This window comes from Devosia subaequoris (assembly GCF_014197055.1).
Lineage (GTDB): Bacteria > Pseudomonadota > Alphaproteobacteria > Rhizobiales > Devosiaceae > Devosia > Devosia subaequoris.
This window is the reverse complement of record NZ_JACIEW010000001.1, coordinates 512,072-627,414: the sequence shown is the minus strand read 5'-3', so window position 1 is coordinate 627,414 and position 115,343 is coordinate 512,072. Positions and strand designations below refer to the sequence as shown.

The window sequence follows — 115,343 nt, the reverse complement described above, 5'->3', positions numbered from 1 at the left end:
GGGCAGCAGGCCCTCGGCCGCCGCCAGTTGCGTTACACCGTCGCGATGCCGCGCAACCAGCTCGGCCAGCCCTCTGGTAACCGATGCATTGCGCAGGAACCACAGGACCTCCTGGCGCAGCAGAGCCTCCACCTGCGCGTAGAGCGCCAATTGCACTGACCCGGGCAGGGCGCCGTCCAGCGCATCGATCTGAGCATTGAGACTGCGCAGACCATATGCGTCGCGCACCGCAGCATAAGCTAGGGCTACTTCGCCTGCGCTGGCACTGGTCGCCGCCGTGAGTTCAGAGACGAATGCAGGCCCGCCGCGATTGATCATGGCGTTGGCCAGCACCGTGGCGATCACCTCGCGCTTCAGCCGGTGGGCCTGGACCTGCTCTGGGTAGCTTTTGTGCAGAGTCTCCGGGAAGTAGCGGAACAGTTCTCCAGCCAGATAAGGCTCATCGATGGCGGTGCCCGCCAGCAGGTCGTCGAACAGGGTCAACTTGGCATAGGCCAGGATTACCGCCAGTTCGGGCCGGACAAGGCCGCGCCCTTCGGCGGCCCGCGCATCGAGCGTGGCATCATTGGGCAGGAACTCGACGGCCCGGTTGAGCAGGCCACGCTCCTCGAGCCCCTCGATCAGCACGCGATGGTCGGGCAACTCGGCCAGACCCGCGCGCTCGGCCAGCGATATGGCCAGCGTTTGCAAGTAGTTGTTGCGCAGGCAAAGCGCTGCCACTTCCTCGGTCATCGACGCCAGGAAAGCGTTGCGCTCGGCCATCGGTAGAGTGCCCGATGCCACCACAGAGGCCAGCGCGATCTTGATATTGACTTCAAGGTCCGAGGAATTCACCCCGGCCGAATTGTCGATCGCGTCCGTGTTGATCCGTCCGCCGCTCAGCGCATAGGCAATGCGTCCGCGCTGGGTCAAACCCAGATTGGCGCCTTCGCCAACCACCTTGGCGCGTACCTGATCCGCCGTGACGCGGATCGCATCATTGGCACGGTCGCCCACCTTGGCGTCGTCTTCGTCACTCGCCCTGATATAGGTGCCGATACCCCCGAACCAGAGCAGATCCACCTGTGCCATCAGGATGACCCGAATAATCTCTGAGGGCGGTGCAGCGTCCTTTTCCAGCCCGAGAACAGCCTGCATTTGCGGGCTGAGCGGGATGGACTTCAGCGACCGCGAGAATACACCGCCGCCCTCGGATATCAGCCCCTTCTCATAATCCTGCCAGCTCGATCGCGGCAATTGGAAGAGCCGCTCGCGCTCGGCGAAGCTGGTCGCAGCATCCGGATCCGGATCGATGAAAATGTCCCGATGGTCGAACGCGGCCACTAGCCGGATCTCGCGGCTGAGCAACATCCCATTGCCGAACACATCGCCGCTCATGTCGCCCACGCCAACGACGGTGAACGGTTCTTTCTGGATATCGCGATCCATCTCGCGGAAATGGCGCTTCACGGCCTCCCAACCGCCGCGCGCCGTAATGCCCATCTTCTTGTGATCGTAACCCGCAGAGCCACCCGAGGCGAACGCGTCGCCCAGCCAGAAGTCGCGCGCCGTGGCAATGCCGTTGGCGATATCGGAAAAGCTCGCCGTGCCTTTATCGGCCGCGACCACCAGATAGGGGTCGTCACCGTCGCGGCGCATCACATCAGCCGGCGGCACCACAACGCCATCGACAAGATTGTCGGTCACATCGAGCAGGGCGCCGATAAAGACCTTGTAGCTGTCCCGGCCTTCCTCCAGCCAGGCCTCGCGTGCCATCCCCGCCGTCAGGCGCTTGGGCACAAATCCGCCCTTGGCCCCCACCGGAACGATCACCGCGTTCTTGACCTGTTGCGCCTTGACCAGGCCCAGCACTTCGGTGCGGAAATCCTCGGGGCGGTCCGACCAGCGCAACCCACCGCGTGCGATGGCGCCAAAACGCAGGTGCACCCCTTCCACACGTGGCGAATAGACCGAGATTTCGCGATAGGGCCGGGGCGCGATCATGCCCTCGACCTTGTGGCTGTCGAATTTGATGGCGAGCGCAGCCCGTCTGTTTCCGTTTTCGTCGCGCTGCCAGGCATTGGTGCGCAGCGACGCTTCAATCAGGTTCCAGAAGCGCCGCACAATGGTGTCTTCATCGAGCGAGGATATCTGGTCGAGCGCCGCGGCAATGGCCGCGCGTGCGTCCTCGGCAGCATGGTCACGATCGATCAGGTCAGGTTCGTGCAGCGCAGCGAACAGTGCCACCAGCGCTTGCGCAGCCGCCCGCTGCGTCACCAGCGCCCTGGCGATATAGCGCTGCGAATGGGAGGTGCCGACCTGCCGCAAATAGCGCGACAAGGCCCGTAGCAGGGCAGCGTCGCTCCACTCCAGACCAGCCAGGGTCACCAGCGCGTTGAGCTGGTCGCTCTCCGCCTGGCCCATCCACACAGCCAGCAGACCCGCCTCAATGGCTGCTGCGCGCGCCAGAACGTCGATGTTGCCGTCCTCGTGCAATTCGAGCACCATATCGTGCAGATAACGTTCGACCCCATCGCGCGGCACGATGGTGTAGGTGCGCTCGTCGATCACCCGGAACCCGAAATGCTCCAGCATGGGCACGCGATCGGACAGCGGAATCGCCGTGCCTTCGTGATAGAATTTTAGCCCCAGCGCTCCATCCGTGCCGGTTCGCCTCACCAGGCGAATGGCCACGCCGTCATCGTCCAGCCCCTCGAACACCGCGATATCGCGCAATGCGTCCTGTGCATCATTGCGGCTCTGATAGGCGCCCGAAAAGGCCTGTTTCCAGTCACTGACTGCCGCCTGTTCGGTGGCCGCCGCCATCAGCATGTCGGAAAAATCATGCGTCAGCGCCTCGACGCCTGTCTCCAGTGCCCGCCGGTCGGGCTGCGGCGTTGCCCCGCCATTGCGCCCGATGATCACGTGCAGCCGCACCAGATCCCCCTCGGGAAAATGCGGATAGTAAGCCGAAACGCGCCCATCATAGAGATCAGCGAGATAATGCGTGATCCGGGCGCGAACCGCGCCGTCATAGCGGTCGCGGGGCACATAGACGAGAATGGAGACGAAATTGTCGAACCGGTCGATCCGCGGCAGCACCCGCACGCGGGGCCGATCATAAAGCCCGGCGATGGCGCTGGCGAACTCGGCGAGCTGCGGTGTATCTATCTGGAACAGCTCGTCCCTGGGATAGCTCTCCAGCGCCCCCAACAGAGTGCGGCCGGCATGTCCCAGCGGATCGACGCCGGACTGGCGCATCACATCGGCGATCTTGCGCCGAATGATCGGTACATCGGTGTGCGGGGTCGCCAAGGCCTGGGCGGTATAGTGTCCCACCACGCGCAGTTCGCCACTCGCTTTCCCTGTCGCGTCGAACAGTTTGATCCCCACATAATCCAGATGGGTGCGCCGATGCACGCGGGCACGCACATTGGCCTTGGTAACGAGCAGGGGCTCTGGGCCCTCGACGAAATCCACCAATTGCGGCGTGCTTTCCACGTAATGCGGGCCGCTGCGGAGGACCTTGAGGTCTTCGTCGCGCAGGATGCCCAGCCCGGTGCCCGCCACAGGTAGCAGCACATCGCCTTCCAGGCGGTATTCCCGGCAACCGAGAAAGGTGAAATTGTGCTCGATCAACCATTCGATGAACCGCTCTGGCTCATCGCGCTGCCCGGCCCTGAGGTGCCCAAGGCCATCGGATGCGCGCCGCACCCGCTCCAGCATGGGCTGCCAGTCGGCAACGGCGCGCGCCACCTCCAGCAGCGTCGTCTGCATTTCCTCGATCAGCGCATTCGCGTCGGCGACCGGGTCGCTTTGAATATGCAGCATGCTGACGCTCTCGCCCCCCTGGGGCACTACGGCGCCATTGGCAACATGCAGTACAGGATGGGCGAACATCCGGATTGTGCCACCCATGGCCCGCAATGCGGCCAGGGCACTGTCCACGATGAACGGCATGTCGGGGCAGACGACATCGAGCAGAAGCGGCTCTCCCGGACCAGCAGGCGCGGTGGTTGCAACACGCGTCGCGCCCTGTGGGGTGGTCGTCAGCCGCTCATGACTGGTGGTCAGAGCAGCAATCAGCGCATCGCCATCCTGCCGCTCCAGATCGTCCGCGTCGGCAGCAGAAATCGCCGCAACGAGAAGACGTTGCAGGCTGTCATCGCCCGCCGACTTCGATTTGGCCAGCTCCAGCAATCGTGCCTTGACCCTAGTCGTCATCCCAAGCTTCCCCGTGACTCGCAGCCCTACCTTATGCACCTCGGATGACAGTGTCTGCACCACCAAGGTTGGAATTCGATCCGCCCCGCTCAACCGTATGGGCCAGCACAACGTTTCTCTCGAACGCCACAATCGGGCAAACCGTTTCCCGCCGCCACAACTCCGCAACACGTTTACGACTTGTTAAAACACTACTAGTCCTGTAGACTTAATACAGTTTTGAAAGCAGGTTCCTCCATGCCCAAACTGTCCCACTATGTGTCCTATATCGGTCTGGCTGCGGCCTTGCTGTTCGGCTTTATGGTGACCGTTCACGCCGGAGCAATGTTCGGGTAGACGCGATCAGGCGCTCCGAAAAAGCACAAATGGCGGCCGGGTTGGCCGCCATCGTTGCGCTAAAAGCGATGAAGCGAGTTGATTGAGTGACTAGTGGACCGTTGCCGGTTCAATCGGGGTGGCGGGACCATCGCCGACCTTTGGGCCAGCCCAGAACACGACATAGAGCAGGTCGTGCCCGGCGGCATCGGTAATTTCGATAGAGCGGGGGGCGTCCATCTCGCCCCCTTCACCCGCCACTTTTTCAATAATGGCCCGGCCCATCTCTGCGGCACTCTGCTCTGCAGCATCCAGATCGGGGTGGTCGCTGCCGGATTCATCGCGGATCAGCGCTTCGTCAGTACGGTAGTGAAAGTAATATTTTGGCACGATTAGTTCCCGTTTTACGGGGTCAACGTCGTGCGGCCGCAGAAGTTGCCAGACCGCCTGCCCGAAGTGTGGCATTGCCGAGCCTGTCAGTCGACCCCGCGCAATGCGCGATAGCCATGCCGATGCCAAAGCAGCGGGCTTGCACCGGTACTGCTTTCCGCCTCGATGATTGCGCCGGCGAACAGGACATGTGTGCCTGTTTCCATCGCACCGATCACCTCACAGTCCAGTGCCGTGACCGCCCCCTGAAGATAGGGCTGTCCCGAAGGCCAGCTTCCCCACTGCCCGATGCCGAACCTGTCGGCCGGTTCCACGCGGCCGGCGAAGGCATCAGCAATCTCCTCCTGCCCAGCCGACAACATGGCCAGGGAGAAGCAACCGGTCTTGGCAATCAGGTCGGCCAATCGGCTCACGATGTCGATAGAAACCAGAATGGCGGGCGGCTGGGCCGATAGCGACAGCACGGATGTCACCGTCCGCCCCACCCGTTCGTCCCCGCGCCGTGCGGTAACGACGTGGACACTTGAAGCCAGGCCAGACATGGCGGCACGGAACTCGGCGTCGTTGATGGCTGGTCGGCGCAGTGGCCTCAAAGCCATGGTGTCGGGCAATTCAAACTCGGGCATGGGGATAGTCATGGTGGAAACAGGCTACCAGTGCAATGTGGCCGGTGCAAAACACCGGCCTGCACCTCCCAATCTGAGGGAGGATAGATGGGGTGGGCCGCGCATTTCCATGTCGCGGCTCAATGCGAACCTTCAGCCCAGATTGGCCTCGGCGAACTCGTAATTCGCGAGCTTGTCGAGGAAGTTGCTGACATAGTCGGGCCTGCGGTTGCGGAAGTCGACATAGTAAGAGTGCTCCCAGACATCCAGGCCCAGCAACACTTTACCTTCGCCAGTGGCCAGCGGATTCGAGCCATTGGGGGTTTTGGTGGTCTTGAGCTTGCCGTCAGTGCCCAGCACCAGCCAGGCCCAACCCGATCCGAACTGCGTGGTTGCAGCGGTCTTGAAGCTATCTTTGAACGCATCGACAGACCCAAAATCCTCGATGACCTTGGCTTCCAGCTTGCCGGGCAGCTTACCGCCCTCTGGGGCCAGCGCCTGCCAGAAGTGAATATGGTTCCAGTGTTGACCGGCATTGTTGAACACCGGCGCCAGATCGGGCTTGTCCTTGGCGAAGATCACGATCTCCTCAAGCGACTTGCCGGCCAGTTCCGGCATCTTTTCGACGAAGCCATTAAGCGCAGTGACATAGGCCTGATGGTGCTTGCCGTGGTGCAGCTCCAGTGTTTCCTGGCTCATGCCGTTGGCGGCAAGCGCATTGGCCGAATAGGTCAGGGTGGGCAGCGTGAAGGTCATGTTCGGGTCCTTTCGCATTCGGCTTGCAAGTTTGTGCGCGCCGGGTTAATTTCCAAGCAATGGCTTTGAAAACCCTTTGCGATGATATGTCAAGTTCGGCCTTGGAAAATGCTGTGTGGTCACCTCGCACCCCGGCCGAACGCATCCTTATGGCCCTCAAGATGCACGGTGCGCGCTCAGCGGCGGCCTTGGGCAAGGCCCTTGGGACCACCAGCGAGGCGGTCCGTCAGCAATTGCAGCGTCTGGCCGATGAAGGCCTGGTGGAAGCGCACACCGCAGCCGGCGGCGTTGGAAGACCAACCCAATTGTGGAGCCTTGCGCCCGCGGCACAGGCCCGCTTTCCCGATACACATGCAGCGTTGACGGTGCAATTGCTCGACATCGTGCGCGACCATCTCGGCGAGGATGTGCTCGACACCATCATCACCGCCCGCGAGACCGACACACGCAGCGCATATGAAGCGGCGGTAGGGGCGGCGACGGACCTCAAGTCCAGGGTTGCTGCGCTTGCTGACCTGCGCAGTCAGGAAGGCTACATGGCCGCCTGGACCGAGCAGCCGGACGGGTCGATGCTGCTGGTCGAAAATCATTGTCCGATCTGCGCTGCCGCAACGGCTTGTCAGGGTTTCTGCCGTGCCGAACTCGAAGTGTTCCGGTCCGTGCTGGGTCCGGAGGTAGAGGTCGAGCGTCAGGAACATATTGTTTCAGGCGGGCGCCGCTGCACCTATGCGATCAGGAGCATCGACAATGCCGCCCAATGATCGGCCGCCTGTGGGCAGGCAATTGCACCGCATTGGTTGGGAGACGCCCGAAGGGCTCGATGAGGCGATGATCCGCACTGTCGTTGATGAGTTCTACGCCCGTGCGCGCCGCGACGATGTCATCGGTCCAATTTTCAATCGCGTCATTCCGGACGCGGAATGGCCAGCACATCTGGACAAGATTGCCGATTTTTGGAGTTCCATGCTGCTGGGAACTGGACGCTACAATGGCCGCCCGATGCCCAAGCATCTCGCCATCCCCGAATTGACCGACATCCATTTCATGCGCTGGCTCCGCCTCTTCCGCGAAACGACCGAAGAGATATGCCCGCCTCCGATTGCCAAGTTGTTCGTCGAACGCTCCGAGCGGATCGGCAATTCGTTCCGGATGAACATCTCCATGCGCCGGGGCGATGACATCACCACCATGGGGCCGCTCCGGCGCGAGGCGGCCCCGGTTTGGACGCCCGGAGACTGACAATCTGCAATGCCCATTGCCGATGCCGTGGAACCTTCTGCCTCTCTGCTGCCTTGGCTGAAAGGGAAGGAGATTGGCCATGGCAACTGTGGTGCGTCTCTCGCAAGAGCAGATCGACCAGCTTCTCGACGAAGCCGATAACATGGAAAAAGCGCTCAAGAACCTGCATGAAGAACTGGTGGAGGTCGGAACCCCCAGGGACACGATCTCCCGTTTTTCCCGCGTCCATGATCGCTTCACGTCCATCGTGGCGTTTCTGCGCCGCCAGCGCGAACTGGGCGCCTAGGCAAGCAGGGCCGCTCCGGCTGCGACGTTTCTCTCACAGGTCAGAACCCCGTCAACCACGGTCAACCGGGCCTGGTGGATTGCCGTGCGCCGAGCTGCGACATCAGGTGGCCCCTCTGTCTGGACGCGCTCATCCCACTCAGGATGGGTGAAATAATACATTGCCGCATGGTCGCCATTGACCACCACATCCGCGTGACGAGCATAGCGCTGATCCATCGGATCCGTCCCCGGGGCGTCCGCGATGAGCCCCTGCCGCGTCCAGTGCAGCGTATCGTCTGACCGGTAGACGGCCTGTCCGCGCCATTCATCGACGATCAGCCAGTAGTAGCCGCCCATGGCAAAGACATTAGGGCCTTCATGGGGCGGCGCATCGGGCGATCCGGGCAGCACCAGGCCTTCCAGCGTCCAGTTCATCATGTCGGGGCTGGTCGCGCTCCAGGTGCTCGACCCCTGTCCTTCATCCTTGTACCACATGCGCCATTGGCCATCGGGACTGGGGAACACGCAGGCGTCGATACAGTTGCTGCTCGACAGTTTCAGCGGCCCGACCCGCGACCAGTTTTCCAGGTCGGGGCTGGTGAAATGGACAATGGTGCGCGGCACCTTCCAATGCGTCGGCGTGCCGGTGATATAGCTGAGGAACATGTGATACTGCCCCTCGGCAAACACCACTTCTGGCGCCCAATGCGTATTGAGGCCATCATCTCCCGGGGCATCCAGACCTTTGACGGTGCCCCGGTAGGCCCAGCTGGCGCCGCCATCCTGTGAAACAGCAATCCCGATAGGTGAACCATGAATCCAGCCGAAGCCCGGTTCATCTACGCTAGCCCGACGATTGGTGTAAAACATCCACCATTCATCGGTCCCCTCGCGCCTGACCACCACGGGATCGGCCGCGCCATCCTCGATCGGATCACGAAAGATCGGTGCGCTCATGCGTACACCCGCACATGCCGTCCGTCCGGGCGTTGGATCAACTGACCGGATTGTCCAACGCTGTCATTGGCTTGATCCAGCATGGTCAGATCGGTGCCAAGCTTGCCGGCCCCGGCGTCGTCAGTCGAGAGCACTGACGCCTTGAGCAGCCTTGAATAGGGGTGCTCGGGATTCTCCAGGACCGTGCGCGCATCGCCCATCTCCACGATCCGTCCCCGCTGCATGATGATAATGCGGTTCGAGATGTAGTAAGCCGTCGCCAGATCGTGCGTGATGTAGATAACGGATACCTTGAGATCGTCCCGCAGGCTCTTGAGCAGGTTGACGATGCTCATGCGCAAGGAGGCATCCACCATCGATACCGGTTCGTCCGCGATCAGCAGCGGTGGGTTGGGGATCAGCGCCCGAGCAATCGCGCAGCGCTGCAACTGCCCACCACTCATTTCATGCGGAAACCGCCCGCGCACTTCCTTCAGACTCAAACCCACTTTCTGCAGCGCTTCGTCCATCGCCTTGTCGATGACTACCTTGTCGCTTGTGTCCAGAAACCGCCGCGCCGTGCTTTCGAGATAGCGTTCGATCTGCTTGAGCGGATTGAACGCTTCGAACGGGTTCTGAAAGACGGGCTGCACGTGGCTCATGAACTTCAGGCGTTCGGCGCGTCCGGCGTGCCGATCCACCTTTTCACCACGGAACAGGATGTCGCCGCTGCTGGGGTCTTCCAGCCCCAGGATCATGCGGGCCAGTGTGGTCTTGCCTGACCCGCTCTCCCCGATAATGGTGAAAATTTCCGGATTTTCGGCACTGAGTGAGAAGCTGGCATCCATCACCGCATCAACGGTCTTGCGGCCGAAAATACCGCCCATGGTGAAACGCTTGGAGACATTGCGAACATCGAGCAGCGTGGTCATGCCATTACTCCTGCAGGTGCCGATACATTGACCAGCGGCTCCACATCTTTCCAGCGCCAGCAGGCGGTGCGGTGATCAGGGCCGACGACTTCCATGGGCGGCACCTCTTTGCGGCATTTGTCCACGGCCAGCGGGCAGCGCGGATGGAAGCGGCACCCTTGCGGGGGATCGGCCAGGTTCGGCGGGCGCCCATCAAGGGCAGGGCGCTGCTGGGTGTCCCCGATCCGCGGCAGGCTGGCCACCAGATGTGCGGTATAGGGATGCTTGGGCGCAAAGAACATGTCGCGCGTCGGGCCCTCCTCAACCAATCGGCCGGCATAGATGATGCCTACCCGGTCGGCGACATTGGCATGCACGCTCATGTCGTGGGTCACGAACACCACAGAGGCGCCCATTTCCTTCTGGATGTCGCGGATCAGGCTCAGCACTTCCTTCTGCACCACCACGTCGAGCGCCGTGGTCGGCTCGTCGGCAATAATGAACTCGGGGTGGCAGACCGTCGCCAGACCGATGGTCACGCGCTGGCGCATGCCGCCGGAAAGTTCATGCGGGTAAGCCTTGAGCACGTCGGGCGGCAGTTTCAGCCGCGCCAGATGATTGATCACCCGTTCCTCGAACGCTTCGCCCTTGAGGCCCGATGGGCGCTGCGCAAAGTCCTGGAAGGTCTTGCCGATGCGCCGTACCGGATTGAGCACGCTCATCGAGCCTTGCATGATGTAGCTCAGATGCTTCCAGCGCACCGCCTCGATCTCGGCAGGCGAAGCATGGGCAACGTCGATCGGCCCATTCTTGAACTCGTATTTTACCGTGCCCTCGATAACTCGGAGCGGCGGCCGGATCGCGGCAGCCAACACCTTGATGAAGCTGGTCTTGCCCGAGGAGCTTTCGCCGGCAATGCCGTAGACCTCATTGCGCCGCATGGTCACGGTGATGTCGTCGACGGCGCGCACTTCGCGTTTCACGCCGAAATAGTTCATCTGGTAGTAGGCCTTTACGCCTTCGACCTTGAGAATTTCAGTCTTTTCCTGGGTCATGGCTCAGGCTCCCATGCGGCGCAGCCGGCTGCGCGGGTCGATATATTCGTTCATGCTCATTGCCAGCAGGAACAGGCCCAGGAAGGTCATGACGATCAGGATGACCGGGATCACGAGCCACCACCAGACACCCACCACCATGGCAGAGTGGCTATTGGCCCAGTAGAGAACGGTACCGATCGTTGGATTGTTGATGTTGGTGAAACCCAACACGGCCAGCGTCACTTCCATGCCGATGGACCACAGCATGTTGTTCATGAAAGTGGCGAACACGATCGGCATCACATAGGGCAGGTGCTCCTCGACCAGCACCTTGCGCGTACTCATGCCCGCAAAGACCGCGTGGCGGGTGAATTCGCGGTGCTTGAGTCCCAGCGCAACCGAGCGGATCAATCGAGCATCGAAGGGCCAGCCGAAACAGGCGAGGATCAGCGCCATGGTGAAGCTGTCCATGTTGTTGCGCAGCACGAAATAGAACAGCACCAGGATCGGGAAGATAGGTACAGCCACGAAGATGTCGTTGACGAACATCAGCACCCGGTCGACCCAGCCACCGAGATACCCCGCAGCCAGCCCGACCGTGATCGAGATAATACGGCTTAGAACGGCAACGGTGATGCCGAATTGCAGGCTGTTCTTGAATGCTGCCGAGAGCTGCCAGAACAGTTCCTGTCCGCGCGAATTGGTGCCGAACCAGTACTGTGTAGACGGCGGCTGATCGGGGGGCGCCATATAGATGAGGGACGGGTCCATCGGGGCGAAGAAAGACAGCCCGGCAAAGACCACCATGATGCCGACCAGGATCAGGCCAATAGTGAATTCGATGTTGTAGCGGACGAGGTCGCGAAAAACAGAGAACATGGCGACTACTCCGCCCGAACGCGTGGATCGAGCAGCGGATGCAGCATGTCCACAATGAAGATGGCGGTGGCGACAGCAGTGATCGAAACTGTGCAAACGGCCAGAACGGTTGAATAGTCACCGGCATTCACGGCATCGACCAATAGCGAGCCCATGCCTGGGTAGTTGAAGACCTGCTCGGTAATGATCGTGCCCGAAAACACGCCGCCAATGACCATGGCCAGCGCCGTGATCTGAGGCACCAGCGCGTTGCGCATCACATAGCTGCCAACAACGGTGTTCCGTTTCACGCCGGCCAACTCGGCATAGGTGACATAATCTTCCGTGACGATGTTACTGACCAGCGCGCGCATGCCGATGAACCACCCGCCAAGTCCAACCAGGACCAGCGAGAACGCCGGCAGCAGCGAGTGCTGCAGGACCGAAAGAATGAAGGGCAGGGTCCAGCTGGGGCGGACATCCATGGCAAACCCGCCCGAGATGGGCAGAACTGGCCAGAGAAAGCCGAAAATGATCAGGATGATAAAGGCCACGATATAATAGGGGATCGGCTGAAGGCCCATGGCCAGGATGCCGAACGCCTTGAAGAACCGGTTGTTCTGGAAATAGCCCGCCAGTCCGCCCATCACATTGCCGATGACGAAGGTAATGAAGGTCGAGGTCAGCAACAGGCCAAGCGTCCAGGGCATGCTGCGCATCACCAGTTCCATGGCTGGCGTCGGGAAGGCCATCAGCGACGCGCCGAGGTCACCACGCAGGACCCGCATCCAGAAATTGAAATACTGCGCCATCATCGGCTGGTCGGTGCCGAACATGGCGGTAAGCGCCTCGCGCGTCGAGGCGATGGCGTCCGGAGAGAGATTTGAGCGTGATGCCAGGCGTCCCAGAACCTGCTCAACAGGATCGATTGGGGAGAGATAGGTCACGAAGAACATCGCGGAAACGCCGAAGAAAATCACTGCAATCAATTGCAGTAGTCTCTTTCCCGCAAACCAGAGATATGAATGCATTCGGGGCCAATCGTCCTTTGAATTTCAGCTGCCACGAGGCTTGGTGCCGTGCAGCGGGAGCGAACACGTCTCCCTTCGCAGGGAGTGGGGGAGGGTGAGCCAAAAACGACAATAGCCACCCGACGCGGTTCACCGCATGTCAATCGGGCCAGCGAGACCCGAAATGAGAATGGGGCGCACCGGTGGGCGCGCCCCTGCTTGCGGCCCGATCTGCATCGGGCCGCCGGGAGGCTGTTAGCTAGCCCCTTCGACCGGGGATATCTGGGTGAAGATATAGCGGCCGTTGGACCAGTTGGTCACAGGGTTGGCGTAGTTGTTGTTCGCGTCGGGCCAGCCGGTCCAGTACCGGTTCGACTGGATGGAGAACACGTTGTACGCCATGATCGGAATATTGGGCATTTCTTCGAGGTGCAGTTTCACGAAGTCATGGCCATATTCGATGCCCTTGGGATCGTTGAAGTCGATGCCGCGGATCTTCTCGATGATTTCGTCGAGACGCGGATCTTTCCAGCGCATCCAGTTGCGATCCGGCTGGGACTCGCCGGGCTCGGCGACATAGGCCGAGTGGTAGCTGTCCATGAAGAAGCTGAGGTCAGGGTGACCGCCCCAGGTTTCCACTGCCCAGGCTATGTTGACCTCGTAATTGCCAACGCGCTGGCGACCCCAGGTATCGGCATCCACCTCTGCGGTGGCACCAATGCCGTTCTGGGCCCAGGTCTGAGCGATGATCACACCGAGACGGTTGACCACGCCTTCCTGCGGCACCATGACCGAGAACTCGAACGGCTGGCCGTCGGGCATCATCCACTGATTGCCGCTCTTGGTGAAGCCGGCAGCCGTCAGCAGCTCTTCCGCAGCTGGAATGTTCTGCTTCCACCAGCCATAGCCGAAGGCGTTGCGAACGGCCTCTTCTTCAGTCGGCACGGCGTCGCCGAACTGAGGACGCACCATGTCGGCGATCTGCAGGCCAATATCGGGATCATATGGCTTGATCTTGGAGGTGCCGGTGTCGATCTCGTAGTCGATCAGGAAGTCCTGCAGAGGACCATGGTAGTCGCGCGGATGGGTGCCGGTCGGCGGCACCGAGATAGCCGAGAGCGTGGCCGCACCGCGGTAGGATGCCATCGACATGGCGCGCGCGTCGAGCATGAGCGCCAGAGCCCAGCGTACGCGCTTGTCCTGGAACTTGGGATCTTGATGATTGAAGATCGCCATCACCAGCGTCGGATCGGGGTGAGCATAAGGGAAGCCCGGGAACCAGCCCTGGATCTGATCGTCCTGCTGCACAACCGAGAACGTGCCTTCCGGCGTCAGGTCGTGAACCATGTCGAGATTGCCGTTGCGGATCTCGATCAGGCGATTGTCGGTGGAAATGTTGTTGCGATAGATGATGTAGCGCGGCTTGGGCTCGGCAATCATGCCCATCGCCGTGCGTTCCCAGTCCTCGCGCTTTTCCCAGATATACCAGGTGCCGTTCGGGTCGTACGAGTGCAGCGTATAGGGGCCGAGCGAGACCGGCGGATTTGCCTCATAGCTGAGGATGTCTTCGACATTCTCGTAGATATGCTTGGGCATGATCCAGGCGGCTGTCCAGCGCACCGAGAACAGCGTGTGGAAACGGGAATTGGGCGCGTTGAGCTTGAAATGTACCGTGTACTTGTCCGGTGCGGTGACTTCGGCAACCTGCACCGAGAAGGCGCCATTGTAAGGCGTGCCGGGGGTGGAGGCCTGCTTCTGGACGGTGAACACCACGTCGTCCGCGGTGAACTCGACGCCGTCGCTCCAATAGATGCCCTGCTTGAGCGGCACCGTCATTTCTGTGAAGTCTTCGTTGTACTGCCAGGTATCGGCTGCCAGCGAGTTATAGATGGCGTTCTCGCTTGCACCCTCGATGCCAGCATCCGGGTCAATGAACCAGAGCGTGTCGGTGGTCAGGTTGTGCAGGCCGTTGCTGGTGCCATTGCCGGCGCCGACGGCCCAAAGGTTGAACCAGCCTGGATTGCGGATGATGCCTTCTGGATTGTGAACGATGACCGTCTCGTTGCGCGGGAACTGGGTCAGGTCAGGTACCGAACCTTCCGCTTCCTGCGCCAGTGCCAGGCCATTGCCTGCAACCATCAGCGCACCGACAGCCGTCGTGCCGATCAAAAAACTGCGTCTATCCATCGATTTCCTCCCATTGCGAGGCGCCGTGTTGCGCCTCTTTCAGCGAGGGTCCTCGGCCTCGCTATAAGTCATACTTAACTAGGGGCGAGGGGCTGTCAATGCGTTATCTGATGTAAATCCAAAACTATGATACAAAATGCAGTGAGGCCCGCCTTTCAAGGGCGGGCCTCATGAATATGCCTGTCGAAGACCCGCTCATCTGACGGGTCCCGGAGGGTGTTGATAGCTCAGATTTTGACCCGCACCATCTGGTAGGAATAGGGCGGCAGAGCGACGGACAGCGTGTCGCCGTCAACCTTGGCGCCGGTGCCCTTCTTCGGGGCAACCTCTTCCTGGTTCTTGGCCGTGTTGACGGCCTTGAGATCGGGATGGGTCATGACCTGGTGATCGATGATCGAAGCATTGGTGAAGCCCTGCAGGCTCACTTCGGTCTCGATGCTTTCGCTGGTGTGGCGGTTCACCAGGAAGAAGGTCAGGGTGCCATCTTCCTCGTTGTGCACGCCGGAGACGTCGACAAACGCAGTGTTTTTGTCGTGTGTTGTCTCATAGCCCGGCGAGTTGGTGACCAGCTGCAGTGCCGTGCCGCGACCGTAAACCGAGGCAAAGTAGTAGGGGTAGTAGATCGTCTGCGCCCATGCGGGGCCGCCCTTTTCGGTCATGATCGGTGCGATCACGTTCACCAGCTGGGCGATGCAGGCAATTTTCACCACGTCGGAGCGGCGGATGAAGGTGTTGAGGATAAGACCCACCATCAAGACATCTTCGAAATTATAGATGTCCTCGAGCAGCCCCGGCGCATGCGGCCAGCCGCTATTGCCTTCCAGGATCTCGCGATCCTTCTTGTTCGAATGGTACCAGACGTTCCACTCGTCGAAGGAAATATAGACGTCCTTCTTCGACTTCTTCTTGGCCTTGACCTGCTTGATGGTCGAAGCCACGGTCTCGATATATGTATCGAGCTTCTCGGCCTGCCCCAGATAGTTGGGGGTGTTGTCGTCGCGATTGGCGAAGTACATGTGCAGCGAGATATGATCGACGTGATCATAGGTGTGCTCAAGTACGATGCGCTCCCAATCGGGATAGCTGGCCATATCGGAATTGGACGAGCCGCAGACGATCAGCTCAAGGGATTTGTCGAACATGCGCATGGCGCGGGCTGTGTTGGCGGCCAGCTTGCCATATTCGTCGGCGTCCTTGTGGCCGACCTGCCAGGGGCCGTCCATCTCGTTGCCCAGGCACCACATCTTGACGTTCCATGGTTCCTTGCGCCCGTTCTTGATGCGCAGGTCGGACCAGTAGGAACCGCCGGGATGGTTGACATATTCCAGGAAATTGCGGGCGTCATCGACACCGCGTGATCCCAGATTGACCGCCAGCATCATCTCGGTACCCACGGTGGCGCACCAGTCGGCGAATTCGTGAACACCCACGGCGTTGCTTTCCGAGGTGTGCCAGGCCAGGTCGAGCCGAACAGGGCGTTCTTCACGCGGGCCTACGCCATCTTCCCAATTGTAGGCGGATACGAAGTTGCCACCCGGGTAGCGTACGACCGGAACGTTGAGCTTCTTGACCAGATCGATCACGTCCCCGCGCATGCCGTCCTTGTCGGCGCTCGGATGGTCAGGCTCATAGATGCCTTCATAGACCGCGCGGCCCAGATGCTCGAGAAAAGCCCCATAGACACGATCGTCGATTTTAGAGATCGTGTATTCCTTGTTGGCAATGACGGACGCCTTCACCGGCTCCTCCCACTAATTCCGTTTTTCTGATTTGTATCAGTAATTGCGTTTGTAGCGGGGTCGTGATGGGCGCGCAAGCTCAAAAATATGATTTTTGAGGCGTGCACTGGCGGCCTCAGCGGGATGGCGCCCGATGAGGATCTTAACGGCAATCAGATGTGCGTGGATAAATCAGGGCGCCGTTTGCAGGCGCAGCGTGATGTCCTGGTCGTAATTGCCGAAGCCGCGGCCGAAAATATTGATGCCGCCGGGGTGCTTGGCGTCAGGCTTTACCGCGATGCGCAGGCGGATCGAATGGTGATTGTCCAGATCCAGATCATGTAGGGAAACCGGCGAAATCTTCATCCCGTCCACATAGGTACCGTCCATGGTGACGCGCCAGCTCTTGAGCTTGCCATACTGGCTGCCCTTGAGCTTCCACCAGTCGGGCGTATAGACGCCACGCTTGTCGCCGAAATCTCCGGTGGACAGCCAGGTGCCGATCTCCGTGCCATTCACCGACAGAGTAATGTCGCTGGGCCAGTCCGCCGAGGTGCCGGGCACCTCCGAGCTCAACTCCAGCATGAACTCCATCGATTCAATGCTGTTCTGAGCCAGCTTGGCATTGTTGGGGAACTGATACTCGAGATAGCCGCGTGTAAACCAGATCAGCCCCGCCTTCATGCGGTCAGGGTCGAGGAAGGTATCGGGCACATCGAGCAGGCCGATAATTCCGTCGCTGGAGCACAACCCGCAAGGGGCAGAGACTTCGCAACTGGTGTAAAGCCCCAGCGGCATGGACACCTCTATCGTGTTGGCGCCCAACGGCTCGATGTCGTCCTTGAACATCACCAGCACTTCATCAAAGGTCGAGTGGCAGATTTTCTGATTGCCCTTGCGGGCCTTCTGCGTCTCGGTACGGATCAGTCCCGCGCCCTCCAGAATCTGCAGATTTGTCGAGACGGTCGACTGCGGCAGCCCAAGCTTTTCGGCGATGTCGTTGCCATTCATCGCGCCTTCCACATGCAGCAATTTCAGCATTTTGACGCGGATCGGGGAGGCGAGGCCCTTGAGCACGTCGATGCCCTCTTCAGGGTCAATAACCAGGAAATTGCGGCTCATGCTGATACGGTGCTGCCTGATGGTAAAATCGAAATGTGTATCAGTAAATCTGAACCAATCAACCCGCTGGCTGCCAGATACGCGTGTGTTCCCGATTAGCAGGTATGGTTTTCTACGACTAAGGCATAACTTCACTTGAGGGAGCAGACCTGCTCTTGGGAAGTTTTTGCCGCGTGGGGACGTGGCCTGGCGCGACGATGCCGCGCCGCTGATGGGAGAGACTCATGACCGACGACAAGGCCACCAGCATGCGCGAGGCTGCGCTCTATTTTCACGAGTTTCCCAAGCCAGGGAAACTGGAAATCGTGGCCACCAAACCGCTCGCGAACACACGCGACCTTTCGCTGGCCTATTCGCCCGGCGTGGCCACCCCCTGCGAGGAAATTGCCGCCAATCCGGCCGACGCTTACAAATACACCTCCAAGGGTAATCTGGTCGCCGTGATTTCCAACGGTACGGCGGTGCTGGGCCTGGGCAATATCGGGGCGCTGGCGAGCAAGCCGGTGATGGAAGGCAAGGCGGTTCTGTTCAAGAAGTTCGCCGGCATCGACTCGATCGACATCGAGGTCAATGAACAAGATCCCAAGCGCTTCATCGAAATCGTCGCGCCGCTCGAGCCCAGCTTCGGTGGGGTCAATCTGGAAGACATCAAGGCACCCGAATGCTTCGAGATCGAGGAAGCCCTGCGCGAGCGGATGAATATCCCGGTCTTCCATGACGATCAGCACGGCACAGCGATCATCGTGGCCGCTGCCGTCATCAACGCCATGCGGCTGGTCAAGAAGGACATCGCCAAGGCCAAGATCGTCACCTCCGGGGCAGGGGCCGCTGCCATTGCCTGCATGAACATGCTGATTGCCGTTGGTGCAAAAAGGGAAAACATCTGGATCGCCGACTCCAAGGGCCTGGTGACCAAGAAGCGGGACAATTCGGTGGACCGCTGGCGTGGCGCCTTTGCCCAGGACACCGATGAGACCGAACTTAGCGCCGTCATGGCGGGGGCGGATATCTTTGTCGGACTTTCAAAGGCCGGCGCGCTCAAGCCCGAAATGATGAAGGACATGGCGCCCAATCCGCTGATCCTGGCGCTCTCCAATCCAGTCCCCGAGATCATGCCGGAGCTGGCAAAGGAAGCGCGGCCCGATGCGCTGGTCTGCACGGGGCGCTCGGACTATCCCAACCAGGTCAACAACGTCCTCTGCTTCCCCTTCCTGTTCCGTGGGGCGCTCGATTGCGGTGCCACCATTATCAATGAGGAGATGAAGGCGGCAGCGGCGCACGCCATTGCCAAGCTCGCCCACGAGCCGGGCCTTGAAGCGACCAGCCATGGTGTGCCGGCCATTTTCGGCGCGGATTATCTGATCCCCAATCCCTTTGACCAGCGGTTGATCCTGCGCATTGCGCCGGCGGTGGCCAAGGCGGCGATGGAGTCCGGCGTTGCAGCGCGGCCGATCGCCGATTTCGATGCCTATCGCGAAAAGCTGCGTCGCTTTGTTTTCCGCTCCGGCATGGTGATGAAGCCAATGATCGAGCGGGCCCAGGCGTCGGGCAAGCGCATCGCCTTTGCCGATGGCGAGGACGAGCGTGTGCTGCGCGCCGCCCAGGTCATTCTCGAAGACGGTATCGGCAAGCCGATCCTGATCGGGCGCCCCTCGGTGATTGAATCACGATTGGAGCGTTTCGGACTAACTATCCGGCCCGACACGGATTTCGAGGTTATCAACCCCGAAGACGACCCGCGCTATCGCGACTATGTCGCCGATTTCCACGCGCTGGTCGGGCGCAAGGGTGTCACCCCCGATACCGCCAAGACCATCGTGCGCACCAACACGACCGTTATTGGTGCGCTGGCCGTGCGGCGTGGCGAGGCCGATGCGCTGATCTGTGGATTGCAGGGACGCTTCATCAAGCATGCCCGCGACATCCATTCGGTGATCGGCGTGGCGCCGGGGGCCCAGCAACTCTCGGCCCTGTCCATGCTGATCCTCAATCGCGGGGTATTTTTCCTTGCCGATACCTACGCCAATATCGACCCCACCGAGGACGAACTGGTCTCGATTGCCCTGCAGGCCCGAGACCACCTCAAGCGCTTCAACATCGAGGCCAAGGCTGCCCTGCTCAGCTATTCGAACTTCGGCTCCCGTGACGGCGAAACCAGCGAGAAGATGCGGGCAGTCTATGATCGCCTCAAGGCGGAGGCGCCGGACCTGATGGTCGAGGGCGAAATGCAGGGCGATCTGGCGATCAATGAAAGCCTGCGCGACCGCTACATTCCGGACTCCGTGCTCAAGGGCGAAGCCAATTTGCTGATTTTCCCGAACCTGGAAGCAGCCAACCTCTCCATGACCCTGCTCAAGGAGATGAACAATGGCCTGCATATCGGTCCCATCCTGATGGGCACGGCCCAGCCTGCCCATATCCTGGCGCCGACTGTGACCAGCCGCGGCATCGTCAACATGACGGCGATTGCGGCCACCGAGGCTGCGGGGTAGGGACGCGCAAAAGGGCCGCCCGGCCCTGTGGCGTCGCGGATACACGGTAACGAACGGCCAGTGGCCCAGAAAGATGAACGTTCAAGTGCAAGAGCCACTGGCCGTTCGTCACGGAAACACGGATTTTCCACGGGTCCGGATTCAGGCGGTACCGTTATTGCAGGTCCGGCTGCCGAGCTTCTACCCGCGTAAAGAGGCGCCCCTCTTCCCGGCCTCCCCGCCCGGCCCTGCGTCGGGGCCGCGTGTGTGGCGGGGATGGGCACAGTATAGACGTGATTGCCGGGGCGTGGATAAGTCGGCATGCTGGGCACATGCCCTGAGCAGAAGTAGAGGAGAAAGCCCATGAGTTTCCGCGCCCTGCTGACAGAGAAAGCTGAGGACGGGACCGTCTCGTCAGCGGTACAGATTCTCGAGGACGCGCGCTTGCCCGAGGGCGATGTCACGGTAGATATCGAATGGGCAGGGCTCAACTACAAGGACGGGCTTTGCCTGACGGGGCAGGGTGGTCTGGTACGCACCTATCCTCATGTCGCGGGCGTCGATTTTGCCGGCACCGTGCGCGAAAGCGACGACTCACGTTATCGCGTTGGCGACAAAGTCGTGCTGACCGGCTGGCGGGTCGGGGAAGCCTATTGGGGCGGTTACTCCGAACGGGCGCGGGTCAAGGCCGACTGGCTGGTGCCGCTGCCGAACGGTCTGTCCGCCCGGGATGCAATGATCATGGGCACGGCTGGATTGACGGCAATGCTGGCTATCAACCGGCTCGAATGGGCGGGCCTCTCCCCATCCAAGGGTGACGTACTGGTGACCGGCGCAGCCGGCGGCGTGGGCTCGATTTCAGTGGCTCTGCTGCGGCGCCTGGGCTATTCGGTGACCGCGCTGTCCGGGCGCCCACAGCACGCCGATATGCTGCGCGATCTTGGCGCTGCCAATATAATCAACCGCAATGAATTCATGGAGCAGCCCGACAAGCCGCTGGAGTCAGCACGGTTTGCTGCGGCCATCGATTGCGTCGGTGGTGCGGTGCTGGGCAAGCTTTTGCGTCAAATCGCCTATGGCGGATCGGTGGCAAGCCTGGGCAATGCGGCCGGGATCAAGCTCGACACCAATGTGCTGCCCTTTCTGCTGCGCGGGGTGAACCTGCTGGGCATCGACAGTGTCATGCAGCCCTTCGATGCGCGCACCGAAGCCTGGGCCCGGCTGGCCGACCTGTTCGATTTCGCCGCCTATGCCGGCAATGTCGAGGAAGTGGGGCTCGACGCGTTGCCGGAAAAGGCGGCGCAAATCCTGAGCGGCGCAATCAAGGGCCGGGTGCTGATCAATCCCAAGGGTTAGCGATCAGGCGATCCGGGCCAGATCGTCCACACCAGCGCCGAATAGCGCGGCTATCAGATCGGCCTGGGTGACCATGCCCTTGAGCGTATTATTGTCGCCAGCTACCGGCAGATGGTGATGACCGCTGTCGAGCATCAGCTTGATCACCAGCGCAATCGGCATGGCCTCGGTGACGGTGGCGACCTGGCTGGTCATCACGTCGCGCACCTTGCCGCGCAGCGGCTTGTCTGAATTGGACATGGAGCGCAGGCGCCAGCCCAGTCCGGACGACGCGTGGATCATCGGGCCCCATTCTGCCTTCTCCAGAATGTCGGTCTGGGTGAGGATCCCAGCGACCTGGCCATTCATGTCGACCACCGGCAGGGCCTTGACCTCATGGCTGCGCATGGTGCGCAAAGCGATGCGCAGCGAGGTGCCGGGTTGCACGCTGAGAACGTCGCGCGTCATCACCATGCCTGCGGTGACACCGGCGGAACGGCGTGAGAAGGCGAGAAGCGCGGCGCGTTCCAGCATCTCTTCGAGGTCCACCGGATCGACGCTGACAATTTCGTCGCGTTCGCGAATGGCCGATTTGAGGTCTTCGACCGAAATTCCCAGGCTCACCTTGGGGGCAAAGGGGATGACCTTGGCTTCGATGGCCGGAGCAGGGGCGGGACGGTGCGGATATTGCTTGCCCGTCAGGCGGTTGAAGGCCACAGCCGCGAGCAGCAGGAGTACGGAATTGATACCGACCGGCCAGAGCACGAACCCGTAGCCGAGTTCGGTAATGGCCGGCCCGCCGATCACCGCCGTCAGCGCGACCGCCCCGCTTGGCGGGTGCAGGCATTTGAAACTCAGCATGAGGCCGATGCTGAAGGCCGCCGCCAGCGCGGCAGCAATTGGGGTCGGCCCTATCAGGGTTGCGCAACTCACCCCGACGATGGCGGCCAGGCAATTGCCCATCAGCATCGACCATGGCTGCGCCAGCGGGCTGGCCGGGACGGCAAACAACAGCACGGCCGAGGCCCCGATCGGAGCCACCAGCAGAGGCAGTTCTGGCCCCTGGCCAAGGGCAAGCGCCGTAACGCCCGCCGTCACCAGGATACCGAGAAACGCGCCCAGCGCGGCCCGCAAGCGTTCCACGGGGCTGACAGAGACCATGTTGGGAATGAAGCGGGCCAGAAAATCCATGGCTGCTCCGTAGCACCGCGGCCGCTCGCGCTCAAAGCCGATCAATGCGTTGTCTGGGCCAATCGGACAAAATCTTGCTGCGTATGAAAATTTGGTTGGAGGTGAGACGCTGAAATGCGTTTTCGGTTCATCAGGACCCAAAATCGGTTGACTTGTATGGAAGATATGGTGATTTTGAACGCAATCTGAGTGGGACCAACCTCTCAGGAACGGCCGGAGACACGTCATGGGCTAAGAGCCCAGCCAGGGTATGTGGTAAAGCGTGAGCTACGCGGTACGTCTGCTGTCTGACCGTTGTTAACCCACGGACAGTTGCTCGTATCGACCTTCTGAGTTGCCCGCGAAATGATTTCAACCGTGCGGTCGCGGTTGGCGGGACGAACCTTCCCAGCAGCACCGCGCAGAATTGACCCGAAATCGGGGCATGGCGGGGAGCTGAGGAATGGACGCAGGGTTGGCACCCGGTGCTGCATGCACCGATCTCGAACGCTATCTGTTCGATCTCAATGGATATCTGGTCATTCCCGCCGCGCTGTCGCCCGAAGAGCTGGCGGACTGTAACGACACGCTTGACCAGCATCAGGATTTCGTCGGCGATGGCTGGGACGGCCATGTGCGGCTCTTCAATCGGCCTGACCGCCAGGAGGGCCTGATCCTGCAGCAGGTCTATGAGGCCGGCCCTGCCTGGGAGCGCTTGATCGATCATCCGTCCTGGTTTGCCAAGGCCGTCCACTTCATCGGTGCGGACGATCCGGAAAATTTCGACGGTCACCACGGCCCTGCCTTTATCGATGAATGCTTTGCTTCGGTGCGAGGGCCGGGGCAGGCGCTGCGCCTGCATTCGGGCGGTCATGTTGGCACCATTCGTACCCAGTATCGCTTTCACGCCGGACGGTTTCACTGCGGCCAGGTCAATGTGCTGATTGCGCTCAACGATATCGGTCCTGGCGATGGTGCGACCATGGTCATTCCCGGCAGCCACAAATCCAATCTTCGCCACCCCCAGACGGTCGCCCTCGACAAGCGCGATGAGCAGACCTCGGTGGACGGCATTGCCGGAGCGGTGGAAGTGCATCTCAAGGCTGGCGATGCGCTGATGTTCGTCGACGCCATCATGCACGGCTCGGCCCGGCGCACCAATCCGGGCCAGCGCCGCATGACAGTTTATCGCTATGGCCCGAGCTGGGGCTATTTCCGGCATGACATGGTGCCCAGCCAGGAGTTGCTGGCGCGGCTGACGCCCGAGCAGCGCCGGATCGTCATGCCACACAAATTGCCTGTGGCCGCCAACGCTTAGGTGGCGCCAGATGGGCACGAAGTTTGTTGACCCGCACCCAGAGGTACGTAAGTCAGCAATGCAAGCGGCGAGTGCCGGCTGAGGACTCGGCGCTGGCTGGAACAGGAAAACTCAAGGGAGGACTACAATGAACAAACTATCGAGAAGAACATTTCTGGGGGCATCGGGCTCGGTGTTGGCACTGGCGGCCATGGGACGCCCTGCCTTCGCGCAGACGGCTGAAATTCGCCACTTCTGGTGGGGCAATCCGGAGCGCGACCGCCGCACCTTCGAAGTGATCGACATCTTCAACGCCAAGCATCCCGACATCAACGTCACCGGCGAAACCCTTGGTTTTGGCGACTATTTCACCAAGCTGACGACGCAGATCGCCGGCGGCAACATGCCAGACGTGATCCAGCAGGGTTATGGCGTGCTGTTCGAGTATATCGCCAATGGCGCCGTCGTGCCGCTGGACGATTATGTGGGCAAGACCCTCGATATCTCCAAGATGGACCAGAGCGCCATCGATGCCGGCACCGTGGACGGCAAGTTCTATGCACTCTCCATCGGCGCCAATAGCCATATGGCGATGTACAACACGCGGCTGTTCGAGGAAGCCGGGATCGTCCCGGGCGAGGACTTCGACCCGTATGGCTATACCTATGACGAGCTGGCTGAATTCGCTGCCGCCATCAAGGAAGCCACGGGCGTTGCCGGTACCGACGACAATACGGCCGACTACCAGAATTTCTCCGATTTCGTGGTGCAGAAGGGCGCCATGCTGTTCAATGAGGACGGCTCCTATGGCCCGACCCAGGAAATCGTCGAGGAATACTGGGCGACCTGGGAAAAAATCCGCAATGCCGGCGGCACCCCGCCGGGTCCGGAAAGCGCTGGCCTCGCCGGCGTGTCCGAATTGAGCCAGATGGGCGTTGTTACCGGCAAGACGGCAATGTCCTATCTCTGGTCTAACCAGCTGGTGGGCGTGCAAAGCCTGATGCAGGACAAATTGGGCGCGGCGATGTATCCCAATACATCTGAGATGGTGCCGGGCTCGATCGTGCAGCCCAGCCAGTTCGTCTGCCTGACGCGCGACAGCGCCAACCCCGAAGCCGCCACCACCTATATGAGCGACTTCGTCAACGATCTCGACATGACCAAGGTGTTGGGTCTGGAACGCGGCATCCCGAGCCAGAGCGAGGTGCGCGCCGCACTGCAGCCCGAACTGACAGATGTCGAGGCCCGCTCGGTCGAGTTCTTTGACAAGATCCAGGGCAAGACAGCCGTGCTGCCGCCGCCGCCGCCGAGCGGTTCGAACGAGGTCGAGCAGACCTTCGAGCGCCTGGCCGTCAACGTTCTGCTTGGGGAACGCCCGATCCCCGAGGTTGCATCGGACTTCCTCGCTCAGGCCCGCGCCATCCTGGCCCGCGCCTAAGTCAGCAACCCGGTCCGCCGCCCTTTCTCCCGTGGGGCGGCGGATATCTCCTCGGGAAGTGGCGGCGCCTGCCTTATCGTGGCAGGCGCTGCCTTCCGCTATATTCGATCAACGGGAACAGTTGAGACTGGAGCCGCGCGTGCAAAAATTCTTCCGACGCAATTTTGCCGGATATGCCTTTCTGTCCCCGTGGCTGGTGGGCTTCTTTCTCTTGGCGATCGGGCCGATCCTGGCTTCGCTCTATCTCAGTTTCACCAAATATAATGTGGTGCGCCCGCCGCAATGGCTCGGGCTCGACCACTACATCTATATGTTTCAGTACGACCAGCGCTTCTGGAAGGCCCTGCAGGTCACCTTCCAATTCGTGGTCATTTCGGTGCCGCTCAAGCTGATCTTCGCTCTCGGGGTGGCAATGGCTCTCGACAAGGGCATTCGCGCCATCGGCTGGTATCGGGCGCTGTTCTATCTGCCCTCGATTCTGGGCGGCTCGATTGCGGTGGCCATCCTGTGGCGCCAGCTCTTCAACTATGACGGGGTGATCAATTCGATCCTGCGCCTGTTCGGCGCCGAGGGTCCTTACTGGCTGGCCGATCCGAAATATTCGCTCTGGACGCTGATCGTGCTGGCGATCTGGCAGTTCGGCTCCCCCATGCTGATCTTCCTGGCGGGCCTGCGCGCCATTCCGCAGGAGCTCTACGAGGCAGCCGAGATCGATGCCGCCGGACCGGTGAAGAAATTTTTCGCCATCACCGTGCCGCTGCTGGCGCCCGTCATTTTCTTCAATCTGGTGCTGCAGATGATCGAAGCCTTCAAGAGTTTCTCGGGCGCCTTCATCATTTCCGGTGGTTCGGGCGCGCCGCTTGATAGCCTGCTGTTCTTTACCGTCTATCTCTACAACGAGGCTTTCAGCTTCCTGCGCATGGGCTATGCCTCGGCGCTGGCCTGGGTACTGTTGCTGATTATCGCACTATTCACCGCCATTGCCTTCTGGACCTCCAAATACTGGGTCCACTACGAGAATGAGAGGGGCTGAGCCATGAGCGTATCCACCATGCCCGCCCAGACGACCGCCGACATTGCTCACGCCTATCGCGAGGAGAGGGCCAGGCGCGCCAAGCGCGCTGCCGTGCTCAAGCACATCTTCCTGATCCTCACCTCGCTGGTGATGATCTACCCGCTGATCTGGATGTTTGCCGCTTCGCTCAAGCCCGACAATCAGATCTTTGGCGACCTGGGCCTGTGGCCGGGCGAGTTCCAGTGGGAGAATTATTCCGAGGGCTGGAACGCCCTGCCGGTGAGCTTCACGACCTTTTTCTGGAACTCCACCGTCGTCACCGTGCTCTCGGTGCTCGGCAATGTCATTTCCTGCTCGTTTGCCGCCTATGCGTTTGCCCGGCTAGAATTTTCTGGCAAGACCATCTGGTTCGCGCTGATGATGACGACGCTGATGATCCCCTATCACGTCGTGCTCATCCCCCAGTATATCCTGTTCCTCAACCTGGGCTGGGTAGACAGCTATCTGCCGCTGATCGTGCCGAAATTCCTGGCTGGTGAAGCCTTCTTCATCTTCCTGATGATCCAGTTTTTCCGCCAGTTACCGCGTGAGCTGGACGAGGCGGCGATGATTGACGGGTGCTCGCCCTTCAAGATCTACTGGGCCATCATCATGCCCCTGAGCCTGCCGGCAATGGCAACGGCGGCGATCTTCTCGTTCATCTGGACCTGGGAGGATTTCCTGGGGCCGCTGGTCTATCTCAACGACATGAAGGACTACACGGTGCCCCTGGCGCTGCGCAGCTTCATCAGCACCGACGGCGTCAGCCAGTACGGCCCGATGTTCGCCATGTCGATCCTCTCCATCCTGCCCATTCTCCTGTTCTTCATCATCTTCCAGCGGCTCATTATCCGCGGGATCGCGATGAGCGGCCTCAAGTAAGAAGCGACCACCATGGCATCTGTTACCCTTTCCGAAGTCCGCAAGGCCTATTCCGGTTTCGACGTCATCCATGGCATCGATCTGCAAGTGCAATCGGGCGAATTCCTTGTGCTGGTCGGGCCCTCCGGCTGCGGCAAGTCCACCCTGTTGCGCATGATTGCCGGCCTTGAAGAGATCACAGACGGCACGATTTCCATTGGCGACCGCGTGGTCAACGACCTGCCGGCCAGCCAGCGCAACCTCTCCATGGTGTTCCAGTCCTATGCGCTCTATCCGCATATGAGCGTGCGCAAGAACCTGGCATTCGGTCTGTCCAATCTGCGCATGCCCAAGGACGAGATCGAGCGCCGCGTGGCTGATGCAGCCCGCATCTTGCAGATCGAGGAATTAATGGAGCGCAAGCCGCGCCAGCTCTCGGGCGGGCAGAAACAGCGCGTTGCCATTGGCCGCGCCATCGTGCGCGAACCCCAGCTCTTCCTGTTCGACGAGCCGCTGTCCAATCTAGACGCCGAATTGCGGGTGCAGATGCGCGTCGAACTGGCCGGGCTCTACAACCGGCTGGGCACCACCATGATCTATGTGACGCACGACCAGACCGAGGCCATGACCATGGCCACGCGCATAGCCGTGCTCAACAAGGGCAATCTCGAGCAGGTTGGCACCCCGTTCGAACTCTACAACAATCCGCGCAATTTGTTTGTGGCCAGCTTTATCGGCTCGCCCAAGATGAACCTGCTCAAGGGTGAGGCATCGGGGCAGGGGGTCAATCTGAGCGGATTGGGGGACTTGTCTGCGCAATTGGGCATCAGCGGGCCGGTGACAGTCGGCATCCGGCCCGAGCATCTGAGGCTCAACCAGCCTGGTGATATCGCGGTGGATGGCACCATCACCCTGGTCGAATATCTGGGCAGCGAGCTGTTCGTCTATGTGGCGCTGACCGATGGCCAGAGCCTGCTCGCCCAGGCACCCGGCAACGCCCAGTTCAGGCGTGGCGACAAGGTCTCGCTTGGCTTCAAGGCAAGCGATGCGCATTTCTTTGATGCCGAAGGCCTGCGGATCGAGGCGTCTGCGTGAGCCACCAGCTTCTTGACCGCCTGCGGGCGGTGGACGTCGCCGAAAAGACCGGCCCACTTGCCAAGCCCGCCAATGCTGCGCTGCTCGAAGAATGGCAACGCTCCGGAGTCCGTTTCGTATCGAGCGCAGACCGGCTGACCGATCGCTATTACGATGCGGTCCGTGAACTGTTCGATTGCATCGCCCCGGCGGCAGACGAAACGCCGATCCTGCATGAAGGTGGCATCTATCATGGCTGCTGGCTGGAGAGCACCGGCACGATAAATGCCGAATTGCTAAGCCGCTTCCTGCCCTCGGTGACGACGGCGACCTATTCCGCCTTTGCCCGCTACCAGCGGGACGATGGGCTGTTCCCTTATAAGGTTACCCCACAAGGCCCTGCCTTCAACCAGATCCAGCTCGTGACCCCATTGGCGCGCTCGGTGTGGAACCACTTTCGGCTCAATCGGCTCGATACGGGCTGGCTGACCGAGATGTTCGGGGCCATGTCGCGCTACGATGCGTGGCTGGCTCGTCACAGGGACACCCTGGGCACCGGCGCCGTCGAGGCGTTCTCGACCTATGATACCGGGCACGATCTGTCTTCACGCTTCTGGCATGTGCCGGACAGTCCCTTTGCCAATGACCCGACCCGCTACGATCCGGACAATCCCATACTGCCCTTCGTCGCTCCCGACCTGACGGCCAATGTCGCCTGTCAGCGCGACTATCTGGGCGCGATTGCCGATCACCTCGGCGGCGACGGCAATGACTGGCGGCAAAAGGCGGAGGCGAGCCGAAACGCCCTGGTCGCGCAATGCCATGACCCGGACGACGCCTATTTTTACGACAGCGACCGCCACGGGCGCATGGTGCGCATCCAGTCCGACAATCTGCTGCGAGTATTGGCGTGCGAGATCGGCGATGCCGATGGCTTTGCCAATGCCCTGGAGCGCTACCTGCTCAACAGCCGCAAGTTCTTTGCCAAGTTTCCGCTGACTTCGGTAGCGCTGGACGATCCGCGCTTTGATCCGAATTTCGGCCAGAATAGCTGGGATGGCCCCACCAATTTCCTGACGCTGATCCGCACACCACACGCGTTCGAACATCACGGTCACCATGTCGAGTTGAGCTGGATCATGCAGCCCACACTGTCAGCGCTGTTTGCCGCTGACCGCTTCCCGCAGACCCTCAATCCATTCACCGGTGCGGCCGGGTTCACCGAGAAATATTCCCCCTCGATCCTGTGCCTGCTCGATTACATCGAGCGCCTCTCCGGCATTCTCCCGCGTCCGGAGGGTGAATTGTGGTTCACCAGCCTGCTGCCCAAGCCCGCAACTCATCGTTACGAACAATGGGAAACGGCCTATGGGCGCAGCGTCGATGGTGGTGAGTTTGAATTGGTCAATACGCCAGAGAGCAGCGAGGTTTATCGTGACGGCAACCGACTGGGATCCTTCCCGTCCGGTATCCGAGTCGTGACCGATCGGGCCGGGTCGTTGCTTGGAATTGTCGGGCTCACCAGTCGTACTGTGTCCGGCGAGATCGAATGGGAGGGCGCGTCGCGTCGGTTTGAGATTGGACCTAATGAGCGCCAGACGCCTACAGGGCGGGGCTTTGAGCGCAGCGCGGGGCCCAAGATGGTCTTGCCGAGCTATACTTAGCAGGCGTAGCCTTCCTGACAGGACGATGACAGGGAGCAGGCATAAGCTGTTCCCACGAACGTAACGACGTTCGCAATTGTTCTAGGGAGGAACTATGAACAAGCTGCTTCTCGCGGCGCTGGTAACCGGCGCCCTTTCCGCACCCGCTTTTGCTGCCGATTACACCATCATGGCGCCGGCTGGCCCAGGTGGCGGCTGGGATCAGACCGCACGCACCATGCAGGAGGCCATGCAGGCCGAAGGCATTTCGGGCAATGTGCAGGTCACCAACGTGCCCGGCGCCGGCGGCACCATTGGCCTGGCGCAGTTCGCCACCCAGGAAAATGGCAATCCCAATGCCCTGATCGTGGGCGGTTATGTGATGGTCGGTGCCATCCTGACCAATATGTCGCCCGTGACCCTCGAAGACGTGACCCCCATCGCTCGCCTCACCGGTGAAGCCGTGGCCCTGGTGGTGCCCGCCGCATCCGACATTCAGTCGGTTGACGATCTGGTCGCCAAGCTCAAGGAAGATCCGGGCGCCGTGGCCTGGGCTGGTGGTTCGGCCGGTGGTGTCGATCACATCACCGCAGGCCTGATCGCCAAGGCCGTCGACGTTGACCCCACCCAGGTCAACTACATCGCCTATTCGGGCGGTGGTGAAGCCCTTGCCGCCATTCTGGGCGGTCAGGTCACCGTAGGCCTCTCCGGCGTCAGCGAATTCGCTTCGCAGATTGAAGCCGGTGAACTGCGTCTGCTGGCCGTGTCGACCGACACCCGCGTGCCCGGCTTCGATGCGCCGACCCTGATGGAAGAGGGGGTCGACGTGGCTGTGCAGAACTGGCGCATGGTTGCCGCCGCCCCCGGCCTCAGCGATGAGCAGAAGGCTGCTATCACGGCAGACGTGAAGGCCATGGCCGAGTCCGAGACCTGGCAGGCTGCGCTTGAAACCCGCGGCTGGGTCGACACCTATCTTGACGGCGATGCCTTCGCCGCCCAGCTCGAAGCCGACAAGTCGGCGACCGAGGCCATCCTGAAAGACATTGGCCTCGTCCAATGACAACAGGCATCTCCAAGCCCGAGCGCCGCCCCGATGGGGCGGCGCTTGTTATCGCGGCTGTCCTTGCTGGCCTGGCGGTCATCATATTCTGGCAAACCAGCCAGATGCGCCTGCCCCCCATACAGCAGCGGGTCGGCCCCCAGCTCTTTCCCTATGTAGTCGCCACGGGCCTGTCACTGCTTGCCATCGGCACGGTGATTTCGGCCATGCGCGGCAGCTTTCCTGAACGCAGCAAGGACAACTATGCGCCGATCTTCTGGATTGTCGGCGGTCTGATCGGGCAAATCCTGCTGCTCTCGACGGCCGGGTTCTCCATCGGTACGGGTGTGCTGTTTGCGTGTACAGCGCGAGCATTTGGGCGCGGACCGCTGTGGCAGACCTTCGGGATCGGAGCGGTCTTTTCTTTTGCCGTCTGGTTCATCTTCGCCAAAGGCCTGCAATTGTCGCTGCCCGCCGGCGTGCTGGAACGCCTGCTGACGACGGGAACCCCCTTCTGATGGAAACTTTCGATCTCCTCGCCCAGGGGCTGCTCTCGGCCCTGCAGGTGCACAATCTGATTTATGCGCTGATCGGCGTGACCCTGGGCACCGCCGTGGGCGTGCTGCCCGGCATCGGCCCGGCGCTGACCGTGGCGCTCTTGCTGCCAGTGACCTACAAGCTGGACCCGGCCGGTTCGCTCATCATGTTCGCCGGCATTTATTATGGTGGCATGTATGGCGGCTCGACCACCTCGATCCTGCTCAATACGCCCGGCGAAAGCGCCTCCATCGTCACCGCGCTCGAGGGCAACAAGATGGCCCGTCAGGGTAGGGGCGGCCCGGCGCTGGCCACTGCCGCGATCGGCTCGTTCGTTGCCGGCCTGTTGGCGACCCTGGGACTGGCCTTTATCGCGCCGTTCGTCGTTAAATTTGCCTTATCCTTTGGCCCCTGGGACTATTTCGCCCTGATGGTTCTCGCCTTTGTGACCGTTTCGGCAGCGTTCGGTGACTCGGCACTGCGCGGGCTGACGGCGCTTTTCATCGGCTTGGGCCTGGGCCTGATCGGCATTGATCTGCAGACCGGCCAGACCCGCCTTGCCTTCAACGTCATGGATCTGCTCGACGGCATCGAAGTGACCACGCTCGCCGTGGCGCTGTTCGCCATTGGCGAGACGCTCAAGACGGCCTCGGACCGCGATCAGGCCAATACCGAAGTGACGGCGGTCAAGGGGTCGGTCTGGATGACACTGGAGGACTGGAAACGCAGCTGGGCCTCCTGGTTGCGCGGCACCTTCATCGGCTTCCCCATTGGCGCCATGCCGGCGGGTGGGGCCGACGTGGCCAGTTTCCTCTCCTACAGCACCGAAAAGACCTTCTCGAAAAAGCCCGAGGAATTCGGCAATGGCGCCATTGAAGGGGTCGCCGGACCGGAAGCAGCAAACAACGCCTCGGCGGCCGGTACGCTGGTGCCGCTGCTGACGCTGGGCCTGCCAACCACGGCCACCGCCGCCATCATGCTCGCTGGCTTCCAGCAATTCGGCCTGCAGCCCGGCCCCCTGCTGTTCGCCAATAATGCCCCGCTGGTCTGGGCGCTGATTGCGAGCCTCCTGGTGGCCAATTTCATGCTGCTGGTGCTTAACCTGCCGCTGATCGGGCTTTGGGTGAAACTGCTGACCATCCCCAAGCACTGGCTCTATGCGGGTATTCTGACCTTCGCCACGCTGGGTACGCTGGGAGCCAACGGTGCCATGTCGATGGGTTTCGGGCCGGTTCGGATAAGCTTTGAACTGGTGCTGCTGCTGGTGTTCGGCATTCTGGGCTATTTGCTGCGCCGCTTCGGCTATCCGATCGCGCCTGTCGTTGTGGGTCTGATCCTGGGGCCGATGGCCGAACAGCAATTGCGCCGGGCGCTGGCCATCAGCCAGGGCGACATTGGCGTGCTGTTTTCCTCGCCGATCTCGATCACGCTCTATGTTGTCGCTATCATCGCAGTGGGCGTGCCCCTGATCATGCGCCTGCGCGGGCAGGGCGGGGTGCTGGGACAACTGGCGACCGACGAAGACTGACCCTGCCTGCAAAACGCAGGCAAGAAAAAGCCCGGCTGCCAGGGAGGGATCTGGCAGCCGGGCTTGTCATATCGGCAGGTGTGGCGCTGGGGCCTCGGGAGGGAGGGGCCTGGGCTCCGCGCCGGACCAAGCTACGACGCTAGAAAGCGGAGCTTAGACCTTGCCGATGTTGCGGAACGCGACCGGGTCGATGCCCAGATTGTCCAGGTGCTTGGCCTTGGGCACCCGTCCTGCATCGACCGCCGCCGACACAGCAGCAGCGCTGCCGAACACGGTGGCAAAAGTGTCGAGGGTCGCAAAGAACTTGTTCTTGCGCGGGGTGCTCATTATCCAATCCTTCCTGTTCAACCCGGAACGGCCCGGGTCGTTTCCATGACCTGTAGATGGACCTCGCCTGGCCGGATCGGTAGGGGTCGATTGGTCACCCCAGCCATGCGTTGTGGGAATATCTTCTCACGCCGAGAGCCGGCCTCGCCTGGAAAGTCAGGGCTTGGGCGAGACGATTTCCTGCCAGGTATCGAGAAAACGCTGACGACGCAGCGTATCGAGAGCCACCAGCAAGCCCGGACCCAAGGGGATGGGCTGAATGACGCCCCGGCCACGCGCGGCAATGGTTTCGCTGGTCCACTCGCCCGTGCTGCCTGGCACCACAGCGCCCAGCGCCGTCGAGCCAGCGGCCACCGCCTGACCGGCGGGGGAGAGGGCGAAATCGACAAACCCCTTGGCCAGCTCTGCACTGGGTGCATCCCTGGGGATCAGCATGGAGCGCGTCAGCACCAGCACATAGTCATCGGGCACGACGATTTCGATTGGGGCGCCCTCCGCCTGCCGGGCGAAGGCATAGGAGCCCAGGACGTTGTAGCCGAGCGCCAATGATCCATCGGCAACGCCATTGAGAATGGCTGGGCTTGATCCCGAAAAGCGCGCATTGACCCGGCCAAAGGCATTGGCCAGCCGCCAGAAGGTAGAGGAAATGGTCTGGTCCTGCGCGGCCAGCAGGTAGCCAACGCCGGACAGGCCAATGTCATAGGTGGCGATCTTGCCACGAAACCGCTCGGTCTCGGTCTCGATCAACTCGGCCAGCGTCAGATGCGTGCGCGGCACCTCGTCATCGTCGATCAGATCGGGATTGTAGATGATGACGGCGGGCTCGAAGGTGAAACCGAACACCTCATTGCGCCAATGCGCCCATTCGGGCAACGCGCCAAGATAGGGGCTGTCATAGGCCAGGGCGTGGCCGTCATTGGCCAGTTTGAGCTGCAGGTCAGAGGCCGAGCTGATCAGCAGGTCCGGCGGGGTGTCCAGTTCCCCGTCCAGATAGCGCCGGAACAGCGGCAGGGAGTCGGTTTCCTCGTAGACCACGGTTACGTCGCGGCGCTGGACCTGATAGGCGGCGATGAAATGGGCGAAGAGCGGGGTATCGGTCACTCCCAGAATGTTGAGGGTCAGGGTCGAACTGCCATCCGGCGCGGGATAGATTGTGGTCGCCGCCTCTGCTGGGGTCGGGGACAGCAGGAGGGCTGGCACCAGCACGAGTACAGCCACGAGGCCGAAAGTAGCGCTGCCCCCGCCGCGTCGCGGCAAAGGCAGGGTGATCACCACGCTCAAGCCGCCGCCTGGCCGGTCCAGCAGGTGCAGACGGCCGCCATGTGCCTGGGCCACGCGGGTCACGATGGAAAGGCCAAGTCCTGACCCCGTCTTGCCATTGCCGGCTTTGCCACGCTTGAAGCGCTCCAGCACCTCCGTCTTCTCGCCTGCCTCAATGCCTGGTCCATGGTCATTGACCTCGACACTGAGCGCGCCCTTGTCGATATGACCGATAATGTCGATCGGGCCGTCGGAATAAACCAGGGCATTGTCCACCACATTGCGCATCATTTCGCGCAGGGCCACGCGGTCGCCGCGCAGTGGGGCTTCTGCGGCCTGACCCAAAGCAATCTGCAAGCGCTGCGCCTGATCGGGATCTAGGCGCTGGCGCACATCCCCGATGACTGACGCGAGCGTGGTGGTTTCGACTTCGCTGTTTTCCATGCGATGCGAAATCGTCGCCTCCATCAGAAGCTGGCTGACCAATTGGCTGGCCTGTACCGCCCCGGTGTGAATCCGCCGAACCCGCTGGCGCAGCGCCTCGGGGTCCTGCTCATCCATGGCGACCTCCGCCTGAGCGCGCAGAGAGGCCAGGGGCGTGCGCACCTCATGGGCGGCTTCGGCCACCAGCCCGCTCACCCGCTCCATGGCGTTGCGCAATCGGGCCATGAAGCCATTGAGCGCCGAGATCAGATGCTCCACCTCGCTCGGCACTGGCACGGTGATGGGGGAGAGATCGTCGGGCGAACGGGCGCGCAATTCATGCTCCAGCGCGGTCAGGGGCGCGAACATGCGCGTGATGCCGAACCAGACCAGGCCAATGGCCAGCAGGGTCAGCGCCAGCACCGGCAGCACGGCATTGGAGAGGATTTCATTGGATAGCGCCTCGCGCTGGTTTTGCGTTTCGGCAACATGAATGGTGACCCACCCGGTGTCGCTCGGGGTGGAGATCAGACGCCCGACGCTGGCCACGCGGGCGATCTCGCCGCGATAGAGGATGTCGGTGAATGAGGGCACCGATGATACTGTCTCGCCCATCTGTGCCGCCAGATCTTCATAGCCGGTAACGGTGTGGGCGTCGGGATCTTCCACGGCGTAGAACACCCGGTCTTGCCCCGAAAACATGGCGAAGGCAGCGAAGGGGATTTCGACCACCACCGCCTCGTTCTCGACCTGCACGGCCCCGGCAATGGTCAGGGCCGAGGCGGCCAGAAGGCGGTCAAAGGCGCGGTCTGAAGCGCGCTCGGCATAGTCCCGGATAAAGACGATCAGTACGACCGATGCCGCCAGCAACAGGATAAGGGCCAGCGCGAAGATGCGGCGACGGATAGAGAAAGGCCTGATGGCGCCCGCCATCTTATCCATCGCTCACCCGCACCACATAGCCCACCCCGCGCACCGTGCCGATCTCGATATTGGCCGCTTCGAGCTTTTTGCGCAGGCGCGAGATATGCAATTCCAGCGCGTTGACCGAGACATTCTCGTCGAAATTGAAGAGCTGGTTCATCAACCGCTCCTTGGCGACCACCTTGCCGACATGCGCAACCAGGATTTCCAGCAGTCGGAACTCTCGGCGCCCCAGTTCCAGGGCCTTGCCAGCGACCGAAGCATTTAGGCCCGCCAGGTCGAGCTCGAGATTGCCCACTGAAACCGTGCTCGATGCCTGACCGCCGGTGCGCCGCAACAGGGCGCGCAAGCGTGCTTCGAGCTCGCGCAGATCGAAGGGCTTGACCAGATAGTCATCGGCGCCCAGGTCGAGCAGGCTGACCTTGTCGTCGATTTCGGAGCGGGCGGTAATGACCAGGATCGGCGCATTGAACTTGTGCCGACGCAATTCGGCGATCAGGCTGATGCCATCGCGGTTGGGCAGCATGAGATCGAGCGCAACCGCATCGAAGGGTTCCGCCTCGGCGGTGGGGAGCACATCATCGCCATCGCGTACCCATTCAACCGAATGTCCGGCCGAACGCAGGCGCTTTTCGATGGCTTCGCCCAGATCCTCATTGTCCTCCACCAGCAAAATGCGCATCGGTCCTCCTGAACCAGGACATTAGTGCATTGCTGGTGAGGGTGGAAATTGGAATTACGGCGTACAGCCGCCCTCAGGACCGGATAGGCTCACCACGCAAGACGGCCGAAAGGCGGACGCCGAATGTGCGCAACGCCGGCCAGAGGGCCGAGAGCTGAAACGCCGGCGGGTCGGCATAATCGGCAAGCATGGCTTCAGCGATGGCTTTGCCCTCGCGCACGATTCGACGTTCGATCAGATCCTGTCCGGCATTGGGAACGCGCATGCCCAGCCTCCTATGGTTGATGAAACCTTAACAGGAGCCTGCCGGACTGTCCTCCAACATGCGTCCGAATGGTTTACGCCGGGGCAGGGGCGATTGTGGTCAGGTGGGCAGTTGAGGAAGATGGTAGTTGTGGCGGGTCTGCTCGCGGCGCCAGACGGCACAAGATATGGTGGCCATGTGCGGGCGGCGCATCCTCCTGTGGATAGTCGGAGATTTGCGCCGGGATGTCGTCAACGTGCCAATAATTCTGCGCTTGACAGTTTCGACACTGGGGAGAATCGGGACATCTCCCTATGGTAAAGGCGCGGTTAAGCGCCGATCCAGGCTGCCGAACAGTGAGATTTTCCGTGGCTTTAGCGCCAGACTCTAGCGCGTTTCAGAGGCAGGTTGAGGTCGGTGAAGCACCGATCAAATCGGCGCCACAACAGCGCTGTTTTGCTTGATATTTGTCCCCGTAATCCACATATTACCCATACCATCCCTTGTTTGAAGCTGGGTGTGGGACACTAGGTGTTGTGATTTTCTGGCGTTGACGACAGCGATGAATCGCACGAACCTGATCCTCGGTCCGGGGCTTGGTTTCAAGCTACGGACAAGCCCTCGGAACAAGCATTGGCGATACGACTAATGCAGGGCCGGGGCACGGGGCAAGTTCTTGGGTCCGCCCTCCCGCGGGCCCGGGGTTGGTAACAGCGTCAACGACAGACCGGACGAAGCCGGATTACGGCAGGCGGGCGTGTGCGCGCTCGTGACTTGGGAATGACTGAAGCGATGGTTCGCGCGTTTATCTTTGAAGCGATGCCTGAGCGGCCCTGTAAGGGGCAGGTCGTGTCCATGCCAGAAGGCCTGCCTTGCACCCAAACGTCCACCCGCGGATGGCGCGAGCCCGCCGTGTAATATCAGTCCTGTGAGGATTACGATGAGCATCACCGTTTACAGCAAGCCCGCCTGCGTTCAGTGCACCGCCACCACCCGTGCGCTCGACCGCAAGGGCCTCGACTATACCATTGTCGACATCTCCGCCGACGCCGACGCCTATGCGCGCGTTGAAGAGATGGGCTACCGCCAGGTTCCCGTGGTCGTGGCTGGTGACATGCACTGGGCCGGCTTCCGTCCCGACATGATCGGCAATCTGGCCTGATCGAATGGAGCAGGGCCCGGACATGAGCGGCCTCGTCTATTATTCCAGCACCTCGGGAAACACGCACCGTTTCGTGGAGCGGCTCGGGGTCGGCGGAGTAAGACTACCGGTGGACGCAGCAAGCGAGCCGCCGGTGATGGACGAGCCTTTCGTGCTGGTGCTGCCCACCTATGGAAGCGGGGATGGCAAGGGCGCCGTGCCCAAGCCGGTCATCCGCTTCCTTAATGTCGCGAACAATCGCGATCTCATCCGCGGCGTCATCGCCGCGGGAAACACGAATTTCGGCACCGGCTACTGCCTTGCGGGCAATATCGTCTCGCAAAAATGCGCCGTGCCACTTCTCTACCGCTTCGAATTGCTCGGAACGGATGAGGATGTCGCCAACGTCAGACAGGGACTGGAACGGTTTTGGACACGCTCACATTAGACCGCACCGAAGAACGGCCGGCCGGTAAGCCTTCACAGGATAAGAACGAGCAGGCGCTGGATTATCATGCGCTCAACGCCATGCTCAATCTTTACGATGAGCAGGGCAAGATCCAGTTCGACAAGGACCGGCAGGCCGCTCACCAGTACTTCTTGCAGCATGTGAACCAGAACACGGTGTTCTTTCACAATCTGCGCGAGAAGCTGACCTATCTGGTCGAGGAAGGCTATTACGAGCAGGACGTGCTCGACCAATATAGCTTCAACTTCGTGCGCGATCTCTATGATTACGCCTACGACAAGAAGTTCCGCTTCCCCACCTTCCTGGGCGCGTTCAAGTATTACACCAGCTATACCCTCAAGACCTTTGACGGTAAGCGCTATCTCGAGCGTTATGAGGACCGCGTCTGCATGGTCGCGCTCGCCCTGGCGCGCGGCGACGAGGTGCTGGCCAGGAACCTGGTCGACGAAATCATTGCCGGCCGCTTCCAGCCCGCGACCCCGACCTTCCTCAATGCCGGCAAGAAGCAGCGCGGCGAGCTCGTCTCGTGCTTCCTGCTGCGTGTCGAAGACAATATGGAATCCATTGGCCGGGCCATCAATTCGGCCCTGCAGCTGTCCAAGCGCGGCGGCGGCGTGGCGCTCAGCCTGACCAATATCCGCGAGATGGGTGCCCCCATCAAGCAGATCGAGAACCAGTCCTCGGGCGTGCTGCCGGTGATGAAGCTGCTTGAAGACAGCTTCTCCTATGCCAACCAGCTTGGTGCGCGTCAGGGTGCGGGAGCGGTGTATCTGCATGCCCACCACCCCGACATCATGCGCTTCCTCGATACCAAGCGCGAAAATGCCGACGAGAAAATCCGCATCAAGACGCTCTCGCTGGGCGTGGTGATCCCCGATATCACCTTCGAACTCGCCCGCGACAACGAGGACATGTACCTGTTCTCGCCCTATGACGTGGAGCGCGTCTATGGCGTACCGATGACTGAGATTTCGGTCACCGAAAAATACCGCGAAATGGTCGAAGACAAGCGCATCAAGAAAAAGAAGATCAAGGCGCGCGAATTCTTCCAGATCATCGCCGAGATCCAGTTCGAGAGCGGTTACCCCTACATCATGTTCGAGGACACGGTGAACCGGGCCAATCCGATCGATGGCCGCATCACCATGTCCAATCTGTGCTCGGAAATCCTGCAGGTCAGCGACGCCTCGCTCTACAACGAGGATCTGAGCTATGAGCACATGGGCAAGGATATTTCCTGCAATCTGGGCTCGCTCAACATCGCCAAGGCGATGGATTCCGAGGATTTCGGCCAGACCATTGAGACCTCGATCCGCGCGCTGACCGCCGTGTCGGACATGAGCAATATCTCTTCGGTGCCTTCCGTCGCCAAGGGCAATGCTGACAGCCACGCCATTGGCCTGGGCGCGATGAACCTGCACGGTTTCCTCGCCCGCGAGCGCATCTACTACGGTTCGGAAGAAGGCGTCGACTTCACCAATATGTACTTCTACGCGGTGACCTATCACGCCATCCGCGCCTCGAACCTGATCGCTACCGAGCGCGGCGAGACCTTCAAGGGCTTCGGCAAGTCGAAATATGCCGATGGCAGCTATTTCGACAAATACACCGACAAGGAATGGACCCCGGCGACCGCCCGCGTGGCCGAACTGTTCGAGAAGGCCGGCATTCACCTGCCGACCCAGGAAGACTGGAAGGATCTGAAAGCCAAGGTCATGATGACCGGGCTCTACAACCAGAACCTGCAGGCCGTACCGCCGACCGGCTCGATCTCCTACATCAACCACTCGACCTCCTCGATCCACCCGATCGTTTCCAAGATCGAGATCCGCAAGGAAGGCAAGATCGGTCGCGTTTATTATCCGGCCGCCTACATGGATAATGACAACCTGGAATACTACCAGGATGCCTATGAGATCGGTCCTGAAAAGATCATCGACACCTATGCGGCGGCCACCCAGCACGTCGACCAGGGCCTGTCGCTGACCCTGTTCTTCCGCGATACCGCGACCACCCGCGATATCAACAAGGCGCAGATCTACGCCTGGAAGAAGGGCATCAAGACAATCTACTACATCCGTCTTCGCCAGCTTGCCCTTGAAGGAACCGAGGTCCAGGGCTGTGTCTCCTGCGCGCTCTGATAAAAAGGCCCACAAACCCATGAATATGCACGCCAAGCCGATCGCCCGGGTCCGCGCCATCAACTGGAACCGCGTCCAGGACGAGAAGGATCTTGAGGTCTGGAACCGCCTGACCTCGAACTTCTGGCTGCCCGAAAAGGTGCCGCTCAGCAACGACATCCCGTCCTGGGCGACCCTCAAGCCCGAAGAGCAGCAGCTTACCATCCGCGTTTTCACCGGCCTCACCCTGCTCGACACCATCCAGAATGGTGTCGGTTCGGTGCGTCTGATGGCCGATGCCCAGACCCCGCATGAAGAAGCGGTGCTCTCGAACATCTCCTTCATGGAAGCCGTGCATGCCCGCTCTTATTCTTCGATCTTCTCGACGCTGTGCTCGACGCCTGATGTCGACGAGGCCTATCGCTGGAGTGAGGAAAACGAGTTCCTGCAGCGCAAGGCCATGCTGATCATGCAGCAGTATGACAGCGGCGACTCGCTCAAGAAGAAGGTCGCCTCGGTCTTCCTCGAAAGCTTCCTGTTCTATTCCGGCTTCTACCTGCCCATGTACTGGTCCAGCCGGGCCAAGCTGACCAACACAGCCGATCTGATCCGCCTGATCATCAAGGACGAGGCCGTCCACGGCTATTACATCGGCTACAAGTTCCAGCGCGAAGTCGAGCGTCTCAACGAGGCCGAGAAGCAGGAAATCAAGGACTTTGCCTTCGACTTCCTGCTCGAGCTCTACGACAACGAAGCGCGCTACACCGAGGACCTCTACGACAGCGTCGGGCTCTCCGAGGACGTCAAGAAGTTCCTCCACTACAACGCCAACAAGGCGCTGATGAACCTTGGCTACGAAGCCCTGTTCCCGCCCGAGGCCTGCCAGGTCAACGCCGCGATCCTCTCGGCCCTCTCGCCCAACGCCGACGAGAACCACGACTTCTTCTCCGGCTCCGGCTCAAGCTACGTCATCGGCAAGGCGATCTCGACCGAGGATGAAGACTGGGATTTTTGAGCGAGGATCGAGTAGCGCAATTGCACTCTTTTAATAAAGCGTTGGAGCCGGGTGGGCCTGTGGATTGCGCCGCGCTGGCGAGTTTACGTGACTCCCCCTTGCGGATAGGCATTTCGACGCGCGCCCTGTTTGATTTGGAGGAAGAGCATACCGTTTTTCTCGAGCGCGGCGTTGACGCCTATTGCCAACTACAATTGGAGCGCGAAAAGACCGTCGTCGGAATGGGGGCCGGGTTTAATGTCATCGAACGGCTCTTAGCCCTGAATGAGCCAGGTTCTTCGCCCTTTGTCGAGGTTGTCTTGCTTTCACGCAATTCGCCCGACCTATCGCTAAGGGCTTTCAATTCCATCGAAGAATATGGACTGCCGATCAAAGTCGGCAGCTTCACCAGCGGGCAGCCTATTGGGCCATACGTTTCTGCTTGGAACATCGACCTCTTTCTTTCCAACGAAGAAACCGATGTACGGGCAGCTGTTCAAGCGGGAGCCGCCGCCGCCAAGCTTGGCTCGTTGCCGGCAGTGCGCAATGAACAGACGGACGGTGAAGTCCGAATTGCCTTCGACGGTGATGCGGTAGTTTTTAGCGCCCAATCGGACCAGATTTATAAGCAGGAGGGCATTGAAGCGTTTCTGAAGCACGAACGCGAAAATGCGACGAACCCAATGGCGCATGGACCGTTCGGGGCCTTCTTGAATAAGCTTTCGATCCTGCGCGCCATTTTTCTGAACTCGGCAGGACGGAGTAAGGTTCGGATCGCGATTGTCACAGCGCGCAACGCGCCAGCGCATGCCCGTGTTATTCATACTTTGCGGGCTTGGGGCACTCCTGCCGACGAGGCGCATTTCGTCGGAGTGAACACCAAAGCGCCGATATTACGGGCCTTCGGCGCACACATATTTTTCGATGATCAAGAAAAGCATGTTCTGGTCGCGTCAGGATTTGTCACCGCTGGCCATGTGCCGGGTCCGCATGGCGGGGGAGAATTGGTTATTTCTGCGGTTCGTTGAGAAGCCCCTGCAACTGTTGGCGGAGACGGAGGTTCGTTTGCAACGTTGATTAGCGGTCAGTTCTGCCCCCAACCCTGATCCCCCATACCGAGTGCCGGGAGCGATCTCTCATCTCCGGGTGTGGACGCACCGTGCTTCGCCCGGCCGCGCGTCCAAGACCTTGCACTCCACTGCTGCCAGGTGACAAAAGCCTCGTGAAAACCGTGCCGCCGCTTCTCATAAAAAGCGGCGGCTTAAATTCTGTGGCCCAGCTTAATCCAATCTTTGTGTCTTGGGGCACATTTTGGGGCCCTGAGTTGGAACTTGACGATGCCTATTCACGAACATGGCCAGTTGGAAGTCGACGCCTATCTGCATGGCATCGTGCGCGCTCGCCTCGGTGTTTGGGACTGGAACCTGGTCACCGGTGAATGTGCTTATTCGGCGAGCTGGTTCGCTATGCTCGGTTACGCCCCAGGTGAATTGGAGCAATCCAGCGATCTTTGGCTCGAACTGACCCATCCCGATGATCGCGCACGCGCCATTGAAAGCGGTGAACGCCATCTGCGCGGCGAGACGGCCGAAATCGAGACTGAAATCCGCCTGCAGCGCAAGGATGGCACCTGGCTCTGGGTGCTCGACAGGGGCGGCATCATCGAGCGGGACAGCGATGGGCGGCCAACCCGCATGGTCGGGGTACAGGCAGATATCTCCCGGCAAAAGGCCGCCGAACAGGCCCTGCAGCAGACCAATGAGCGGTTTCGCCTGGCCCTTGCGGCAAGTGATGTGGGCATCTGGGAATTCGATCCGGTCAGCCAGACCAGTTTCTGGGACGCCCGGACCCGCGAGATCTTTGGCGTCGATCCCGAGCTTGAGGCACACCAGTTACAGCATTGGCAAAACTATCTGCACCCGGACGACCGGGAGATGGCAGAGGGCCAACACGAAGCTGTCGGGGAAACCACCGACGTCATCCGTTACCGGATTATCCGGGAGGACGGCATGGTTCGCCATGTCGAGACCTTTGCGCGCCTGGTTGAAACGCCGTCCATGACCAAACGGCTGACCGGCACCATCCGGGACGTTACCGAGGATGTCGAACGGCGGGCGGCCCTTAAATGGGCGGCGGAACATGACGGGCTCACGGGCCTCTTGACCCGCTCGACCTTCGAGCGCCGCTTGTCCGAACGGCTCGACGATCGCGACGGTCCCCCATGCGCGGTGTTCTATATCGATATCGACCACTTCAAATCGATCAATGACAGTGGCGGGCACGACGCCGGCGACGCGGCGCTGCGCCAGATCGCCGATGTCCTGCGCTGGACCGCCGAGAGTGGCCACGCCGCCCGGCTTGGCGGCGATGAGTTCGCCATTCTGATTGATATTCGTCACGAACTGGTTGGCATGCTCGCCAGCAAGATCATTCACGCGGTGCGTCGGCTCTCGACCGATGCGAGCGATGTTGCCCTGTCGGCCAGCATCGGCATTGCCGTGGCCCGCCCCGGCGAAGATGTGCGCAGCATCCTCAAGCGGGCCGACCAGGCCTGCTACGCCGCAAAGCGCGACGGCAGAGGTCGCTGGGTCATCGGCGACGAGGTGCCGGCAGCGCGGGTCAATTCCGCGGGCTGATCAATCTGCAGTAGTATCGCGGCGCAAAGAGCGGCGGCGGCCGGTCCTTTCAAGCTCTCGGATATGATAGACTACGCTGCTTTCGAAGCGGGGCCGGCAGAAGATCAGATTGCGGTACGAATGCCCAGCGTCTGCACTTTTGAGCGCTTGTTCGCGTACAAATCGGCGTCGGCTTGATGGAGCAATTCATCGGCCGTTCGCGCGGACGTGGGGAATCTGGCAAATCCTATTGAGCATCCCACCGACAGCGACTTGCCGAAGATCTCGACCGGAGCGGTGATGGTATCGTGGGCGTGTCCCATGAATTGATCGGGGTCGAGGCGGATCAGTACGCCAAACTCATCGCCGCCCAGACGGGATATCAAGATGTCCTTGTTGCACAGCTTCTTGAGGCGCCCTCCAATGGTGGCAAGCAGTTGGTCGCCCGCAGGGTGTCCATAGCGGTCATTGATGGGTTTGAACTTGTCGAGATCTAGCAGCGCCAAAGTGAATTCGGCATCCTTCTGATCAATCCATTTCTGCAGTTCGACAAAGAAGTATCGGCGATTGGTCAGCTCGGTAAGCGCGTCGGTATTGGCGAGGCGCTCATTCTCAATGTTGAGCTTTTCCACTTCCAGATGGCGCGCGATGATCTCGTTTTGCGAGCGGATCATTGTCGTGAACGTATGAAAGGCGCGGAATAGCACCTTCATCATAACCAGCACCACCAGCACCACATTGAGCGCGATGCCGAGGAACACCAGGTCAACCTCGGCAAAGGCGTAATAGCCGACATAGACGGGGGCCACCAACACCACGATCATGGTGGCGGCCTGAGGCAAATGCATCAGGCAAAACAAGCTGCAGATGACCGTGGTGGCAATGAAAATGGCCGAATAGGAATGCTCAAGGGCGCTGCCATAACCGTCAAGCAGCATTGCCCAGCCGATGAACAGCAAGGCAAGCACACCCGAGAGCAAAACGGCGCGGCGCAGGTGGCGCAATACATCTTGATCAGAAATTTTCGAGGTGCGCAGGCGCAACCAGAAGGGAATGCGCGACAGGCAAACTGCGGAAGCGCACGCGAACGTCCCCCAGCTCATCCAGAATGGTGTGATATCGGAATAGGTCCAGGTTAGCAGGGAGGCGTTGGCGATAAGCAGGCTATAGAGCAGCGGTAGGTGGTTTCGCAGCTCCCGCAACTGCGCGCGAGCAACGCTCGACTCCACGTCGGCCAGTATGAGCCAGTTGAACAATCTGTGCATGCTTACGGCGTCTCCCGTCCGGAACGGTAGAGGGCATCGATTAAAACGAGCTTACGGCAAGACGGAAAAAGCTCGGTAAAGCCGTGAGTGGTCCGCCTCAGACGGGGGTTGACGCAATTGACCTGGGAAAATTTTGTGGGTCGGTGAATCGGAAGACGCGTTTCCCGGTAGTTTTCTACCTGCCTGCCTTGAATAGGTTCGAAGCGGCAAAGCCAAGCCAGGATTGAACAGCCACGGGCAAATGTGCCATCCCTATGCCGTTGCGCCTGGGCCATGTGGCCTTTGAGGGGCTAGTGACCAATCGGCGGAGCATTTAGACACACGTGACCTTTGAGCAGATTTTTCTCTTTATTCTCATGGGCCTGGTCTTCGGGTTTCTGGTGTGGGGCCGTGTCCGATATGATCTGGTGGCGTTCGCCGCGCTGCTTATCGCTGTCGTCGCCGGCGTTGTCCCGCCGGACCAGGCGTTCGCAGGGTTCGGCCAGGAAGCCGTCGTCATCATCGCTTTGGTCCTGATTGTATCGCGGGCGCTCGCCAATGCCGGTGCTGTCGAACTGATCGCCAGGCTGGTGATTTCGTCTGATCGGGCCCTGTCCAGCCACATTGGCATCATGTCGATCGTCGGGGCGGCGCTCTCGGCGATCATCAACAATGTGGCAGCCCTGGTCATGCTCATGTCGCTCGACATCGAGGCTGCCAAGAAGGGCAAGCGCTCCGTTTCGCGCTCACTGATGCCCTTGTCCTTCGCCACCATCCTGGGCGGGATGATTACCCTGATCGGGACGCCGCCCAATATTGTCGTCTCGCAATTTCGCGAGCGCACGCTGGGCACGCCCTTTTCCATGTTCGACTACACGCCGGTCGGCCTGAGCTGCGCCCTGGTCGGCATTGCCTTTGTCACCCTGATCGGCTGGCGGCTGCTGCCCACCGGCGGCGCCGCTGTTGCCGGCCATGAGCAGACCAAGGATCTGTTCGTTGCCGAAGCGGTGGTGGGAGACGAGTCCAAGAGCCTGGGCAAGACCCCGGACGACCTGCTGCCACTTGCTGAAGACCACGACATTACCTTGCTCGGTATCGTGCGGAACGGCCGCCGCCTTCCCGGCTTTTCGGCGAGCACGGAATTGCGCGCTGCCGACATGTTGATTCTGGAAGGCGACCCCAAATCCATCGAGGCGTTTATCGGGGCGGCGAACCTCGAGACCATGGGTACCGAAGAACATGTCGGGCTCAGGGGAAAATCCCTCACCCTGATCGAAGCGATTGTCCCCGACAATGCGCGCATGGTCGGACGCACCGCCCTTGGCCTTGGCCTGCGAAACCGTCGCGGCGTGGCGTTGCTGGGCGTTGCCCGGCAGGGGCGCCGATTCCGCCAGCGCGTGCGCAAACTGCCGATTCAGCCGGGCGACGTCGTATTGCTGCTGGGGCCCGAGAACCGCGTGAATGACGCCGTGGACTGGCTGGGCGTGCTTCCGATCGCCGAACGGAGCCACTCGGTCGTTCAGCGGAGCAAGGCTCTGTTCGCCATTGGAGTGTTCGCTGCCGCTGTCGCCGGCTCGGTGATGGGCTTTTTCTCGCTGGCCATTGCGCTGGCCATGGTGGTCAGCATCTACGCGCTGTTCAATATCATTGGCCCGCGCGAGGTTTATGAATCGGTGGAATGGCCGATCATTGTCCTTTTGGCCTCGCTCATTCCGCTCGGGCTGGCCCTGGAAACCTCGGGCGGCACGGAACTGATCGCCAACGGCATTGTCTCGCTCACCGGCACCTTGCCGACCTGGGCGATTCTGACCCTGCTGATGGTGGTCACCATGACCCTTTCGGACTTCCTCAACAACGTCGCCACGGCCCTGATCGCCGCACCCGTTGGCTTGTCCATTGCCCAGTCCCTCGAGGTCTCGCCCGATCCGTTCCTGATGGCGGTGGCCGTGGCGGCATCATGCGCATTCCTGACCCCGATCGGGCACAAGAACAACACGATCATCATGGGTCCGGGCGGATACCGCTTCGGCGACTACTGGCGCATGGGCCTGCCGCTCGAAGCCATCATCATCGCCGTCGGCGTGCCCTCGATCCTGTTTTTCTGGCCGCTGTGAGCTAGGCCACGCTGGGGAAGGGGACGCCTGTCTCTTATGACCGGCGCAACAAATGGCGGCTTGTTGGGCAATTTAGGCCAACAGCCTCCGGCAAACGCGGTGCGTTGCAATACCGTACCTTGTCAACGAGCCTAGTCCGCCTGCGGTGTGCTGAAATGATTGACCGGCAGTTTGAGGTAGTGACGGCCATCGGCTTCCGGTTCTGGAAGGCGGCCGCCACGCAGATTGACCTGCAGAGCGGCCAGCATGCGGTCGGGCAGGGGTAGGGTGGCATCGCGGGCACGACGAAGTTCAAGCCAATCTTCGCGCTTGGTTCCGTCCTTAACGTGGACATTGTGCGATTTGTGCTCGGACACCGTCGCTTCCCATTGCGGTTCTTGACGCTCGGAGGTGCCGTAATCGTGGCCGATAAACAGGCGCGTTTGCGCAGGAAGCTGGAGCAGGGTTTGAATGGTCTCCCAGAGTTGCTCGGCGTCGCCACCCGGGAAGTCGGCCCGCGAGGTGCCGACATCGGGATACATCAGCGTATCGTGGACAAAGGCGGCATCGCCCACCACAAAGGTGATCGAACCCAGGGTGTGACCAGGAGACAGAAGGACGCGGGCTTCCAGATCCCCGATACTGAAGGTCTCGCCTTCGCTGAACAGGCGATCAAAATCGCGGTCGGGATCGAATGCGTGGGGTAGATGATAGATCCTACTCCAGAGCCCCGCGATTTCACGCACCTTTTCCCCGATTGCCGTCGGTGCACCGGTGCGCTGCTTGAGATAGTCGGACGCCATGAGGTGATCGGCGTGGGGGTGGGTATCGAGTACCCATTCCACTGAGAGATTTTTCTCTCGGACAATATCGAGGATCTGGTCGGCGCTCGCTGAACTGGTTGAGTAGGATTGGGGGTCGAAATTCCACACCACGTCTATCAGGCCGGCTCGCTTACTGGCAGGATCGGCGCAGACATATTGGACCGAGCCGGTGTCAGGCTCATAAACGCCCCAGACGTCGGGGCTTTCTGGGCCGCGTGAGGGCGAGAAGCGCACTATGGGCTGTTTGAAACTATCGGACATGGCTGATCTGTCTCCCGTCACCGTGAGCTCACAGGTCAATGCGTCTGCGTCCAGTAGGTTTCGTCTGCGAGCCAAGGGCGTGGAACCGCGCCGGCCCTGCTGAAGGCGCTGGCGAGTATCTCAGAATACCACCTTGCCGCGGTGGGAGCGATAATCACGCAGTCGCGGCGACCCCGATAACGAAGCGGAAAGCAACACTACCCTCCCACCACATCGGAAAGTTGGTGCCCCACTTGTTGTTGTAGAGGTTGAAACGCAGCCCGGCGCTGAAGTTGGGTCGCTCGGGCTGGAACGGAATGAAGGGCGCGCCCTCTGGTGAGACCAGCATGCTGTCCAGCGGTTCGATCATGAGCCTGCCCGAGCGTGCCGCCTCCACCGCCTGCAATTGACCGCCGCCGCGTCGAATGATTTTGGCGCTGTTGTGCCACAGCCCCATTTTGCGGTGCTCCCAACGGTCCGAGCCATCGGGCGTGAAGCTCAAGAAACCAGCTTCTGGCATACGATTTGCGGGCTTGTCGTGAAGCACCAGCGTTACTTCCACCCTGTCAGCATCAACTTCGCGCAGCCGGTAGTTTAAGCTCCGGGGCGCGCCGAGTGCCGCATGGCCATCCTCCGGCATCTGGCTCCAGGCAATGCCGCCCGCCACGCCGCGAAGCTGTGGCGTGAATTGTGCCGTGCGGGCGGTTTTCGCCGCGCCAAGACCCGGCTTGTCGTGGTCGAGAATGGCCCATTCGTCGCGATGCTGCAGATAGCTGTCGAGGTGTTTTTGCAACTCGTGCCAGTCGTAGCTTTCGTGGCGAAAGGCGATGAGGCGTCCCTTCTTCCCTTCGATCACCCGTCCATCCGGCGCGGTGATGCGGATGATGTCGCCGCTCGTTGCGTCGAGCTCGGCTGACCAGTATCCGCTGGTGATATGCGTTCCGGCTGAAAGGGTGTCGGGCTTTGCCGGGACAATTTCGTCGAGCTCGGCCAGCGCTGCGTCCGCTGCGGCCCTGTCCCCGGCCACGAGGTTCTCCATCGCCGTTGCCATGTAAGCGCGCTGTTCGGCCCAGGATTGCTCCGCATAGGCGAAGCGGTGGTCCTGCGTGCGCGCCGCCTCGAAATCGGCACGATCCCACGCCGTCTCGTCGCGTAGATAGGTTTTTACGTCGACGCCCCAGGTGTGTTCGGCCACCATGGTCAGGCCGCGCCCGAAGGCGCGCCGCTCGGGCGTTGGCGCATCGATCCAGCCGTCATAGACCCGGCTCAGAGCACGGTAGCGCGAGAGCTTGATCGGGTCGGTGGCGGTGCCATGGATCCAGCTATCGCCGATCTCCTCGGTGACGAGTGGAAAATTCTCGCGCCGCGCCCACATTTGGTCGCCGAAGGCGTCGAGCGTCGAGGCCTTGATCTCGGCGCCCGGGTTGGCGTGATGCATATGCCGCAACGCCTCGACGGTCTGCCCGACGCTTTGCGGCCCGATATTGTCATTGGTATGGGCAAAGCTCAGGCCCACATCGTCGCCGGCGGGAAAGTCGGTGGCACCATAAGAGGCCTGATACATGACCACCACCTCCTCGCCGCCGGGCGCGCGCCAGCGGAAGATCGGCGGCACGTCGGGCACCGGACTGGCGGTGTTGACGCCCAGATGCAGGAAGCGGATGCCGGCCTCGGCAAGGAGCGGCACCATGCCCAGCGTGTGGCCCGGCACGTCGGTCATCTTGGCGGCCGTGGTGGTGCGCCCGAAGCGCTGATCGAGCTCGGCCGCATAGGAGAGGCCGGCGCGGAACAGGGCCGGGCTCATCAGCTCGGTATGGGTGGTGAAGGGCAGGCCATGCCAGACGATGAGGCCGCGTTCAATCGCCTGTTCGAGCTGTCGCACCTTGTCGGCCGGCTGCGAGTTGAGGTGATCCCAGATCAGCCAGGCGCCCGTGGTCCAGATAAAGGCCGGTGCGCCGGGATTCTCGGCGTAAAAATGCGCGCCGGTGGCAATCGCCTGCGGAATGAACTGCTCGTGATACTGCTTCCGCACGCGGGCGGCATGATCGGTGAAACCAATATCAAGATGGGTCTTGAAGACGAGGTGGATGGTGCTAGAGGTCATGAAAATCAGCCGACGGTGCCGCGCACGACGAGGCGGGTGTTGAGGGTCTCTTCGAGTGGGGGCGCGTCTGGATTGTTGAGGCGCCGCAGGATCAGCCGCACCAGGGCGCGTACGCGTTCTTCCAGGTCGAACTTGACCGTGGTCAGGTTGTAGCTTTTCCAGTGCGACTGGGCGATGTCGTCAAAGCCGACTACCTTGACGTCCTCGGGGACGCGCAGGTTCAGTTCGTGGCGCAGCGCATCGATGACGCCAAACGCGCCCACGTCATTGGCCGCGAAGACGGCATCGGCGCCCTCGCCGACACGGAACAGGTCGAGGGTGGCGGCATAGGCCCGGTCATAGCTGAAGTCGCTGGCTGCAATGATGGGTGGTGCCAGTCCGCGCTCAGCCATCACGACTCGCAACATGTCCTCGCGCGCCGTGTTTGCTCGAGATTTGTCGACACCCGAAACATAGGCTATGCGCCGCGCCCCATAGCCCTGAAGCAGGGAGACCGCTTGTTCCACACCGGTGCGATGAAGGACATTGAGGCGGTCATGTAACGGGCCCGCCTGCCTATCTTCCGGGGCACCGGAACGGGGATAGTGGATATAGATGGGTACGGCACGATCCAGGAATTTGGCCAGCGTTGTCGGCTTAACGTTCTCGACAAAGGCGATGACGGAGTCCGGATTGAAGCCACGCATATAGGCGAGCAATTGCTCGTCCATGGAATAGTCGATGCGGGTCTTGAACAGCAGGGTGGCGAACCCTTCAGCCTGGAGCGCCGTCGTCAACGCATCGATCTCCTGGCTTTCCCAGTGACTGCAAACGTCCGGCACGATAACGCCGACCAGATGCGAGCGGCCGCTGACCAGAGCGCGGGCGGCGCGGTCGGGAGTGTAGTTGAGCTCCTGGGCAATGCGCAGGATCAGCTCGCGCTTGGCAGGCTTTAGCGAGGCATGGGGGTTGAAGGCGCGCGACACGGCGACGCGCGAAACATTGGCGCGTTCCGCCACCATCTCGGCGGTCGCCCGCCCCCTTGCCGTCGTCTCGTCCTGGCTCAATGCCACCCCCGCTCTCGTATCGATGAAATCGTGTTCATTTGTCTGACTGTAAGGCAGAACACTGTCAAGTCGCGGCGCATGAAATCCGGTGACGATCACGCCCAAACTGTCATAGGAGCGTTGCAAATAGCCAGTATTGCTGACGCATCTTTCCGTCGAGCCATTTTCGACAGCGGTTCTGGCTATTGACGGAAAGTGAAAACGTGTTCATTCTTCACTGGTCTCCTGCCAAGGATGGGGGAGGCCAATACCGGCTGACCGAGAATTCGGGGCCATCACATGGGAGGAGTATTTGCGATGAGCAATCATCTGCGCAGCATTGCGTTCGGCCTGATCGGCGCCACGGCGATGGCCGCACCGGCATTCGCTGTCGATCTGGACATCACCTGCCGTTGCGTGATCGGCGGCGTCAACAGCGCCACTGCAGAGTGGATCGAAGAAAGCGTCATTCCCGCTTTCGAGGCCGCCAATCCAGACATCAACGTTACGCTCAACCAGTTCGGCGGCGAAGACGCTCAACTCACCCAGCAGTTGGCGCTCGACTTTTCCACCGGCGCCGGCCCCGACATTTCCGCCTTTGATGGCTTCCTGATCCCGGCCTTTGCTGAAGGTGGTCAGCTCAAGTCGCTCGATGAGCTGATTGGCGAGGACTATGCGAACTGGGAAGGCTGGGACCACATCTCCGATGGTATCCGCTCGATCCTGTCCTATGACGGCGAAACCTATGGCATCGGCCTGGGTACTGACGTGCGCATGATCTATGTCCGCAAGGATCTGCTGGAACAGGCCGGTATTGCTGACGACTGGCAGCCGACCTCCTGGGCTGACGTGCTCGATGCGGCACGCAAGCTCAAGGAAGCGGGCGTCGAAGCCCCGCTTCAGCTCAATGCCGGCGTTGCCATGGGCGAAGCCACCACCATGCAGGGCTACTGGATGGCGCTCCTGGGCACCGGGGAAGGCGTCACCGACGAGAACGGCAAGTATATCGTGGAAAGCCAGGGCATCCTCGACGTGCTGAACCTGTACAAGACCATCTATGTCGATGAAGGGCTGGGCGATCAGCGCGCACAGCTCCTGGCCGATGGCCGCAATCGATCCTTCGCCAATTTCCGCGACGGCAAGACCGCCATGCTGGTCGAGGGTGACTGGTTCTACCGCTCGGTCACCGCGCCCGGCTCGGAATTCGAAGTGGCCGACCGTGACAATGTGATGGGCTGGGTCAAGATGCCTGCTGAGGAGCCAGGTGAGGGCATCCGTGGCCAGGACTTTGTCTCCATCTCGGGCGGTACGGGCTTTGTGATTAACCCCAATACCGACACGCCCAAGGAAGCCTGGAAGTTCCTCTCGTTCATGATGAGCCAGGAACAGATGACTGCCTTCCAGGACTATCAGCCAGGTATCCGCTCACGCTCGGACGTGGCGATCCCCAATTCGCCCTTCCTGACCGAAACCAGCCAGACGCTGCTGCCGCTGACCACGGCCCGTCCGAACGACCCGAACTACAATGCGGTGTCGCAGGAAATCCAGCGCATGACTGAAGCCGTGGTTTCGGGTGAGTTGTCGCCGGAGGAAGCCATGGCCCAGTACAAGGCTGCGGTCACCAGCATTGTCGGTGAAGAAAACACCGTCAGCTTGCTCTAGGCCAAGACCCACGAACACTCGGCGCGCCATGCGTGCCGGGTCGTTCGACGGCCGCAGTGCCAACCATTTCACCGATCCGTCTCGGACCTGATCCGAGAGCCGTACGACATTTGCGCAATTTGGGAGTGGTTCTCGGATCGCGCCCGAGGTGGGCACACAAGTGTGCACGCCGCCAGCCGCCGCCTCAGAGATAGGCCGGAGTGACCATGACAACTGAACCCATCACTTCAAAGCCCCGGCGAAAGGTGCGCAATTTCTCGCTGCTCTCCAACAGGGCCGGGGCCGCCTTCATGCTCCCTGCTGGCCTTCTGGTCTCGATCTTCGTGATCGTTCCGTTCTTCTGGGTGATCTTTGTCTCCTTTACCAACCGGACCTTGATCGGCCGGACAGCACTTAACCCGGAGTTCGTGGGTCTGGGCAATTATCTGGCGCTGTTCGACCCGGCCACTTTCTTTCAGCGCGGCCAGTTCGGCTTCTCGCTCATTCTGACCACCCAGTTCGTGCTGGCCTCGGCGCTGATCGGGCAGGCACTACTTGGCCTGCTCCTGGCCTGGCTGATCCAGACCGTGCCGCCCTGGGTCAAGCGCATCACCGAAACCTTCGTCATCGCCGCCTGGATCCTGCCCGAAGTGGTCATCGGCTTTGCCTGGTTCGCCTTTCTGGACCGCGACCAGGGCACGCTCAATGCGCTGCTCACCGGGTTCGGCCTGCCGCCCGGGGACTTTCTCCTCGAGCAGCCCTTCTGGGTCATCGTGGTGTTCAACACCTGGCGCGGCGCGGCCTTCTCGATGATGCTGTTCAACTCGGCTTTCTCGTCGATCCCGCCGAGCTATTTCCAGGCCGCGGACGTGGCCGGTGCCTCGAGCTGGCAGAAATTCCGCGATATCGGCCTGCCGCTCATTCGCGGGCATATCGTCACCGATCTCATCCTCATTACCATGTGGACGTTCAACACGTTCACGCCGTTCCTGCTCACCAATGGCGGGCCGAGTTACCGGACTGAACTGGTCTCGATCTACAATTATCGCGTCGCATTCCAGGACTTCCAGTTCGGCAAGGGCGCTGCGGTGGGTGTGATCATGATGCTGATCAACCTGGCTTTTGCGCTGGTCTATCTCAGCCTGGGCCGCAAGAAGGCGCCCAAATCATGAAGCTCACTCTTCCAGCTTATGTCGGCCGTATCGCCTTTTCGGCCCTCGCTGCCCTGATCGGCGCGATATTCGCGTTGCCGCTCATCTGGTTCATTTTCGCGCCCTTCAATGCGCGGGCTGAACTCGGTCTGGCAATTCCCGACCCGTGGACGCTTTCAAATTTTGCCACCGTGTTCGGCAATTCCTACGCGGTTCAGGCGCTCTGGAACAGTTTCATCCAGGCCACCGGCGGTGTCATCCTGGTGGGTGCGGCGGCGACATTGGCCGCTTATGCCCTGAGCCGCTCATCGGTGCCGGGCAAGGGGGCTGTCACCTATACTTTGCTGCTGTTTTCCTCGGTCGTTTCGGGATCTGCCGCCATGGTGCCGATCTTCCTCATCGTTTCGGCCATGGGGGTCATGGATACGCACATTGCCGTCATCCTGACATTCGCTGGCGGGCTCCTGCCGACGGCCATGTTCATCCTCCGCGACTTCATCGACTCCATCCCAAAATCCTATGAGGAAAGTGCCATGGTGGCGGGGGCGTCGCCGGTCCAGGCTTTCTTCGATGTCGCCCTGCCGGTCATCCGGCCCGGCATCGTGGTCGTGGTGGTATGGGCGTTCGTCAATATCTGGGGGAGCTTCCTCATCCCCTTCATTCTTCTGCGCAGCTCGGACAACATGCCGGCCTCGGTGGCGATCTATTCCTTCTACTCGGAAGCGGGTACGCCCATCGTGACCCTGCTGGCCGCCTATGCGCTTATCTATTCGCTGCCCGTCGTGGCTCTGTATCTCTTCGTCAGCTGGAAATTCGGTTTCCGGTTCTTCGGCGGCATCAAGGCTTGATCATTTCATGGCTTCTGTTGAATTCAAAAACGTCTCCAAGAGCTTCAACGCCTTCAAGGCCGTATCGGACGTTAATCTCGATATCGGCGACGGCGAATTCGTCTGCCTGCTCGGTCCTTCGGGGTGCGGCAAGACCACCTCTCTCAGGATGATGGCGGGCCTGGAAACGCCGACTTCGGGGCAGATCCTGATTGGCGGCAAGGAGGTGACCCATCTCCACCCCAAGGACCGCAACATCGCCATGGTGTTCCAGGACTACGCGCTCTATCCGCATATGAATCTGGCGGACAACATGGCCTATCCGCTCAAGGTGCGCGGCGAGCCAGTTCAGAAGCGCCATGCCCGTGCAAGGGAAGTCGCTGACGTGCTCAAGATCGGCCATCTGATGGACCGCCTGCCCAGCCAGATTTCGGGCGGCCAGCAGCAACGGACCTCGCTGGCGCGAGCTCTGGTCTATCCGGCGCAGGTTTATCTCTTTGACGAGCCGCTTTCCAATCTCGACGCCAAGCTGCGCCTCGAGGCCCGCGGGTTCCTCAACCACCTGCAACGCGACATGGGCATGACCGCGGTCTATGTGACCCATGATCAGGCAGAGGCGATGGCTCTGGCCACCCGCATCGCGGTCATGGATCAGGGCAAGATCGTGCAGTACGCTTCGCCCATCGAGATCTACCGCCGTCCGGCCACTACCTTTGTCGCCAATTTCGTCGGCAATCCGCCGATGAACCTGGTGGAGGTGGAGTGTGAGCAGGGCGAAGGTCAGTTGCTGCTCAAGGGCGAGGGGCTCACCATGCAAGGCCTGCCGATGACCGATGCCATCGGCAAGGCGCTGGCCATGAGCGGCAAGAAACTGACGCTGGGCGTGCGCCCGGAACATCTGGCCATTGCCGCTGCTGGCGCCGGCAACACAGTCACGGCGCCGCTGTTTGCCAATGAGAATATGGGCCCGGAAAGCCTCGTGACACTCGACCGTGGCGAGAATGCGCGGATCACGGCCCGTATCTTCACCGACGATCACTTGAACGTCGACAAGGTGGTGACGCTCAGCTTTTCGGCTGAGCATGTGCATCTCTTTGATGGCACTGGAAAACGTATCCCGGTTGCTGGGGAATGACCGGGCAATTGCAGCACGAGGGGGCTCTGCGCCACCCCGTTCTCATCTCCTCACCCTCGAGGGGGGAGGGGACGGCCCTATTCACGTGGCTGCACGTCGAGAAACGTCAATGACCACGATCACCACCCATGTCACCCGCGCCGACCAGGCCGCAAACCCCTATTTCTACATCCCCTTCGATGTTCCCGAGGCCACGACCCGCATCGATGTCGTCCTTAGCTATGCCAAGGCGGAGGACTGTATCATCGATCTGGGGGCATTTGATCCGCGTGACACCGGCTATCCGACCCAGCAAGGCTTCCGCGGCTGGAGCGGGGGCGCGCGCGACCGCTTTTTCATCGCGACCGACGACGCCACGCCGGGTTATATCCATGGCGAGATTCAGCCCGGCACCTGGAACGTCATTCTCGGACTCTATCAGGTCCCCGTGGCGGGAGCGGACGTCACCGTTACCATCACGCTCGACAGCGCTCACCGCCGGCTCGAACCGCAGCCGGCGCGCACCTTTCCGGTCAGATCCGAACCAGGTTGGTACAGGGGCGATCTGCACTGCCATACCTTCCATTCCGATGCCAAGGGTTCGCCCGAACTGCTGCATGCTGCGGCCAAACAGGCCGGGCTCGATTTCCTTGCTGTTGCCGACCACAACACCATCACACAGAGGCGGTATTTCCACCCACAGTCTTCGCCCGAACTGATTTTCGTGCGCGCCATGGAGGTCACGACCGCCGTAGGGCACGCCAATGTCTACGGCATGGATGACTGGGTCGACTTCCGCATGACCCAACCCAGTGATGCCCATGTGCTCGAAAGGCTGGTGCACGAGAAGGGGGGGCTGCTTTCGATCAATCACGACAAGCCCACGATCCCCTGGGACTATGAATTTCCTGTCGCCGACTGCCAGGAAGTCTGGCAATCGACATGGCTGGCCTGGAACTGGATTTCTCTTGAGCGCTACCAGCAGCGGCTTGCTGCCGGGCTGCGGATTTCGGCCATCGGTGGGTCCGATTATCACCAGCCTGACCGGCTGATGCCCGAGGGTCCGCTGGTGTTGGCACGCCCCACGACCGTGCTGTTCCTGCCCGAACTGAGCGAAGACGCCGTGTTGGCAGCGATGAAGGCTGGACGCGGCTATGTGACGGAAAGCCCGACGGGCCCCCATCTGGAAATGCGCGTGGGCGACATCGTGATGGGGGGCATGGCACGCGCGCTCGCCGAGGTCGAGGTGGTGGCGCGTGGCGCGGCGGGTGACCTTCTGGTGCTGATCGATGCGACGGGGCTGGTCGCCAAGCTTGAAATTGATAGCGATGATTGGTCGGCCGGCATACCACTGCCGCCCGTCCAGAAATTCATTCGGGCCGAAATCATCGCCGGTGATGCCAGCCGCGCGCGACTAATCGCCGAGTTCACTGCTGCGCTCGAGGGGCGTGCACTCCCCTGGCAGCTTAAGGGTGCTGACCTCGTGGATCAGCCTATCCGCAGAGCCCTGGGCAATCCCATCTACATCGGAGCGTAACCATGCTTATCGCCAACGCACCCTGTTCCTGGGGCATCACCTATCCGACGGGCAATGACTATAGCTGGCAGCGTTATCTCGATGAGGTGGCGCTAGCAGGCTATCGCGGTACCGAATTGGGTCCCTTCGGTTTCCTGCCCAAGGACGCGGAACTGCTCAAGGCCGAACTCGCAGCGCGCAACCTCGAGATTATCGGGGCAACTCATGTTCACACGTTCGGCGACGCCACTTCAGCGCCCGTTCTCATGCAGACGCTGCGCGAACTTGCGTCGCTGCTGGTCTCGCTGGGGGCAAAGCACCTGGTGATCATGGACGAAAGCAACTGGTATCCCAAGGGACAGGAAGGCGTGCTCGATGACGCCGGATGGGTGGGCCTGATCCAGATGGTCCGGGACGGGCAGGCGCTGGTCGAGGGCGAATACGGGCTCCAGCTCAGCTTTCACCCCCATATTGGCACGGCGATCGAGCGGGAAACTCAGATCGACCGCCTGCTGGCCGAGACCGACATCGCGCTCTGCTTTGATACCGGCCACCATGCCTTCTGGGACCAGGATCCGCTGGCCTATATGGAACGGGTGTTTCCCCGCATCGCCTATATGCATCTCAAGAACGTTAATGGGGCGGTGCGCCGACGCGTGCTCGAGGGTGAGCTTTCGGTCGCCGACTCCTATGACGCTGGGGTGATGTGTCCACTGCCGGACGGGGTGGTGGATATCCAGGCGGTGATGCGCCTGCTTGAAGCGCGCGGTTTTGTGGGCCCAGTCGTGGTGGAACAGGATGTCGCCGCCGATGCCCGAGAAACGCCGCTCGAACTCGCCACCCGCAATCTTGCCTATATGAACGCCATCGCCAAATGACTCAGGCTCTTAAAGTGGGCCTGATCGGCCTGGGTGAAGTCGCCCAACTCATGCATCTGCCGCTTTTGGCCGATGACCAGCATTTTTCCATTGCCGCGATCACCGATGTGTCGCCCAGCCTTGTCGAACATATCGCCCGCCGCTATGGCGTGCCCACGCGCCACGACAATGCTGCGGCGCTGATCGCTGATCCGAGGCTCGATGCGGTCTTCATCCTGACGCCCGATCACCTCCATGCCGATCTGCTGGCCGAGGCGATCCGATCGGGCAAGCATGTCTTTATCGAAAAGCCGGCCTGCCTGACCGCCGACCAGCTGCGCCCCATCCTCGATATTCCCCAGCGTCCCGGCCAGGTGGTCTTTGTTGGCTATATGCGGCGCTTCTCGCGGCCCTTTCTCGAACTCAAGAACCGCCTGCCGGCTCTCGATACGATCCGCCACGTCCGTATCCGTGACATCATCCGCGAGGCGCCCTTCTTCGTGGCGCAAACGCGAAACGTCTTCAGGCCTGACGATGTTTCGCCCGATCTCATCGCCGCTGGCCGGGCCCGCACCCAGGCAATACTCCGCTCGGTCATGGGTGAGGATTGCCCCCCCGATGCGCTTCGCGCCTATCAGGTCCTGACCGGCCTCTCTTCGCACAGTATTTCGGCCATGCGTGATCTCCTGGGCTTGCCCCGGCAGGTCCGCTACGCCACCCAGCACGACGGAGAAACCGTCATCGCGCTCTTCGACTATGGGCACTTCACCGCCCTTTACGAGGCAGTCATCGACGACGTCTCGCGCTTCGACGCCGGCATCGAAGTGCTGACCCAGTCTCAGCATTTCAAGCTCAACTATGACACACCCTATATCCGCAACCTGCCGACACGCCTGGAAATCACGTCTTCAACGGCGACCGAAACCGGCACGGAAGTGTTCGGCCCGGTCTACGAAGACCCGTTCCGCATCGAGCTTGGCGCTTTCCTTGACAGCGTCTTCAACGGTACGCCCAACAAGACGACACTCGGCGACTCCCTTGCCGACCTCGAGCTCTTCGCCGAGATCGGTCAGCATTTCAGGACGTGACAGCCGAGGGCAAAGCTCCTGCACCCTATCGAGCGGTTGCTGCGCGGAGAAAGTAGGGTTATCAGCCTTAAATTCTGGCACACCCGCGGACACTGGCGGTTGCAACTTATCCCGTAGGGGGGCGGAACGACTTGGTTAGCTTATGGTTTCGTCCTTCGCGGATGCGCTTGGAGCTGTTCCTCAGTGCCCGTGGTTGCTTCCATTGTTCAGGCCCTGATCCATCTGTCTGTCCAAGTCGTAGCTGGTTCTTGTATCATCGCATCCTGTTTGGATCTGGGAAAAATTGCTTGCAGGTTTAGTCGTTCGTTCATCCAAGGCTGCGATCGCGTTCATAGTCGCGAGCCTCGTTTTCTTGTTCTTCGTCGTTGGGGCGCTGATATTCCAATGGCATAAAGACACCGAAAGTCGGGCCGCCGCGTCCGCGATCGCCGCAGCTCAGGCTGTAAAGATCAATACCGGGTGGATCGTTGAAGTCGCCGAGCAGGCTCTGCACCGGATGGACCTGGCGCTCGAAGCGAATCCGACGCCAGGTAGCGGCGAAACGCAGTCTCAAATTGAAGAGGCGCTTGAAGGGCTACCCGTCAGCGCCAAGGCCTACATTGTCTCCGCAGCCGGACGAACGCTATACACTACGGATCCTGGCTTCGCAGACATAGATATTCGTGACCGAGATTACTTTTCGGTTCCGGCCTCTGGGGAACCGTTCTACACGTCCTCGCTGCTGATTAGCCGCCTGGATGGATCGCAGATCTTTGCCTTTAGTCAGCGGCTGGAGCGCGGCGGTGACTTCGCCGGGGTAGCGGTCATCTCTTTCGACGTCGATCTTCTCGGCGAACTTCTGGACTCCCTCGCACTGGATCCCGGCTCGACCGTCAGCATCGTGCGCGAGGACGGAATGCTCGTCGGTCGCTTTCCGAAAGCCGAGGGACCTATGGACCTCCGCGAGCACGTACTTTTCACAGATCACCTGCCTCGCGCGGAGACCGGCACATACGCGGCGATATCGCCGGTGGATCAAAAGGCGCGGATTATTGGTTATGCTGCCGTTCCAGATACAAGTTTGATTGCCGTCGCCTCGGTCAGCATGTCCGAGACGCTTGATCGCTTCTGGCGCGGCGTCGGGGCAGTGCTTCTTCTGATCATCCCTGTAGGCCTGGGACTGACGCTAGCGGCTGTCGGCATTGTGCGACTTTTGTTCAAGGATAATCAGAGACGAGAAGAACTTGAACGTGCCTTGGAAACCAACACGTTGATGTTCCGAGAAATACATCATCGTGTCAAAAACAACCTCCAGTCGATGCAATCACTCATTCGGATGCAGGATCTGCCTAGGGACGTGAAGCGGGACATCCATTTGCGCTTTGCCGCCATGTCTTCGGTTCACGAACACATGTACCACCACGATGCCTATGCGGCCCTGGAGGCATCAGCGTTTGTAGCTTCAATTGTCGAGCCACTGGTGGAAGCTTACGGGTCTCCTGCCATTCTTGAGCTCGACATTGCTCCTATCGCAATAGACCACGACCGAGCCACACCCTTGGCGCTGCTCTTGAATGAGGTGGTCACCAATGCGCTCAAGCACGCATTTGTTGGTGGGGAGCAGGGTAAGCTGATCGTCAGTTTGCAGCCCGTAACTGACGGAAAGGCGCTGCTCAAAGTTGCTGACAATGGGGTGGGATACCGACCGGAGGAGATTGTTCAGCGGATGGGCAGCAAACTCATCAATGCAATGGTCATGCAGTTGGACGGGCAATGGTCGCAGGACGTTCAAAACGGGGTCGTCTTCAAGGCAGAGGTTACGCTGAACTAGGTCTTCGATAAGCCTTGAGCATTATTGGCCGGGGTCGGTATCGAACCTCCAGTGGGCAGCGCGGGCGACTCTTGTGCCAATGCCTTGGCCGAGACCATCAACAGCCTCTAGAGGGCCGAGGTCTTGCGTGGCCCGCCTCTCCAATCCGACCAGAGGGCGGAAGCCACTTTCGCCAGAAGCGATCTGCTCGATGAGTTTGGGAGAGAGAAAGGCGCGATAGGCGGTCATCACCTGGCCGCCGGTCTCAAGTCGACAAGGCAACAGTACCGTGCATGGGCAAAGCTATGGATGCCATCCTTTGTCAATAGGACCTAGGTGAGCCAAGGATAGTTTGGAGCTAGGGCCAGGCTGCATAGGATCCACCATCGCGGACCTGACTTACGGCCGCCTCAAGTCGGTATTGCCGCGGAGACTTGCCGCTCAGCCGCTTGAAGAAGCGCGAGAAGTAGGCCGGGTCGTCAAAGCCCAGATGCACCGAAATCTCGGCAATCTGCATGCCGGAATTTTCGATCATCTGCCGCGCCTCGGCAAAGAGGCGAGCGTGGATCAGGCCGAGCGGCGTCAGTCCCGTGGCGCGTTGCACCGCGCTGGTCAGTCGGTCGACGCTCACTCCCAGATAGCGCGCATAATTGGCTACCGACCAATGGCTGCGCATCTGCTGGTCCACCATGGAGAGAAAGTTGCTCACAATGGTGCGCGGCGCTGGGCGGGGGGTGGATGGCGCCTGATCCGATATGCGCCACAAGAGAATGGCAACAATGGCCAACTGGTGCCGCACCATATCCTCCGACCCGGCGGCACTGGCGCGCAATTCTTCGGTCATCAGTGTGAATAGAGTTGACAGCCGGGCAGCCACATCGCGCTCTATCCGCGTGCCCAATTGTGGACGGGCCGCGAGCCGCCGCATGTCTTCTGCAATGTGACCGGGCAGGGCCAATTGCCCCAAAGCGGCATCGGACATGGTCAGCCAGGCGCCGCGCGAACCCGCCAGCAACACCAGCTCAGCCTGCTGATGGGCGGGAATCCAGATCAGGTTCGGCGCCTGAAGTTGCGTGGCCTCACCGCCCGTGGTCACCGTGCCCGAGCCCGCAATCAGCACGAAGACGCAATTGTGTCCTCCCGGCAGGGTCCAGCGGGACGTATCGAGCGTCGTCGCGATTACCTGTCCATCCAGCTCGCGCGCCAGCTCGACACCCGGCCGAAAATTCAAACTGCTGTCCGACAGCGGCATTGATCCCTCCCAATTCCGGCAAAAGTACAAGTTTCTCCGCAAAAAGTCTATTCTGGCGCGGTCAGATTCCCGTGTAGCGTTCGCTCAGTGGCCGGAGAACAGTCAAAACTGTCCCGGCACCAACGGCCCGAAACTGGGCCCACAGGAGGAACTCATGACTCTGTTTTCCCGCAGGTCCGCCCTGCGCGCCATTGGTCTTGCCGCGACCCTGCTCGCCAGCGTTGGCGTGGCCGCCGTGTCGGCCCAGGACCGCACCTCGGTCAAGATCGGCTATGCCATTTCCAAGACCGGCGCCAATGCCGGTGGCGCTGGCATCACCACCCTGCCCAATTATCAGCTTTGGGTGCATGAAGTGAATGAGGCCGGTGGTCTCGAGATGCCCGATGGCACGCGCCTGCCCATCGAAGTAATCGAATATGATGACCGTTCGGCCTCCGAAGAAGTCGTGCGTGCCGTCGAGCGTCTGGCCACCCAGGATCAGGTCGATTTCATCCTGCCGCCCTGGGGCACTGGCTTCAACCTCGCCGTTGCGCCGCTGTTTGACCGGTTCGGCTATCCGCAGCTGGCCGTGTCCTCGGTAACCGATAAGGCCCCCGAATTCGTTGAGCGCTGGAACAAGAGCTTCTGGATGCTCGGGGGTGGCCATGACTATACCGAAGCCTTGGCCGAAATCCTGACCGCACAGAAGGAAGCTGGTACCATCAACAATGATGTTGCGGTCATCTCTGTCGCTGACGGCTTCGGCATTGATCTCATCACCGCCGCTCGCCAATCCTTTGCCGATGCCGGCATCAACATCGCTTACGATGTGACCTATCCGGTCGGCACCACCGACTTCACCCCGATGCTGAACGAAGCCGCCGCGTCCGGCGCCGATACGTTCGTGGCCTTTTCCTATCCGCCCGATACCTTCGCGCTGACCCAGCAGGCTCAGGTCGCTGCCTACAATCCCAAAGTGCTCTATCTGGGCGTGGGTGTCGGCTTCCCGGTCTATGCCGCCAATAATGGCGACAAGATCGAAGGCATCATGAGCCTTGGCGGTATCGACGTGAACAACCAAGCCGTCATGGACTACCGCGCCCGCCATACCGATTTCATCGGTCAGGCGCCGGACTGGTGGGGTTCGGTCGTGACCTACAACAGCCTTCAGATGCTCGAAGAAGCCATCAAGCGTCGTGGTCTTGATCGCGAAGCCGTCTCAGAAGAACTCTCCACCGGCACGTTCGAAACCGTGCTGGGCGAGGTCAAGCTCGAAGATAACCAGCTGCGCACGCTTTGGTTCGGTGGTCAGTGGCAGGATGGCAATTTCGTTGCCGTTGCCCCGCTGACCGCGAAGGCGCAGTTGCGCCCAAGCTGCCCAAGGCCCCCTGGCCCGCGCAGTAAAGCCGCAACTCACCCACTGAACCTGATGTTCAGCGTCTCCTCCCCCCGGCGGGGAGGGGGCAGGGGTGGGGCGCTGGACTACTCAATGCAATACTGATCCCGCGCGGCGACAAGTGCCATGCCGGACTGGATATAAAACAATGATCACGACACTGATAACCGGGCTGGTGCTGGGTGGCACCTATGCGCTGGTCGCCATGGGGCTGACGCTCCAATACGGCATCTCGCGCATCATGAACCTCGCCTATGGCGAAATTCTCATCTTCGCTGCCTTCGCCGCGTTCCTGCTGTTCTCGACCTTGGGCATCAATCCGATTCTCGGTCTGGCCATCGTGCTGCCCGTTGCCTTTTTCTTCGGTTACGTCATCTACGGCGTTATGATGCAGCCGCTGGTGACCCGCTCATCCAAGAGCGGCACGCTGGAAGTGGACTCCATCCTCGCCACCTTCGGGCTCCTGTTCGTGATCCAGGGCGCCATGCTGGTGGTCTTTGGCTCCAACTATACCAGCTACAATTTCCTCAATACCGGCATCAACGTGCTGGGGGCCAATGTCGCCGCCAATCGCCTTCTGGCCTTTGCGCTGGCCGTCATCATTGGTGCAACCCTGTTTTTTGTGCTGACGCGCACCCGCTGGGGCACCACTATCCGGGCCATCGCCGTCAATCCCAATGCCGCGCCGCTGGTGGGCATTGATGTGACCCGCACAGCCCGTTTCGCCTTCGCGCTCGGCACCACGCTGGCCGCTTCCGGTGGCGTGATGATTTCCATGTACCAGACTTTCAACGCCTCCATGGGCGTGGTCTTCACCATGAAGGCGCTGGTCATCGTCATCATGGGCGGTCTCGGCAATCTTATGGGCGCACTGGTCGCCGGGCTGCTGCTGGGCGTTGTTGAAACCCTGGTGGCCACCTATGTTGATCCCGGCCTGACCCTGGCCGCAACCTATCTCATCTTCCTCGGCGTGCTTCTATGGAAGCCGGCGGGTCTCTTCGGAAAGGCTGCCGGACGATGACCCGCACCATAATTGGACTTGTTCTCGTTGCCCTGGGTCTGGCGGCCCTGGCCTGGATGCCAACCCAGCTTGGCGCCTATGGTGTTGGCCTGCTTCTCGGCATGACTGGTTACGTCGCGCTGGCCAGTGCCTGGGCCTTGTTCTCCGGCCCCACCCGCTATGTCTCGCTGGCCACCGTCGCCTTCTTTGGCATCGGCGCCTATACCGTGGCGGTCCTAAGCGAAACGCTACCCTATTGGGCGGCGCTGCTGGTTGCTGCCGCCATCGGCCTGGCCGTGGCGCTGCTTGTCGGCCTCGCCACCTTGCGTCTGGCCGGCGTTTATTTCGTGATCTTCACATTTGGCATGGCCGAGCTGATCCGCCAGCTCGTCACCTGGTACGAGGTCAATGTCACCGGCACGCTGGGCCGCTATATCTTCCTGCCCATCACGGCCGAGCAGATCTACTGGCAATTGCTGGCCGTCGCTGCCGTCACCATTGCCATTGGTTGGTTCATTTCTCGCTCGCGGCTGGGGCTGGCACTTAAGGTCATTGGCGACGACGAGACCGTGGCTGCCCATACCGGCATCAACATTGCCGGCGTAAAGCTCGCGCTCTTTGCAGTCAGCGCCACCATCATCACCCTGGTAGGGGCCATCCAGGCACCACGCTGGACCTGACGCTGATCATGGCGCTACTGGGTGGGGCCAACCGGCTCTGGGGTCCGGCACTGGGCGCTATTCCGCTCTTCCTCTTGTTCGAATGGCTCAGCGCCAATTTCCCAAACCACTATTCGATCATTCTGGGCCTTGAGCTCTCCGTCGGCCTTGTGTGAAGTGGGTATCGCCGGTGTGACCTGCATGCTTAAGGTACTCCACTCCCAGGTAAGTGACTGGACGCTTTGTGAATCGGAAAGTTGGAATCAAGGACATTGCGGCGCGCGCAGAGGTGGCGGGATCTACCGTTTCCCATGTGCTGAATGGTACTGCGACCATTTCACAGGAAGTTCGTGATCGCGTCCTGAGCGCAGCAAGCGAACTCGGCTACCTGGCACGGCGGCGCGAAAAGGCCTCCATTGCCGTGCTGCGCAGCCTCATGCTGGCCGTGCCGAGCGATACGTTGCCGAACAACCAGCACAATCTGTTCTCCTGGACACTTCTGAGCCGACTTATGCGCGAATGTGAGCGGCGCTCCATCCGGGTGCTGCCGATCGAGGTGGATACGCCAAATTTCAGCGGCGCCAAACTTGTCGAGCAGGCCCGGCAGGCCGAGGTGGATGGCATATTGCTGCTCAGCGATGACCGGCCCGATCTGCTGCGGGCCATCGCCAACTCGCGCATTCCTGCCGTGCTGATGAATGGCGAAGACTATGAAATGCAGATCGACAGCGTCACGCCGGGCAACAGGTTTGCGGCGCGCTTTGCCACCAACTGGCTGATCAAGCAGGGGCATCGTTCGATCATGCACCTGACCTGGGAGGGGCGTGGCACTGTCAGGCGGCGGCGCGACGGCTTTCTCGATGCCTTTCGCGCCAATGAACTGTCTCTTGAGACGGCCTATGTGCATCACGCCGAAGGTTATTTTCCTGACATGGGGGCTGCAGCAATCAAGCGCTGGGTCGCCAAGCACGAGGGGCTTGGCGGGGTAACCGCGATTTTCTGCGCTGCCGATAACCTTGCTCTGGGCGTCATTCCGGCACTCAAGGAAGCCGGATATGCGCTGCCAAGAGACGTCTCTGTGGTTGGCTTCGACGGCGTCGCGATGGGCGAATTTACCGCGCCGACGCTGACCACAGTCACCGTGCCGCTGGATTATATCGGGCTTTCGGCGCTCAACCTGCTCGAACAGCGGATTGTTGCGGCGGATAAGGGCATGCCGGCCAATCGTCTTGAGCTGGGTTGTCGGCTGACCGTGCGCGGCAGCGTGCGGGCGCTGAACTGAGCGTCCAGTCGTCCACGTTCAGCGCTTGCGGCACGCCAAAGCAAGACAGCCTCATATGCGGCTTGGCCGCTCCGCCCCCTGTTCCCAACCGCATCAGATTCTACCTTCTCACAACTCTGCGCGGGTCTCTAAGTAACCGTTTGGGGAATTTTTTCCGCAGCGCATTCCAGCTGCCCGGTCGCCGACCTCAGTCCCTATCGTGTTGATCCGCTTGAGTTTCTTGTATGGAAGCTTCGAGTGTTGGGTGGCGCACGATCGCTCACTCGCTGTTATGAAAATTGTTTCATATTGCACTTGGGGCCGACGGAAGCGAATATGCACTTCGCTACAGCTTGATATGCCGAATAAGCGAGAAATAACGCGGGCACTTGAAGCGGGGGCAGGAGAGGGAGGAGAATGCGTAATGAAAATATTTTCATTGCTGTGTCGCCCTCCACAAATGAGAACCGCGCTGCGGATGCCATCTCAGATGGCCCGGCGCGATGATTTGAGGAGAAGCCTATGAATACCAAGAATTGGGTTGCGGCGATTGCCCTAGCGGCTCTGTCGTCAACGGCGATGGCCGGCTCGCCCTGGGCCTTCCAGGAGGCGCCGATGCTGGCGGAGATGGTCGAGTCGGGCGAGTTGCCACCGGTTGACGAACGGCTCCCGGAAAACCCCACTGTGGTGGAAGCCCTCAGCGTGGGCGAGTATGGCGGCACCTGGCGCCGCGCCTATAGCGGTCCGGGCGACCGCTGGGGTCCTACCAAGCTCATGGAAGAGCGTGTGCTCAAATGGACCGCGGATGAGAACGGCACGGCAGTGCTGACCCCAGGCTATATCGAGAGCTATTCGGTCAACGAGGATTCGACCGAATTCACATTCACACTTCTCGAGGGCCTGAAGTGGTCCGATGGCATGCCGGTCACAACCGAGGATGTCGAGTTCTGGTATAACGACGTTTTCCTCAATCCTGCACTGGTGCCGACGATTGACCCCACCTTTGCCCCGGGCGGCGTGCCGCTTGAGCTTGAGGTTCAGGACGAGCGGACCTTCACCATCAAATTCGCCCAGCCTTATGTGTATTTTCTGCAGATCCTGGCCAAGGATTCCACCGGCGAACCCAGCCTTGACCGGCCCAGCTTCCTGTTTCCCAAGCACTATCTGAGCCAGTACAACGATAAATATGCCAGCGAAGAAGAGCTCGCGGCAGCAGCCGAGAAGTACAATGTCGCGGCCTGGACTGACCTCTGGGGCTCCAAGGGCGCCCTGACCGGCTGGTGGAACAATCCGGAGCTGCCGGTCATCACCGCCTGGAAAATCGAGACCCCCGCGCCGGCTGAAACCGTCACCATGGTGCGCAACCCGTACTACTATGCCGTGGATCAGGAGGGTAACCAGCTCCCCTATATCGATCGCATCGAGCACCGGCTGTTCCAGGATCCCGAAACGCTCAACCTGATGGTGGCGCAGGGCCAGATCGACATGCAGGCGCGCTATATGGGCCTGGATAACTACACCTTCTACAAGGAGAACGAGGAGCGCGGCGGCTATCACATCGTGCCCGGCCTGGACTCCAATGTGTGGTCGCTGGTGCCCAATATGAACACCACGGACGAGGTTCTGCGTGGGCTGTTCGAGACCGAGGCAGTACGCCATGCCATGTCGATTGCCGTGGATCGGGAACTGATCAATGAGCTGACGCAATCGGGTTTGGCAAAGGAACTGCAGACCGCGCCGGTGATGGGGTCCCCCTATTACAGCGAGGAGCTGTCGAACCACTGGACCGAATACGACCCCGATCTGGCTAACGAACTGCTTGATGAAGCGGGGCTGAGCGAACGCGATGGTGCCGGCTTCCGCTTGCGGCCCGATGGGCAGCGGTTCAGCCTGGTGGTAGAGGCCAATGACGCCGCTCACGCCAAAACGCTTGAACTTCTGGCTGAAAACTTTGCCGATGTCGGCATCGAATTCCTGCCCCGCGTGATCGACCGGACCCAGTGGGACAACAATCGCGCCAATAACGACTTCCAGATGCACTGGATTCCGTTCGATCGCCTGACCTATGTGCCGGCCGATCCGCGCCGCATCATGGGCTCGGACGGCTACGCCAACCAGAGCTTCAAGTGGTACAATACCGATGGCGCCGAAGGCATGGAGCCGAGCGCTGAACTGCAGCAGATCTATGATCTCTGGGATCAGGCGTCGCAGTCGGCATCGGTGGAAGTCGCCGATGACTATGTCTCCCAGATGGCGGAAATCTTCGTCAATCAGGGCTGGGTAATCGGTGTCTATGGTGCCGGTACCGTGGTCAATATCGTCTCGGACAAGATGCACAATGTGCAGGCAAACCTTGTGCAGGACGACATCTTCCGCGGTGTGGGCCTGGCGCGCACCCAGCAGTTCTGGCTCGAACAGGACTAAAGCAAAAGACCCTGTCCGGGACGGGTTCGCCCGTCCCGGCTTGCTGTGGCGTCATGTGAGGATGACGCCCGGCCTGGAGACCCCACACCATGCTCGCATTTATCGGCAACCGCGCCCTTCTGGCGATTCCGACGCTGATCTTCATCTCGTTCATTTCGTTCGTGATCATTCAGCTTCCGCCCGGCGACTATGTCACCGCCTATGCCGCGCAATTGCGCCATGCCGGAGAGTACATCTCGCCGCTGCAGGAAGAGATGATGCGCGACCAGTTCGGGCTCAACGACCCGATGATCGTGCAATATTGGCGCTGGATCAGCGATATCGTGCTGCGCGGCGATTTCGGCTATTCACTGGAGTGGAATGCACCGGTTTCGACCCTGATCTGGGACAGGCTGATGCTGACCCTGGCGATATCCTCGGCGAGTCTGGTGCTGACCTGGGCAATTGCCATCCCTGTCGGCGTCTATTCGGCGTCGCGGCAATATTCGTTTCTGGATCACCTGTTCACGGTGTTCGGCTTTCTGGGCAAAGGCATTCCGGACTTCCTGCTGGCCCTGATCCTGATGTGGTTGGCCTTCGCCTATCTCAACATGGATGTGGGCGGGCTGTTCTCGCCCGAATATCAGAATGCCCCCTGGAGCTTCGCCAAGCTCGGAAATCTCCTGAGCCACCTCTGGATTCCACTTGTCGTGCTCGCGACGGGCGGCGCAGCGGGACTGATCCGCGTGATGCGCGCCAACATGCTGGACGAGCTGGGTAAACCCTATGTTGAAACGGCATATGCACAGGGTTTGAGCGAAGCCCGCGTGGTCTGGACCTATCCGGTTCGCGTGGCGCTCAATCCGTTCATTTCGACCGTTGGCTGGGCCTTGCCGGCGCTGTTTTCCGGTGACGTGATCACGGCGGTTGTTCTCAACCTGCCTACTACCGGGCCGTTGTTGCTCCAGGCGCTCAAGATGCAGGACATGTATCTGGCGGGCAGCTTCATTCTTATCCTCAGCGTCTTCACCGTCGTGGGCACGCTGATCTCCGACATCCTGCTTGCGTGGTTCGACCCGCGCATCCGCAACGCGTGAGGGATTGGCCATGACCGATCAGACCATCAACTCGACCGCTGCGCCTGCCAAGGACCGCAAGGAAGATCTCTATACTGCCACGCCGGCGCAACTCATCTGGCGCCGCTTTTCCAAACACGCCCTGGCTGTGGTGTCGCTGTGGTTCCTAGTCATTCTTGCACTGTGCGCCTTGTTCGCGGACATGGTGGCGCCCTATGCGCCATTCGAGGTGCAGCGCTTAAGGACGCTGGCGCCGCCTACGGGCATACACCTGTTCCATGAAGGCAAGTTCGTCGGCCCCTTCGTCTATGGCCTGTCGCGCGAGCGGGACGCCGAAACGGCGCGGGTCATCTACGAGACGGACCCGGAAACCGTGCTGCCAATCCGGCTGTTCCATCAAGGCGACGACTACAATTTCTTTGGCCTGTTTCAGTCCAATATTCACCTGTTCGGCGTCGATGACAGGCGGCAGCAGATCAACCTGCTCGGGACCGACGATCTGGGGCGCGATGTGTTCTCGCGGCTGATGCATGGCGGCCGGGTGACGCTGTCGGCCGGATTGATCGGGGTGATCTTCGCCTTTGTGCTCGGCCTGACGCTGGGTTCGATCTCGGGCTATTTTGGTGGCTGGATCGACAACTCCATCCAACGCCTGATGGAACTGATCCGGTCGGTGCCCACGATCCCGCTATGGATGGGGCTGGCGGCGGCGCTGCCCATCGCGTGGGATCCTATCGTGGTCTATGTGCTGATAACGCTGATCCTGGCTTTGATCGGCTGGACGCATTTGGCGCGCGTGGTGCGCGGGCAGTTCCTGGCCATTCGCAATGAGGACTATGTGATGGCGGCCCGGCTGGCCGGGGCAACCGAATACCGCATCATCACCAAGCACATGCTGCCCTCGATGACCTCCTATATCATTGCGGCGCTGACCCTGGCCGTTCCAGAAATGATCCTGGGCGAAACCGCGCTGAGCTTCCTCGGTCTGGGCCTGCGGCCGCCGGTGGTAAGCTGGGGCGTGCTGCTGCAGGATGCCCAGAACCTGCGTTCAATCTCGCTGGCCCCCTGGTTGCTTTCGCCGGGCGCGGCGGTGGTTCTCACTGTCCTGGCCTTCAATTTCCTCGGCGATGGCCTGCGCGATGCAGCCGACCCCTATGGGCAATAAGACCATGACCAAAACCAACATGCCCCCAGAGCGGCTGCTCGATGTCGACAATGTCCAGGTCCACTTCCCCTTGCGCGAAGGGTTGGTGAAGGCGGTGGACGGCGTTTCCTATCATGTCAACAAGGGCGAAGTGCTTGGGATCGTCGGGGAATCGGGGTCGGGCAAGTCGATCACCGCGCGTTCCATTATGCGGTTGCTGCCCAAAAGGGCGGTCGATGCCGGCGGACGGGTGCAGATGCAATTGCGCTCCGGGGAGCATTTCGAGCTTTCCTCTTATGGCCGCAACAGCCGCGCGATCCGGCAGGTGCGCGGCAAGCATATTGGCATGATCTTCCAGGAGCCGATGACGGCGCTGTCGCCGGTTCACACGATCGGCAGTCAGATCATGCGTACGGTGCAACTCCACATGGGGATGAGCCGGTCCGCCGCGCGGGCGCGGGCCATTGACCTGTTGGCCAAGGTGCAGATGCCGCGGCCCGAGCAATTGGTCGATGCCTATCCGCACCAGCTTTCGGGCGGCATGCGCCAGCGCGCCATGATCGCTCTGGCTATTTCCTGCGATCCGGCGCTTCTGATCGCCGATGAGCCCACCACGGCGCTCGATGTGACGACGGAAGCGCAAATCCTGGAACTGCTCAAGCAGCTGCAGTCCGAGCTGGGCATGGCGATCATCTTCATCACCCACAATTTCGGGGTGGTGGCCGACATCGCCGACCGGGTGTCGGTGATGTATCTGGGGCGTATTGTCGAAACCGCGACGGTCGACGATATCTTCTATGCCCCGAAGCACCCCTATACCCAGGCCCTGCTGCGCTCGATCCCGCGGCTGGGGGTCGATCAGGGACGTCGCTTGCCGACCATCCCGGGCATGGTACCGGATCCATTCAGCGTGCCGCCTGGCTGTGCCTTCAACCCCCGTTGCAGCCATGCGCTGGCCGGGTTGTGTGACGTGCAGGAACCTCCGGAAAAACGCTTCGGTAGCCAGATGTCGCGCTGCCACATCGCAGACCAGTTTGCTCAGGAGCCCGTTCATGCCTGAAGCTGCCATGTCCCACTCGACGCCGCAGGCCGGCGAAATGCCCGAAGATGTGCTGATCTCGGTGCGCCGGCTGAAGAAATACTTCCCCATCCAGGCCGGCTGGATGAAAAAGACCGTGGGGCACATCAAAGCCATCGACGATGTCTCGCTCGATATCCGCAAGGGAGAGACTTTCGGCCTGGTCGGGGAATCAGGCTCGGGCAAGTCGACCGTGGCGCGCCTGATGCTACGGGCCTATGACCTCACCGATGGGCAGATCCTGTTTCGGGGAGGCAATGGGGAAGTCATTGATCTCTCGGACCTGACGGACCGGCAGATGCGCACTATGCGGCGCGAGATGCAGATGATCTTTCAAGATCCCTATTCCTCGCTCAACCCGCGTATGACGCTCCTGCAATTGGTGGGCGAGCCCATGTTGATCCACGGTGTGGGCAGCCAGGGCGAAATCCGCGACCGGGTGGCCGAATTGTTGCAGGTGGTCGGGCTGCGTCCTGAATATATCAACCGCTATCCGCACGCCTTTTCCGGAGGGCAGCGCCAGCGCATCGGTATTGCCCGGGCATTGGCGCTTAACCCGAGCTTTATCGCTGCTGACGAGGCGGTTTCGGCGCTGGACGTTTCGGTGGCGGCGCAAAACATCAATCTGATGCAGGACCTGCAGGAAAAGTTTGGCCTGACTTACCTGTTCATCACCCACGATCTGGGCATGGTGGAGCATATCTCGGATCGGGTGGGCGTGATGTATCTGGGGCGGTTGATGGAGACTGCCCCGACCGACCAGCTATTCGCCAAGCCGTTGCACCCTTATACCGAAGCGCTGATGGCAGCAGTTCCGCAGCCCGATCCGCGCGGCAATCGCACCCGCAAGCGTGTGCCGCTCAAGGGTGAGATTGCCAATGCTGCCAATCCGCCCAAGGGATGCACATTTCACCCGCGTTGCCCCTATGCCCAGCCGGTGTGCGGCACCGACGAACCCGCGCTGCGCGCGGTGGCCGGTGGGCGGCAGGTCCGCTGCCATTTCGCGGAGGAGTTGACGCTGACCGGAGTGACGACGTGAGCGCAGATCTGCCGTTAAGTGACGCGGAAATCGCCGCCAGATTTGCGCCGGTCTTCATGCTGGACAGCAATGAGCCCTATCTGCCGGTGGCGCTCGGGCAGACCGTGTTGCGCAACGTGGCCCCCTCGCCCTCGTCCAAGTTCACGATCGAGCCCGCTGGCGAGCTTACCATCGAATATGCGGTCTACTACGACTGGGATATCGGCCACCTCTACGACCTCGAACATGTCTGGGTGCATGTCGATCATTCGGGTGCAGTCATACGCGTGGACGCCTCCTCCCATGGCGGCCGGCTGGTCATGGATGCTGGCGCAGGCTCTGCCCAGATGTCGCATGGCCGGCCGGTGATCTATGTTGAAGCTGGAAAGCATGCACACTGGGCCAGCCCGGACCACATGGATGCCGGATCACGTCGTCGTCTGGAGGCGGTTTGCGGCCCGCTGGCAGGCGAAGAGGGCGTGCATCTGGGCAATGACTTCGCCAAATCGGGCAAGTATGCCGCCTCGGCGGCGGATCACCGCCGTGCTCGGCTCAAGATGCAGGGTGACGCCTTTGTGCCGGCTCACGCCTACCGCCGGTTCGAAACGGATCTGCCGATCCTGCCGTGGCCCGAGCTTGCGGCCGAGATTCCCAAGCGGGTCAAGAGCGAACTGGCAAGGCTCTCCGAGCAACTGCCCCATTTTGGTGCGATCCTGCTCGATTGCGGCGACACGCTCGTGGACGAGCGCACCGAGATCAAGGAGCCGGGGAGTGAGGTGGTGCTGCGAGGTGATCTTATCCCTGGCGCGGCGGAAATGATGCATGCGCTCAAGGACGCGGGGCACAAGCTGGTACTGGTGGCCGACGGTCCGCGCCAGACCTTCATGAATGTTCTAAGCCAGCACGGCCTGTGGGATCTGTTCGATGCCCATGTGATCTCCGGCGATGTCGGCGTGCTAAAGCCCGACGCGCGCATGTTTGACGCCGCGCTGGAGGCCGCAGGCCTCACGCGCGCTGACGCCTGGCGTTGCGTGATGGTGGGCAACAACCTTTCCAGGGACATCAAGGGCGCCAATCGGCTGGGGATAACCTCGGTCTTCATGGCGTGGTCGAGCCTTCGTCCCCATGCGCCCGCCGATGCTGACGAGGTGCCGGACTACAGAATTTCGGCACCTGCCGAACTGCCGGCCCTGCTTGAGCGGCTTGAGGCATTGCTGCCTTACCGGCTGCCGACCACACATTTCGTCTGACCGTTTCATCAAGGTTTTTCATGTCGTGCCCTTTGCTGACCATCGCCCGCGGCGACAGTCTGACCGCCTGGGAATTGTCCGAGGTTGAAGCCGAGTATTTTCCGGGGGAGCCCGCTACAGCGAGCGATCCGCAGGACTACAAATATGTCAACGGCTTTGTGGATGTCGGTGACTTGCCCTGCCGGGTTGCGACCTGGCGAGACGTCGCCAAGCGCAGCGTGACGTTGCGCACCGACTGGCCAGTTGAAGCGCTTTATCTTCCCGGCAACAACCGCCGCGTCGAGTTCAGCCAGTTCCGACACCGGCCGACGCGCCTGGCGCGCTGGTGCCGCACGCGGGTTGCTGCGTCGAGGGACCGGTATTGCTCGTTCGAGCTACGAACCCGGGGCGGGGTGCACATCTGGGTCGATGGAGAGTTGGCCGGGCGCTTTGAACCGTTCACACGCAATGCGGATCAGCGCAGCGTGGTGCATCTGCCCATCAAGGCAGGTGGCAGCGAGATCATCGTGCTAACCGAGGACATGGCAGAGCGAGATACCAACTGGTTCTTCGAACTGGTGCTGCTCGACGATGTGACGCTGGATGTATATTTGCCGGGCGCAAGCCTGGGAGACCACGTCGAGACATTGCGCGGGCTATCAGCCCAGGTGCGTACACGCGGCGACGTGGTGACAGCTGACGACGAGTTGACGCTGCTGTTCGACACGCCAGCCGGCACGCCCGTGCGTATTCGCGCCGTGATTGCCACGACCTCGCACACCAGGGCAGTGTTGCTCGATGCAGTCTATGATTTGCCTGCAGGCGCGACCGAGATAGCGCTATGCAGCGGGCACGACCTGCCGCAAGGCTATCACGTACTGCAACTTACTTTTCTGGCCGGTGATAGTGTGGTGGAGCGCACGATCGGGTGTGCTGTTCTGCACCAGACCTCGGCCAAGCGACTTGGGGGCGACCTGGCTGACCGCAAAAAGCAGGCGCTCGAACACGCCATTGCTTATGGCGAGAACCGAATGGGGTTGGTTGTCGCCCTGCTCGAAGGTGGCGAGACGGACGACCCGCGGATCGCTGGCATCGTCGAGGAGACACTGCTGGCTATGGCGGAACGGCGGGACTGTGCCGATTTCGTTGCGGTGCCGTTGCTTTGGGTCTGGATACGCTACCGGGACGCGTTGCCTGCAAATCTGCAGACGCGTATTCGGCAAGCCGTGCTCGATTTCCGCTATTGGGTAGACGAGCCGGGCAATGACGCCATGTGGTTCTGGAGTGAGAACCACGCATTGTGTTTTCACGTCGCACAAATGCTGGCCGGGCAGAGTTTTGCCCAAGATACATTTTCGGCTTCTGGCCGGACTGGGACGGCGCAAGCGGAATTGGCCGCCGGGCGACTGGCGCGCTGGTTCGAAGCGGTTGAAGAAGACGGGCTCGCGGAATGGAATTCAGCTGCCTATTACCCAGTGGACTTCATTGGCCTGCTGACATTGGCAGAGCTTGGGCCACCGGACCTGGCAGATCGCGCTCGGGCCATGTGCGACCGGATCTTTACTATGGTTGCGCTCCACACGCTCGAAGGCGTGCCAGCGGGCTCGATGGGGCGGGCCTATGACAAGGAATTGCGGGCGGGGCCGCTGACCGAGTTGGCGCCTTTTGCTGCCGTTGCCTTTGGCCAGGGATGGCTCAACAAGGGCGTCGCATCGCTGCCGCTGTTTGCGGCGGGTCGCTATGAACCGCCCGAGGGGCTTGCGCGCTACGCCTGGCTGGACCCGGGGCAGGTCGTTTCAGCGCGCTATTTGCAGGGTTACGGGCCGGCAGCAGAGCTGGGCCTGTACAAAACGCGCGATGTCCAGCTGTCCACCAATAGTGGCGCCAAAGCGGGCGGGCATGGTCATCAGCAGCATGTGCTCGACCTGCGTTTTGCCAGTCACCCGATGGCCCGTGCCTGGATCAATCACCCCGGCGAGGACGATCCCTGGGGCCAGCAGCGCCCATCATACTGGGCCGGGAATGGCACGCTGCCGCGCGTTGGTCAGCATGGTAACGCTGCTTTGCTGCAATACCGACCGGGTAGCGAAGCGCGCCTGAACTTCACCCACGCCTTTGCCGCCCGGGCTGGCCTCATCCATCACCATCACGACGATCTGCTGGTGCTGGAGGGTGGCGATGGACTGGTGGCCCTCAAGGCAACCGGTGCATTGCAGGCGATCAAGGAGGGGCCCGCAGAGGGACTTGAATACCGTTGCAATGGACCGCTACAGGGATGGGCCGTTGTCGTTGCCCAGGGCGAATCCCTTTCGGACTTTGTCCATCGAATGGGGCAATGCCGACTGCATTTCGATGGCAAAAACGCGCTGGTGTTTGAAGGACCTGGGTCAGCGCAACTGCGCCTGGACTGGCAGCAGGGGCTGCTGGTCGACTTCGTCCCGCAACCGCCGCCGGCTCACGGCGTCACCCCAGACATCACGATCAGCACTCATTAGCGGCAGGATGAAGCCTATGCGTTTCAAAAAACTGGATCACCTTCTCCGTCGCCTGCGCGCACATATCTTCACGGAGATCGTCGCGGATTTGCCACTGCGCTTCCGGCGCGGCCTGCCTGAGCAGCGCGCCGATATTGTGATGGAGGACCCGCAGGACTGGGAGGCGGTTGGTCCCGATCTGGTTTGGGGTGAGCCGGAGAGCTATTTCTGGTTCGCGACGCGCTTTGCAATGCCGGAGGCGGCCAACGGGCAGCGGGTATTTCTCAAGGTCAATGCGCAGTTTGGCAATACGCGTGGCCGCTCGGACCCGCAATGCCTGGTGCGGGTCAATGGCCGGATTGCTCAGGGGGCCGATGGCAATCACCAGGAGGTGCTGCTAAGCACCGCCGCACAGGCGGGCGAAACCTACGACATTCTGCTCGAAGCGGGGACCATCGAGGACCGACGGCAATACGGCATGTCGTTCTCGTTGCTGGCGCATGACGCACTGGTCGAGAAGGTGTTCTACGATCTATCCGTGCCGCTCGATGTGGCGCGCCTGCTGGCCGAGGACGATCCGCGACGGCACCATATTGTCAATCGCGTTGATGCGGCGCTGGCACAAATCGACTTCCGGCCCGGCGATGCGGCACGATTTGCGGCCTCGCTTGAACGGGCCCAGGCGATAGCCGAGGAAATTTATGCGGCCAGGGATTTCGGGGACAAACCGGTCATCACGGTTACCGGCCACACCCATATCGATGTCGCATGGCTCTGGCGCGTGCGCGAAACCCGTCAGAAGATGGCTCGGTCAATGTCGACGGCCCTGGCTCTGATGGAGCAATATCCCGACTACCGCTTCATGTATAATCAGGGCGTGCTGCTGGACTATCTGGCTCAGGACTACCCCGAAATCTTCGAGCGGGTTCAGAAGCAGGTCGAGGCGGGCAAGTTCGAGATCGAAGGGGCGCTTTGGCTCGAGCCCGACGCCAATATCACCAGTGGCGAGTCCTTTGCCCGGCATATTCTGCACGGTGTGGCCTATCACGAAGAAACTTTCGGGGTGACGCCGCGTGTGTTCTGGCTCCCGGATACGTTCGGTTATTCTGCTGCGCTGCCGCAGATGATGAAGCTGGCCGACGTCGATATGTTCGTTACCCACAAGATGAGCTGGAACGACACCAATCGCATGCCCAACGAGACCTTCCACTGGCAGGGGATCGATGGCAGCACCGTGGCCGCCTATTTCATGACCACCCAGCCCTACACAGCGACAGGTTTTGGCACGACATACAATGCCGACATCAAGCCGACTTTTGTCATGGGAACGTGGAAGCGCCATGCGCAACAGTCGCTCAACAATGAACTCTTCATGGTTTATGGCCATGGCGATGGTGGCGGTGGGCCCACCCGCGAGATGCTGGAGAATATCCGCCGCATGGAAAAGGGCATCCCTGGCTGCCCGGCCGTCCGGCATGAGCACATGCGGCCCTATTTCGAGCGGCTTCTGAAGCGCATGGCCGAGCGTCCGGGGGACTATCCAACCTGGGTGGGGGAACTCTATCTCGAATATCACCGCGGCACGCTGACCTCGGTGGCCAAGAACAAGCGCAACAATCGTCTTGCCGAACAGACGCTGCGCGAACTCGAGGTGTTGGCCGTTTTGGCGCAAGAGCGTCTCGGGCTGCCGTATCCCGGGGCGCAGCTGCACGCGCTTTGGCGCATCGTGCTGCTCAATCAGTTCCACGACATTCTGCCCGGAACCTCGATCGGCGGTGTGTTCGATGACAGCGATCGCGATTATGAGCAGTTTTTTGAAATTGCCGAGCAGCTGCGCGGTGAACTGACAGGTGCACGGGCGGGCAAAGGTCGCTTTGGCGTGCTCAACGCATTGGGCAGGCCGCGCGATGGCCTGCTCGAATTCGACGCTGAACAGCCGTCCTGCCTGACGATTGACGGCCGGTCGATCGCCAGCCAAGTCATTCATCGGGCCGATGGTCGGACACGACAGGGCGTGCTGGTCAAAGACCTGCCGGCAACAAGCGTCATAAGCGTTGAGCGCGCAACCGGTGACCACGCAAGCGGCAATGGCGGGCTGGATGTCTCCGCGCATCATCTCGAAAACGGGATGATTGCAGCCCGCTTCGACGACAAGGGGCATCTGGTGTCCCTATTCGACAAGCGGCGTGGGCGAGAGACGATCAAGCCAGGACAGGCGGCGAACCGGCTGCAGGCCTATCGGGACATGCCGGTCGAATATGACGCCTGGGACATTGATGACAGTTTCGAGGATCAGGTCTGGGAGATCGACGATCTGGTCAGCGCCGAGGTCGTTGAAACTGGCCCGCACCGGGCCGCGATCCGCTTCGAATGGCGCTACGAGCAGTCCCGCATCGTGCAGATCGTCGCCCTTGGTGCCGACAGCGATCAGCTCGACTTCGACAATTGTGTTGACTGGCATGAGCACGATACGCTGGTGAAGGTTGCGTTCCCGCTCGACGTGCTGGCCCAGGAGAGTACGGCGGAGATCCAGTACGGTCATGTCCGGCGTCCCAGCCATGCCAATACGTCATGGGATCAGGCGCGTTTCGAGACCGTCATGCATCGCTGGGTCGATGTTTCCGAACCCGATTTCGGCGTCGCGTTCGTCAACGACTGCAAATACGGCTATGACGTGCGTGGCAGCACGGTTCGCCTGACACTGCTCAAGTCGCCGGTCTATCCATGGCCCGAGGCCGATCAGGGCGAACACCATTTCCGCTATGCGGCCATTGTGCATCATGGCCTGCTGGCCAGTGATATTCCCGCCCGCGCCGAAGCCTATAATCTGCCACTGAGGCTGATGGCGGGGCAGGGGAGCGAGGCCGCGTCTTGTCCGCTGCTTGAGCTGGACGGACAGGGAGTGACGTTGGAGGCGCTCAAGCGTAGCGAGGACGGTGCCGGCTTGATCGCTCGCATTTGGGAAACGCACGGACACAGCAGCACTGTGAGCGTACGCCTGCCCGACGGCACAAGGCAGGCGGAGATCGTCAATCTGCTCGAACGCGATCCACGGCCTCTGACGATCGAAGATGGCAAGGTCCAGCTGGCACTCACCCCGTTCCAGATTCTGACCCTCAAGCTGGAGACGGGAGTACGCGCATGATCCCGGCTATCCCCACTTCGCTTCCGCCGCTTCCGGCTCGGGAAGGGGTCTGGCTCAAGGGTGACTGGCATCTGCATTCCCGGCACAGCACCGATTCATCCAACAACCCGATCGGCAAGATCATCGGCTTTGCCGAGAGTCAGGGTTTTGACTACCTCGCCATCACCGACCACGACGTTCATGTCATGGGCGCGGTGGCTAGCCATACCTGGGCCGACCCCGAACTCAGATCAGACAATCTGCTGTTGTTCCACGGGGCCGAGCTAACCGCCAATCGCGGTCACATCAATATTCTCTCGACTGGTCCTTATGACCACCAGCGGGTGTTCGACCACCGTGATGATCGGGATTGGAACCTGCTTGCCCTCAAACGCGAACTGGGCGTGCATTTCTCAGCCAATCACCCCAGCACGAAGAACCATTACGGCTTTTCGTTCGACCTTGCGGATTCGGTGGAGATCTGGAACGGCAGCGTCTGGCCCAAGAATGTCCCCGGCGTTCGCATCTGGGACGATATGCTTAAATCGGGGCGCATGCTGGGGGGGCGGGGCGGCAGTGACGCCCATCACGGCGTGCCCGATGCGCCCGAATTGACCACACCCCACTCCATCGAGGCGACAGCCAACTATGTCGGTACACCGACGACCTGGGTCTATGCGCGGGAGCGCACCAAACAGGCCGTGCTGGAAGCCATGGCGGCGGGACGCGCGTCTGTCAGCGCCAATCCGTTCAATCCGCGTGTCGAACTGGTCGCCGATCACGATGGGGACGGGGTGATGGACATGATGATGGGCGACAATGTCAAACCGACTGGTGCGCCGGTGACCTTCGAGGTGCGCCTGGTCGGCGGCGGCATCGATAGGGCGAGCTATCGCGTGCGGGTGGTGCGCAATCGGGACGAATTTGCGACGTTGATTACCGACCCTGAGACGCGCAGTGTTCGCTTCGTTGACACTCCCGGCACAGGCGAACGCAATTATTATCGCGTCGAGATCGAAGGGCCGCAGACCCCCTATCCGGCGGTGCCCAACTCCATGGCACTGAGTCAGAACATGGTCGCCCTCTCCAATCCCCTCTACTTCAACTACAACCCGGCGTTCTAGAGCTTCCGCCTTCACAAGCTTTGAATAGTCCCTAGATTTGTAGACGCCTTCTTCTCTAGTTTTGAGGCAATCAGGCCTATATGGGCAAAGGCAATTTCAGCGACGAGTTCAAACGTGACGCGGTGCGTCAGATCACCGAGCGAGGGTATCCGGTTTCGGAGGTGTCGCAGCGTCTTGGGGGTGAGTGTCCATTCGCTCTACGCGTGGCGTAAGACGTACGCCTCTGATGTCGGCAAGGGCGATGAACAGTCCGAGGAGATCCGGCTGCTGAAGCGAGAACTGGCGCGGGTCACCGAGGAGCGCGACATCCTAAAAAAGCGGCCGCGTACGTTCCTTTGTGCCCACTAAGCGCTGAAGCTCAGCGGGCACCTTGAGGCGAGCGCAGCAAACAGAGCCGCGAACTATGAGGTTGGAGCCGGTGGGCATGCGTAATTTCTCCTTCCCCAGGGGTTGTAGCGTTCGCTTTGATCGAGTGCTGCGGTATGGGAAAACTGGGCCACAATGGTGGGCCATGTGACCGACCGCAAACCCCTGGAAAACCTGGAGGGATTGCAAGATCAATGACTTAGGGAGGTTTGGCTGGGGAACCTGGATTCGAACCAAGATCGACGGAGTCAGAGTCCGCTGTTCTACCATTGAACTATTCCCCAGCAGGTACCTGCTGGCAGGTCAGCGCGGCGGCCCTGGGGCGGCGAAGCGCGACGGGGGTCTCATTAGACAAAGCTGGGGCCGAATGCAAGCGGGACGGCGCGCGAATAACGCCGTGCTGGGGAAAAATCCTTGGGGCCGCTGCCGCAAAGGCCGGGGCAATGCCGATTTTCCAAGTTGGCTGGATTGCCTGGAAGGCGTGTTGGGCATGCTTTGCGTTGCGCTTCGGCCTGCCTTGCTCTACCGTCATTCTCGACAACGCAACATGATGTGCCTTCGGGCGCGGCCGGTCTGTCCGGTCCTGCGACCGTGCACAAAGGAGCCAATAGTGACCGAACCTGTTCGGTCCGCCCTGGTCTCGGCCCTTGTGGACGAGGCCGGAGCCGGCGTCTCTTCCGGCCAGAGCCGGAGGGAGCGGGCGGGCGCAGCCCCGCCTGCCGTGCCGGAACAACGGACCCCAAACGCCCCCCATCCCAGACGCGGTCGTGGCCCGCTCTATGCGGCGCTGGACCTGGGCACCAATAATTGCCGATTGTTGATCGCCCGTCCGCATGAGCGCGGCTTCCGCGTGCTCGATGGGTTCACCCGAATCGTCCGCCTGGGGGAGGGGGTGTCGGTCACCGGTCGGCTATCCGATGCGGCTATGGACCGCACGCTGGACGCCCTGCGCCAGTGCCGCAACAAGCTGCGCGACCATCAACCCAGCCGCATGCGCCTGATCGCCACCGAGGCCTGCCGCGCCGCCGAGAACGGAACGGCCTTTCTTGACCGTGTCCGGAATGAAGTCGGCCTCGAACTCGAAATCGTCGATCGCCGCACCGAGGCCGAATTGGCGGTGACGGGCTGTGCCGACCTGATCGATGGCGCAGCGCAGGGCGCGCTGATGTTCGACATTGGCGGCGGCTCCTCCGAGCTTGCCTGGCTCGATTTTCGTGGGGGACGCCCGCGCGCCCAGGGCCGCATGTCGGCCTCCATCCGCTCCTGGCAATCCCTGCCGGTGGGCGTGGTCTCGATTGCCGAAAAGTTCGGCGGCGTCGATGTCACCCCCGAAGTGTTCGAGGCCATGGTCGAACATGTCGGCTCGCATCTGCGCCAGTTCCGCGGCCGCGAAAAGCTCAAGCAGATGATTGGCACCCACCCGGTGCACCTGATCGGGACCTCGGGCACTGTGACGACGCTGGCCGGGTTGCATCTGGGGCTGGAGCGCTATGAGCGGCAGAAGGTCGATGGCCTCTGGATGCGGCGCGACCAGGTCGATGAAACCATGCGGGCACTGCTCGGCATGCCGTTCGAGCGCCGTGTTGCCCATGCCTGCATCGGTAAGGACCGCGCCGATCTGGTGCTGCCCGGCTGCGCCATTTTCGAAGCCATTCGCCGCGAATGGCCGACCGAACGTGTCCGCGTGGCCGACCGCGGTTTGCGTGAAGGCATTCTGATTTCCCTGATGGACGCCGACCGTTCGCAGAAGCGCCCGAACCGCTACCCCAGGAGGCAAGGCAATGGCCAATAACAAGGCGCTGGGCACGGGCGGCCGCAAGTCCGACAAGGACCTCAAGATCAGGGTGAAAACGGCCAAGGGCCGCAAGGTTGCTTCGACCAAATGGCTCGAACGCCAGCTCAACGATCCTTATGTGGCGCGCGCTCGCGCCGAGGGCTACCGGTCCCGCGCCGCCTTCAAGATTCGGGAGATCAACGAGAAGCACAAGCTCTTCAAGAAGGGCATGCGCGTGGTCGATCTCGGCGCCGCGCCCGGCGGCTGGTCGCAAGTGGCGGCCAGTGCGGTTGGCTCCACAACCGAGCATCCGTTGATCGTGGGCATCGACTATCTCGATATGGACGCTATCCCCGGCGTCATCCTGCTCAAGAAGGACTTCACCGAGGAGGATGCGCCTGCCATGCTGATCGAGGCCATGGGCGGTCACGGCGCCGATGTGGTGATGAGCGACATGGCCTGGCCCACCACCGGCCACCGCGCCACCGACCATCTGCGGATCGTGCATCTGATCGAAATCGCCGCCGATTTCGCGATCCAGGTGCTCAATCCCGGCGGGTCCTTCGTGGCCAAGGTGTTTCAGGGTGGAACCGAGCATGAGCTGCTGCACATGCTCAAGCGGCACTTTGCGACGACTTTTCACGTCAAGCCGCCTTCGAGCCGCAAGGATTCGGCGGAGGCCTATCTGGTCGCGAAGGGATTCAAGGGCTCCGGCTCGGCCGAAGACTAAATTACTCCGGTGGAGTGATTTCAGAGGCGGAGGCCATGAGGGCTTTGCTTGAATGGTGGGTTACTCGGCTGGCCATGGCGGCCCACCAGGCACGTCAGTGCTCAAAGTGATGCCACGCAAAGAAAAAGCAGTCCGGCCCGGTAACCGCACGCGGCGCAAAATCGAACACTTCTTAGACATTGCACTTGGTCATTGTGGCCAAGGCTGAAATGCTGGCTGCAGTAATGACCCGGGAGGAACCCATGTTGCGTCATACCACTACCCGAATATTCCTGGCCACATCGATGGTCGCCCTGCTCGGCGGCACCGCCATGGCCGAAACCTTCCGCTGGTCGGCCGCCACCGACCCGCAGACCATGGACCCGCATGCCGCCAATCTGGCGCCGGTCACCTCGTTCCTGAACAATATCTATGAGGGGCTGGTGCGACGCGGCAAGGACATGGCCATCGAGCCATCCCTGGCCACCGCCTGGGAACCCTTGACTGGCGAGGAGGACGGCTGGCGTTTTACTCTGCGCGAGGGAGTCACCTTTCAGGATGGTGCCCAGTTCAATGCCGATGACGTGCTGTTTTCCTATGAGCGCGCAATTTCCGAGCAGTCGGATGTGAAATCCTGGTTCGCGCCGGTCAGCGAATTGCGGGTGGTGGATGATTATACCGTCGAGTTCATCACCAATGGCCCCAATCCGCTGTTTCCCGACAGCATCGCCAACTGGATGATTCTCGATCGCGACTGGGCCGAGGCCAATGGCGCGACCGCGCCGGCGCGGGACAGCGAAACCTACGCGACCCTGAACGCGAACGGCACCGGTCCGTTCATGCTCGACACGCGCGAGCCGGGCGTTGCCACGCGCCTGGTGGCCAACCCCGATTGGTGGGATGAGCCCGAACACAACCTCACCGAGGCCGTGCTGAGCCCGATCACCAATTCGGCCACGGCCATCGCCGCGCTCCTGTCGGGCGAACTCGATATGTTGACCACGGTGCCGGTACAGAACGCGCCTCGCCTGGCCGAAACCGATGGGATCACAGTGTTCTCCGGGGTCGAGGCGCGCGTCATCATGCTCGGCTTCAGCCAGGACAAGGACACGCTCTATTTCACCGACGGCAATGTCGAGGGGAATCCCTTCACCGATGCGCGCGTCCGCCAGGCCGTCGCGCACGCGGTCAATGTTCCTGCGATCGTCCAGGTGATCATGGGCGGTCTCGCCAAGCCGGCGGCGCAGTTGCAGCCTGCAGGGCTCTCGGGCTATTCGGCAGCTCACACCGAACGCCCGGCCTACGACCCCGATGCAGCCCGCGCCTTGCTGGCCGAAGCGGGTTATCCCGAGGGTTTCACCTTTAGCTTCCGCTGCCCCAATGACCGCTATCTCAATGACGCCGATGTGTGCCTGGCCATCACCGGCATGCTGCAGCAGGTGGGGTTGAACGCCGAACTTGAAACCATGCCGGTCGCCAATTACTGGCCCGAACTGCGCGAGGACAATGCCGACCTCTACCTCCTCGGCTGGTCGCCGGGCACGTTCGACGCCGAGCACCCGATCCGCTTCCTGGCGCACACACCGACCGAGCAGCTCGGGACCTGGAACTTCGGCGGCTATTCCAATGCGCGCATCGATGAATTGCTGCCCCAGATCCAGCAGGAACTCGATCCGGCAGCCCGCCAGGAGATGCTGGACGAAGTCGCGGGCATCATTCAGGACGAAACGGCCTATGTGCCGCTCTATGAAGAGCCCCTGGTCTGGGCCGCGCGTGACGGAGTTGATTTGGTGCAGCGTCCGGACAACTTCCTCATGCTGCGCTGGGTTACGGTGAACTGATCCTTCGCCGGATCAATGCATATGCGGGCCGCTCATCAACTGGTGGCCCGCATTGCGCGGAATGCGCAGGAACATGACGACTGCGACAGCACTGATGGCCGAGACCACGAAAAAGGCGATGTGGAAATCGGCCAGGGCCAGTTCGCCCCCGCCGCGCAGGCGATGCGCGAGTTCGAGTGTGCCACCGCCCACTGCCACGCCCATGGCGAACATCAACTGTCCCCAGACCTGGCTTATGACGTTGGCCTGACCGGCATCCTTGTCGTCCACATCGGCGAACACGAAGGCATTGGACCCAGTCCAGAACGTGGATTGCCAGAACCCAGTGAACACCAGGATCCCCAGCATCAACGGGATCGGTGTGCCCGGCACATAAAAGCCCATCACCAGAATACCCAGGGTCGAAACCAGGCTGGCAATCAGCAGCGGGTATTTGAATCCCCAGCGTTTGAAGATCCGGTTGGCGACGAATTTGGCGGCCAGAGCTCCGATGGCGGCGACAAAGGTCACCATGCCGCTTTCGAACGGTGACAGGCCAAAGCCGAGTTGCAGCATCAGCGGGAAAAGAAATGGCACCGCGCCCTGGCCGAGGCGGAAGAAGCTGCCCGCCACCACAGAAACCCGGAAGATCGGCAGGCGCAGCAGTCGCAGATCGAGCAGCGGATACTCCGTCGATAGCGCATGGCGGATGTAGAAATATCCCAGACCGATGCCCAGGCTGGCCGCGACCACCCCATAGACCGGGGGCAGGGCCGGTAGGCTGACGACCGAGCAGCCGAAGGCAAAGAGCGCAAAGGCAAGCCCCGCCAGCACAAAACCCTTGCCGTCGATACTGCGTGGCTTGTTGCGCGTCTCGCTGGGCAGCGCCAGCCCCACCAGCGCCATGCCGAGCAGGCCGATGGGAATATTGATGATGAAGATCCAGTGCCAGGAGAAATAGGTGGTCAGGAACCCGCCAAAAGGTGGGCCGACAATGGGGCCGATCAGACCCGGAATGGTTAGCCAGGCCATGGCGTCGACCAATTGATGGCGCGGCGTCATCCGCACCAGCACCAGCCGTGCCACCGGTCCCATCATCGCGCCGCCCATGCCCTGAATGAAGCGGGCGCCAACGAACTGGGCCAGCGAGCCGGAAAAGGCACAGGCGATCGAGCCGATCATGAAGACCAGCATGGCCAGCCGGAACACCCGGCGGGCGCCGAACCGGTCTGCCATCCAGCTCGAAATCGGAATGAAGATGGCCAGGGCCACGAGATAGGCGGTCAGCGCCAGTTTGAGCGAGATAGGATCGGTGCCGATATCGGCCGCAATGGCCGCCAGCGAGGTGGCGATCACCGTGGAATCCATGTTCTCCATGAAGATCGCCGTGGCGAGAATCAGAGGTGTTGCGCGCGACATGTATTGTTTCGGCCCAATATTTCGGTGCCGCTCACTCCCGGGCGGCCCTGTGGCCGGAAACATTGTTGCCGGCGTCATGCGGCAGGCGGAAATAGATGATACCGGCGAGGGCGCTCATGCCCCCAACGGCGAAAAAGGCAATCTGAAAATTGAGCAGCGTCAGGTGGCCGCCACTGAAAGTCGTGGTGATCTCCAAAATGGCGCCGGCCACCGCCACTCCGAAAGCGACCGAGAGTTGCTGGCCCACCGCAACGATGGCGGTGGCCTGGCTGGCTTCTTCGTCGGAGATATCGGCATAGCCGATGGCGTTGGTGCCGGTAAAAAAGATCGAGCGCAGCACGCCGCCCGCAAGCAGGATGATCATCATTACCGCGACTGGCGTTTCGGTGGTGAACAGTCCCTGCGCTGCGATCAGGAGACCACCAAACACTGCCGCCAAGCCCAATACGCGCGGAAAGCCGAAGCGCGCAAAGATCCGCTCGGCAATGAACTTGCTCATGATCGCGCCAATCGCCGATACGAACGTGATGGCGCCGGACTGAAACGGATTGAGCCCGAAACCGAGCTGCAGCATCAGCGGCAGCAGGAAGGGCATGGCGCCCACGCCAATGCGGAAAAACGATCCCCCGGTGACCGAAGAGCGGAACAGTTTGTGACGGAACAGGCTCGGATCGAGCAGGGGATATTTCGTCTTGCGGGCATGCAGCAAATAGAGCAGGGCCGCAGTCACCCCAATTGCCAGTGTCATGTAACCGTAAATAATCGGCAGGGCCGGTAGGCTGATCACCGACAGCCCGAACACCGATCCGGCAAAGGCGACGGCCGCAATGAAGAACCCGACCATGTCGACCGACCGCGGCGTGCGCTCGTCGGGCACCTGGAGATAGATGCTGGAAAAGATGATCCCGGCAATACCGATGGGAATATTGATCCAGAAGATCCAGTGCCAGGAAAGATAGGTTGTCAGAAACCCGCCGATAAGTGGTCCGGAAACCGGGGCTATCAGCGCGGGTATGGTCAGCCACGCCATGGCGGCCACCAGTTCGTTGCGCGGGGTGGAGCGCACCAGCAACAGCCGTCCAACCGGCGTCATCATCGACGAGCCGATGCCCTGGAAGAAGCGCGAGCCCACGAAAGTTTCCAGCGAATAGGCGAAGGAACAGGCAAGCGACCCAAGCATGAACACGAAGATCGCCAGCCGAAAGATATTCTTGGCGCCAAATCGATCGGCCATCCAGCCGCTGATCGGAATGAAGATGGCCAGCGCCACGAAATACGCCGTCAGCGCGAGCTTCAGCGCAATCGGCTCAGTGCCGATGTCATTGGCAATCGCGGGCAGCGACGTCGCGATGACGGTCGAGTCCATCTGTTCCATGAACAGAGCGACCGCCAGGATGAGCGGGGTAACGCGGATCAAGGCAGGAAACCGGGGTGAATCGGAATAGGCCGCGAATGCGGTGCGAACATTATGGGCCGGTGGCTAGCGCAGGACTAGTCCAAAATCATTCACCTAGTGCTGGTGTGCCGATGTCTTCGGGGCACTAGGCAAAGTCGGTCTCGGGTGCTATTGACCCTCGCCAACCTGAACCCGCGCACATCTATTCGCCGGTTCACATTCCAACAGTTCTGGATTTCATCAGAAGGCAGGAAGGGTCTGGCCTTGGCGAAGATTATTACCACCATCACCGGCGAATCGGCGCTCACTTTCGACGATGTGCTGCTGCAGCCGGCACGTTCGGACATTCTGCCCACCGAAACCGACATCTCCACCTATGTCACCAAGGACATAGCGCTCAAGCTGCCGATCCTCTCCTCGGCCATGGACACGGTCACCGAAGCCAATATGGCCATCGCCATGGCGCAGGCCGGCGGCATGGGTGTCATTCACAAGAACCTGACCGCCGAACAGCAGGCCGAACAGGTTCGCATCGTCAAAAGTTTTGAAAGCGGCATGGTGGTGAACCCCATCACTATCGGCCCCGAAGCGACCCTGGCCGACGCCCTTGCGCTTATGCAGCAAAGCCGGATCTCGGGCATTCCGGTAGTCGAAAATGGCGGCAAGGGTGGCCGAGCTATCGGCAAGCTGGTCGGCATTCTCACCAACCGCGATGTGCGCTTCGCCTCCAATCCCAATCAGCCTATTGCCGAGCTGATGACCAGGGAAAACCTCATCACAGTCGGTGATGGGGTCTCCAAGGACGAAGCCAAGGTGCTGCTGCACCGCCACCGCATCGAAAAGCTGCTGGTGGTGGATGCCGACTATCGCTGCGTCGGCCTGATCACCGTCAAGGATATCGAAAAGGCCCAGCTCCACCCCAATGCGGTGAAGGATGAACAGGGGCGTCTACGCGTCGCGGCCGCCTCGACCGTGGGCGACAATGGTTTTGAGCGTTCTCTGCAATTGATCGACGCAGGCGTTGATCTGCTGGTGATCGATACGGCGCACGGCCATTCGGTGCGGGTTGCCGAGGCCGTCGAACGTGTCAAACGCGAAAGCAATTCCACCCGCATCGTGGCCGGCAATGTCGCCACGCCAGAGGCTGCGCGCGCCCTGATCGATGCCGGCGCCGACGCCATCAAGGTGGGCATTGGTCCGGGCTCGATCTGTACCACCCGCATCGTCGCCGGCGTCGGCGTGCCACAACTGGCCGCTGTGATGGGCTGTGCCGAAGAGGCGAGCAAATCGGGCGTGCCGGTCATCGCTGACGGCGGCATCAAGTTCTCTGGCGACGCGGCCAAGGCACTGGCTGGAGGCGCTTCCTGCGTTATGGTCGGATCGCTCCTGGCGGGCACCGACGAGGCGCCGGGCGAAGTGTTTCTCTATCAGGGCCGCTCCTACAAATCCTATCGCGGCATGGGGTCGGTCGGGGCCATGGGCGCCGGTTCTGCCGACCGTTACTTCCAGCAGGATGTGCGCGACCAAATGAAACTGGTTCCCGAAGGCATTGAGGGGCAGGTGCCTTACAAGGGCCCGGTCAACGCCGTGCTGCACCAGCTTGCTGGCGGTTTGCGCGCCTCCATGGGCTACACCGGAGCGCACAATCTCAAGGACTTCCGCGAGAACTCGGTTTTCGTGAAGATTTCCGGGGCGGCACTGAGCGAGAGCCATGTGCACGACGTAACGATCACCCGCGAAGCCCCCAATTATCGCAGCGGGCGGTAATCACCGGCTTGCCTTCTGCCTGCAACGCGGCGCATCCTGCTGCGTTGTAGGCAAGGGAGGAAGTCTCGATGAGCGAATGTCACTATATAGTATGTCTGCGTGAAGGGGCCTGGCAGCACACCAATCGCGGCACTACGTCGGCGCCATTCACCAGTCGAGAGGCCGCCATCGAGGCGGCCATCGGCGAAGCCCGGGCGTCTGGCGACCCCGATGCTGAAGTGATCGTGCAGGAGTCGGCGACGTCAGCCGCGACCGTGTGGCGGTCCCGGCAGAAGGAGCAGAGCGGCTCCTGAGGGCACTCATTCACCACGCGGGATGTTCGTCACCATTCGAAAGCGGTAGCAGCGCACACATTGGTGCGCGTGGCCTGGCGCTGCGCGCCAATCCCCACCACGTCGGGAAAATATGATTCTCAAACAGGCCCTTGCGCCCATTTCCCGACTCTCTACCGGAGCCTGAACCGTGCCTCTTCTCGAGAAGCTTCTCGTCCTCGCCATGGCCGCTCAGGTCCTGTTGACCCTGGTCCTGCTGATCTGGATGGGAAAAGAGAGGGTGCCCAGGGTAATGCGGGGGGAGATTGCAGTTGCCGACATTGCAGTCGATCGCACGGCATATCCCCTCAAGGCCCGATTGCTTTCAAACAGCTTCGATAATCAATTCCAACTCCCGGTGCTGTTCTTTGTCGGCGCCTTGCTCGCTCTGGGCAGTGGCCTTGTGGGCTGGGCCACGCTCATCCTCGCCTGGCTCTTCGTCGCGCTGCGCTATGTACACGCGGTGATCCATGTCACCACCAATCGCGTCCACCGTCGCTTTGCAGCCTATGTGGCCGGCCTTGCCGTGCTGGCGCTATTCTGGCTATGGCTGACGCTCCGCATTCTTCTCGCCCCAGGTATTTGACCCATGCGCCTTCCCGGCCGTCTCGCCGCCGCCATTGAAGTCCTCTCCGACGTGGAGACGCGGCACCGACCCGTCTCGGAAGCGCTGAAGGCCTGGGGCATCAATAATCGCTTTGCCGGCGCTGGAGATCGCGCCGCCATCGGCAATCTGGTCTATGACGCGCTGCGCCGCCGCGCCTCCCATGCTGCGGCCATGGGCAGCGACAGCCCCCGTGCCCTCGTGCTGGCTGTTGCCATGCGCGACTGGGGCGAAACGCCGGAAAGCCTCGCTGCGGCCTTCGAGGGCGATAGCCATGCTCCCCAGCCGCTCACGCCCGAAGAAATTGCCGGCGCAACAGCCGATCTCTCAAACGCCCCAGCGGCAGCCCGAGCCGATCTACCTGAGTGGCTTGCGCCCTCGCTCGAACGCGCCTTTGGCGACGAGTGGATTGCTGAAGGCGCGGCGATGGCCGGCCGCCCCTCGCTCGATCTGCGGGCCAATGCGCTCAAGGCATCGCCCGAAAAGGTGATGAAGTCGCTGGCGCGGTTTTCCCCCCAACCCACCACCATCGCCCCCTTCGGTATCACCATGCCGGCCGGCCCACGCGATGCCCGCACGCCGAATGTCACCACCGACGAAGGCTATCAGAAGGGCTGGTTCGAGGTGCAGGACCAGGGCAGCCAGATCGTGGCTATGCTGGCCGGCGCCCGGGAGGGCGAACAGGTGCTCGATCTCTGCGCCGGGGCAGGGGGCAAGACTTTGGCCTTCGCCGCGACCATGGGCAATAAGGGCCAGATTTTTGCCTATGACGCCGACCGTTCGCGGCTCGCGCCGATTTATGACCGCCTCAAGCGCAACACCGTGCGCAATGCCCAGGTCCGTGCTCCGCAGGATGGCGCACTGGATGATCTGGTCGGCAAGATGGATCGCGTGGTGGTCGATGCGCCCTGCACCGGAACTGGCACCTGGCGTCGCCGCCCGGATACCAAATGGAAGCTGACGCCGGAACTGCTTGCCCAGCGCCAGTCCGAACAGGCGGCTCTGCTGGTGGAAGCAGCGCGCTACCTCAAGCCAGGTGGCACCTTGGTCTATATCACCTGTTCCATCCTCCCCGAGGAGAATGACGATCAGGCAGCCGCTTTCCTAGCGGCCAATCCCGGCTTCCAATCCCATGACATGGCCACCGCCTGGCGCCAGACGCTGATCACCGATCTCCCCAACGGCCTGACCACCCCCGGCGGCGGCATTTGCCTGACGCCACACCGTACAAATACCGACGGCTTTTACTGTCATCTCCTGCACAAGTAGGCGTAACCGTCCTGTTGGACTGGGCACGAGTGCTTGGTTGACTAGTTTGCCGCGCAGGTCAAAGGTGAACCACGACACGTTTTTCGTCGTTCTTCTCAAAAGAAGTCCAACAGGAGAGCAATATGTCCGCGGCCACCTCCGAATATCGTCGCCCGCAGTCACTGATAACTTTGGCGATCTTTCTGGCTCTCGTTGTGGGTGTCGGCGGCCTTATTGGTAGCCAGACGGCGCCGGGTCCATGGTTTGAAGAGCTCACCAAACCGCCTCTCAACCCACCCAACTGGGTTTTCGGGCCGGTCTGGTTCACGCTGTATGTCATGATTGCCGTGGCGGGTTGGCGCATCTGGATGGATCAACCCAAATCCACGGCCATGACACTTTGGGGCGTGCAGATGCTGCTCAATTGGGCGTGGTCGCCAACCTGGTTCGGCGCCAACATGCCCTGGCTGGCACTTGCCATCATCATTGCACTTTGGTTCGCCATTGTCGGTTTCATCGTCATTGCACGCAAACGCGATCAACTCGCCGCTTGGCTGTTCGTGCCTTATCTGGCCTGGGTAAGCTTTGCCACCTACCTCAATCTCTCGATTGCAGTCCTTAACGCATAGGGCTGCGGGGAGCCTTGCGTTTTTGCATGGCTCGTGAGCTTGCGGAATCCGTGTGGCGAGGCTAAAGCCTCGCCATGCAGCACCCAGACACCGCCACCCGCAACGACACCATCCTGATCGTCGACTTCGGCTCGCAGGTCACGCAGTTGATCGCCCGCCGTATTCGCGAAACCGGTGTCTATTGCGAAATTCATCCCTTCCAGGCAGCCGGCGCTGCCATGGCAGAGCTCAATCCCAGGGGCGTCGTGCTCTCGGGCAGTCCAGCCTCGACGCTGGACGAGAATGCGCCGACCATCGATCCGGCCATTCTGGATGCCGGTGTGCCGATCCTGGGTATCTGTTATGGTCAGCAAGCGCTCTGCATGGCTTTGGGCGGCAAGGTGGAGGCTGGCCACCATCGTGAATTCGGCCGCGCCGATCTGACCGTCCACAAGAACAACAGCCTCTCGGAAGGTGTGTGGGTACTCGGCTCCGATCATCAGGTCTGGATGAGCCATGGTGATCGCGTTGTCGAGTTGCCTGAAGGCTTCGAGGTGGTGGGCACCTCTCCCAACGCTCCATTTGCGATGATTGCCAACGAAGAGCGCCGCATCTGGGCCGTGCAGTTCCACCCCGAAGTGGTCCACACTCCTGACGGCGCGAGGCTTTACGCCAATTTCGTGCACCAGATCTGTGGCATCGCCAGTAACTGGACCATGGCGGCCTATCGCCAGAAGATGGTCGAAAAGATCCGGGAACAGGTCGGCACCGGCAAGGTGATCTGCGGCCTCTCCGGTGGTGTGGATTCCTCGGTTGCCGCCGTGCTGATCCACGAAGCCATTGGCGATCAGCTCACTTGCATCTATGTCGATCACGGCCTGATGCGGCTCAATGAGAGCGAACAGGTCGTCACCATGTTCCGCGATCAGTTCAATATCCCGCTGGTCCATGTCGATGCCGAAAAACTCTTCATCGGCGAGCTTGAAGGTCAGTCGGACCCCGAGACCAAGCGCAAGACCATCGGCCGCCTGTTCATCGAGGTGTTCGAGGAAGAGGCAAAGAAGCTCGGCGGCGCCGATTTCCTCGCGCAGGGCACGCTCTACCCCGACGTGATCGAGTCCGTCTCCTTCAGCGGTGGCCCCTCGGTCACCATCAAGTCGCACCACAATGTGGGTGGACTGCCCGAGCGCATGAACATGCAGCTCGTCGAACCGCTGCGCGAGCTGTTCAAGGATGAAGTGCGCGCGCTGGGCCGCGAACTGGGCATTCCAGAGAGCTTCATCGGTCGTCACCCATTCCCCGGGCCGGGCCTCGCAATACGTTGTCCCGGCGGCATCACGCCTGAAAAGCTCGACATCCTGCGCCAGGCCGACGCCATCTATCTCGACGAGATCCGCAAGTCCGGCCAGTACGACAAGATCTGGCAGGCCTTCGCGGTGCTCCTGCCGGTGCAGACGGTTGGCGTGATGGGCGACGGTCGGACCTACGAGTTCGTCTGTGCGCTGCGTGCAGTCACCTCAGTCGATGGCATGACCGCCGATTTCTACCAGTTCGACATGAACTTCCTGGGCAAGACGGCCACGCGCATAATCAACGAAGTTCGGGGCATCAACCGGGTGGTCTACGACGTGACATCCAAGCCGCCGGGGACCATTGAGTGGGAGTAGCCGCTGACGGCGCAAAGCGCCGCAAAATCAGTCCGGTGGACTGATTTTAGGTGGCTACGCCCGGAGAGCTACGCTCGCAGGGCTTGGTACCCCAACGAAGTACAATGCAGTTCCACTCGGCTCGTCTTGGCGAGCCGGTTTGCATTCCCGGGGGCGCGTGATAATGCTCGCCCTCAAATTCTTTCTTGCCTTAGGCCGACCATGTCCAACGAGAACATTTTCCGTGAGATCGACGAGGAACTGCGCACCGACCGCATGCGGGCGCTGTGGCGCCGCTTTGCGCCGTTCGTCATCGGCGGTGCCATCGCCATCGTCGCCTTGGTGGCAATCAATGAAGGTTGGTCCTGGTACACCAACAGCCAGTCGGCTGCGGCTTCCGAAGAGCTCTATGCAGCGTACGATTCGGCCGAGGCCGGTGATCTGGATGAAGCCTTAAGCCAGCTCGACGCGCTGGCCGCTGACGGTTCCGGCGGCTATCCGGTACTGGCCGAGTTCCGCAAGGCCGCCTTGCTGGCCGAACAGGGCGACACCGCTGACGCCGTCGCCGCCTATGACGATCTGGCCAACACCCAGTCCAATCCGCGCCTGCGTGAACTGGCGCTGCTGCTGGCCGCCAATCTTTTGGTCGACAATGGCTCGCTGGCCGATGTCGAGGCGCGCATCGGTACGCTGGCAACCGAGGACAGCCAGATGCGCCGCGTTGCCGGCGAACTGCTCGGTCTGGCGCAATATAAGGCGGGCGAGTTCGCCGCGGCCGAAGAAAGCTTCGAAACCGTGCTGAACGATCCGCTGGCACAGAGCGGCATCCGCAACCGCATGGCCTATTATCTGGCACAGATGCTGGCCGAAGGTGTGGTGGCCGAGGCCCCTGAGAACGCCGAAGACGCGACTATCAACGGCGAGCCCGCTGCCGAACCTTCGGCCGAATAAGCCGCATTTCAGGGGAACCGCCATGACGGTCACACTAGCCATTGTCGGCCGTCCAAATGTCGGCAAGTCCACCCTGTTCAACCGACTGGTGGGCCGCAAGATCGCCCTGGTCGACGACACGCCGGGCGTGACGCGGGACCGACGCGAGGCCGATGGCCGCATTGCGGACCTGCATTTCAAGGTGCTCGACACCGCCGGCTATGAGGACGTCAATGATGGCAGCCTCGAAGACCGCATGCGCCAGCAGACCGAACTGGCCATCCGCGAAGCCGATATCATCCTGTTCATGATCGATGCACGGGCCGGCGTTGTTCCACTTGACCAGCGCTTTGCCCAGGTGCTGCGCAAGGCCGGCAAACACGTGCATCTCGTTGGCAACAAAGCCGAAAGCAGTGCCGCCGAAGCCGGACTTGTCGAAGCCTTCAAGCTCGGCTTTGGTGAACCCATCCCCTTGTCGGCGGAACACGGTCTGGGCTTGTCCGAGCTCTACTCCATCGTTTCAGCCGCCATCGACAAGGCAGAGGAGCAAAAGGCGGCCGCCGCCGCTCTTGGCGAAGATGTCGTGGACGAGCTTGACCTCATGCCGGAGGTCGATGTCGACATTACCCCCGACATGCTCGAAGGGGAGGGGGACGACGCCACGCTGCGCTGGAACCCGCGCCGTTATCTCAATGTTGCCATTGTCGGGCGCCCCAATGCCGGCAAGTCCACCCTGATCAATCGCATGGTGGGCGAGGATCGCGTTCTGGTTGGCCCGGAAGCCGGCATTACCCGTGACAGCATCCTGGTGCCCTGGGAGTGGGAAGGTCGCATCGTCAATCTGGTGGATACCGCTGGCATCCGTCGCCGCTCCCGCGTCACCGGCAAGCTGGAAAAGCTGGCCGTGGGAGATAGCCTGCGCTCCATCCAATATGCCGAAGTCGTCGTCTTGATGCTCGACGCGACCATTCCGTTTGAAAAGCAGGATTTGGCCCTGGCCGACCTGGTGGAACGCGAGGGCCGCGCCATGGTCATCGCGCTCAACAAATGGGATCTGATCGAGGACAAGAACAAGACCCTGAGCGAATTGCGGGAGGCCTGTGAGCGCTTGCTGCCGCAGCTTCGCGGCGTTCCGCTGGTGACCCTTTCAGGCCTGACCGGCAAGAATATCGACCGGTTGATGGAGGCCATTTTTGAGATCGAGCGGCACTGGAACGCGCATGTGTCGACCTCGCGCCTCAATCGCTGGTTGGCTGGCATGATCGAGGGGCATCCGCCCCCGGCGGTCTCTGGCCGCCGCCTCAAGCTGCGCTACATGACCCAGGCCAAGACGCGCCCACCCAGCTTCATCGTCTTTTCATCGCGGCCTAACGCCGTCCCGGCGTCGTATCAGCGCTATCTGGTGAATGGATTGCGCGAGGCCTTCGACATGAAGGGCACGCCGATCCGGCTCTGGCTGCGCGGCGGCAAGAACCCCTATGCGGACAAGAAATAGGCAAATCTGAGCCTGGACATTCAACGCGGCGCCAAGCCCTGTTTACGTCTTGGCGCCTTGCCCTATGATGCGCCGGTCGTAGCATCCCGCCATTGGTCGCGGCATGCCAATAGTGCATTCACTTGTTTACAGAAATTCTCATCGTCGTTGTGTTGATCCTGGTGAACGGCGCGCTGGCCATGTCCGAACTGGCGGTGGTCTCTTCCCGTCCGGCCCGTCTCAAGGTGCTTGCCGAACAGGGCAATAAAGGCGCGGCAACTGCCATGCGTCTGGCCGAAGAACCGGGTAAGTTCCTCTCTTCCGTTCAAATCGGCATTACTCTGGTCGGCATTCTGTCGGGCGCGTTTTCCGGAGCCACGCTGGGCCTGCGTCTCACGGTCTGGCTCAAGGACTTAGGATTGGCGGACAACATCGCCGATATTGCCGGCGTCGGTGTCGTGGTGGTGTTGATCACCTATGGTTCGTTGGTCCTGGGCGAGCTTGTGCCCAAGCAGATTGCCCTGCGCAATCCGGAGGCCGTGGCGGCCCGCGTGGCCCAACCCATGGCGACCCTGGCGCTCATCGGTTCGCCGATCGTCTGGCTGCTCGATATTACGGGCAAGGCCGTGCTGCGGCTCTTGGGGCAGGGGGACCAGACTGAAAACTCGGTCACCGAAGAGGAAGTGCGCAACATCATTGCCGAGGCCACCACGGCCGGCATTCTCGAGCATGAAGAGCACTCCATGATATCGGGCGTGATGAAGCTGGCTGATCGCTCGGCTCGCGGCATCATGACCCCACGGCTCGACGTCGTGCTGATCGATCTCGAAGACAGCTATGAGGACAATCTCAAGATTATCCTCGACACTTCGCACACCAAGGTGCTGGTGCAGGAGGCTGACGCGGATACGATCCTGGGCGTTCTGGCCCAGTCCGACCTGCTCCCGGCCCTGGTTTCCGGGAAACAGCCGGACTTGCGCGCGCTGGTCAAGCCGGTGCCAGTGGTCATGGAACACGCCGACGCGCTCGACGTCGTCGAAGCCATGCGCAAGGAGCGCGCTCAGATGGCGTTGGTTGTCGACGAATATGGGCACTTCGAAGGCATCATCACCTATGGTGATGTGCTGGAGGTCATTACTGGGATCTACAATGAAGCGCCCGGCGATGAACCGGCGCTGACCCAGCGGCAGGACGGCTCATGGCTGGTTGCCGGCTGGATGCCCGTCTACGACTTTGCCGAGCGCTTCAACGTGCCCGTGCCCAACGACGCCCGCTACGAAACGCTGGCAGGTTTTGTACTGGCCCAGATCAACCATATGCCGGCCGTCGGAGAGAGCTTCGAGCAGGATGGCTGGCGGTTTGAAGTGCTTGATCTGGACGGACACCGCATCGACAAGGTGCTGGTGACGCCTGTCACGCCGCAGAGCGTCGATTAAAGGGTCATTCCGAACCAGATCACGCCGGGCTCTTCTCGCAGCGGCTCAAAGCCGCTGCGGGTCCAGAAGGCAATGCCGCCGCTATTGCTGGCACTGGCGCCCAGATGAATACCTGTCACCCCGGCCGCTTTAGCCTGTGCAACCCACATTTCGAGCAGTCGCGTGCCCACACGCTGCCCACGCAGGCGGGAAAGCAGGTTCATGTGGATATGCGCGGGGTAGGCCGCCACGATGTCGTCCGGCGTCTGTTCCGGTCGCTTGATGGCAGCGATGCGGTCTCTGTCCGCTTCGGTCATGCCTGAGGCGTCGGCATATCTGGCGCGCAGATCGGGCCACCAGTCCTGCTCCAGCCGCTCGGCAAAGCGAATGCTGTCATGGGTGCCCACGACATAGCCGGCCACGCCATCATCATCCTCGGCCACGAACACCTTGTCGGGCTCCAGAATTCCATAAGGCGCGGAATAGATGTGCCCGACCAATTGCGGGTCGCTGTGCAGCGCCGTAGCATCTTTGCTGGCATCGCCAGTCTGCAGGCAGATCGCATAGAGCGCGTCGAGGTCGTCGGGACGGTAGGGACGCAGATTCAACATGGATCAGATGTCTTCAAAGGCACCGGAACTGACATCAAACAGCCGGCCATTCTCGTCGAGCGATGGGCTCAGCATATCGATCAGCTTGGGCGCCACCTCCGCCGGGGTCGGCAGCGTATTGGGATCTTCGCCGGGCATGGCCTTGGCCCGCATGGCCGTGCGCACCACGCCCGGGTAGAACACGTTCGCCCGCACCTTGGTGGTCGCGATTTCACCGGAATAGGATTTGACCAGCGCATCAAGCGCCGCCTTGCTGGCCGCATAAAGGCCCCAGAACGGCTTGGCCGACCTGGCCGCGCCGGACGACACGAAGACGGCGCGCCCGGCCTCGGACTGGCGCAGTAACAGGTCCAGCGAGCGCAGTAGGCGATAATTGGCCGTCACGTTCACCGACAGCACCTTGTCGAAATCGTCGGGCTTGATGTGGGCCACTGGGCTTAGCACGCCCAATTGACCGGCATTGGCCACCAATCCATCGAGATGGCCCCAGCGCTCAAAGATAGCGGCACCCAGCCGGTCGATAGCGTCACCGTCGCGCAGGTCGAGCGGCACCAGCGTTGTCGAGCCTCCGGTCGCCTGTATGGCATCGTCGAGTTCTTCGAGGCCCCCGACGGTCCGAGCCACGGCAATCACATGTGCGCCGCGTTGCGCCGCTTCGATACTGGCGGCGTAACCAATGCCGCGCGAGGCACCAGTGATCAGGACGACCTTGCCGGCCAGTTCGGTATTGTCAGTCATCAACCCGCTTCCTTGAGCAGCGAAATCTGCTTGGGATCGCTCATCGTGCGTCCATGCAGATCGGTCAACTGCGTCGGATAGTCGCCCGTGAAGTAATGATCCGTGAATTGCGGCGCCTTGGCATTGCGCTTTTCTCCGCCCACGGCCTGGTAGAGACCGTCAATCGACAGGAACGCCAGTGAATCCGCACCGATATAGCGGCACATCTCATCGAGCTCGGCATACTGGTTGGCGAGCAGCTTGTCAGGATCGGGCGTGTCGATGCCGTAATAGTCCGAATGGAAAATCATCGGGCTGGCGACGCGGATATGCACTTCGGTGGCGCCCGCTTCGCGGATCATCTGCACGATCTTGACTGATGTGGTGCCGCGCACGATGGAATCGTCGATCAGCACCACGCGCTTGCCGGCAATTTCTGCCCGATTGGCCGAATGCTTGAGGCGCACGCCAAAGGCGCGGATTTGTTGGGTCGGCTCGATGAAGGTGCGGCCCACATAGTGGTTGCGAATGATCCCCAGCTCGAACGGAATACCGCTCTGTTGCGCAAAACCGATCGCCGCCGGCGTGCCGCCATCAGGCACCGGCACCACCACATCGGCCTCGACCGGGGCTTCCACGGCCAGATTCTTGCCCATGTTCTTGCGGGCGGTATAGACGCTGCGGCCCGAGACCATGCTGTCGGGACGCGCGAAATACACATACTCGAACAGGCAAGGACGCTCGGGGACCTGGTGGGCGGGCTTGCGCGCCTCGATGCTGATCGAGCCATCCGGCTGCATTTCGCAGATGATGACTTCGCCATTCTCAACGTCGCGCACATATTTGGCGCCGACGATGTCGAGAGCGCAGGTTTCCGAGCAGAAGATCGGCTTACCATCGAGATCGCCCATTACCAGCGGGCGGATGCCGACCGGGTCACGGGCAGCGATCAGCTTGGTGCGGGACATGGCCAGCATGGCGTAGCCCCCCTCCATCTGCCGGATCGCATCGATGAAGCGGTCGGCGGTAGAGGAATGCCGCGAACGGGCGATCAGGTGCAGCACCACCTCGCTGTCCGAGGTCGACTGGCAAATGGCGCCCGTCGCAATGATCTGGCGCCTTAGGGTCAGCCCATTGGTGAAATTGCCATTGTGGGCAATGGCGATGCCACCGGCTTCCAGTTCGGCAAACAGCGGCTGCACATTGCGCAGCGCCACTTCCCCGGTGGTCGAATAGCGGGTGTGGCCGATCGAAATATTGCCGGGAAGCTTCGCCAGTACGGCCGGGTCGGTATAGTGGTCGCCCACCAGACCCATGCGCTTTTCCTGATAGAACTGGCGGCCATCGAAGCTGACGATACCGGCCGCTTCCTGACCGCGATGCTGCAGGGCATGCAGACCGAGCGCGGTCAGTGTCGAGGCATCGTTGTGCCCCAAAATGCCAAACACGCCGCACTCTTCGTGCAGCGTGTCTCCATTGAGATCGAAATCGTCATCGTTCCAATGGGTCACCGGATTCTCCATGCGAATTGGGGCCTGCTCGCAAATAGCGCAATTACCTGCCGGCCACCAATACCAGATGGGGTCGGCAGGAATGAGGCGGGTGCGCTGCTGCCCGCCGAACTTGTCGAACCTCAGGCCTCGGGCGCTGGGTCGGTTGGGTCCACGGTGCCGTCAATGCTGGGGTCGGGCGTCCCGTCTTCGAGCGGGGCGGCAGGGGCCGGTGGATCCTCGGTCAGATTGGCGCCGCCACCCGAAAGTATGTCAGTCACCTGCTGCTCAAGGCCTTCGGGCAACATGGAAATCAGCGTGTTACCCATATCCCGCAGATAAGGCAGCGACTGGGCGTTGCTGGCCCATTCCGGCAGATTGCTGCCGAGCAGCCAGATGCCGAAAATGGTGATGACGATGGCGATCAGAATGCCGCGCAGCACACCGAAAACGAAACCCAGCGTGCGATCGATCGGCCCGATGCGGCTGTCCACCACGAAGTCGGCAATGCGCATGGTGAGCAAGTGCAGCACGATCAGCGCCACGATGAACGTCACGACCACCGTGGCGATGTCGGCCACCACGGGCTCTGCGATATATTGCCGGGCGATATCGGGGTGGTACTGCCACATGTAGACGGCGATGGCGGCCGAACCAGCCCAGGTCGCCAGGGAAAGTACTTCGCGGGTAAGCCCCCGCGCCGTGGCCAGGATCGCTGAAATCAGCACCAGCACACCCACACCAACGTCGAACGCAGTCAGCATATGTCTTTGCCCTGTTGTCTTGCCGCCCCGGCTTTTGCTGGACCTTTAACGGCTTTGACGCGCCGTGCCAAGCCTAGCGATGCCAAGGCCTCATAATCTCCTGGGAAACCACTTGGCTACCAGCCCTCAGGCTCCGGCTCCGGCATTGGACGTTTGCCCCCCGCGGCTATGCGGCTCACCATGTCGCTCAACAGAGCATATTCGGTGATCTCGAGGCCGCTATTGCGATCCGCCTTGCCCAGCTTGCCGGTGACCACCGAGCCGAAGCCCAGTTTTTCGGCTTCGCGCAGGCGCAGCGCACCATGCACCACGGGGCGCACCCCGCCGGCCAGCGAGATTTCCCCGAAATAGACAGCATCGGCGGGCAAGGACGCGCCAGTCAGCGAGGAAATCAGCGCTGCGGCCACGGCCAGATCGGCCGCCGGCTCATTGATCTTCAGACCGCCCGCGACATTGAGATAGATGTCATTGGCGCCGATCCGGACCCCGCAGCGCGTTTCGAGCACGGCCAGCACCATGGACAGGCGCGAGCTGTCCCAGCCCACCACGGCCCGGCGCGGTGTGCCAAGCGGGGAAGGGGCCACCAGGGCCTGGATCTCGATGAGAATCGGACGCGTCCCCTCCATGCCGGCAAAGACCGCCGACCCCGCCGCGTCCTTGTCGCGCTGGTCAAGGAACAACGCGGAAGGGTTTGCCACCTGTTCAAGGCCAAGTTCGGTCATGGCGAAGACGCCGATCTCGTCGGTGGCGCCGTAACGGTTCTTCACCCCACGCAAGATGCGGAAGGTGTGACTGCTGTCGCCCTCAAAATACAACACAGCATCCACCATGTGCTCGACCACGCGCGGCCCGGCAATCTGCCCATCCTTGGTGACGTGGCCCACCAGCACCACGGCAGCGCCGCTCTTCTTGGCAAAACGAGTCAGCGCCTGGGCCGAGGTGCGCACCTGGGTGACGGTGCCCGGTGCAGAGTCGACGCGGTCGGTCCATAGGGTCTGAATGGAATCGATAATGACCAGGTCCGGTGGCGGCCCGTTTTCGAGCGTCGCCAGAATGATCTCGACATTGGTTTCGGCGGCCAGCAGCACACCTGCTTCGCCCAAGCCCAATCGTTGCGCCCGCAGCCTCACCTGGGCAACCGCTTCCTCGCCTGACACATAGATAACGCGTTTGCCCTTCTGAGCCAGCGCCGCCGCCGACTGCAGCAGCAGGGTGGACTTGCCAATGCCCGGATCGCCGCCGACCAGAAGGGCTGATCCCTTGACGAAACCACCCCCGGTGACCCGATCCAGCTCGACAAAACCGGTAACGACGCGCGCGGCGCTTTCCGTTTCGCCCGAAAGCGGCACCAGATTGGCGGGGCGGCCACCTGCCTTGGCTGATTTTGGGCCCGCTCCGACCCCGGAGTCCACCAGTTCCTCGACAATCGTATTCCATTCCCCACAGGCGTCGCAGCGTCCCTGCCACCGGCTGGAAACCGCGCCACAGGACTGGCAGATGAATTGGGATCGGTTCTTGGCCACGTTTATTCTTTCCCTCGCGCGATCGAGCGTTCCGCCAGTTTGCGCAGTGTGTTCCAGTTGCGGGCCGTGTTGAGCCCGCATTGCTTGTCGATTTTTCGGATCAGCTTGCCGGACTTGGCGATGTCCTGCGAGAAGTCCACGATCAGATGCTTCTCGACAATGTGGATGATCTCCGGACCATCATGGCTGTTCAGCCATGTGAAGTCTGGCTGCCGCGCTGCGAAGAAATAGACACCGGTCTCGGCGGGGCGGTCCTTCGCGGCCTCAGCAATCGGGTCGGCGCGCAGCAGCTTTTTCAACTGCGCCGGGGTCCGCAGAACTGGAACGACATTCTCGGCAAGCCCGAATTGGCGCAGCACGCCGGTCATCGCCTTGCCCGCCTCAGCCGACGAGCCCTCGAACCCGGCAATCATATTGCCCGTATTGACCAGTGTTTCGGGCGCGATGAAGCCAGCGGCCCCCGAGGCCTCTCGCCACTGCGCCATGCTCATCAACTTGTGCGTCGCAGGACCGATGGCGCGCAGGAGGATGGCGTAGAATGGAATTGATGTTGCCAAGTCGAACCCGAAGCCTAGTCAGGGACAAACTAGCAGCAATCGGCATCTCTGGGCAAGAACGAAATGAGAACAAACCTGGAGCGATCTCGGAGCTGTAAACGGGCCTCATGCCGACAAGTTGGCAACATTTCGACTAGCCGCGTATGCGCACGGAACTCTTCTCGGTCTTCCAGATTGTTTCAGAGCACGGAGAGCTCGATATGAACAAAAATCTGGTCATCGCCATCGTCGCCGTCATTGTGGTCGTGGTTTTTGCCGTGACCGTCTTCATCGCCAACAATCAGGCGCCAGAGGTTGACGGGGCGCGGACGGCCAATGAGATTACCGAGCAAAAGGAATTGCCTGCGGGACCGGCAGATGACCCTGCCGAACTCATCAACAACGGCTCCTGATCACTCCGGCAAATTGCCGTCGCCCACATAGTTGCGGCTATAGCGGCCCTTGAGGCTGGTGAGAATCTCGTAGCCAATGGTGCCGGCCGCATCGGCTTGATCGTCAATGCTGACATTGGCGCCCAGCACTTCGGCACCTTCGCCAGGAGTGGGGAGATCGGAGCCGAGCTCGGTGACGTCGACTACGGTCAGGTCCATGGAAATCCGCCCAATCACCGGGCAGAGCTTACCGCGAATGAAGACCTTGCCGCCTGGGCGCGGATTGGTGCCCGAAAGCGCGCGCAGGAAGCCATCGGCATAGCCATAGCCGAGGATGGCCAGCTTCGAATTGCGGTTGAGCGTGTAGGTGGCGCCATAGCCCACCGACTCACCGGTGCGGCCCTCGGTAACCTGCAGAATCGGCACATGCAGGGTGACGACCGGCTGCATCGGGTTCTTCCGGCCACCCACGGCGCGGCCGCCATAGAGCGCAATGCCCGGACGCACCATCTGAAAATGATAGTCGCGTCCAGTCATCAGCCCGGCCGAGTTCGAGAGCGATGCCGGAATGCCGGGAAATTGCGACATCACCGAACCGAACAGCGCCAGTTGCGTGCGATTCTTTTCATGGTTGGGTGTGTCGGCACAGGCCAGATGGCTCATCACCATTTGTGGCGCATAGCCAAGCTTTTCGATGCTTTCGCGCACCAGGCTCGCCTCATTGAGGCGGAAACCAAGACGGTTGATACCGGTGTCAAAATGGAAGGCTGCCGGATACGCCTCATTTCGCTCGATGCATTTGGCCATCCACTCTTCCAACATCGACATGGAGGAGAGCACCGGCATCAGGTTCTGCCGGATGTAGAGATTGGCAGCGCCCGGATAAAGCCCATAGAGAATGAAGATATGCGCATCGGGCACAGCGGCGCGTACCGCCATGCCTTCATCGGGCGTTGCCACGAAGAAGAAGCGCGCGCCGGCCGCGTGCAGCGCCTTTGACGCCTGCTCGATGCCGGTGCCATAGGCGTCGGCCTTCACCACCGCAGCGGTCAACGCGCCGGCGCTCACCTTGTCCAGGGCCCGCCAGTTTCGGGCCAGGGCCCCCAGATCGATGCTCAATTGGCCGCCAAGGCCAGAAGTCAGCGCCATGCCTATTCCATGCGTTCAGGCAGATAATCTGCCCGAGCAAGGTTACCAAAGCGGGTAAACTGCGCCTCGAAGCTCAACTGCACTGTGCCGGTGGGGCCGTGGCGCTGCTTGGCGATGATCACTTCCGCCTTGCCATGCACCTTTTCCATTTCGCCCTGCCAGGTCAGATGCTCCGGCGTGCCCTCTTTGGGCTCCTTGTTCTTGAGATAATATTCTTCACGATACACGAACAAGACCACGTCCGCGTCCTGTTCGATAGAGCCCGATTCGCGCAAGTCGGCCAATTGCGGATGCTTGTCGTCGCGCGCTTCCACCTGACGGGAAAGCTGGGACAGCGCGATCACCGGCACTTCGAGTTCCTTGGCCAGCGCCTTGAGCGTGGTGGTGATTTCGGTCAGTTCCTGCACGCGGTTCTGGCTCGAGGCTTTGGAGGAGCCCGAGAGCAACTGCAAATAGTCGACGATGAGCAGATCCAGACCCTTTTGGCGTTTCAGACGCCGTGCGCGGGCGGCAAGCTGGGCCACCGAGATACCGCCGGTGTCGTCAATATAGAGCGGCACCTTGCTCATCACATTGGACACGTCGACCAGCTTGGCGAACTGATTGTCGTGAATGCGACCGCGGCGAATGTCCGACGAGGAGATCTCTGCCTGCTCGGCCAGAATACGGGTGGCGAGCTGTTCGGAACTCATTTCCAGGCTGAAGAAGCCGACAATGCCGCCGTTGACAGTTTTGGAATGCCCATCGGGTGTCACATCGCCCCGCCAGTTCTTGGCGACATTATAGGCGATATTGGTCACCAGCGAGGTTTTACCCATGGCGGGACGACCAGCCAGGATGATCAGGTCGCTTCGCTGCAGGCCGCCCATCTGCCGGTCAAGATCATGCAGATCGGTTGCGACGCCGGAAAGGCCGCCATCGCGTTGAAAAGCTTCGCCTGCCATCTGGATGGAGGCGTTGAGTGCCGAACTGAAGGCCTGGAAGCCCCCGTCATAGCGGCCCTTTTCCGCAAGCAGGAACAGTTCGCCCTCGACCTTTTCGATCTGCTTGACCGGGGTCATCTCGACATCGCTGTCATAGGCGACGCCGACCATTTCCTCGCCCACCATGATCAGATTGCGGCGTATGGCCAGATCATAGATCGCCTGTCCATAATCGCCGGCATTGAGCACGGTCGTCGCTTCTGCCGCCAGACGCGAGAGGTACTGCATCATGGTGACTTCGGGCAGCAATTGGTCAGGCAGATGGGTCTTGAGCGTAGCCGGTTCCGCCGCCTTGCCGGCGCGGATGATCTTGCCGGCGAGTTCATAAATGTCGCGGTGGATCGGCTCGTAGAAATGCTCTGGCAGCAGGAAATCGGCGACGCGATAGAACGCGTCATTGTTGATCAGAATGGCGCCCAGCAGCGCCTGCTCAACATCCACATTGTGCGGTGCGACGCGAAACGACTTGTCATCGGCAGGGTGAAGGCGGGCGATCTCGGCCATGGGTCTTCCTGGGGGTTAGCCTTTCTTAACCATGCATTTTGGCGCTGAGTCTTGGGCTAGCGGGACGGGGGTTAAAGTTTCCCTGATGGCCCCTGTGAACTCTGTGGACAACGGGGATTTCACCTGACGCCGGTTGCTTCTCAAGACTCACTGGCGCGCTGCACTGAGTCTGTCGCAATTGTCGTGCAAAAGCAAAAGGCCGGGCATTGGCCCGGCCTTTCAAAAGCGGATTTGATCGAAGACTACTCTTCGAAGCGGTCTTCAGCGGCAGCAGCGGCCTGGCCGGCTGCGAAGTCGCCATCTTCATCGCTGTCGAAGGCGGGGACGGAGACGTCTTCACCAGCGGCCTGACGTTCGGCTTCGTCTTCCGAGCGCGCCACGTTGACAGTGATCGAAACGGCCACTTCCGGGTGCAACGACAGATCGACATTGTGAACGCCGACGGTCTTGATCGGATCGGCAAGGTCGACCTGATTGCGCTGGACGGTAAAGCCGTCATTGGCCAGGGCCTCGACGATGTCGCGGGCAGCAACCGAACCGTAGAGCTGGCCGGTTTCACCAGCCTGACGAATCATGATCACGGCATGACCGTTCAGACCTTCGGCAATGCCAGCGGCGGCATTGCGGCGCTCTTCATTGCGCTGTTCGATATGGGCGCGTTCGTTTTCGAACTTCTTGCGGTTGGCTTCCGTGGCGCGCAGGGCCTTGCCCTGGGGCAGCAGGAAGTTACGGGCAAAACCGTCCTTGACGTTGACTTCGTCGCCGATGGTGCCGGTACGGCCAACGCGCTCGAGCAGAATGACTTTCATGTCTTTTTCCTTTGGCTGTCCCGCTCTTCAAGGAGCGGTTAGGAGCCGCGAACCATTCGCGACCCCAGCGATGCAGTCTCAGTGTAGCTAAAGCTTACTGGACGGCGTAGGGCATCAGGCCGATGAAGCGGGCGCGCTTGATGGCACGGGCCAGTTCGCGCTGCTTCTTGGCCGAAACGGCGGTGATGCGGCTCGGCACAATCTTGCCGCGCTCGGAGACGTAGCGCGAAAGCAGGCGTACATCCTTGTAGTCGATGCGCGGTGCGTTCTCGCCGGAGAACGGGCAGGTCTTGCGGCGACGCTGGAACGGACGGCGAGCCTGGGAAGTGGTAAGGTCTTTGATAGCCATTTTGTTTTCTTCCTTGTCTCTTAGAAGCGGCGCGGACGGCGTTCGCCGGAGAAGCCACCACGGCCGCCATCGCGGTCGTCACGGTCGCGCTTCTGCATCATCGCGGACGGGCCTTCTTCCAGCTCGTCGACGCGCACGGTCATGAAGCGCAGGATGTCTTCATTGATGCGCATCTGGCGCTCCATCTCGGCAACGGCGGTGGCCGGTGCGTCGATGTTGAGCAGGGTGTAGTGCGCCTTGCGGTTCTTGCGGATGCGGTAGGAGAGACCCTTGAGGCCCCAATATTCGTTCTTGGTGATCTTGCCGCCGCCCTGACCGAGAATTTCGGCGAGCTGTGCGGTCAGTTCCTCAACCTGCTGCTGGGAAACGTCCTGGCGAGCCAGGTAGATATGTTCGTAGAGGGCCATTGATGCGCCTTCCTTTCGAGTTTTACTCAACAATGCCTGGCGCGGAGCCCCTTCGAAGCCGGAAAGGCGTCAAAGCAGTCTTGCAAAGAGCGGGAACACGGGAGGCCGGGTCCGCCGGACCCTGTTCATGCAAAGCACAAACCCTCCGTTCAGCCCCCGGCCAAACGAATTGCTGGCGCGGCTATAGAGGAATGAGGGGAAGAAGGCAAGCGGCGCGTCCGTTCGTCTTGACTCCGCCACACACACCCGGCAAAGCGCCGGGCAACTGGACAGGCCGCTTGCGGCTTGTCACATTGGCTCGAAAAGGGATCGAACATGTCCATCTCCGCTTTCACTTTTCCCGGTCAGGGCAGCCAGACTGTCGGCATGGGCAAGGATCTGGCGCACGAATTTTCCGAAGCGCGGGCCGTCTTTCACGAGGTGGACGAGGCTTTGGGCGAGCGACTTTCCTCCATCATGTTCGAGGGGCCTGAAGACATTCTGCGTTTGACAGAAAACGCGCAGCCCGCGCTGATGGCCGTCAGCGTAGCGGTAATCCGGGTGCTCGAGGCCAGGGGCCTCTCACTTAAGGACCACGCAAAATATGTCGCCGGTCACTCACTGGGCGAATACTCGGCGCTGTGTGCCGCCGGCACTTTCAGCCTGGCCGATGCCGCGCGCCTGCTGCGCACACGTGGCCAGGCCATGCAGAAAGCCGTTCCGGTGGGGCATGGTGCCATGGCGGCGCTGCTGGGCCTCGACCTCGAGACCGCACAGGCCGTGGCCGATGAAGCCGCTCAGGGCGAGGTTTGTGCTGTCGCCAATGACAATGCCCCAGGACAGGTGGTGATCTCCGGCGCCACGGCCGCCATCGAGCGCGCCCTCGATATTGCCAAGGGCAAGGGTGCCAAGCGCGCCTTGCTGCTGCCGGTTAGCGCGCCGTTCCACTGTTCGCTGATGCAGCCGGCCGCCGACGCCATGGCGGCCGCGCTTGCTGAAGTCGAAATGAAGGCGCCCGTGGTGCCTCTGGTCGCCAATGTGCTGGCCGCGCCGATTTCCGATCCGGATGAAATCCGCCAGCGTCTGGTCGAACAAGTGACCGGTGTTGTGCGTTGGACTGAAAGCGTCACCTGGCTCACCACTGCGGGCGGTGTGGCCAATCTGGTCGAACTCGGCTCGGGCAAGGTGCTGACAGGACTGGCCAAACGCATCGCGCCGGACGCATCGGCCCAGGCCGTTGGTACGCCGGCCGACATCGAAGCTTTCGCGGCCCAGTTGGCCACCTGAGCCACTTGATTCACAATCTCAAGCGCTTGAATCGCTTTCTCCCCGGAGGAGACCTAAATGTTTGATCTTTCTGGTAAACGCGCCCTGGTTACGGGCGCCAGCGGTGGTATTGGCCGCGAAATCGCCAAGGCCCTGGCCGCTGCAGGCGCGACGGTAGCTCTTTCAGGTACCCGGGTGGGCGCGCTGGAAGATACGGCCAAGGAAATCGGCAAGGATTGTCCCATCCTGCCTGCGAACCTCTCCAAGCTCGACGAAGTCGACAAACTCGTGCCGGCGGCCGAGGCTGCCATGGGTGGCGTCGATATCCTGGTCAACAATGCCGGCATGACGCGCGATAATCTGTTCATGCGCATGAAGGACGAGGAATGGGACGACGTCATCGCCGTCAATCTCACGGCCGCCTTTCATCTCAACCGCGCTGTGCTGCGCGGCATGATGAAGGCGCGCTGGGGCCGCATTATCGGCATTTCTTCCGTGGTGGGCGTGATGGGCAATCCGGGGCAGGGCAATTATGCCGCCTCGAAAGCCGGCCTGATCGGTATGAACAAGGCGCTGGCCTATGAGGTCGCGAGCCGCAATATCACCGTCAATTCCATCGCGCCGGGTTTCATCGCCTCCGCCATGACCGACGAACTCAACGACAAGCAGCGCGACTCGATCCTTTCGGGCGTTCCGGCCGGCCGGCTTGGTACTGCACAGGAAATTGCCGGCTGTACGGTGTTCCTTGCCAGCGATTCTGCGGCCTACATCACCGGGCACACGCTCAATGTGAATGGCGGCATGGCGATGCTTTGATCCGTCCCAGGATCAAATTTCTCCGATGGAGAGATTTGAGGTGAGAAGGCGATGAGAGCTATGCTCGAATGGCGGTACTACATGGCAAAAGCCTTGGAAACCTTGGCAATTGCGGCTGGCTATGGCGGATAAAACATGGTACCTCGCGCCCCGGTCGATCTTGCTGGCCCGCCTTGCGGGCGCCCAGAAGGCCGCATACATTGCCCCAGTGCAAACCAATTGTGCGCTTGATGATTTGGCTTCGCGCCAATAAGAAGCGAAATGAAACGTCGATTTCTAAAAAGGGAAGTCAAATATGAGCGATGTCGCTGATCGGGTCCGCAAGATCGTTGTGGAACACCTCAATGTGGATGCCGAGAAGGTCACCGAAAAGGCCAGCTTCATCGACGATCTGGGCGCAGATTCGCTGGATCAGGTCGAGCTGGTGATGGCATTCGAGGAAGAGTTCTCGGTCGAGATCCCCGACGACGCAGCCGAGTCGATCCAGACTTTCGGTGACGCGGTCGCCTTCCTGACCAAGGCCACCAGCTAACGCTGGGGTTAGGCCGCTGACCATGGAATTGCGCCGAGTCGTCGTCACCGGACTGGGGCTTGTCACACCGCTTGGTTGCGGCGTGGAAGCGACCTGGGCCAACATTCTTGCAGGCAAGAGTGGCGCCAAGCGTATCGACGATTTTGAGATCGACGATATTGCCTGCCAGATCGCTCACCGCATTCCGCTTGGGGACTATGCCGATGGCAAGTACAATCCCGACGAATGGATGGAGGTGAAGGAGCAGCGCAAGGTTGATCCATTCATCGTCTATGCCATGGCGGCGTCCCAGCAGGCCATCGAAGATGCCGGCGTCGAACCCAAGACCCAGGAAGAGCAGGAACGCACAGGCGTCCTGATCGGCTCGGGCATTGGTGGCGTGGGCGGCATCTATGATGCCTCCATCACGCTGCATGAAAAGGGGCCCCGCCGTATCAGTCCCTTCTTTATCCCCGGTCGACTGATTAACCTGGCCTCGGGCCAGGTTTCGATCCGCTACGGCCTCAAGGGGCCGAACCACTCGGTCGTCACCGCATGCTCGACAGGTGCGCACGCCATTGGCGATGCCGCCCGTCTTATCGCATTGGGTGATGCGGATGTGATGGTGGCGGGTGGTACCGAGAGCTGCGTCAACCGTCTGTCGCTGGCCGGCTTTTCCGCAGCTCGTGCGCTCTCGACAGGCTTTAACGACAACCCGACTGCCGCCTCGCGCCCCTATGACAAGGACCGCGATGGTTTCGTCATGGGCGAGGGCGCAGGTATTGTCGTGCTCGAAGACTATGAGCGGGCCAAGGCCCGCGGCGCCAAGATTTATGGTGAAGTGATCGGTTACGGCCTGTCGGGCGATGCCTATCACATCACTGCTCCCTCGCCGGATGGCGATGGCGGTTTCCGCGCCATGAGTGCGGCGATCAAGCGCGCCGGTATTCCGGCCTCAGAGGTCGACTACATCAATGCCCACGGCACATCGACGCCTCTTGGTGATGAAATCGAGCTTGGTGCGGTGACCCGCGTGATGGGCGAGGCGGCCAAGGGCGCCGTAATGAGCTCGACCAAGTCCGCTGTCGGCCATCTGCTCGGGGCTGCGGGTTCGGTAGAGGCCATTTTCTGCCTGCTGGCCATGCGGGACAATATCGCCCCGCCAACGCTGAACCTGGACAATCCTTCGGTCGAGACCGAGATGAATCTTGTGCCGCATACGCCGCTCAAGACAGAGATCAACGTGGCACTATCCAACAGCTTCGGCTTTGGTGGTACCAATGCCACGCTGGTCATGCGCAAGGTCGGCTAAACTTTTCCACGAATTGTAAGGGGCACATCGCACTCACCTGCGATGTGCCCCTTGTCTTTGCGCGCCCGCATTGCGAACAATGCCGGCGCCCCACCACAGTTTGGCGCAAGAACAAAGACAACCGGGGCCGCAAAGGCCCATATTCGCGAGTGACAGGGATACGATGACCGACCGCAGGAACCGGCGCCGCCGCCGCTCAGGCAATGGCTTGATCGACATCCTCAATGGCTTGTTGACCCTTCTGGTCATCGGCTTGGTGATAGTCGGCGGTGGGCTGTTCTATATTGCCTCGCAATATTACGGCGACGGTCCACTCCGCGAAGACCGCGTTTTCCGGGTAGAATCGGGCAATACGCTTTCCACCACGGCCAATCGTCTCGAAGAACAGGGCTTCATCACCAATTCGGTGATTTTCAGCCAGTTCGGTAGCCGCGTCGAAGAAAGCGCAATCGTTAAGGCAGGCGATTTCAGTATTCCAGCTGGCGCTTCGATGTCTGAAATCCTCAAGGAGCTTACCCTAGGCAATCCGCTGCGTTATGCCGTCACCATCCCGGAAGGCTGGACTGTGTGGCAGGCCATTCAGCGCATCAATGCGGATGATCGTCTGACCGGCTCGATCGACCAGCTCCCGCCTGAAGGCTCTATCCTGCCGGGCAGTTATGACTACACCCCCGGCGACACCCGCCAGTCGGTGCTCGACGAAATGCAACTGGCCATGACTCAGGCGCTGGCACAGGTCTGGGCGGGGCGCGAGGCGGATTTGCCGCTCGAATCGCCGGCCGAATTGCTGATCCTGGCCTCGATCGTCGAGAAGGAAACCGGCATCGCGTCGGAGCGTCCGCAGATTGCCGCCGTTTTCGTCAATCGTATCCGCGAGGGCATGCGCCTGCAGTCGGACCCGACCATCATCTATGGCATCACGTTGGGTCAGGCAACGCTCGACCGTGGCATCCGCCGCTCGGAAATTGAGGAGCGGACACCCTACAATACCTACCAGATCGATGGTCTGCCCCCGACCCCGATCGCCAATCCCGGCATCGAGGCGCTCGAGGCCGTGGCCCATCCGGACAGCCATGATTACCTCTACTTCGTGGCCAAGGGCGCGACACCGAGCGAGGGCCACGTCTTTGCCGAGACCTATGCCGAGCACCAGCAGAACGTAGCGCGCTATCGCGAGATAGCCGCCGAGGCGGCGGCGCAGGCTGAGGAAGAGGCCGAAGCCGCGCGCCAGGCGCTCGAAGCTCAAGAGGCCGAAGGGGCCGGCGCCGAAGCCGAAACGGCACAGTGAGCGCCGCTCTCGCCAGCATGACGGGCTTTGCCCGCGCAGAGCAGCAGCATGGCGAGATGCGGGTCCGGGTGGAGCTCAAATCGGTCAATAGTCGCGGGCTTGATATGCGCCTGCGGCTGGGCCCAGGGCTCGACGCCTTCGAAATTCCCTTGCGCCAACTGCTGTCCAGATCGCTGACGCGCGGTGCCATCAACCTTGTGCTGACGCTGGATCGCGGTGTCGGCGCTAGTGCAATTCGCATCAACCAACCGGTATTGGCCGACGTCTTGAATGCGATTGAGCAGCTCCGGAAACAGATCACGACAGATATGCCGCGCCCGGAGGGCATTTTAGCCTTGCCCGGTGTGCTCGATGCGGGCGAGGGAGCAGGGGGGATCGATGAGGAGCGGCAGGCAGAGCTGATTCTGGATTGCGCCCGGCAGGCCCTCGAAGCTCTGCAAACCGCGCGGCGCCAGGAAGGCGCAGAGATCGCCTCGGTGCTGCTTGCCCATCTCGACACAATTTGCCGATCTGGTCGATC

Annotated in this window: 93 protein-coding genes, 1 tRNA gene and 4 pseudogenes (2 of these 98 running past the window's edge); 62 read left to right on the top strand and 36 right to left on the bottom strand. The window is 61.1% G+C overall.

Features of this window, described 5'->3' with window-relative positions; genetic code table 11:
* The 4 genes from GGR20_RS03000 to GGR20_RS02985 form a co-directional block, all read right to left on the bottom strand.
* Positions 1 to 4,203 carry the 5' portion of an NAD-glutamate dehydrogenase gene (locus GGR20_RS03000; protein WP_183309720.1) on the bottom strand. Its footprint begins 471 nt before the window's first position, so 4,203 of the gene's 4,674 nt are visible here — the first part of the coding sequence; its start codon is at positions 4,201 to 4,203; the stop codon falls past the left edge of the window.
* A gap of 426 nt (positions 4,204 to 4,629) precedes the next feature.
* Positions 4,630 to 4,908 (bottom strand): DUF6894 family protein, encoded by a 279-nt coding sequence (locus GGR20_RS02995; RefSeq protein WP_183309719.1) that lies wholly within the window; start codon positions 4,906 to 4,908, stop codon positions 4,630 to 4,632.
* Between the two features lie 86 nt (positions 4,909 to 4,994).
* Positions 4,995 to 5,534 carry a flavin reductase family protein gene (locus GGR20_RS02990; RefSeq protein WP_246349367.1) on the bottom strand — a complete coding sequence of 180 codons (540 nt, stop codon included), beginning with the start codon at positions 5,532 to 5,534 and terminating at the stop codon, positions 4,995 to 4,997.
* A gap of 132 nt (positions 5,535 to 5,666) precedes the next feature.
* Positions 5,667 to 6,269 carry a superoxide dismutase gene (locus GGR20_RS02985; RefSeq protein ID WP_183309718.1) on the bottom strand — a complete coding sequence of 201 codons (603 nt, stop codon included), beginning with the start codon at positions 6,267 to 6,269 and terminating at the stop codon, positions 5,667 to 5,669.
* A gap of 149 nt (positions 6,270 to 6,418) precedes the next feature.
* On the opposite strand from GGR20_RS02985, the gene GGR20_RS02980 reads away from it, so the two are divergent.
* From GGR20_RS02980 to GGR20_RS02970, 3 genes are all read left to right on the top strand, one after another.
* Complete coding sequence (locus tag GGR20_RS02980; protein ID WP_420827425.1) at positions 6,419 to 7,030, top strand: helix-turn-helix transcriptional regulator; 612 nt, start codon at positions 6,419 to 6,421, stop codon at positions 7,028 to 7,030.
* Positions 7,017 to 7,508 (top strand): group III truncated hemoglobin, encoded by a 492-nt coding sequence (locus tag GGR20_RS02975; RefSeq protein ID WP_183309716.1) that lies wholly within the window; start codon positions 7,017 to 7,019, stop codon positions 7,506 to 7,508. The genes GGR20_RS02980 and GGR20_RS02975 overlap by 14 nt, the downstream gene beginning before the upstream one ends.
* 79 nt (positions 7,509 to 7,587) lie before the next feature.
* Positions 7,588 to 7,794, top strand: a complete 207-nt coding sequence (locus GGR20_RS02970; RefSeq protein WP_183309715.1) for a hypothetical protein — start codon at positions 7,588 to 7,590, stop codon at positions 7,792 to 7,794.
* Here GGR20_RS02970 and GGR20_RS02965 read toward each other — a convergent pair.
* The 8 genes from GGR20_RS02965 to GGR20_RS02930 all read right to left on the bottom strand — a co-directional run bounded on the left by GGR20_RS02965 (position 7,791) and on the right by GGR20_RS02930 (position 17,554).
* Positions 7,791 to 8,732, bottom strand: coding sequence for a family 43 glycosylhydrolase (locus tag GGR20_RS02965; protein ID WP_183309714.1), 942 nt, complete (start codon positions 8,730 to 8,732; stop codon positions 7,791 to 7,793). The genes GGR20_RS02970 and GGR20_RS02965 overlap by 4 nt on opposite strands.
* Positions 8,729 to 9,643 (bottom strand): ABC transporter ATP-binding protein, encoded by a 915-nt coding sequence (locus tag GGR20_RS02960; RefSeq protein ID WP_183309713.1) that lies wholly within the window; start codon positions 9,641 to 9,643, stop codon positions 8,729 to 8,731. The genes GGR20_RS02965 and GGR20_RS02960 overlap by 4 nt, the downstream gene beginning before the upstream one ends.
* On the bottom strand, positions 9,640 to 10,677 hold the full coding sequence (locus GGR20_RS02955; protein ID WP_183309712.1) for an ABC transporter ATP-binding protein: 1,038 nt from the start codon (positions 10,675 to 10,677) through the stop codon (positions 9,640 to 9,642). The genes GGR20_RS02960 and GGR20_RS02955 overlap by 4 nt, the downstream gene beginning before the upstream one ends.
* Positions 10,678 to 10,680: 3 nt before the next feature.
* On the bottom strand, positions 10,681 to 11,538 hold the full coding sequence (locus GGR20_RS02950) for an ABC transporter permease (RefSeq protein ID WP_183309711.1): 858 nt from the start codon (positions 11,536 to 11,538) through the stop codon (positions 10,681 to 10,683).
* 5 nt (positions 11,539 to 11,543) lie between these two features.
* Complete coding sequence (locus GGR20_RS02945) at positions 11,544 to 12,548, bottom strand: ABC transporter permease (protein ID WP_183309710.1); 1,005 nt, start codon at positions 12,546 to 12,548, stop codon at positions 11,544 to 11,546.
* Between the two features lie 234 nt (positions 12,549 to 12,782).
* Entirely contained in the window at positions 12,783 to 14,666 is a 1,884-nt protein-coding gene (locus GGR20_RS02940) for an ABC transporter substrate-binding protein (RefSeq protein WP_183310054.1), read from the bottom strand.
* Positions 14,667 to 14,941: 275 nt separating this feature from the next.
* The gene (gene arfA / locus GGR20_RS02935) at positions 14,942 to 16,453 is read right to left on the bottom strand and encodes an arabinosylfuranosidase ArfA (RefSeq protein ID WP_183309709.1); all 1,512 of its coding nucleotides are present in this window, start codon (positions 16,451 to 16,453) and stop codon (positions 14,942 to 14,944) included.
* 171 nt (positions 16,454 to 16,624) lie between these two features.
* Positions 16,625 to 17,554, bottom strand: a complete 930-nt coding sequence (locus tag GGR20_RS02930) for an ArsR/SmtB family transcription factor (RefSeq protein WP_183309708.1) — start codon at positions 17,552 to 17,554, stop codon at positions 16,625 to 16,627.
* A gap of 224 nt (positions 17,555 to 17,778) precedes the next feature.
* On the opposite strand from GGR20_RS02930, the gene GGR20_RS02925 reads away from it, so the two are divergent.
* Together GGR20_RS02925 and GGR20_RS02920 are read left to right on the top strand one after the other, a co-directional pair.
* A complete protein-coding gene (locus GGR20_RS02925; protein ID WP_183309707.1) occupies positions 17,779 to 20,046 on the top strand; it encodes an NADP-dependent malic enzyme in 2,268 nt (755 codons plus the stop codon).
* A gap of 342 nt (positions 20,047 to 20,388) precedes the next feature.
* Positions 20,389 to 21,381: an oxidoreductase gene (locus GGR20_RS02920; RefSeq protein ID WP_183309706.1), complete on the top strand. Its 993-nt coding sequence runs from the start codon at positions 20,389 to 20,391 to the stop codon at positions 21,379 to 21,381.
* A 3-nt stretch (positions 21,382 to 21,384) separates the two neighbouring features.
* On the opposite strand, the gene GGR20_RS02915 is transcribed toward GGR20_RS02920, so the two are convergent.
* On the bottom strand, positions 21,385 to 22,551 hold the full coding sequence (locus tag GGR20_RS02915; protein WP_183309705.1) for an HPP family protein: 1,167 nt from the start codon (positions 22,549 to 22,551) through the stop codon (positions 21,385 to 21,387).
* A 442-nt stretch (positions 22,552 to 22,993) separates the two neighbouring features.
* Between GGR20_RS02915 and GGR20_RS02910 the strand changes: the two genes are divergently transcribed.
* The 9 genes from GGR20_RS02910 (at position 22,994) to GGR20_RS02875 (ending at position 33,001) form a co-directional block, all read left to right on the top strand.
* Positions 22,994 to 23,848 carry a phytanoyl-CoA dioxygenase family protein gene (locus GGR20_RS02910; protein ID WP_183309704.1) on the top strand — a complete coding sequence of 285 codons (855 nt, stop codon included), beginning with the start codon at positions 22,994 to 22,996 and terminating at the stop codon, positions 23,846 to 23,848.
* Between the two features lie 127 nt (positions 23,849 to 23,975).
* Positions 23,976 to 25,265, top strand: a complete 1,290-nt coding sequence (locus GGR20_RS18570) for an ABC transporter substrate-binding protein (protein ID WP_246349366.1) — start codon at positions 23,976 to 23,978, stop codon at positions 25,263 to 25,265.
* A gap of 139 nt (positions 25,266 to 25,404) precedes the next feature.
* Positions 25,405 to 26,298 (top strand): ABC transporter permease subunit, encoded by an 894-nt coding sequence (locus GGR20_RS02905; protein WP_253559995.1) that lies wholly within the window; start codon positions 25,405 to 25,407, stop codon positions 26,296 to 26,298.
* Between the two features lie 18 nt (positions 26,299 to 26,316).
* Entirely contained in the window at positions 26,317 to 27,201 is an 885-nt protein-coding gene (locus GGR20_RS02900; protein WP_420827424.1) for a carbohydrate ABC transporter permease, read from the top strand.
* A gap of 12 nt (positions 27,202 to 27,213) precedes the next feature.
* Entirely contained in the window at positions 27,214 to 28,275 is a 1,062-nt protein-coding gene (locus GGR20_RS02895) for an ABC transporter ATP-binding protein (RefSeq protein ID WP_183309701.1), read from the top strand.
* Positions 28,272 to 29,918 carry an MGH1-like glycoside hydrolase domain-containing protein gene (locus GGR20_RS02890; RefSeq protein WP_183309700.1) on the top strand — a complete coding sequence of 549 codons (1,647 nt, stop codon included), beginning with the start codon at positions 28,272 to 28,274 and terminating at the stop codon, positions 29,916 to 29,918. The genes GGR20_RS02895 and GGR20_RS02890 overlap by 4 nt, the downstream gene beginning before the upstream one ends.
* Before the next feature lie 94 nt (positions 29,919 to 30,012).
* Positions 30,013 to 30,957, top strand: a complete 945-nt coding sequence (locus GGR20_RS02885) for a Bug family tripartite tricarboxylate transporter substrate binding protein (RefSeq protein WP_183309699.1) — start codon at positions 30,013 to 30,015, stop codon at positions 30,955 to 30,957.
* Positions 30,954 to 31,454: a tripartite tricarboxylate transporter TctB family protein gene (locus tag GGR20_RS02880; protein WP_183309698.1), complete on the top strand. Its 501-nt coding sequence runs from the start codon at positions 30,954 to 30,956 to the stop codon at positions 31,452 to 31,454. The genes GGR20_RS02885 and GGR20_RS02880 overlap by 4 nt, the downstream gene beginning before the upstream one ends.
* Positions 31,454 to 33,001 (top strand): tripartite tricarboxylate transporter permease, encoded by a 1,548-nt coding sequence (locus tag GGR20_RS02875; RefSeq protein WP_183309697.1) that lies wholly within the window; start codon positions 31,454 to 31,456, stop codon positions 32,999 to 33,001. Before GGR20_RS02880 ends, GGR20_RS02875 begins: the two co-directional genes overlap by 1 nt.
* Positions 33,002 to 33,154: 153 nt before the next feature.
* Here GGR20_RS02875 and GGR20_RS02870 read toward each other — a convergent pair whose 3' ends face one another.
* From GGR20_RS02870 to GGR20_RS02855, 4 genes are all read right to left on the bottom strand, one after another.
* Positions 33,155 to 33,328 (bottom strand): hypothetical protein, encoded by a 174-nt coding sequence (locus tag GGR20_RS02870; RefSeq protein WP_183309696.1) that lies wholly within the window; start codon positions 33,326 to 33,328, stop codon positions 33,155 to 33,157.
* A 156-nt stretch (positions 33,329 to 33,484) separates the two neighbouring features.
* On the bottom strand, positions 33,485 to 35,953 hold the full coding sequence (locus GGR20_RS02865; RefSeq protein WP_210283037.1) for an extracellular solute-binding protein: 2,469 nt from the start codon (positions 35,951 to 35,953) through the stop codon (positions 33,485 to 33,487).
* Positions 35,946 to 36,617 (bottom strand): response regulator transcription factor, encoded by a 672-nt coding sequence (locus tag GGR20_RS02860; protein WP_183309695.1) that lies wholly within the window; start codon positions 36,615 to 36,617, stop codon positions 35,946 to 35,948. Before GGR20_RS02860 ends, GGR20_RS02865 begins: the two co-directional genes overlap by 8 nt.
* Before the next feature lie 73 nt (positions 36,618 to 36,690).
* Positions 36,691 to 36,882 carry a hypothetical protein gene (locus tag GGR20_RS02855; protein WP_183309694.1) on the bottom strand — a complete coding sequence of 64 codons (192 nt, stop codon included), beginning with the start codon at positions 36,880 to 36,882 and terminating at the stop codon, positions 36,691 to 36,693.
* A 919-nt stretch (positions 36,883 to 37,801) separates the two neighbouring features.
* Here GGR20_RS02855 and nrdH point away from each other — a divergent pair.
* The 6 genes from nrdH (at position 37,802) to GGR20_RS02825 (ending at position 44,221) form a co-directional block, all read left to right on the top strand.
* On the top strand, positions 37,802 to 38,023 hold the full coding sequence (gene nrdH / locus GGR20_RS02850; RefSeq protein WP_183309693.1) for a glutaredoxin-like protein NrdH: 222 nt from the start codon (positions 37,802 to 37,804) through the stop codon (positions 38,021 to 38,023).
* 22 nt (positions 38,024 to 38,045) lie between these two features.
* Complete coding sequence (nrdI, locus tag GGR20_RS02845) at positions 38,046 to 38,450, top strand: class Ib ribonucleoside-diphosphate reductase assembly flavoprotein NrdI (RefSeq protein WP_183309692.1); 405 nt, start codon at positions 38,046 to 38,048, stop codon at positions 38,448 to 38,450.
* Positions 38,432 to 40,612 (top strand): class 1b ribonucleoside-diphosphate reductase subunit alpha, encoded by a 2,181-nt coding sequence (gene nrdE / locus GGR20_RS02840; protein ID WP_420827417.1) that lies wholly within the window; start codon positions 38,432 to 38,434, stop codon positions 40,610 to 40,612. Before nrdI ends, nrdE begins: the two co-directional genes overlap by 19 nt.
* Positions 40,613 to 40,631: 19 nt before the next feature.
* On the top strand, positions 40,632 to 41,606 hold the full coding sequence (gene nrdF / locus GGR20_RS02835) for a class 1b ribonucleoside-diphosphate reductase subunit beta (RefSeq protein WP_183309691.1): 975 nt from the start codon (positions 40,632 to 40,634) through the stop codon (positions 41,604 to 41,606).
* Entirely contained in the window at positions 41,603 to 42,613 is a 1,011-nt protein-coding gene (locus GGR20_RS02830) for a 5'-nucleotidase (protein ID WP_246349364.1), read from the top strand. The genes nrdF and GGR20_RS02830 overlap by 4 nt, the downstream gene beginning before the upstream one ends.
* A 309-nt stretch (positions 42,614 to 42,922) precedes the next feature.
* Complete coding sequence (locus GGR20_RS02825) at positions 42,923 to 44,221, top strand: PAS domain-containing protein (protein ID WP_183309690.1); 1,299 nt, start codon at positions 42,923 to 42,925, stop codon at positions 44,219 to 44,221.
* A gap of 104 nt (positions 44,222 to 44,325) precedes the next feature.
* Here the strand turns inward: GGR20_RS02825 and GGR20_RS02820 are convergent, their stop codons facing one another.
* On the bottom strand, positions 44,326 to 45,465 hold the full coding sequence (locus GGR20_RS02820) for a GGDEF domain-containing protein (RefSeq protein ID WP_183309689.1): 1,140 nt from the start codon (positions 45,463 to 45,465) through the stop codon (positions 44,326 to 44,328).
* 323 nt (positions 45,466 to 45,788) lie between these two features.
* Between GGR20_RS02820 and GGR20_RS02815 the strand changes: the two genes are divergently transcribed.
* A complete protein-coding gene (locus tag GGR20_RS02815) occupies positions 45,789 to 47,558 on the top strand; it encodes an SLC13 family permease (protein ID WP_183309688.1) in 1,770 nt (589 codons plus the stop codon).
* A gap of 131 nt (positions 47,559 to 47,689) precedes the next feature.
* Here GGR20_RS02815 and GGR20_RS02810 read toward each other — a convergent pair whose 3' ends face one another.
* The 3 genes from GGR20_RS02810 to GGR20_RS02800 all read right to left on the bottom strand — a co-directional run bounded on the left by GGR20_RS02810 (position 47,690) and on the right by GGR20_RS02800 (position 51,757).
* Entirely contained in the window at positions 47,690 to 48,622 is a 933-nt protein-coding gene (locus GGR20_RS02810) for an MBL fold metallo-hydrolase (protein WP_183309687.1), read from the bottom strand.
* Positions 48,623 to 48,776: 154 nt separating this feature from the next.
* Positions 48,777 to 50,705, bottom strand: a complete 1,929-nt coding sequence (locus tag GGR20_RS02805; protein ID WP_183309686.1) for a DUF5054 domain-containing protein — start codon at positions 50,703 to 50,705, stop codon at positions 48,777 to 48,779.
* Between the two features lie 5 nt (positions 50,706 to 50,710).
* Entirely contained in the window at positions 50,711 to 51,757 is a 1,047-nt protein-coding gene (locus GGR20_RS02800; protein WP_253559997.1) for a substrate-binding domain-containing protein, read from the bottom strand.
* Between the two features lie 291 nt (positions 51,758 to 52,048).
* Between GGR20_RS02800 and GGR20_RS02795 the strand changes: the two genes are divergently transcribed.
* From GGR20_RS02795 to GGR20_RS02760, 8 genes are all read left to right on the top strand, one after another.
* Complete coding sequence (locus GGR20_RS02795; protein WP_183309685.1) at positions 52,049 to 53,392, top strand: extracellular solute-binding protein; 1,344 nt, start codon at positions 52,049 to 52,051, stop codon at positions 53,390 to 53,392.
* 245 nt (positions 53,393 to 53,637) lie between these two features.
* Positions 53,638 to 54,543, top strand: a complete 906-nt coding sequence (locus GGR20_RS02790) for an ABC transporter permease subunit (protein ID WP_116588699.1) — start codon at positions 53,638 to 53,640, stop codon at positions 54,541 to 54,543.
* Positions 54,540 to 55,370 (top strand): carbohydrate ABC transporter permease, encoded by an 831-nt coding sequence (locus GGR20_RS02785; protein WP_116588548.1) that lies wholly within the window; start codon positions 54,540 to 54,542, stop codon positions 55,368 to 55,370. The genes GGR20_RS02790 and GGR20_RS02785 overlap by 4 nt, the downstream gene beginning before the upstream one ends.
* Before the next feature lie 7 nt (positions 55,371 to 55,377).
* Positions 55,378 to 56,484, top strand: a complete 1,107-nt coding sequence (locus tag GGR20_RS02780; protein WP_183309684.1) for an ABC transporter ATP-binding protein — start codon at positions 55,378 to 55,380, stop codon at positions 56,482 to 56,484.
* A gap of 109 nt (positions 56,485 to 56,593) precedes the next feature.
* Positions 56,594 to 58,000, top strand: coding sequence for a CehA/McbA family metallohydrolase (locus tag GGR20_RS02775; RefSeq protein WP_183309683.1), 1,407 nt, complete (start codon positions 56,594 to 56,596; stop codon positions 57,998 to 58,000).
* Positions 58,001 to 58,002: 2 nt separating this feature from the next.
* Complete coding sequence (locus GGR20_RS02770; protein ID WP_183309682.1) at positions 58,003 to 58,857, top strand: sugar phosphate isomerase/epimerase family protein; 855 nt, start codon at positions 58,003 to 58,005, stop codon at positions 58,855 to 58,857.
* Positions 58,854 to 59,924, top strand: coding sequence for a Gfo/Idh/MocA family protein (locus tag GGR20_RS02765; RefSeq protein WP_183309681.1), 1,071 nt, complete (start codon positions 58,854 to 58,856; stop codon positions 59,922 to 59,924). Before GGR20_RS02770 ends, GGR20_RS02765 begins: the two co-directional genes overlap by 4 nt.
* Positions 59,925 to 60,276: 352 nt before the next feature.
* On the top strand, positions 60,277 to 61,734 hold the full coding sequence (locus GGR20_RS02760; protein ID WP_183309680.1) for a sensor histidine kinase: 1,458 nt from the start codon (positions 60,277 to 60,279) through the stop codon (positions 61,732 to 61,734).
* 337 nt (positions 61,735 to 62,071) lie between these two features.
* On the opposite strand, the gene GGR20_RS02755 is transcribed toward GGR20_RS02760, so the two are convergent.
* The gene (locus GGR20_RS02755; protein WP_183309679.1) at positions 62,072 to 62,965 is read right to left on the bottom strand and encodes a helix-turn-helix domain-containing protein; all 894 of its coding nucleotides are present in this window, start codon (positions 62,963 to 62,965) and stop codon (positions 62,072 to 62,074) included.
* Between the two features lie 154 nt (positions 62,966 to 63,119).
* Here GGR20_RS02755 and GGR20_RS02750 point away from each other — a divergent pair.
* The 14 genes and pseudogenes from GGR20_RS02750 to GGR20_RS19205 form a co-directional block, all read left to right on the top strand.
* Positions 63,120 to 64,348: pseudogene (locus GGR20_RS02750) on the top strand (amino acid ABC transporter substrate-binding protein).
* A gap of 140 nt (positions 64,349 to 64,488) precedes the next feature.
* Entirely contained in the window at positions 64,489 to 65,361 is an 873-nt protein-coding gene (locus GGR20_RS02745; protein ID WP_183309677.1) for a branched-chain amino acid ABC transporter permease, read from the top strand.
* Positions 65,358 to 66,175: pseudogene (locus GGR20_RS02740) on the top strand (branched-chain amino acid ABC transporter permease). The gene GGR20_RS02745 and the pseudogene GGR20_RS02740 overlap by 4 nt, the downstream one beginning before the upstream one ends.
* 68 nt (positions 66,176 to 66,243) lie before the next feature.
* Positions 66,244 to 67,281, top strand: coding sequence for a substrate-binding domain-containing protein (locus GGR20_RS02735; RefSeq protein ID WP_183309676.1), 1,038 nt, complete (start codon positions 66,244 to 66,246; stop codon positions 67,279 to 67,281).
* Positions 67,282 to 67,782: 501 nt separating this feature from the next.
* Positions 67,783 to 69,684, top strand: a complete 1,902-nt coding sequence (locus GGR20_RS02730; protein WP_183309675.1) for an ABC transporter substrate-binding protein — start codon at positions 67,783 to 67,785, stop codon at positions 69,682 to 69,684.
* A gap of 89 nt (positions 69,685 to 69,773) precedes the next feature.
* The gene (locus GGR20_RS02725; protein WP_116588787.1) at positions 69,774 to 70,760 is read left to right on the top strand and encodes an ABC transporter permease; all 987 of its coding nucleotides are present in this window, start codon (positions 69,774 to 69,776) and stop codon (positions 70,758 to 70,760) included.
* A 10-nt stretch (positions 70,761 to 70,770) separates the two neighbouring features.
* Complete coding sequence (locus tag GGR20_RS02720) at positions 70,771 to 71,904, top strand: ABC transporter permease (protein WP_183309674.1); 1,134 nt, start codon at positions 70,771 to 70,773, stop codon at positions 71,902 to 71,904.
* Positions 71,905 to 71,908: 4 nt separating this feature from the next.
* Entirely contained in the window at positions 71,909 to 72,943 is a 1,035-nt protein-coding gene (locus GGR20_RS02715) for an ABC transporter ATP-binding protein (protein WP_246349363.1), read from the top strand.
* Complete coding sequence (locus tag GGR20_RS02710) at positions 72,936 to 74,000, top strand: ABC transporter ATP-binding protein (protein ID WP_183309673.1); 1,065 nt, start codon at positions 72,936 to 72,938, stop codon at positions 73,998 to 74,000. Before GGR20_RS02715 ends, GGR20_RS02710 begins: the two co-directional genes overlap by 8 nt.
* The gene (locus GGR20_RS02705; protein ID WP_253560000.1) at positions 73,997 to 75,229 is read left to right on the top strand and encodes an HAD family hydrolase; all 1,233 of its coding nucleotides are present in this window, start codon (positions 73,997 to 73,999) and stop codon (positions 75,227 to 75,229) included. The genes GGR20_RS02710 and GGR20_RS02705 overlap by 4 nt, the downstream gene beginning before the upstream one ends.
* A gap of 20 nt (positions 75,230 to 75,249) precedes the next feature.
* Positions 75,250 to 77,703: a hypothetical protein gene (locus GGR20_RS02700; RefSeq protein ID WP_183309672.1), complete on the top strand. Its 2,454-nt coding sequence runs from the start codon at positions 75,250 to 75,252 to the stop codon at positions 77,701 to 77,703.
* A gap of 16 nt (positions 77,704 to 77,719) precedes the next feature.
* On the top strand, positions 77,720 to 80,827 hold the full coding sequence (locus tag GGR20_RS02695; RefSeq protein WP_246349362.1) for an alpha-mannosidase: 3,108 nt from the start codon (positions 77,720 to 77,722) through the stop codon (positions 80,825 to 80,827).
* The gene (locus GGR20_RS02690) at positions 80,824 to 81,930 is read left to right on the top strand and encodes a CehA/McbA family metallohydrolase (protein ID WP_183309670.1); all 1,107 of its coding nucleotides are present in this window, start codon (positions 80,824 to 80,826) and stop codon (positions 81,928 to 81,930) included. The genes GGR20_RS02695 and GGR20_RS02690 overlap by 4 nt, the downstream gene beginning before the upstream one ends.
* An 80-nt stretch (positions 81,931 to 82,010) precedes the next feature.
* Positions 82,011 to 82,138 (top strand): annotated as a pseudogene (locus GGR20_RS19205) (transposase); the annotation flags it as partial.
* Positions 82,139 to 82,506: 368 nt separating this feature from the next.
* Here the strand turns inward: GGR20_RS19205 and GGR20_RS02680 are convergent.
* Positions 82,507 to 82,580 (bottom strand) — tRNA-Gln (locus GGR20_RS02680).
* Positions 82,581 to 82,906: 326 nt separating this feature from the next.
* Here GGR20_RS02680 and GGR20_RS02675 point away from each other — a divergent pair.
* From GGR20_RS02675 to GGR20_RS02665, 3 genes are all read left to right on the top strand, one after another.
* On the top strand, positions 82,907 to 84,088 hold the full coding sequence (locus tag GGR20_RS02675; RefSeq protein ID WP_253560009.1) for a Ppx/GppA phosphatase family protein: 1,182 nt from the start codon (positions 82,907 to 82,909) through the stop codon (positions 84,086 to 84,088).
* Positions 84,078 to 84,800: an RlmE family RNA methyltransferase gene (locus tag GGR20_RS02670; RefSeq protein ID WP_183309668.1), complete on the top strand. Its 723-nt coding sequence runs from the start codon at positions 84,078 to 84,080 to the stop codon at positions 84,798 to 84,800. Before GGR20_RS02675 ends, GGR20_RS02670 begins: the two co-directional genes overlap by 11 nt.
* A gap of 242 nt (positions 84,801 to 85,042) precedes the next feature.
* Positions 85,043 to 86,620 (top strand): ABC transporter substrate-binding protein, encoded by a 1,578-nt coding sequence (locus GGR20_RS02665; RefSeq protein ID WP_183309667.1) that lies wholly within the window; start codon positions 85,043 to 85,045, stop codon positions 86,618 to 86,620.
* Between the two features lie 12 nt (positions 86,621 to 86,632).
* Here GGR20_RS02665 and GGR20_RS02660 read toward each other — a convergent pair whose 3' ends face one another.
* Positions 86,633 to 88,018: an MFS transporter gene (locus GGR20_RS02660; RefSeq protein ID WP_183309666.1), complete on the bottom strand. Its 1,386-nt coding sequence runs from the start codon at positions 88,016 to 88,018 to the stop codon at positions 86,633 to 86,635.
* A gap of 31 nt (positions 88,019 to 88,049) precedes the next feature.
* A complete protein-coding gene (locus GGR20_RS02655; RefSeq protein ID WP_246349419.1) occupies positions 88,050 to 89,393 on the bottom strand; it encodes an MFS transporter in 1,344 nt (447 codons plus the stop codon).
* 285 nt (positions 89,394 to 89,678) lie between these two features.
* Here GGR20_RS02655 and guaB point away from each other — a divergent pair, with 285 nt between their 5' ends.
* From guaB to GGR20_RS02610, 9 genes are all read left to right on the top strand, one after another.
* Positions 89,679 to 91,181, top strand: coding sequence for an IMP dehydrogenase (guaB, locus tag GGR20_RS02650; protein WP_183309664.1), 1,503 nt, complete (start codon positions 89,679 to 89,681; stop codon positions 91,179 to 91,181).
* Positions 91,182 to 91,249: 68 nt separating this feature from the next.
* A complete protein-coding gene (locus GGR20_RS02645) occupies positions 91,250 to 91,474 on the top strand; it encodes a DUF2188 domain-containing protein (protein WP_183309663.1) in 225 nt (74 codons plus the stop codon).
* A gap of 169 nt (positions 91,475 to 91,643) precedes the next feature.
* Complete coding sequence (locus GGR20_RS02640; protein WP_183309662.1) at positions 91,644 to 92,078, top strand: MAPEG family protein; 435 nt, start codon at positions 91,644 to 91,646, stop codon at positions 92,076 to 92,078.
* Between the two features lie 3 nt (positions 92,079 to 92,081).
* Entirely contained in the window at positions 92,082 to 93,365 is a 1,284-nt protein-coding gene (locus GGR20_RS02635) for an RsmB/NOP family class I SAM-dependent RNA methyltransferase (RefSeq protein ID WP_183309661.1), read from the top strand.
* Between the two features lie 122 nt (positions 93,366 to 93,487).
* A complete protein-coding gene (locus GGR20_RS02630; protein ID WP_183309660.1) occupies positions 93,488 to 93,973 on the top strand; it encodes a TspO/MBR family protein in 486 nt (161 codons plus the stop codon).
* Positions 93,974 to 94,047: 74 nt separating this feature from the next.
* Positions 94,048 to 95,619 carry a glutamine-hydrolyzing GMP synthase gene (guaA, locus tag GGR20_RS02625; protein WP_183309659.1) on the top strand — a complete coding sequence of 524 codons (1,572 nt, stop codon included), beginning with the start codon at positions 94,048 to 94,050 and terminating at the stop codon, positions 95,617 to 95,619.
* 201 nt (positions 95,620 to 95,820) lie between these two features.
* Positions 95,821 to 96,549 (top strand): tetratricopeptide repeat protein, encoded by a 729-nt coding sequence (locus GGR20_RS02620; protein ID WP_183309658.1) that lies wholly within the window; start codon positions 95,821 to 95,823, stop codon positions 96,547 to 96,549.
* A 22-nt stretch (positions 96,550 to 96,571) separates the two neighbouring features.
* Positions 96,572 to 98,023: a ribosome biogenesis GTPase Der gene (gene der, locus GGR20_RS02615; protein ID WP_183309657.1), complete on the top strand. Its 1,452-nt coding sequence runs from the start codon at positions 96,572 to 96,574 to the stop codon at positions 98,021 to 98,023.
* A 122-nt stretch (positions 98,024 to 98,145) separates the two neighbouring features.
* Positions 98,146 to 99,438 (top strand): hemolysin family protein, encoded by a 1,293-nt coding sequence (locus GGR20_RS02610; protein WP_183309656.1) that lies wholly within the window; start codon positions 98,146 to 98,148, stop codon positions 99,436 to 99,438.
* On the opposite strand, the gene GGR20_RS02605 is transcribed toward GGR20_RS02610, so the two are convergent.
* The 6 genes from GGR20_RS02605 to GGR20_RS02580 all read right to left on the bottom strand — a co-directional run bounded on the left by GGR20_RS02605 (position 99,435) and on the right by GGR20_RS02580 (position 105,079).
* Positions 99,435 to 100,028 (bottom strand): GNAT family N-acetyltransferase, encoded by a 594-nt coding sequence (locus tag GGR20_RS02605; protein WP_183309655.1) that lies wholly within the window; start codon positions 100,026 to 100,028, stop codon positions 99,435 to 99,437. The genes GGR20_RS02610 and GGR20_RS02605 overlap by 4 nt on opposite strands.
* A 3-nt stretch (positions 100,029 to 100,031) precedes the next feature.
* Positions 100,032 to 100,766 (bottom strand): SDR family NAD(P)-dependent oxidoreductase, encoded by a 735-nt coding sequence (locus GGR20_RS02600; RefSeq protein ID WP_183309654.1) that lies wholly within the window; start codon positions 100,764 to 100,766, stop codon positions 100,032 to 100,034.
* On the bottom strand, positions 100,766 to 102,268 hold the full coding sequence (purF, locus tag GGR20_RS02595) for an amidophosphoribosyltransferase (protein WP_183309653.1): 1,503 nt from the start codon (positions 102,266 to 102,268) through the stop codon (positions 100,766 to 100,768). The genes GGR20_RS02600 and purF overlap by 1 nt, the downstream gene beginning before the upstream one ends.
* A 110-nt stretch (positions 102,269 to 102,378) precedes the next feature.
* Positions 102,379 to 102,999, bottom strand: coding sequence for a CvpA family protein (locus GGR20_RS02590; RefSeq protein WP_183309652.1), 621 nt, complete (start codon positions 102,997 to 102,999; stop codon positions 102,379 to 102,381).
* Between the two features lie 116 nt (positions 103,000 to 103,115).
* The gene (gene radA / locus GGR20_RS02585; RefSeq protein ID WP_183309651.1) at positions 103,116 to 104,522 is read right to left on the bottom strand and encodes a DNA repair protein RadA; all 1,407 of its coding nucleotides are present in this window, start codon (positions 104,520 to 104,522) and stop codon (positions 103,116 to 103,118) included.
* 2 nt (positions 104,523 to 104,524) lie between these two features.
* Positions 104,525 to 105,079 carry a DUF1697 domain-containing protein gene (locus GGR20_RS02580; RefSeq protein ID WP_183309650.1) on the bottom strand — a complete coding sequence of 185 codons (555 nt, stop codon included), beginning with the start codon at positions 105,077 to 105,079 and terminating at the stop codon, positions 104,525 to 104,527.
* A 200-nt stretch (positions 105,080 to 105,279) separates the two neighbouring features.
* Here GGR20_RS02580 and GGR20_RS02575 point away from each other — a divergent pair, with 200 nt between their 5' ends.
* Positions 105,280 to 105,471, top strand: coding sequence for a hypothetical protein (locus GGR20_RS02575; RefSeq protein ID WP_183309649.1), 192 nt, complete (start codon positions 105,280 to 105,282; stop codon positions 105,469 to 105,471).
* Here the strand turns inward: GGR20_RS02575 and alr are convergent, their stop codons facing one another.
* From alr to rpsF, 5 genes are all read right to left on the bottom strand, one after another.
* On the bottom strand, positions 105,472 to 106,599 hold the full coding sequence (alr, locus tag GGR20_RS02570) for an alanine racemase (protein WP_183309648.1): 1,128 nt from the start codon (positions 106,597 to 106,599) through the stop codon (positions 105,472 to 105,474).
* A 2-nt stretch (positions 106,600 to 106,601) separates the two neighbouring features.
* Positions 106,602 to 108,086, bottom strand: a complete 1,485-nt coding sequence (locus tag GGR20_RS02565; protein WP_183309647.1) for a replicative DNA helicase — start codon at positions 108,084 to 108,086, stop codon at positions 106,602 to 106,604.
* A 242-nt stretch (positions 108,087 to 108,328) separates the two neighbouring features.
* On the bottom strand, positions 108,329 to 108,895 hold the full coding sequence (gene rplI, locus GGR20_RS02560) for a 50S ribosomal protein L9 (protein ID WP_183309646.1): 567 nt from the start codon (positions 108,893 to 108,895) through the stop codon (positions 108,329 to 108,331).
* Between the two features lie 94 nt (positions 108,896 to 108,989).
* Entirely contained in the window at positions 108,990 to 109,244 is a 255-nt protein-coding gene (gene rpsR / locus GGR20_RS02555) for a 30S ribosomal protein S18 (RefSeq protein ID WP_210283033.1), read from the bottom strand.
* Between the two features lie 20 nt (positions 109,245 to 109,264).
* On the bottom strand, positions 109,265 to 109,651 hold the full coding sequence (gene rpsF, locus GGR20_RS02550; RefSeq protein WP_183309645.1) for a 30S ribosomal protein S6: 387 nt from the start codon (positions 109,649 to 109,651) through the stop codon (positions 109,265 to 109,267).
* A 315-nt stretch (positions 109,652 to 109,966) separates the two neighbouring features.
* Between rpsF and fabD the strand changes: the two genes are divergently transcribed.
* The 6 genes and pseudogenes from fabD to GGR20_RS02520 all read left to right on the top strand — a co-directional run.
* Entirely contained in the window at positions 109,967 to 110,917 is a 951-nt protein-coding gene (gene fabD, locus GGR20_RS02545; RefSeq protein ID WP_183309644.1) for an ACP S-malonyltransferase, read from the top strand.
* Between the two features lie 57 nt (positions 110,918 to 110,974).
* A complete protein-coding gene (gene fabG, locus GGR20_RS02540) occupies positions 110,975 to 111,712 on the top strand; it encodes a 3-oxoacyl-[acyl-carrier-protein] reductase (RefSeq protein WP_183309643.1) in 738 nt (245 codons plus the stop codon).
* Positions 111,713 to 112,007: 295 nt separating this feature from the next.
* Positions 112,008 to 112,244: an acyl carrier protein gene (locus GGR20_RS02535; RefSeq protein ID WP_046103861.1), complete on the top strand. Its 237-nt coding sequence runs from the start codon at positions 112,008 to 112,010 to the stop codon at positions 112,242 to 112,244.
* Positions 112,245 to 112,272: 28 nt separating this feature from the next.
* Positions 112,273 to 113,535 carry a beta-ketoacyl-ACP synthase II gene (fabF, locus tag GGR20_RS02530; RefSeq protein ID WP_183310046.1) on the top strand — a complete coding sequence of 421 codons (1,263 nt, stop codon included), beginning with the start codon at positions 112,273 to 112,275 and terminating at the stop codon, positions 113,533 to 113,535.
* A 163-nt stretch (positions 113,536 to 113,698) separates the two neighbouring features.
* Positions 113,699 to 114,823, top strand: coding sequence for an endolytic transglycosylase MltG (gene mltG, locus GGR20_RS02525; RefSeq protein ID WP_183309642.1), 1,125 nt, complete (start codon positions 113,699 to 113,701; stop codon positions 114,821 to 114,823).
* A 17-nt stretch (positions 114,824 to 114,840) separates the two neighbouring features.
* Positions 114,841 to 115,343, top strand: a pseudogene (locus GGR20_RS02520) (YicC/YloC family endoribonuclease); it runs 365 nt beyond the window's last position.

Bases quoted from the DNA above. Each gene is read 5' to 3' on its own strand.
- GGR20_RS02990 (WP_246349367.1), bottom strand. From the start codon at position 5,534: ATGCCCGAGTTTGAATTGCCCGACACCATGGCTTTGAGGCCACTGCGC.
- GGR20_RS02985 (WP_183309718.1), bottom strand. From the start codon at position 6,269: ATGACCTTCACGCTGCCCACCCTGACCTATTCGGCCAATGCGCTTGCC.
- GGR20_RS02980 (WP_420827425.1), top strand. From the start codon at position 6,419: ATGGCCCTCAAGATGCACGGTGCGCGCTCAGCGGCGGCCTTGGGCAAG.
- GGR20_RS02975 (WP_183309716.1), top strand. From the start codon at position 7,017: ATGCCGCCCAATGATCGGCCGCCTGTGGGCAGGCAATTGCACCGCATT.
- GGR20_RS02970 (WP_183309715.1), top strand. From the start codon at position 7,588: ATGGCAACTGTGGTGCGTCTCTCGCAAGAGCAGATCGACCAGCTTCTC.
- GGR20_RS02965 (WP_183309714.1), bottom strand. From the start codon at position 8,732: ATGAGCGCACCGATCTTTCGTGATCCGATCGAGGATGGCGCGGCCGAT.
- GGR20_RS02960 (WP_183309713.1), bottom strand. From the start codon at position 9,643: ATGACCACGCTGCTCGATGTTCGCAATGTCTCCAAGCGTTTCACCATG.
- GGR20_RS02955 (WP_183309712.1), bottom strand. From the start codon at position 10,677: ATGACCCAGGAAAAGACTGAAATTCTCAAGGTCGAAGGCGTAAAGGCC.
- GGR20_RS02950 (WP_183309711.1), bottom strand. From the start codon at position 11,538: ATGTTCTCTGTTTTTCGCGACCTCGTCCGCTACAACATCGAATTCACT.
- GGR20_RS02945 (WP_183309710.1), bottom strand. From the start codon at position 12,548: ATGCATTCATATCTCTGGTTTGCGGGAAAGAGACTACTGCAATTGATT.
- GGR20_RS02940 (WP_183310054.1), bottom strand. From the start codon at position 14,666: ATGGTTGCAGGCAATGGCCTGGCACTGGCGCAGGAAGCGGAAGGTTCG.
- GGR20_RS02930 (WP_183309708.1), bottom strand. From the start codon at position 17,554: ATGAGCCGCAATTTCCTGGTTATTGACCCTGAAGAGGGCATCGACGTG.
- GGR20_RS02925 (WP_183309707.1), top strand. From the start codon at position 17,779: ATGACCGACGACAAGGCCACCAGCATGCGCGAGGCTGCGCTCTATTTT.
- GGR20_RS02920 (WP_183309706.1), top strand. From the start codon at position 20,389: ATGAGTTTCCGCGCCCTGCTGACAGAGAAAGCTGAGGACGGGACCGTC.
- GGR20_RS02915 (WP_183309705.1), bottom strand. From the start codon at position 22,551: ATGGATTTTCTGGCCCGCTTCATTCCCAACATGGTCTCTGTCAGCCCC.
- GGR20_RS02910 (WP_183309704.1), top strand. From the start codon at position 22,994: ATGGACGCAGGGTTGGCACCCGGTGCTGCATGCACCGATCTCGAACGC.
- GGR20_RS18570 (WP_246349366.1), top strand. From the start codon at position 23,976: ATGAACAAACTATCGAGAAGAACATTTCTGGGGGCATCGGGCTCGGTG.
- GGR20_RS02900 (WP_420827424.1), top strand. From the start codon at position 26,317: ATGCCCGCCCAGACGACCGCCGACATTGCTCACGCCTATCGCGAGGAG.
- GGR20_RS02895 (WP_183309701.1), top strand. From the start codon at position 27,214: ATGGCATCTGTTACCCTTTCCGAAGTCCGCAAGGCCTATTCCGGTTTC.
- GGR20_RS02885 (WP_183309699.1), top strand. From the start codon at position 30,013: ATGAACAAGCTGCTTCTCGCGGCGCTGGTAACCGGCGCCCTTTCCGCA.
- GGR20_RS02880 (WP_183309698.1), top strand. From the start codon at position 30,954: ATGACAACAGGCATCTCCAAGCCCGAGCGCCGCCCCGATGGGGCGGCG.
- GGR20_RS02875 (WP_183309697.1), top strand. From the start codon at position 31,454: ATGGAAACTTTCGATCTCCTCGCCCAGGGGCTGCTCTCGGCCCTGCAG.
- GGR20_RS02870 (WP_183309696.1), bottom strand. From the start codon at position 33,328: ATGAGCACCCCGCGCAAGAACAAGTTCTTTGCGACCCTCGACACTTTT.
- GGR20_RS02865 (WP_210283037.1), bottom strand. From the start codon at position 35,953: ATGGATAAGATGGCGGGCGCCATCAGGCCTTTCTCTATCCGTCGCCGC.
- GGR20_RS02860 (WP_183309695.1), bottom strand. From the start codon at position 36,617: ATGCGCATTTTGCTGGTGGAGGACAATGAGGATCTGGGCGAAGCCATC.
- GGR20_RS02855 (WP_183309694.1), bottom strand. From the start codon at position 36,882: ATGCGCGTTCCCAATGCCGGACAGGATCTGATCGAACGTCGAATCGTG.
- nrdH (WP_183309693.1), top strand. From the start codon at position 37,802: ATGAGCATCACCGTTTACAGCAAGCCCGCCTGCGTTCAGTGCACCGCC.
- nrdI (WP_183309692.1), top strand. From the start codon at position 38,046: ATGAGCGGCCTCGTCTATTATTCCAGCACCTCGGGAAACACGCACCGT.
- nrdF (WP_183309691.1), top strand. From the start codon at position 40,632: ATGAATATGCACGCCAAGCCGATCGCCCGGGTCCGCGCCATCAACTGG.
- GGR20_RS02825 (WP_183309690.1), top strand. From the start codon at position 42,923: ATGCCTATTCACGAACATGGCCAGTTGGAAGTCGACGCCTATCTGCAT.
- GGR20_RS02820 (WP_183309689.1), bottom strand. From the start codon at position 45,465: ATGCACAGATTGTTCAACTGGCTCATACTGGCCGACGTGGAGTCGAGC.
- GGR20_RS02810 (WP_183309687.1), bottom strand. From the start codon at position 48,622: ATGTCCGATAGTTTCAAACAGCCCATAGTGCGCTTCTCGCCCTCACGC.
- GGR20_RS02805 (WP_183309686.1), bottom strand. From the start codon at position 50,705: ATGACCTCTAGCACCATCCACCTCGTCTTCAAGACCCATCTTGATATT.
- GGR20_RS02795 (WP_183309685.1), top strand. From the start codon at position 52,049: ATGAGCAATCATCTGCGCAGCATTGCGTTCGGCCTGATCGGCGCCACG.
- GGR20_RS02785 (WP_116588548.1), top strand. From the start codon at position 54,540: ATGAAGCTCACTCTTCCAGCTTATGTCGGCCGTATCGCCTTTTCGGCC.
- GGR20_RS02780 (WP_183309684.1), top strand. From the start codon at position 55,378: ATGGCTTCTGTTGAATTCAAAAACGTCTCCAAGAGCTTCAACGCCTTC.
- GGR20_RS02775 (WP_183309683.1), top strand. From the start codon at position 56,594: ATGACCACGATCACCACCCATGTCACCCGCGCCGACCAGGCCGCAAAC.
- GGR20_RS02770 (WP_183309682.1), top strand. From the start codon at position 58,003: ATGCTTATCGCCAACGCACCCTGTTCCTGGGGCATCACCTATCCGACG.
- GGR20_RS02765 (WP_183309681.1), top strand. From the start codon at position 58,854: ATGACTCAGGCTCTTAAAGTGGGCCTGATCGGCCTGGGTGAAGTCGCC.
- GGR20_RS02755 (WP_183309679.1), bottom strand. From the start codon at position 62,965: ATGCCGCTGTCGGACAGCAGTTTGAATTTTCGGCCGGGTGTCGAGCTG.
- GGR20_RS02745 (WP_183309677.1), top strand. From the start codon at position 64,489: ATGATCACGACACTGATAACCGGGCTGGTGCTGGGTGGCACCTATGCG.
- GGR20_RS02730 (WP_183309675.1), top strand. From the start codon at position 67,783: ATGAATACCAAGAATTGGGTTGCGGCGATTGCCCTAGCGGCTCTGTCG.
- GGR20_RS02725 (WP_116588787.1), top strand. From the start codon at position 69,774: ATGCTCGCATTTATCGGCAACCGCGCCCTTCTGGCGATTCCGACGCTG.
- GGR20_RS02720 (WP_183309674.1), top strand. From the start codon at position 70,771: ATGACCGATCAGACCATCAACTCGACCGCTGCGCCTGCCAAGGACCGC.
- GGR20_RS02715 (WP_246349363.1), top strand. From the start codon at position 71,909: ATGACCAAAACCAACATGCCCCCAGAGCGGCTGCTCGATGTCGACAAT.
- GGR20_RS02710 (WP_183309673.1), top strand. From the start codon at position 72,936: ATGCCTGAAGCTGCCATGTCCCACTCGACGCCGCAGGCCGGCGAAATG.
- GGR20_RS02700 (WP_183309672.1), top strand. From the start codon at position 75,250: ATGTCGTGCCCTTTGCTGACCATCGCCCGCGGCGACAGTCTGACCGCC.
- GGR20_RS02695 (WP_246349362.1), top strand. From the start codon at position 77,720: ATGCGTTTCAAAAAACTGGATCACCTTCTCCGTCGCCTGCGCGCACAT.
- GGR20_RS02690 (WP_183309670.1), top strand. From the start codon at position 80,824: ATGATCCCGGCTATCCCCACTTCGCTTCCGCCGCTTCCGGCTCGGGAA.
- GGR20_RS02670 (WP_183309668.1), top strand. From the start codon at position 84,078: ATGGCCAATAACAAGGCGCTGGGCACGGGCGGCCGCAAGTCCGACAAG.
- GGR20_RS02665 (WP_183309667.1), top strand. From the start codon at position 85,043: ATGTTGCGTCATACCACTACCCGAATATTCCTGGCCACATCGATGGTC.
- GGR20_RS02660 (WP_183309666.1), bottom strand. From the start codon at position 88,018: ATGTCGCGCGCAACACCTCTGATTCTCGCCACGGCGATCTTCATGGAG.
- GGR20_RS02655 (WP_246349419.1), bottom strand. From the start codon at position 89,393: ATGGAACAGATGGACTCGACCGTCATCGCGACGTCGCTGCCCGCGATT.
- GGR20_RS02645 (WP_183309663.1), top strand. From the start codon at position 91,250: ATGAGCGAATGTCACTATATAGTATGTCTGCGTGAAGGGGCCTGGCAG.
- GGR20_RS02635 (WP_183309661.1), top strand. From the start codon at position 92,082: ATGCGCCTTCCCGGCCGTCTCGCCGCCGCCATTGAAGTCCTCTCCGAC.
- GGR20_RS02630 (WP_183309660.1), top strand. From the start codon at position 93,488: ATGTCCGCGGCCACCTCCGAATATCGTCGCCCGCAGTCACTGATAACT.
- guaA (WP_183309659.1), top strand. From the start codon at position 94,048: ATGCAGCACCCAGACACCGCCACCCGCAACGACACCATCCTGATCGTC.
- GGR20_RS02620 (WP_183309658.1), top strand. From the start codon at position 95,821: ATGTCCAACGAGAACATTTTCCGTGAGATCGACGAGGAACTGCGCACC.
- der (WP_183309657.1), top strand. From the start codon at position 96,572: ATGACGGTCACACTAGCCATTGTCGGCCGTCCAAATGTCGGCAAGTCC.
- GGR20_RS02605 (WP_183309655.1), bottom strand. From the start codon at position 100,028: ATGTTGAATCTGCGTCCCTACCGTCCCGACGACCTCGACGCGCTCTAT.
- GGR20_RS02600 (WP_183309654.1), bottom strand. From the start codon at position 100,766: ATGACTGACAATACCGAACTGGCCGGCAAGGTCGTCCTGATCACTGGT.
- purF (WP_183309653.1), bottom strand. From the start codon at position 102,268: ATGGAGAATCCGGTGACCCATTGGAACGATGACGATTTCGATCTCAAT.
- GGR20_RS02590 (WP_183309652.1), bottom strand. From the start codon at position 102,999: ATGCTGACTGCGTTCGACGTTGGTGTGGGTGTGCTGGTGCTGATTTCA.
- GGR20_RS02575 (WP_183309649.1), top strand. From the start codon at position 105,280: ATGAACAAAAATCTGGTCATCGCCATCGTCGCCGTCATTGTGGTCGTG.
- alr (WP_183309648.1), bottom strand. From the start codon at position 106,599: ATGGCGCTGACTTCTGGCCTTGGCGGCCAATTGAGCATCGATCTGGGG.
- GGR20_RS02565 (WP_183309647.1), bottom strand. From the start codon at position 108,086: ATGGCCGAGATCGCCCGCCTTCACCCTGCCGATGACAAGTCGTTTCGC.
- rplI (WP_183309646.1), bottom strand. From the start codon at position 108,895: ATGAAAGTCATTCTGCTCGAGCGCGTTGGCCGTACCGGCACCATCGGC.
- rpsR (WP_210283033.1), bottom strand. From the start codon at position 109,244: ATGGCTATCAAAGACCTTACCACTTCCCAGGCTCGCCGTCCGTTCCAG.
- rpsF (WP_183309645.1), bottom strand. From the start codon at position 109,651: ATGGCCCTCTACGAACATATCTACCTGGCTCGCCAGGACGTTTCCCAG.
- fabD (WP_183309644.1), top strand. From the start codon at position 109,967: ATGTCCATCTCCGCTTTCACTTTTCCCGGTCAGGGCAGCCAGACTGTC.
- fabG (WP_183309643.1), top strand. From the start codon at position 110,975: ATGTTTGATCTTTCTGGTAAACGCGCCCTGGTTACGGGCGCCAGCGGT.
- GGR20_RS02535 (WP_046103861.1), top strand. From the start codon at position 112,008: ATGAGCGATGTCGCTGATCGGGTCCGCAAGATCGTTGTGGAACACCTC.
- mltG (WP_183309642.1), top strand. From the start codon at position 113,699: ATGACCGACCGCAGGAACCGGCGCCGCCGCCGCTCAGGCAATGGCTTG.